Source organism: Rodentibacter sp. JRC1, assembly GCF_020521555.1.
Taxonomy (GTDB): domain Bacteria; phylum Pseudomonadota; class Gammaproteobacteria; order Enterobacterales; family Pasteurellaceae; genus Rodentibacter; species Rodentibacter abscessus.
The window spans coordinates 749,730-865,072 of record NZ_BPWA01000001.1; the positions used below are offsets into that span (position 1 = coordinate 749,730).

Sequence of the window (115,343 nt, forward strand, 5' to 3'; positions counted from 1 at the left end):
AACTGGCGGTGTTCTTCGCATTTGCCTCGATGCTGCCAACGATTGCCCATGCACAAACAGATTCGACACAAAGTTATGAATTGCAGTTAGAAAATCAGCGTGATCCGAATCAGTATTGTGCAAAATGTCATAAATTCGACAAAGTAGATAAAAACCAAACCTTGGATCAATCTGGGGGAGAATTGCACTTTGGTAAATTTCATGGCGCGCACCTAAATCAAAAAAATCCAAACAATGGCAAACCTATTACTTGTGTAAGCTGTCACGGTAATATTTCTGAAGATCATCGCCGTGGTGTAAAAGATGTGATGCGCTTTGAAGGCGATATTTTCGGTGAGAAAAAACCAATGTTTTCCGTACAGGAACAAAACCAAGTTTGTTTCGCTTGCCATCAACCTGATAAATTACGCGAAAAACTTTGGGCGCATGACGTTCACGCAATGAAATTGCCTTGTGCAAGCTGTCATACACTTCACCCGAAAGATGAACCAATGAAAGGCATCAAACCGAAAGAACGTGTAAAACTTTGTGTTGATTGCCACGGAGAACAGCAAAAACGCAAAGCAGAACAAGAAACATCAACCGAACAAAAGGATAAACAATGACCACTTGCTCACGCCGAAACTTTGTTTCCGGCATGGGGGCGGTAATCCTTATGACGGGAACATCTTTAACTTCTCTGGCAAAAGAAAATAAGGCGGATAAAACCAAACGCTACGCAATGGTGCACGATGAAACGGCTTGTATCGGCTGTACAGCCTGTATGGATGCCTGTCGTGATGTTAACCAAGTGCCTCAAGGCGTATCCCGTTTAGAAATTCTGCGTAGTGAACCTTACGGTGAATTTCCGAATCAGGAATACGAGTTTTTCCGTCAATCTTGCCAACATTGTGGTAATGCACCTTGCGTGGCTGTTTGTCCAACAGGGGCATCTTTCATTGATAAAGACACCGGTATTGTAGATGTACACAAAGATTTATGCGTAGGTTGTCAATATTGTATTGCGGTTTGCCCGTATCGCGTGCGTTTCATTCATCCTGTGCATAAAACCGCAGATAAATGCAACTTCTGTCGTGATACCAACTTAGCCAACGGCAAACAGCCCGCCTGTGTGGAAGCCTGCCCAACCAAGGCATTAACCTTTGGTGATATGAATGATCCAACCAGTGCGGTAGCACGCAAGGTGAAAGAAAAACCGGTTTATCGCACGAAAGTGGAATTAGGTACACAGCCGAATCTTTACCATATTCCATTCCAACATGGGGAGCCAAGAAGATGACGTTAGATTATCCAGTCCCGTTCCACACGCCTAATTTAGTGTGGGATTCCACCATTGCGATCTATTTATTTTTACTCGGCATCTCATCAGGTGCGGTACAATTAGCCATTGCTTATAAACGCAGTAATAAACTCGAAAATCCTAGCCGAAATTGGATTATTCGTTCCGGTGTGATTTTGGGGTCTGTACCGACATTAATCGGTTTAACGCTCCTCATTTTCCATCTGGCACGTCCGTGGACATTTTGGAAATTGATGTTTAATTACCAATTCAATTCGGTGATGTCGATGGGGGTTATGCTTTTCCAAATTTATATGCTGTTTTTAGTATTGTGGGGAATCACAATCTTTAAAAATGACATTGAATCGCTCATTAATCGTTTTCTGCCAAAACTAAAATTCATTATGAAACTTATTGGTTTTGCAGAACGTTTGGTTAACCCTGTTGAGGTGATTTTATTCATCTTAGCCGCCGTATTAGGGGCCTACACCGGTTTCTTGCTCTCCGCATTAATCAGTTATCCAATGTTGAATAACCCGGTATTACCGGCATTATTCTTAGCTTCCGGTACGTCATCCGGTATCGCTGCAACATTTCTGGTTATCTTAATTGCAGGCAAGTTAAAAGGCGATTCCCACGAATCACACTTCATCCATAAATTTGAAGTGCCGATTATGGTTACCGAACTCGGGTTGTTAGTATGTTTCTTTGTAGGCTTACATTTTGGTGGCGGACAAAAAACCGTTGCATTGCATAATGCACTCTCCGGATTCTGGGGCACAGTATTTTGGATTGGAGTCTTCTTCATCGGAATTTTAATTCCGTTAATCGGAAACCTGTTCGCCGGCAATCTAAAATATAACCGTAACTTCATCATTCTCGTTTCAATCTTCGATTTAATCGGGGTATTGTGTTTACGGTATTTTATTTTGTATGCAGGTCAATTGACCGTTGCCTAAATGATTGTGAATTAAATTAAAATAGATACAAAGTCGCAAGCCGAAAACAGTGCAAATAGCACGGCAAGGGATAGCAATGTCGTAGACATTTTTAAATTTAATTCACTATACATTGTATTTTGGGGAAAGGCGTATGATAATGCGCCTTTCTTTCTATTCGGTATTATGTAGCAGTTACACAAATATTTTAAATAACGATTTTGTATCACTTGCACAAATCATCGTAGGGTGCCGTTAGGCGAAGCCGTAACGCACCAATGAGGGTTTAATGATGAAACGGTGCGTTACGCAAGGCTTAACGCACCCTACCCCCGATAAATATCGGAGATAAACTTCCCTTTGTGCGACTGATACGTAATACCGGAAATTTATCCTCGGAATTATGTAACTGCTGAACAAAATATTATTTTAGAAACGATACGACAAAACAACATTATGTTACCTGAACTCGGTTTTATCAGCCTTCTCATCGCCACCATCAGCGCGTTATTCCTCGCACTGATACCACAAATCGGCTTACTCAAGAAAAGGCCTACTTTAATAAATGCCGCTTGGTGGTTAAGCTACGTATTCACGATTTCTACTTTCATCTCTATCGGTATTCTCGCTTATTCTTTTTCGATAGATGATTTCACTCTTGAGTATGTTGCAGCCCATTCAAATTCTCAGCTCCCCACATTTTTCAAGATTGCGGCGACTTGGGGAGGGCATGAAGGCTCAATGCTCTTTTGGCTATTCTCATTGAGCCTATGGCTTATCGCCTTTGCATTTTTTAATCGAAAAAACGACCGCACTTTTTCCGCCCAAACCTTATCATTACTCGGTTTTATCTGTTTTGGCTTCGCCGTATTTATTCTGTTTTATTCCAACCCGTTCGGGCGAATTTTTCCTGCTTCAATAGAAGGGCGCGATCTCAATCCAATGCTGCAAGACATCGGATTAATTTTTCATCCACCGTTACTTTATATCGGCTATGTAGGTTTTGCCGTCAACTTTGCTATGAGCTTGGCGGCGTTGATTTATAACAAATCCGCACAACAAATTGCCCGCTCAATGCGTCGCTGGGTATTATTTTCATGGTTATTTTTAACACTCGGTATCGTGCTTGGCGCATGGTGGGCATATTACGAACTCGGCTGGGGTGGCTGGTGGTTTTGGGATCCGGTTGAAAACGCTTCGCTTATGCCGTGGTTGTTAGGACTTGCATTACTCCATAGTTTAACCATTACCGAAAAACAAGGCGCATTCAGTTATTGGACTATTCTCTTTTCGCTCCTTACTTTTGCATTCAGCATATTAGGCACTTTCATCGTGCGTTCCGGCGCACTGACTTCAGTACACGCCTTTGCTCTAGATAACACACGTGGTTATGTACTGTTATTAATCTTCTTTTTATTAACCGTCTTTGCTTTCGGATTATTCGCATTACGTGCAGGAAATAGTGCTGAAAGTGCGGTCAAATTTCAGCTTATATCTCAAGCCGGCGGCATTTTGTTGCTGAATATTTTACTCTCGGTGGCAACGGTTTCTACTTTTTTAGGCACATTCTACCCAATGTTTTTTCAAGCAATGAATTGGGGCTCGATTTCAGTGGGAACACCTTACTTCAACAACATTTTCTTACCGATTTTAACGCTGATGCTATTAATGATGGTTGCTTCTCTCGCATTACACCGAGCGAAATTTGAACCTGTCGTTTTTATGCGCCGTTTGTTCCTTATCTTGCCTTCCGCCATACTTGCGGCATTAATGATTCGGCAACAACTTCATAACAACGATGCGCTTAATTTTCATTGGTTCGCCTATCTTTTATTAACGCTTGCCATCTGGCTTTTCTTGGCAACCTTGTGGCAAAATTGGCGGAAAATCCGTTTGGCACAACTTGGAATGATTCTCGCACACTGTGGTGTCGCCATCGCCACTATAGGCGCGGTGATGAGCAGTTATTTTGGCAGTGAAATCGGCGTTCGTCTTGCACCGCAACAAAATCAACTCCTAGGTCAATTTGATTTCCACTATCGCCGATTTTCTAATGAAATCGGTCCGAATTTTACCTCCGAAGTGGCATTTTTTGATGTCACCGAAAACGGCAAACCTTACGCAAAAATCATTCCGGAACGCCGTTATTATGATGTCCGCACAATGACAATGAGTGAGGTAGGTTTAAACGGAGGCTTTTGGGGAGATTTATACATTGTGATGGGCGATGCTCTCGGCAAAGGGGAATTTACTTTCCGCCTGCATTACAAACCCTTGATTCGCTGGCTTTGGATCGGTGGTGTTTTAATGGCATTGGGCGCACTTTGCAGTGCATTGAGTTTGTGCCCCAAAAAGGAAAAAGTATGAAAACAAAATTAATCTTTTTTATACCGCTCTTTTTGTTACTCAGCGTTATTGTGTTATTGATGGTCGGGTTAAACCAAGATCCGAAAAAAATTGCATCGGCCCTCATTGATAAACCGATACCGGAGTTTTATCAAGCCGATTTATTTGAGCCCTCACGGACTGTAAGCCCAAAAGATTTCCCAAAAGAACCCTTTTTACTTAATGTTTGGGGAAGTTGGTGCGGTTATTGCAAAGAAGAACATCCGCTTTTAATGGAAATTGCTCAATCTACGCCTATTGTCGGCATTGATTATCGCGATAACCCGCAAAACGGCATTGAAATGCTCAAACGTATGGGAAATCCTTTCGTTTTAACAATTAATGACAGCCATGGAGAACTTGCATTAAAACTCGGTGTAGATGGAGCTCCCGAAACCTATTTAGTAGATGCTCACGGCGTGATTCGTTATCGTCATTCAGGGCTTTTGGATCGCAAAACTTGGCAGCAAGTATTCGTGCCGAAAATTCAAGAATTAATGAAAAAATGAGAACATTTTTAACCGCACTTTTTCTATTGTTTTCCCTCTTTTCACAAGCTGAAATGGTGGACACTTACCAATTCAAAAATCAAGCGGATCGCACTCGTGCCGTGGAACTGGCAAAATCCTTACGCTGCCCGCAATGCCAAAATCAAAATTTGGTGGAATCCAATTCGCCCATTGCTTATGACTTGCGTCTTGAAGTTTATAATATGGTAGATGAAGGTAAAACCAATCAGCAAATTATCGACACGATGACCGAACGCTTCGGTGATTTTGTAAACTATAAGCCGCCGTTTCAATGGAATACGGCATTGTTGTGGCTATTACCTGTCTTGTTATTGATTTTCGCTTTCGGCTTAATTTGGCGTTCACATAAAAAATCGGCACAATCCCCTAAAATACTTTGCCCGCAAGACTTGAGCGACATTCCCTCTACGTCTAATCAAAATTTTTCTTCTCACACAAAGCGCGATTATCGCCTAAGCCTCATCATTTTTGCTCTTGTTATTGCGCTTCCCTTAACCTATTACTTCTCGCTTGATCGCTTCACTCGTGTGCAGGAAGGCAAACAAGCGATGATTTCGCAACATAATGAACAAATTGAAATAACGAATTTCCACAAAAAAGAAGATCTTATCGGAAAAATTCAAGATAAATTACGTGCTAACCCAAATGATTGGGAAACTTGGCTCCAACTTGGAGAAGCCTATGTACAAAATAATGAATTTGACTATGCACTGATTGCTTATAGAAATGCCGAAAAACTTGTCGGCAACAAGCCGAATATTTTAGGTTTAAAAGCGACCGCACTTTACTACCAAGCCAGTCAGCAAATGACTTCTGAAGTACAACAACTTTTAAAACAAGCACTAACGCTGGATAAAAAAGAGATCTCAAGCCTTTCTTTGCTTGCTACAGTTGAACTTGAGAAACGAAACTATGCTTTGGCAAAAGATTATTTACAGCAACTATTGGATTCCGGTAATGCCGCCGTTGATCGCCGTATGGTGATTCAACGGATGAAGATGCTGGAATTTCTAGAGCGAGGACAAACACCTTGAACAATTATTCCGAAACTCTCATTATCGGCGCAGGTGCTGCCGGATTATTCTGTGCAACGCAGTTGGGAAAATTAGGTAAACAAGTAACGGTGTTGGATAACGGCAAAAAAATCGGGCGTAAAATTTTAATGTCGGGAGGAGGTTTTTGTAATTTTACCAATCTTGATGTTACTCCGTCCCATTACCTTTCACAAAATCCTCATTTTGTAAAATCTGCCCTTGCCCGTTATACCAATTGGGATTTTATTAGCTTAATCACGGAATATGGTATCGCTTATCACGAGAAAGAATTAGGTCAACTTTTTTGTGATGAAGGAGCGGAGAAGATCGTTGCTATGCTTGCGAATGAATGTGAAAAGTACAACGTAAAGATTCATTTACGTAGTGAGGTTTCACAAGTCGAAGCGATTGAAAATGATGAAAAAGTGCGGTTTATTCTGCACGTAAATGCCACCCAATGGCAATGCAAAAATCTTGTGATCGCCACAGGAGGGCTTTCTATGCCGGGGCTTGGTGCAACACCTTTCGGTTATCAACTCGCCCAGCAATTCAATATTTCGATCATTGCGCCACGCGCAAGCCTTGTGCCCTTTACTTATCGCGAAACCGATAAATTTTTGACCGCACTTTCAGGCACAAGCCTGCCCGTTACCATCACTGCAAATAGTGGAAAATCCTTTCGTAATCAATTGTTATTTACCCATCGGGGTATTTCCGGCCCTGCCGTATTGCAAATATCTAATTATTGGCAACCGAATGAGAGTGTGGAAATCGATCTCCTACCAAATCACAATTTGGAAAATGAAATTAATCAAGCAAAACAACAATCACCTAAACTTATGCTAAAAACCGTACTTACCCGTTTCTTGCCAAAGAAACTAGTCGAACTTTGGCTTGAAAAAGGCATTATTCAAGATGAAATCATCGCAAATCTAAGTAAAGTGCGGTTAAAAAATCTGGTGAATTTAATTCACCATTGGCAGTTTACTCCTAATGGTACGGAGGGATACCGCACCGCAGAAGTAACGATGGGTGGTGTGGATACCAAACAAATATCCTCTAAAACCATGGAGAGCAATCACGTAAAAGGACTCTATTTTATTGGTGAAGTATTGGATGTTACCGGCTGGCTCGGCGGTTATAATTTCCAATGGGCTTGGAGCTCCGCCTATGCCTGTGCCGTAGGCATTGCGGAATAATTTATGGGTATAAAATCACATTATTATGTAGCAATTGCACAAATCATTGTAAGGCACGGTTAGGCGAAGCCGTAACACAACAAGTAAAAAGATTTAATAACGAAACGGTGCGTTACGCAAAGCTTAACGCACCCTACTCCAAGAAATATTGGAGATAAAGTTCTCTTTGGACTGCTACATAATACCAAAATTCACAGAAAATTAACCGCACTTTTATTCGTCCATATACCCGAGACTGCGCAACGCACGTTCGTCATCCGCCCAACCGGATTTTACTTTCACCCAAAGTTCAAGATGAACTTTGTTATCAAACAAGCGTTCCATATCCGCACGGGCTTCCATACCAATGGTTTTGATCTTTTGACCCTGTGCACCAATCACCATTTTTTTCTGCCCTTCACGTTCGACAAGAATTAAACCGTTAATTTCATAAGTGCCGCGTTCGTTCACTTTGAATCGTTCGATTTCTACGGTAACGGAATAAGGCAATTCTTCACCGGTAAAACGCATAAGTTTCTCTCGAATAATTTCCGAAGCCATAAAACGTTGTGAGCGATCCGTCACATAATCTTCCGGGAAGTGGTGTATGCCTTCACGCAATGAAGCGCGTACGATTTTTTCAAGCTCGTGAACATTATTTCCACGTTGTGCCGAAATCGGCACGATATGCGCAAAATCAAATTTGCTACTTAATTCGGTGATAAACGGCAATAAATCATCTTTATTTTTTATGTTATCCACTTTATTAATCGCCAACACAACGGGTGTTTTGGTGTGACGAAGCTTATTCAACACCATTTCGTCATCCGCATTCCAATGAGTTCCGTCCACCACGAAGATGATAAGATCGACATCACCGATAGCACTGCTTGCCGCACGGTTCATTAAGCGGTTTATCGCCCGTTTTTCTTCAATATGAAGCCCCGGGGTATCCACATAAATTTCTTGATATGCCCCTTCGGTTTTGATCCCCACAATGCGATGGCGGGTCGTTTGCGCTTTACGTGAAGTGATAGAAATTTTTTGCCCCAGAATTTTGTTTAAGAGCGTTGATTTACCCACATTCGGGCGACCTACAATGGCAATGAAACCACAATAAGTTTTGTCGAATTGTTCGATCATTTGATGTCCAGTTGTTTTAAAATTTGTTCTGCCGCCGCCTGTTCGGCTTTGCGGCGACTTGAGCCTTTACCCACAAAAGTGCGGTCAATTTTATCCGCACTTTTCACTTTGCATTCAACCGTAAAGGTTTGGCAATGCGCCTCCCCTTGAATATTTATCACTTCATAGCTTGGTAAAGGTAAACGTCTGCCTTGTAAATATTCTTGTAAACGGGTTTTCGCATCCTTTTGATTATCGCCCGGCTTAATTTCTGCCAATAGGGTTTGATACCAATTTCGGATCATTTGAGAAGCCATTGCCAAACCCTGATCGAGAGATATTGCGCCGATAATCGCTTCCACACAGTCCGCAAGAATGGATTCTCGGCGAAAACCGCCGCTTTTCAGTTCACCGGAACCGAGCAACATATATTCTCCCAGTTCAAATTCACGGGCAAGAGATGCCAAAGTCGGTTCACGTACTAACGTTGCCCGCATACGGCTCAATTCCCCTTCATTACAACGGGGGAATTGATGATACAACGCTTCCGCAATAGTGAAATTGAGAATAGAATCACCCAGAAATTCCAAGCGTTCATTATGTTGGCTGGCGGCACTACGATGCGTCAGTGCTAATTTTAAAAGCGAAATATCGTTAAATTGGTAACCTATCTTTCGCTCTAATCTATCTAAAGGGTTCATCTTATTTAATTTCAGTTAAGAAACGTTCAAAACGAAAACCGGTAGGCCATTCGTTCGGTTCTTTTTCTAAGCTCATCCAAATATAAGTGGCTTTGCCGACAATATTTTTTTCCGGTACAAATCCCCAAAAACGGCTGTCATCACTATGATCGCGATTGTCACCCATTACAAAATATTGCCCTTCCGGCACAACCCATTCCCCAGTAGGATTTCCCTCTTGCGGGAAAAACTCCGGACCGGCATAACGGCGATATGGTGTGATCAAAATATTGTGGGTAACATCACCTTTCTCCGTGAGTTCAAGCTGTTCAGGGAAAGCCGGATTGGTCGGATTTTGAGTATATTCGAAATCCTTACTCTCACAATCCACTTCGCAAGGTTTACCCTCTTTACCATATACGATTTTCAATGTTTTTTGATCGATATCGAAAATGATGCGATCACCACCTTGCCCGACAATGCGTTTAATGTAATCCACTCCCGACATATTATCTTTTGACGTTAACCCGAGGTTTTCCGCATAAGCCGCTCGGGTTGCGCCTAATCCGGTACGAAGTAATGCTTGTTCCGGTGCTTTAAACACGATCACATCACCTCGTTGAGGTTTTTCACCGGCGATAATCGTATTCTGGAAAATCGGATCTTTCACACCATAAGCGTATTTGTTTACGACAAGAAAATCACCAACACGCAAAGTAGATTCCATTGAACCTGAGGGAATTTGGAAAGGTTCAAACAGGAAAGAACGAATCAAAAAAACCACAGCCAGCACAGGGAACAACGAAGACAAAAACGCCGAGCCTTCAGAAATCGGTTCGATCTTTGCTTTTTCTTCCTCACTTAATGCCTGACCGGAACGCTGCTCTGCACGTGCAATCTGACGATTGCGCTTCGGCGTAACGATAAATCGGTGATAACACCATAATACACCTGAAAGTGCGGTCAAAATCAGCAATAAAATACTGAAGGTATTTGGCAATTGAAGATAATCCAACCCTTTCCAAATGCCAAAGCCTACAACCAGTAAAATAATAAAAAATAGATTTGACATAGTTTTCCTTATTTATCTTTGCCCACGTGCAAAATCGCTAAGAATGCCTCTTGCGGTACTTCCACATTACCCAGAGACTTCATTCGCTTTTTCCCTTCTTTTTGTTTCTGTAAGAGTTTTTTCTTACGGCTTACGTCACCACCATAACATTTTGCCAAAACGTTTTTACGTAATTGTTTCACAGTTGAACGGGCGATAATATGGTTACCTATCGCCGCTTGGATTGCGATATCAAACTGTTGGCGCGGAATGAGTTCACGCATTTTTTCCACAAGTTCACGACCACGATATTGCGCGTTATCTTTATGAACGATTAACGCCAGTGCATCGACACGCTCACTATTGATCATAATATCAACACGAACCATATCCGCCGCTTGGAAACGTTTGAAACCGTAATCCAAAGAAGCATAACCGCGCGAGGTGGATTTTAAACGGTCGAAGAAATCCAGTACCACTTCCCCCATCGGAATTTCATAAGTCAGCGCAATTTGGTTGCCGTGATACACCATATTGGTTTGAACGCCGCGTTTTTCGACACAGAGTGTAATCACATTCCCCAAGTATTCTTGCGGCACTAGCATATTACATTCGGCAATCGGCTCACGGATTTCAGAAATATTATTGAGCGGCGGTAATTTCGCCGGACTATCCACATAAACCACTTCCCCGTTCGTCATTTCCACTTCGTAAATTACCGTTGGTGCTGTGGTGATGAGATCCAAATCATATTCGCGTTCTAAACGCTCTTGAATGATCTCCATATGAAGAAGCCCCAAAAAACCGCAGCGAAAGCCAAAACCAAGTGCGGTCGAATTTTCCGGTTCATAAAACAATGAGGCATCATTCAAACTTAACTTACCAAGCGCATCACGGAAAGCTTCATAATCATCTGAGCTGACCGGAAATAAACCCGCATAGACTTGTGGTTTAACTTTTTTAAAGCCCGGTAATACCGAGCTTGCAGGGTTATGTTGATGCGTTAAAGTATCCCCCACCGGCGCACCGAGAATATCCTTAATCGCACACACAACCCAGCCTACTTCACCGGTATTTAATATGCCAGTGTCCACTTGTTTCGGTGTAAAAATACCTAAACGATCAACATTATAAGCCTGCCCAGTGGACATCACTTTAATTTTATCACCCTTACGTAACACACCGTTTTTAATGCGAACCAATGAAACCACGCCAAGGTAGTTATCAAACCACGAATCAATAATCAGAGCCTGTAATGGTGCATTCGGATCACCTTCCGGGGCAGGAATTTTCGCAACGATTTCTTCCAATACCTCATCAATACCGACACCTGTTTTTGCAGAACAGCGCACCGCTTCCATTGCATCGATGCCGACAATATCCTCGATTTCTTCTGCAACACGTTCAGGATCGGCGGCCGGCAAATCAATTTTATTTAAAATCGGCACGACTTCTAAATCCATCTCAATGGCGGTATAACAATTTGCCAAAGTTTGCGCTTCCACACCCTGTCCGGCATCCACCACCAATAATGCCCCTTCGCAAGCTGCAAGGGAGCGTGAGACTTCATAGGAAAAATCCACGTGTCCCGGGGTGTCGATAAAGTTTAATTGATAGGTTTCGCCATCTTTTGCTTTGTAATTTAAGGTTACGCTTTGCGCTTTAATGGTAATGCCACGCTCACGCTCAAGATCCATTGAGTCTAGTACTTGCGCTTCCATTTCACGATCCGAAAGTCCACCACAAGTTTGAATCAAACGATCCGAAAGGGTCGATTTGCCGTGGTCAATATGAGCAATAATAGAAAAGTTACGAATATTCTTCATAAAAGATAGTTTTTCTCAAAAAATCAATAAATTTAACTGGCGGATTGTACCTGAAAAGCAAAGGAATCGCTAGGGAAGAAAGCCAAAGTGCGGTCAGAAAAAATATTATTTTGCTCACAAGTAATCCCTTTAGGGATTATTTTTTCACATCATAAAAAAACAAAACCCCGACAAAAATCGGGGTTTAATCAATACATTCTGAAATTATAAGCTTTCAGTGAAAGTACGGGTAATTACATCACGTTGTTGTTCCGGAGTTAATGAGTTGAAACGCACCGCATAACCTGAAACACGAATAGTTAATTGCGGGTATTTATCCGGATTATTTACCGCGTCTTCTAAAGTCTCACGGCGTAATACGTTTACATTTAAGTGTTGACCGCCTTCAACTTTCACAGTTGGTGCAACATTTACCGGTAATTCACGGTATTCGATTTGACCTAATTCACTCACTGCAACCACTTGGTCTTCAGCAAATTCACCTTTCGCACATAAGCAACGTGCTTCATTAGTGTCGCTATCTAATAACCAGAATGAGTTAAGTAAGTTGTCATTCGCTGCTTGAGTAATTTGAATACCTTTAATCATAATAGCCTCCTAATTGGCATAAGTATAATCATAAAAACTGTGCAAATTTTATCAAAAAATTTTAAGACTTCAAATTATTTTGATGAAAAACAAATTAGTTTTTAACAACTATTTTTGCAACTTTGATCCAGATTAAATTATTTACAGAAAATAATCACGATTAAAGCTTAAAATTAACAATATAAAAACAAAACATTAACAATTAATACCATTCAATAACTGCTGATTTCGTTTATAATGCCTTCACTATACTTTAATAGGATCTCGTTATGAAAACATGGACTGATGTGATTGGAAAAGAAAAAACGCAACCTTATTTTCAACATACCTTGCAACAAGTTCATCTTGCACGCCAAAGTGGAAAAACCATTTACCCGCCCCAAAAAGACGTATTTAATGCTTTTAAATATACCGCATTTGAAGATGTAAAAGTCGTCATTCTAGGGCAAGATCCTTATCATGGTCCTAACCAAGCGCATGGTCTTGCTTTTTCCGTCAAACCGGAAGTGGCTATTCCACCTTCTTTACTCAATATGTATAAAGAATTAAGCCAAGATATTCCAGAATTTCAAATCCCCGAGCATGGCTATTTGGTGAAATGGGCAGAGCAAGGCGTATTGCTGCTAAATACGGTTTTAACCGTTGAACGCGGTTTTGCCCATTCCCACGCCAATTTAGGCTGGGAAACCTTTACGGATCGTGTGATTTCCGCTTTGAATGAACATCGTGAAAACTTGGTATTTCTACTCTGGGGTAGCCATGCCCAGAAAAAAGGACAAATGATTGATCGAAATCGTCATCTGGTTCTTACCGCCCCTCACCCTTCCCCGCTCTCCGCACACCGTGGTTTTTTCGGTTGCCGTCATTTTTCTAAAACCAATCAATATTTACAACAAAACGGCTACACAGAAATTGACTGGCAAATTTAGGAAAGGGAATAGCGCAAATGTACAAACAAAAAGTGCGGTCAAAAATCGCAGGATTATGGGGTATTATGTATCAGTCTCCCAAAGAGAATTTTATGTCCAATATTTATTTGGGTAGGGTGCGTTGAGCTTTGTGTAACGCACCATTTCATCATTAAACCGTCTATTGGTACGTTACGGCTTTGCCTAACGACACCCTACGCTTCACTTTGTGCTTGTTTCTGTACTTTTTCTATTTTCTTTTGTTCACGGCGTTTTTGGAAAAATGCACTTAGTTTTCGGCTGCATTCTTCTGCAAGTACACCGGATGTAATTTCCAATGTGTGGTTCATTTTATAATCGTCAAAAAAATGAAAACGTGATCCAACCGCACCGGTTTTATAATCGGAAGCACCGAATACAAGGCGTTGAATGCGGCTGTGCAAAATCGCCCCGGCGCACATAGTGCAAGGTTCGAGAGTTACATAAAGTGTAGTGTTGAGTAGCCGATAATTTTGAATGTGTTGTGCGCCATTGCGTAATGCCACAATTTCAGCATGTGCGGTTGGGTCACTATGAGTGATAGATAAATTCCAGCCCTCACCGAGAATATTGCCTTCATCATCAACCAAAACCGCGCCCACAGGAATTTCGCCCAAAGCTTCCGCTTTATCGGCAAGTGCAAGGGCGTGGCGCATAAATTTCTCGTCTAAATTTGACCGCACTTTTGCCGACCTTAAACGGAGAAAGGATATTTAATCGGATCGTGAGATTGATAACCGACTACGTTGAAATCGTCCATTGTCACCCAAGTTTCTAAATCTTCCAAGGTTTTAATATCCGGATTAATTTCAAGTGTTGGCAATGGAAACGGCTCACGTTTTAATTGCACATCGCGCATTAATTCAAGTTGATCTTCGTAAATATGCGCATTGATAATTTTGTGAAAGGCTTTGCCGGCTTTGTTTCCGGTAATTTGTGCCATTAACGCCAAAAACGTAAAAACTTGGATTTGATTGAAATTCAAGCCTAACGGCACATCGCATGAACGTTGATAACTGGTGAGATAAAGCGTCTCACCCACAAGAGAAAACGTATGGGTGTGCATACAAGGTCTCAAACAACCCAGATCGATTTCGCCCGGATTAAAAAACGTCATTATTTCACCGCGATCATCAATCCCCTTAGTAAGGTTATTAACGATTTTACGTAGTTGATCCACGCTTTCGCCGTTCGGCTTACGCCAAGCACGTCCCTGCACGCCGTACACCCGCCCCATATCATCGATGCCTTTACGGTGCGGATTAGCAAGCCAAGCGGCATTTTCGTTTGCATTCGCATCCCAAGTTTTTGTCCCTAATTTGCGAAAATCCGCCGCATTATCATAACCGCGAATATAGCCTAAAAATTCTGCAATCGCAGCTTTCCAATAGCTTTTACGGGTTGTAATAAGTGGAAATTGATTATTTGCTACATCATATTCTAAATCCGCATTAATGACGGTTAAACAACGTTTACCGGTGCGTTCATTCGCAATCCACTCACCTTCATCAACAATGCGACGGCAAAGATCAAGATATTGTTTCATAAAAAACTCCTTAAGATTTTATAGTGAATTAAATTAAAATGGATACAAAGTCGCAATCCGAAGACAGTGCAAGTAGCACGGCGAGGCGTAGCAATGCTCGTCAACATTTTTAAATTTAATTCACTATTCAACCGCACTTTTACGTGAATAAGCCCATCGCATAATCAATATACCGCCGATGATCATTGGTAAGCATAACGCCTGCCCACGGGTCATAATGCCTAAGAAGGATTCCACTTCCGGCTCACGCACATATTCCACCATAAAGCGGAACACACCGTAACCGACTAAAAATAAACCGGCAACCGAACCCATCGGACGAGGCTTTTTAATGAAAAGGTTAAGCATTACAAACAGCACTACGCCTTCTAAAAAAGCTTCATAAAGTTGTGAGGGATGGCGTGGTAGTAATTGAGAATCCGTTGGGAAAATCATCGCCCAAGGCACATCGGTTTCTCTGCCCCAAAGTTCAAGATTGATGAAATTGCCGATGCGCCCTAAACCTAAACCAAAGGGAATCAGTGGTGCCATAAAATCAGCGGTTTGCCAAAAATGACGTTTTTGTGAATAAGAGGTCCATATCATCGCTACAATCACACCGAGCAATCCGCCATGAAACGACATTCCGCCTTCCCACACGCGAAATAAATAGAGGGGATCTTGCAAGAAATGTTGAAAATTATAAAAAAAGACATCGCCAATGCGACCGCCTAAAAATACCCCCATAAAACTATTAAAAAGCAACGTGTCCACTTGTTCAACCGTCCACCCACTGTTTGGACGGCGTGCCCGGCGCACTGCCAACCAACGGGCAAACACGAAACCGAGCAAATACATTAAGCCGTACCACCGCAAACCGATATTACTATCACCGATGGTAAAAATGGTTGGATCAAAATGGGGAAGTATTAAATATTGATTCATAATTTTCCTTATTTCAGAAATCTATTAGTCGCAATCAGCGTAAATAATGCGAGATTTTTTTAAGTTGGCACAGTTCGGACATTGTCATTGTACTTAATTGAGATGTAAAAAATAACAGAACAAAGTCAGCATTACCGCCCTCTTTTTTTTCGATACTTTAATGGTTTTGAATGTGTTGACTTAGAGGAAGATAAAAATTTTGATTCGCACTCCGATTGAGGTTCTGACGCTCTTTCCTTCTCATTAGAGAATAGAAAATAAGCAAACTCTTTCATTGCACGGCGATACACTTCTTTTTTAAAAGACACCACTTGGCGCACCGGATACCAAAAGCTTACCCAACGCCAACCGTCAAACTCCGGCGATTTTGTTGTTTTCATATTGATGTTTTTTTCATCTGAAACCAACTGTAATAAAAACCATCGTTGCTTTTGTCCAATGCACATCGGCTTGCTGTCATATCGCAATAAACGTTTTGGTAACTTATAACGTAGCCAATGCTTTGATACATATAAAACACGCACATCTTTCGGCTGCAAGCCCACTTCTTCATATAATTCGCGGTACATTGCTTGCTCGGCATTTTCGTTATCATTAATACCGCCTTGCGGGAACTGCCAAGAATTTTGCCCGCAGCGTTTCGCCCAAAGTACCTGTCCCTTGCGATTACAGATTACAATACCTACATTCGGACGGTAGCCATCAAAATCGATCACGCGCGTTATACCTTAAATTTTTTACATAAAAATAATCTGCGGATTGTTTCATAAATTAGCCTTTTTATCAACCGAAGGGCGAAAACTGCGGTGCTTATTGAAAGGATTTTTAGATTGTGGATAACCTTGTGATTAACCCAAGCATTTCTACAATGAAATTGTGTAAAAGATCAAAAAGATCCTTTTTCTTCCTTGCTTCATTTCATTTGTTGGTTTTTTGTAAAAAAGATCCTTTTAAAAAACAGACCGCACTTTCTTTAAACAAAGTGCGGTTGAAAAAACTTCTATTTTTTCAAAGAAAGAATAAGTTCTGAGGGATCTCATCGATCTTACAAGTTATTCAATGTTTCTGTGGATAAAATTGTGACTGAGAAAATCAATATGCGGGTATAACTTTTTCAAACAACAAAGATAAACTTTTAAAAACAAATTTCTTCTTTATAATTCAATCAGTTAAAGTAAATCACTTAAAAATTTATCGGTGTGAATAACGACACAAAATTTACTGTTTGCTTTTTATACAACAAAATCAATACTGTTTAAATAACGCTCCCAATCAAAATATTGCCCGGGATCGATCTTACGTCCCGGCGAAATATCCGCATGCCCGACAATACGATCTCGGGTAATCTTCGGATAAGCATTCATAATCTGTATTGTAAGCTGTTGTAATGCTTGATATTGTGCTTCTGTAAAAGGCTGTTCATTGCTTCCCTCAAGTTCAATACCAATGGAAAAATCATTACATTTTTCCCGCCCTTGAAAACTTGATAATCCGGCGTGCCACGCCCGATCATTAAAATTCACATATTGAGTAATCACACCGTTGCGATCAATTAAACAATGTGCCGACACACGAATTCGGTAGATTTCTTCAAAGTAAGGGTGAATGCTTGGATCTAATTTTCCTTGGAAGAAATCATCAATATAGCCACCGCCAAATTGCTCCGGCGGCAAACTAATGTAATGAATAACCAATAAAGAAATATCTTGAGGAGCAGGGCGTTCGTCAAAATGAGGAGAAGAAATATGACGACGATTTTTCAACAATCCTTGCTCAATATCATTCTGTTTTTTCATTATTTCTCCTTATTTTTGCGATCCGGATCGTAAAAAAAGCGCGGTTGATTTTACAAGTGTTTTTTCTCTTTCCACAATGATACAAATTTAAAAATTTAACAAAAAGGGAAAATCAATGAAACTCACCTCTCAACGCACATTGAAAAAAGGATTTACACTAATCGAATTAATGATCGTGATAGCCATCATCGCGATTCTCGCGACAATTGCAATTCCCTCTTATCAGAATTATACAAAAAAGGCGGCGATGTCTGAATTGTTACAAGCCGCAACCCCTTTTAAATCCGACGTGGAACTCTGCGTTTATAGCACAGGAGCAACCGCAAATTGCAGCGGCGGTTCAAACGGTATCGCTGCCGATATTACCTCACCAAAAGGCTATGTGAAAGGTATTAGTACTAACGCCGGCGTTATTACTGTTGTCGGCAACGGCGCTTTAGACGGTGTCCAATATACATTAACCGCCACCGGTGATCATTCTAGAGGAATAAGCTGGTCTACAACCTGTAACGGTGATACCTCCTTATTTCCGGCAGGATTCTGTACAAAATGATAGATTGCGCGACATATCAAGCCACAGCACAAAACGGCGAGATCTTTATGATCTCGCCGGAATTATGGGAACGCAATCAGCAGCAGCAATCTCTTTTCTTGCGTTACTTCGCCCTCCCTCTAAAAGAAGAAAAAAATCGTTTATGGCTTGCCGTTGATTCCTTTTCTAACCTTTCCGCTTGTGAAACCATTGCTTTTATCAGTGGAAAATTGGTTGAACCCGTCTTATTAGACAGCCCGCAACTCAAAGCCCTTTTGCAGCAGCTTGCACCGCAAGCAATGCAAGTAGAAGAACAAGTCAGTTTTTATCATCAAGAACAGGAACAAGAAAAAAATGATGATGAACCTGTTATTCAACTCCTGAACCAAATTTTTGAATCGGCAATGCAAAAAAATGTCTCCGACATTCATTTAGAAACATTACAACATTATTTTCAAGTACGATTTAGAATTGATGGCGTTTTACAACCCCAGCCCCCAATTAGTAAAAACTTGGCGAATCGGCTCATTTCACGTTTAAAACTTCTTGCCAAACTCGACATTAGTGAAACACGTTTACCACAAGACGGACGTTTTCAATTTAAGACAACCTTTTCCGATGTACTTGATTTTCGTCTCTCCACATTACCTACTCATTGGGGAGAAAAAATCGTACTTCGTGCGCAACAAAATAAACCGGTGGAACTGAGTTTTGCCGAATTGGGAATGACGGAATTTCAACAACGCACCTTTCAACACGCCCTAAGCCAGCCACAGGGGTTGATTTTGGTAACCGGCCCAACGGGGAGTGGAAAAAGTATTTCGCTTTATACCGCACTTCAATGGTTAAATTCTCCCGATAAACATATTATGACCGCAGAAGATCCCATTGAAATTGAACTGGACGGCATTATTCAAAGCCAAATCAACCCGCAAATCGGGCTGGATTTTAGTCGTTTATTACGTGCTTTTTTACGACAAGATCCCGACATTATTATGCTCGGTGAAATTCGCGATGAAGAAAGTGCAAGTATGGCATTACGCGCCGCACAAACCGGACATTTAGTGCTTTCGACATTGCATACCAACGATGCGATTTCCGCCATTTCACGGCTTCAACAACTAGGCATTAAACAGCACGAAATCGAAAGCAGTTTACTTTTAATCATTGCTCAACGCTTGTTACGTAAACGCTGTCAAAAGTGCGGTCAATTTAACGAAAGTTCTTGCGATTGCCATCAAGGTTATCGAGGGCGCATTGGCGTTTATCAATTCTTACATTGGCAGCAAAACGGCTATCAAACAGACTTTGCCGATCTTCGCCAAAGCGGATTAGAAAAAGTGAAACAGGGGATCTCTGATGAAGCGGAACTTCATCGTGTTTTAGGTGGAGAATAATATGGCAAAAAAATGCTTTCATTACCAAGCACAAAACGCCTTAAAACAAATACAAAAAGGCGTGATTATCGCCGATTCTCATCAACAAGCCCAATTCCAATTAATGAATCGGGGACTTACCAATATCAAACTGCAACAAAATTGGCAACTCAATACTAAGCCAAAAAATACCGAAATCAGTACGGTATTGAACCAACTTGCAACCTTGCTACAAGCCGCGATTCCACTCAAAAACAGTTTACAAATCTTACAACAAAACTGTACTCAGATTGCCCTAAACACTTGGCTTGAACAACTTTTGAGAAGCATTGAATCCGGCTATTCTTTTTCTCAAAGTATCGAGCAACAGGGAAAATATCTTACACAGCAAGAAATTCAGCTAATTCAAGTGGGTGAAATGACAGGTAAATTAGCCATTGTTTGTAACAAAATTGCGGCACATCGCTGCCAATCTTTAGCACTACAACGTAAATTACAGAAAATTATGCTTTATCCCTCAATGGTATTAGGTATTTCTCTCTTGCTCACTATTTCCTTACTAATTTTTATCGTGCCGCAATTTGCCGAAATGTATCAGAGCAACAATGCGGATTTGCCCGTATTAACGAATGTATTACTTGTGATGTCTAATTTTCTTAAAAATGATATAGGAAAGTTAGCCTTAACGCTCCTCATATTTTGGTTGCTTTATTATTTCAAACTGAAACATTCTCCCATGTTTCAACAACAAAAAACACGAATTATTAGGGCAACACCTATTTTCGGCAATATCCAACAACTTTCCCGTTTAGTGAATTTCAGCCAAAGTCTGTACATTATGTTGCAAGCGGGAATCCCTCTCAACCAAGCCTTAAATAGTTTTTTACCGCACACACAAAGTTGGCAAACGAAAAAAAGCATAGTGAGTGATCAAATTCTCGATACTGAAGTGCGGTCAATTTTACAATGGGTTTCACAGGGTTATTCATTTTCAGATAGCGTAAGCAGTAATCTATTCCCGATGGAAGCACAGCAAATGCTACAAATTGGTGAGAAAAGCGGAAAACTTGCTTTAATGTTGCAACATATTGCAGAAAACTATCAAGAAAAGCTTAATCATCAAATTGATTTATTATCACAAATGCTGGAACCACTAATGATGGTCGTTATCGGAAGCCTAATCGGTATCATTATGATGGGTATGTATTTACCGATTTTTAATATGGGATCGGTGGTGCAATGATCCTATTTGCTTCCTTTTGGTTAGGTGGGATTTTCGGTGTAGCCTTATGGCTTTACATTTCGGGCTTTATCACAAGATTACAAAACGATATTTACAATAATTACATCGAACTATTTCCTCAAAATCTTCCCTCATTTCAACCGCACTTTGCGGAAGTTCAACAAAAAAAGAGCGGTCATATTTTAGGCTATTTTCTTATCACAGGATTAATACTCACCCTAATAACCGCAATAACCGAAAATCCTCTTTTCGCTTTATGGCTTGGTTGCACCATTATTCTATTGTGGGCGATTGCCTACCTTGATTGGCAGTATCAACTCATTTCCCCCACTCCTTGTTTATGGTTACTTGCTCTTGGTTTATTCGGTGCAACACAATCTTTATCTCCTTTAACCCTAATACAAAGTCTACAAAGTGCGGTCATTTTTTTCGTTGTTTTTTATGGCATTTATCAACTTGCCAAATGGTACTACCAAAAAGAAGCCTTCGGACGAGGGGATTATTGGTTAGCTCTTGGTATCGGCAGTTACTTACCGACAGAGCATCTTCCTCTATTTCTTTTGATTGCCTGCGCATTAGGTATTTTATTTGCAATTCTTTTCAAAAGAAAAGAGCGTTTTTTACCCTTCGCACCTTTTTTGTGTGTCTCGATTCTTGTAGTATTTACAATCAATTTAACAATGCTTTATAAGAAATGATGACCTATATCGTAGGGCTTACCGGCGGAATCGGAAGCGGAAAAACAACCATCGCAAATTTATTTATGGAACTTGGCGTACCTTGCGTTGATGCGGACATTATCGCACGAGATATCGTCAAAAAGGGCTCGCCATTGCTTACAAAAATTGTTGAATACTTTGGTAAAGATGTTTTATTAGAAAACGGAGAACTCAACCGCCCGGCGTTACGCAGGCTTGTTTTTGCCAATGAAACCGAAAAAAACCGGCTCAATCATTTATTACACCCGGCAATTCGTGAAGAAATGATAGCTCAACTTTCCGCCCAAACCGCTCCTTATACGTTATTTGCCGTTCCACTTTTAATTGAGAATAAATTAACCGCACTTTGTAACCGAGTGCTGGTGATTGATGTAACTCCGCAAACCCAACTTGCCCGCGCAATGAAACGAGACAACAACAGCCTTGAACAAATTCAACGAATTATGGATGCACAAGTAAGTAGAACCGAACGTTTAAAATGGGCGGATGACGTAATTGATAACGACAAAGATCTGGCTGAAAATCTACCTTACCTAAAGCAAAAAGTGCTAGAATTACATCGTTTTTATTTACAACAAGCGGAAGTAAAAAATGTCTGAAGAAATCATTGAAGTGCCTTGCCCGATATGTCAAAAATCCGTTCCTTGGACAAACGAAAGCCACTTTCGACCTTTTTGCAGCAAACGTTGCCAGCTCATTGATTTGGGCGAATGGGCAGCGGAAGAAAAAGCGATTCCGAGTGATACGGCTGATTTTGCAATGTCCCCTAATTTAAGCGATGAATGGAGTATTAAATGAACATTCAACACCGAGAACTTGACGGACGAGGCGAATTTTTTATTTTAAGCGAACAAGGCGAGAGACTCGCCGAACTCACTTACGTCTATGAAACAAATAACCGTATTAATGCCAATCACACCTTTGTTTCCAATCAACTCCGCGGACAAGGTATCGCCGATAAACTTTATCAGGCACTAATCACATTTATTACAGAAAAACACTTAGAATTGCGCCCGACCTGTAGTTATATAGAACGAAAATGGGAACGGGATAATCAAAAACACCGTACTATATAATATTGCACAGGGTTCAGACCAATTGACCGCACGGCAAAAGTGCGGTCAATTTTAACGGTATTATGTAGTAGTTACACAAATATTGTTTTTATGAATGTTTAAATCGCCCAGCCGCCGGCGTAAAATACCACCAATACGACTGCAATGATGATTGTCCCTATATTCAAACGTTTAAAATCACCACTGACGAGACGACCAATCACTAATGCGGCAAAACCCAACATAATACCGGTAACGATATTTGCGGTAAGTACGATAAATACCGCACAAATCAAACCGCTCATTGCGCCGACAAAATCATCGAAGTCTAGTTTGCTCACATTGCTTAACATTAATAAGCCCACATACATTAATGCCGGTGCGGTAGCATAACCGGGTACTAAGAAAGCTAAAGGTTGGAAGAAAAGCATTAACAGGAATAACACGCCGACCACAATGGCGGTGATACCTGTTTTTCCGCCTGCGGCTGTGCCGGCTGCAGATTCAATATAGACGGCCGCCGGTGCTGTGCCGAATAATCCTGAAAATAAGCTACTGACGGAATCTGATGTTAAGGCTTTACCGCCATTGATAATTTGCCCGTCTTTGTCTAACAGGTTTGCTTGCCCCGCTACGGCACGAATCGTACCTGTGGCATCAAATACGGCGGTCATCACCAAGGCAAATACCACAGGTAAAATTGCCGGCTGTAATGCGCCTTGTAAATCCAGCTGTAAGAAGAGGGAATTTTCACCGAAAGTCGGCATTTTAAAAACTTCCCCACTAAATTTTACGTTTGGATCAAAAACCAAACCAATAAGGGTAATTGCAATAATCACCCATAAAATTCCACCTTTTACTTGCATTTTTTCCAAGCCGACAATAAATGCCAAACCGATTAATGACATCATCACAGGAAAAGAAGTGAATTCACCGAGTTTTACCGGAAGACCGCTTTGATTGCTAATCACTAAACCGACACCACTGGCTGCAATTAAAAGTAAGAATAAACCGATACCGATCCCTGCTCCGTGCGCAATGCTGGAAGGCAGGTTACGCAAAATCCAAGCACGAATTCCCGTTGCTGAAATCAAGGTGAACACCAATCCCATTAGGAACACCGCCCCGAGCGCCACAGGAATGGATACGCCTTGTCCAATTACCAGACTAAACGCGGTAAAGGCAGTGAGCGAAATTGCACAACCGATCGCCATTGGTGCGTTAGCCCATAAACCGATTAAAATTGAGCCAAGCCCTGCCACTAAACAAGTTGCGATAAAAACGGATTCCGCCGGAAACCCTGCCGCACCAAGCATATTCGGCACAACAATTACCGAATACACCATCGCTAAGAAAGTAGTTAACCCGGCAATGATTTCTTGACGAACCGTTGAGCCACGTTTTTGTAGTTCAAAGGTTTTTTCTAAATTAGACATAAACGCCTCTAAAAATAAGCCAAAATAAAAAGATCCGGTATTTTACAAGAACCCTATAAGATGTAAAACGTTTGCGTAAACAAAAGTGCGGTTATTTTTTCACAATAATGAATTATCTACTGTATTGCTGCGCCTTACCGTACTGTTTTACTATCTTCGACTTGCGACTTTGTATATATTTAATTTGTTTCACTATAAAAATTTTGAGCGACAAAATCACCTAAAAACTGCTATACTTCCTCCGTTTTTAACTCAATTAAGTAAAGGAAAAACAATGGCTGATTTTAATCAAATTTTAACACCCGGTGATGTTGATGCCGGTATTATCAACGTTGTAAATGAGATCCCTGAAGGTAGCTGCCACAAAATCGAATGGAATCGTAAAGTTGCGGCATTCCAATTAGATCGTGTTGAACCGGCGATTTTTGCCAAACCGACCAACTATGGTTTTATTCCGCAAACATTAGATGAAGACGGCGACGAATTGGATGTGTTATTGCTAACCCGTCAGCCGCTTGCGACCGGTGTATTCCTTGAAGCAAAAGTAATCGGTGTAATGAAATTTGTAGATGACGGCGAAGTAGACGATAAAATCGTATGTGTACCGGCAGATGATCGCGACACAGGCAATGCTTACAACAGTCTTGCGGATGTTCCGGCGCAATTAATCAAACAAATCGAATTCCATTTTAACAACTACAAAGCATTGAAAAAACCAGGCTCTACCAAAGTCACTCACTGGGGCGATGTGGAAGAAGCGAAAGAAGTGATTCGTGAATCAATCAAACGTTGGAACGAACGTTAATTTTTTAGAATAGTGATAAAAAGACATCAAATTGATGTCTTTTTTCATAAGTGCGGTCAAAAAATCCATCATTATGTAGCAGTTGCTACGAAATCCCTCCAATAAATTTTTCGAGTAATGAAATAGTGCTATAATCTTTCGCAGTTAAAAATAAAAAAGAAGGAGTGTAATATGGCAATTTTAGTCACCGGTGGCGCCGGCTATATAGGTTCACATACCGTTGTAGAATTATTAAATGCAGGTAAAGAGGTGGTGGTGTTGGATAATCTTTGTAATTCATCACCCAAATCTCTCGAACGAGTGGTAACAATCACCGGTAAAGCTGCAAAATTTTATGAAGGCGATGTGCTGGATCGTGAATTGTTACAAAAAATCTTTGCGGAAAATAACATTCAATCGGTGATTCACTTTGCAGGTTTGAAGGCGGTAGGTGAAAGCGTGCAAAAACCGGCTGAATATTATATGAATAATGTCGCCGGCACCGTTGTACTAATCCAAGAAATGAAAAAAGCGGGTGTGTGGAATTTTGTGTTTAGCTCCTCTGCAACCGTATATGGTGATCCTAAAATCATTCCGATTACCGAAGATTGTGAAGTCGGCGGTACAACCAATCCTTATGGCACGTCAAAATATATGGTGGAACAAATTCTGCGTGATGTCATAAAGGCAGAACCGCAATTTAGCGTAACGATTTTACGTTATTTCAATCCTGTGGGCGCACATTCAAGCGGTTTAATCGGTGAAGACCCAAACGGTATTCCTAACAACTTACTGCCTTATATCAGCCAAGTAGCCATTGGTAAACTTGCACAACTTTCCGTTTTCGGTAGCGATTATGACACCCACGACGGCACGGGAGTACGTGATTATATTCACGTTGTCGATTTAGCAATCGGTCATTTAAAGGCCCTACAACGCCATGAAAATGATTCGGGATTACATATTTATAATCTTGGTACAGGTCACGGCTATTCCGTGTTGGATATGGTAAAAGCCTTTGAAAAAGCCAATAATATCCAAATCCCTTATAAGCTTGTTGATCGCCGTCCGGGGGATATCGCCACTTGCTATTCGGATCCGAGTCTTGCCGCCAAAGAATTAGGCTGGACAGCAGAACGCGGGCTTGAGCAGATGATGCAGGATACGTGGAATTGGCAAAAAAATAATCCTAAGGGGTATCGTGATTAGCCTTTCTAAATAAACGGGTGAATATAAATTTACCCTCAATATTCACATTGTTATCGGCGGATTAACGTCCGCCCTATATTTATGCCGAATTCGCTTTCCTCCCAAATTTTTACACGCAAAATGCTAATTTGCGTCTTTACCGGTTTTAGTTCCGGTTTACCTTTGTTTGTATTACTACAAATGTTGCCGGTGTGGCTAACGGATAAACAGCTTTCCGTTGAGTTAATTGGTGCGGTAACAGGCGTAATGCTTCCCTACGGTTTAAAATTCCTATGGGCGCCTTTATTGGATCGCTATTTTCCTGCTTTTTTAGGTCGCCGCCGCAGCTGGTTGCTTATCTCGCAAATTATATTGTTGATTCTGCTTTATGTTATTAGTCTTTTTGATCCCCTCACACAATTAACTGTCGTGGCAAATATTGCCTTATTAATCGCTTTCTTCTCTGCAACACAAGATATTGTCCTTGATGCTTATCGCCGTGAAATTCTATCTGATCACGAATTGGGATTAGGGAATACGATTCACATTAATGCTTATCGCATCGCCGGCTTAATTCCCGGTGGACTTTCTCTTTATCTTGCAACAAGTTATCCGTGGGAAAGCGTCTTTTTATGGACCGCACTTTGTATGCTGGCAGGAATATTTATGACGCTTTTTCTTGCCAAAGAACCCCAAATTGAAACAGCGGAAAACCCGCCCCCCTTCTATCAAACCTTTTGGATTCCTTTGCAAGAATTTTTCCAACGTAAGGGCATTGTTCAAGCAATCGGCTTTTTAATCTTTTTATTTTTATACAAATTCGGGGATTCTTTTGCCACTACGCTACAAACCAAATTTATTTACGATATGGGGTTTAGCAAAGAAGATATTGCGCTTGTCGTAAAAAGCACATCGCTTTGGGCAAGTGTTTTATCCGGTCTTGCCGGCGGTGTGATTATGCTGAAACTGGGCATTAATCGCGCCCTCTGGTTATTCGGTTTAGTACAAATGGTAACCATCGGAGGATTTATTTGGCTCGCAGCCTTTGGTCATTTTGACAGTATCGGAGCATCGGAATTATGGAAACTCGGTATGGTGATTGCAGCAGAATATATCGGTGTAGGGCTTGGCACAGCTGCATTTGTGGCATTTATGGCACGAGAAACCAACCCGCTTTATACAGCCACCCAGCTTGCACTTTTTACCAGTCTTTCCGCTTTACCAAGCAAAGGATTAGGAATGCTTTCCGGTTATGTTGTGAGTGCCGTCGGGTATTATCAATACTTTTGGCTTTGCCTATTTTTAGCCATTCCCGGAATGATTTGTCTATACTGGGTCGCCCCTTGGAATGAGAAAAAATCGGCATAATGGGAAACAGAATAAAAATAAAGTGAATTAAATTTGACCGCACTTTACTTTATCAGTATCTTAACCACCTTTATTGACATCGATTGATTAATGGAGATTTCTATGAAAATTATTCTTTTAGGCGCACCGGGAGCCGGCAAAGGCACACAAGCGCAATTTATTATGAACAAATTCGGCATTCCGCAAATTTCAACCGGCGATATGTTTCGTGCGGCAATCAAAGCGGGAACCGAACTTGGCAAACAAGCCAAAGCATTAATGGATGAAGGTAAACTTGTCCCGGATGAACTCACTGTTGCCTTAGTGAAAGACCGTATTGCACAGCCTGACTGCGAAAACGGTTTCTTATTAGACGGCTTTCCGCGTACCATTCCACAAGCAGATGCCTTAAAAGATTCCGGCGTGAAAATCGACTACGTATTAGAGTTTGACGTACCGGATGAAGTGATCGTAGAACGTATGAGCGGTCGCCGCGTACACCAAGCTTCCGGACGTTCTTACCACATTGTTTACAATCCACCGAAAGTGGAAGGCAAAGATGATGTAACCGGCGAAGATTTGATTATCCGTGCGGATGATAAACCGGAAACCGTATTAGATCGTTTGGCGGTATATCATAAACAGACCCAACCGCTAGTGGACTACTATCAATCGGAAGCCAAAGCAGGGAATACACAATATTTCCGCTTAGATGGTACAAAAAAAGTAGAAGAAGTCAGCCAAGAATTGAATAAAATCTTAGGTTAAAATGTCTTAGAATTTGACCGCACTTCAAAGTGCGGTTATTTTCTTGTTTATTTTGAACATCGTATTGGAGACACGACGTGAGTAAAAGAAAAAACATCGCTTTAACACTTGCTGCTATCCTTGTTGCCATTGGCGGGGTTGCGCAAATTTATACGAATCATAAAGTGGATCAGTTATTACAAAAATTCCCTTACTCATTAGGTAACCAAGCAATATTGAATATTACGGAGAACAACAAAAATTTTTTAACCCGTGAGCTAACATTCAGCGTGCAAGATAATGAATCGCAAAGCACTGAGGTTATTTCAACCAAATTGACAACGCTGCCTTTTTTTATTACCGCAGAGTCAAAATTATCCGATCGATTCGTCCGTCAACTGAATAAAACCTTAAATATTACGATTGACAAAAATACCATCAATAGCAAGTTTTCTCCGGTAGGTGATTATTTACAATCCGATATTTTGACCGAGTTTCGCGACTTCGCCAATAAACCGCAGCAAATGTCTATCTTGTTAAATTTTCCAAACAATAAAGAAGTTGAATTAAAAACCGATTTAAGCGGATTTCACTACAATAACGACAGTAAATTAGAAAAAGTGAAAGGCAAGGTTCGTCTTATCCCTATCGGGCATAACCAATACGACCTAACAAATATTGAATTAACCGCTGAAAATGCCGAATTGGCATTATTAAATGGTGAAAATACCCATCTTCAATTAAAAAATGCGACCTATAGGTTCAATTCTAAACACAATGAAGCTACGACAAAACGTGATTTAACAACAAAATTCAGTAGCGATATTCTACGTATTTCTAACAAAAATCGAACAACCAAAGAAGCTCAAACTACTTTTGGCGGTTTAAATATCACCCTAAATCAACAAGGCGTACCAAGTGCGGTCAATTTTTACAACGAATTTAAAAAACTCGATGTCAATAATCAAAGTATTAAAGACAGTGTAGATTTGCTCACCGCCATACTGACCCAAAATGATCATTTTGACGGCAAACTCTCTGTCATTTCAGTCAATGCACCGAAAAATCAAAAACCTTATTTCAATCTGAAAAATAGTGAAATGACATTGAAATTGGCAAATACCGATCTTTCCAAAGCCAACATTCATTTTCAATTAAATGTCGAAAGTGTAAAACAAACACCGAAAGATGAAGCTCAAAAATGGGAAGCGAAAAAAGGAAGATTGGCTATTCAGTTGAAAGAATATAATCTTGCCAACGAATTAGCCTTTGTTCCTTTCTTTTTAGAGACGTTAACAGTTAAAGAACCACCTATAAAGGATAATAAAGATTTCCTTAATTTAAAGGAAAAATGGGCAAAAGAATTTACGGGAAGTACAAGTATTGATTTCTCACTTGAGTCGCTTAATTTAGCGGCATTTACAATCAATCAGCTTACATTCAGCAATCAAAACGAATCATTGGAAAATGATCAATATAATGAGAATATTGCACTCAATGCGAAAAAAATTGCAGTACCTGAATATCAAACACAATTTGAAAAATTGGCAATTTCTATTCCATTGAAGGGAAATAATCGTCAATCTTCGTTATCTTCTACTTTTTGCTCCGGCTACTACCGAGAGCTTTGTTATACCTACTTAACGAAAAAAACACAAGATAAGTATCTCGCAAATGAATGGAAAGATTTAGATCTCGCTGTTGATAACGCAACCTTAGCTTTTGATTTAAATACTTTTCCCGAAACAAAGGGCTATCCAATTAAATTTGCAGTCAATACCATTATTAATAAAACAAATAGACAAGAGTCATCTCCCTTACTACAAAATACCGAAGGAACGCTCAATATAACGCTTAATAAAAAATTATTTGATGAAACAGATGAAAAAACAGCAAAAATTAAAAAATCCGGTAAGTTTTGGCCGTTTCTAAAAGACAACTTCAAGACACAACTACTTCCGATATTGATTGAAGAAAATGATAATTACGTGCTGAAAATCGAAAAAAATGAAAACACTTATCTCATTAACGGAAAAACACCCGAAGATATTCAGCAGGAAATCCTAATGGATAAAGAAAATGAACCGCAAATGGAAACCTTAGAATAAACCCTGACACCCGCCAATTTGCGGGTGTTTTCTTTCGGAGAGCATCGTAATTATGTGGCACTTGCACAACCATCGTAGGGCTATCCAATTAAATTTGCAGTCAATACCATTATTAATAAAACAAATAGACAAGAGTCATCTCCTTTACTACAAAATACCGAAGGAACGCTCAATATAACGCTTAATAAAAAATTATTTGATGAAACAGATGAAAAAACAGCAAAAATTAAAAAATCCGGTAAGTTTTGGCCGTTTCTAAAAGACAACTTCAAGACACAACTACTTCCGATATTGATTGAAGAAAATGATAATTACGTGCTGAAAATCGAAAAAAATGAAAACACTTATCTCATTAACGGAAAAACACCCGAAGATATTCAGCAGGAAATCCTAATGGATAAAGAAAATGAACCGCAAATGGAAACCTTAGAATAAACCCTGACACCCGCCAATTTGCGGGTGTTTTCTTTCGGAGAACATCATAATTATGTAGCACTTGCACAACCATCGTAGGGTACTAACGCACCGATAGAGGGTTTAATAATGAAATGGTGCGTTACGCAAAGCTTAACGCACCCTACACCTGATAGGTATTGGATATAAAATTCTCTTTGTGCAACTGCTACTATCGTAAAAAACAGTCCAAAATCTTACCGCACTTTTCCTTTACAAATAATGAAATCAGCCTACAATACGTAGCCCTTAACACCGCTTGCCTGCCGGCAAGCTCCTGACTTGAAATCAGATAAGAGAAGATGATGACAACCCAATTTAAACCAGAATTACTTTCCCCTGCCGGGTCTTTAAAAAATATGCGCTATGCTTTTGCCTATGGTGCAGATGCCGTCTATGCCGGTCAACCCCGTTATAGCTTGCGGGTACGCAATAATGAATTTAACCACGCCAATTTAAAAATCGGCATTGATGAAGCGCACGCACTCGGTAAAAAATTCTATGTTGTAGTGAATATTGCGCCGCACAATTCTAAGCTAAAAACCTTTATTAAAGATTTACAACCTGTAATTGATATGGGGCCGGATGCGCTTATTATGTCCGATCCCGGATTAATTATGTTGGTGCGTGAACATTTTCCGAATATTGATATTCATCTTTCAGTACAGGCCAATGCGGTAAACTGGGCAACGGTGAAATTTTGGAAACAAATGGGCTTGACCCGCGTTATCTTATCCCGAGAACTTTCTTTAGAAGAGATTGCTGAAATCCGCCGACAAGTGCCTGATATTGAATTAGAAATTTTCGTTCACGGCGCATTATGTATGGCTTATTCCGGTCGTTGTCTGCTTTCCGGTTATATTAATAAACGCGATCCAAACCAAGGCACTTGTACCAATGCTTGTCGTTGGGAATATAAGATGGAAGAAGGCACAACGGACGAAGTAGGAAACATCATACCTAAAATCGACCCAGCACAACAAATTGAAGTAAAAAACGTTGCACCGACACTAGGCGAAGGCAATGCAACAGACAAAGTTTTCCTTTATACCGAATCACAAAAGCCTGATGAACAAATGACTACATTTGAAGATGAACACGGTACCTACTTTATGAACTCAAAAGATCTACGTGCCGTACAACACGTGGAAAAACTAACCGCACTTGGCGTGCATTCTTTAAAAATCGAAGGCCGAACCAAGTCTTTCTATTACTGCGCACGTACCGCTCAAGTATATCGTAAAGCCATTAATGATGCGGCAGCGGGTAAACCATTTGATGAAAGCCTGATGGATACCTTGGAATCACTGGCTCATCGAGGTTATACGGAAGGTTTTTTGCGCCGTCATACCCACGATGAATATCAAAACTACGAATATGGGTACTCCATTTCAGATCGTCAACAATTTGTCGGAGAGTTTACCGGCAAACGAAATGGGCAAGGTATGGCGGAAGTCGCTGTAAAAAATAAATTCTTATTGGGTGATGAAGTAGAAATGATGACCCCACAAGGTAACATCAATTTCAAAATTGAGAAAATGCTGAATCGTAAAAACGAGAACGTAGAAGCAGCGTTAGGCGATGGACATTTTGTTTTCTTGGATGTGCCTGAAGAGATTAATTTGGAGTATGCACTCTTAATGCGGAATTTAGTGAACACAAATACCCGTAATCCTCACAATTAATTGTTAAAAAAATGTTGCATTTATTTTAAAAGTTACTATAATAAACTCCATACCTGATTTGTTAATTCAACAACTCATAGTATGACTCCAAATATTTTTGCCCTTTCAGCTTTTGAAAGGGCTTTTTTTAACTTAAAAAAGCACCTTTTAGGTGCTTTTCTAGTCAAGAAATCTTAGCGGATAATTAATTCGGCTATCGCTACCCCAACCAAACAGGCAACAACCACACCGATTAAGCCTGGGATCATAAAACTATGGTTAAAATAGTATTTGCCGATTTTGGTCGTGCCGGTTACATCAAAGTTCACCGTGGCAATATCGGACGGATAGTTTGGAATAAAGAAATAGGCATAAGTTGCCGGCATTAAGCCGATTAATAATGGTGCGGGTAATCCTAAACCAATACCAACCGGAACCATCATTACAGCGGTAGCCGCTTGGCTATTAATCACAACCGAAACCGCAAATAAAGCAAGTGCAAATGTCCAAGGATAGGATTCAACCATTGAAGTGACGGCCGCTTTAAATTCCGGCATTGCATATTGGAAATAAGTATCACTCATCCAGGCAATCCCAAAAATAGCCAATCCTGCAACCATACCGGATTTAAACACAACACCATTTGGTACGATTTGCGGGTTCACTTTACACACTAATAAAATAATACCGCCAAAACAAAGCATTACCATTTGGATCACAACCCCCATCGAAATAGGTTTTGCGCTACCAATCGTACGAATTTCAGGAATCATTGCAACGGCAACAATAAACACCAAAGATAAAAGGAACAAATAAACCGAATACTTCGCCGCTTTTGGTAATTCATCATCAAGTAGCGTATTTGTCGTATTCAAGATACGTTCACGCCAAATAGGATCTTGTAAACGACGTTGATATTCAGGATCATCTTCTAACTCTTTACCACGTTTTAAGCTATAAAGCGACATCATAATTGTTCCCAATAGAGTAGCCGGCACGGTTACCGCCATAATTTGCAATAACGAGATATGTTCAAAGCCCGGTAATTTTGCGATTGCACCTAGATAGTAAACTAATACCGCAGAAACGGGGCTCGCCGTTAATGCTAATTGAGAAGCAATAGAAGCAACCGCCATCGGACGTTCCGGACGAATGTTATTCTTTAAAGCAACATCGCCAATAATCGGCATAATAGAATAAACCGCATGCCCTGTACCAAGCATAATCGTCATTGTATAGGTCACTAAAGGACCTAAAAAAGTAACGCGTTTAGGATTGCTCCGTAAAATGCGTTCTGCAATTTGCAGCATAAATTTAAGACCGCCTGCCGCTTCTAATACCGATGCGCAAGTCACAACGGCAAGAATAATCAATATAACATCAACCGGAGGTTTGCCTATCGGCATACGAAGTACAAACACCTCGATCGCCAATCCAATACCGGATACGACAGCAAGTCCTATCCCACCAAACCGGCTTCCTAGGTAAAGCATCAATAATAAGAACAAAAATTCTAAATAAAGCATATAAATATTCCAAAAAAGTAAAAGAATAGGGGGAAATCATACTACTTTTGAAGTATAACGCTATAAGGAAATAAGCTTTTTTTAAATAATTTTACAAAAAAGTAATTTAGATCAATTTTTCAAAAAAAGAGAAAAGTGCGGTCGTTTTTGGGGAGGTTTTTAAACAAAAAAATTAGGCGACTCTGAAAGTCGCCTAATTTGAAATTATTGATTATTTTGCACGTAATCAATCGCAGATTGAACAGTTGTGATTTTCTCAGCTTCTTCATCCGGAATTTCGATATCAAATTCTTCTTCTAAAGCCATCACCAACTCAACAGTGTCTAAAGAATCCGCACCTAAATCTTCAACAAAAGAAGCTTCAGATTTCACATCTTCTTCTTTAACACCTAATTGTTCAACGATGATTTTTTTTACGCGTTCTTCAATACTCATTTGTTTTTCCTATTGTTGTTTTAACTCATTTCTGAGTGGTTAGTGTATGAATTTCCGATAACCTTGCAACCGTTTCCTGAGTGGTCGCACCACGAAGGGACAAGCAAAAATACATACAAAGAAAATAGTTACATACCTTTGCATACGCTTAAGACGTAACCAAATTATGTTGCGGAGCAGATTTTAGCATTATCTAAAATCTTTGGCTATGATTTTATCAAGGAAAATCTGCTCGTTTAAAGTAGCTGTTCTTTCAAAGAACTAGCTCATATATAAGCCGCCATTTACGTGTAATGTCGTACCTGTAATATAAGCCGCATCATCGGATGCTAAAAACGCCACCGCTTTCGCAATATCTTTCGCTTCTCCTAAACGCCCTGCCGGTACATTAGAAAGGATCCCTGCTTTTTGCTCATCAGTCAGCACATCCGTCATATCTGTTGCAATAAATCCCGGCGCAACCACATTTACCGTGATGCCTCGTGCAGCCACTTCTTTTGCTAAAGATTTAGAAAAACCGATGACTCCCGCTTTTGCCGCACAATAGTTGGTTTGCCCCGGATTACCACTGGAACCGACCACAGAACCAATGGTAATAATTCGTCCGCCTTTTTTCATCATAGGACGTAACACCGCCTTTGATAAACGGTAAACAGAGGTTAGATTGGTTTGCATAATATCAAACCAATCGCTTTCTTTCATTCGCATTAACAAACCATCACGGGTGATCCCTGCATTGTTGACCAAAATATCCACATCGCCAAATTCCGCTTTAATTTGCGCTAACACGGCTTCAATAGAATCGCTTTCGGTTACGTTTAATACTAAACCTTTGCCTTTTTCTCCCAAATAAGCAGAAATCGTTTCCGCCCCTTTTTCAGAAGTCGCAGTGCCTATTACAAAAGCGCCTTTTGCAATCAATTCTTCCGCAATCGCACGGCCGATACCACGCGTAGCGCCTGTTACTAAAGCAATTTTACCTTGCATTTTTCTCTCCTTTTTATGTTAATTATGCTAATAATTCTTCTACGGCGTTAAGTGATATAACATCATTAATCGATGTAGCTTGTAAATCACCTACAATACGCTTGGTTAAACCGTTCAATACCTTACCCGGACCGACTTCTACCAACACCTGTACGCCATCTTGCGCCATTTTTTCTACGGTTTCAGTCCAGCGAACAGGGCTATAAAGCTGACGAACCAATGCAGAACGAACCGCTGCACTTTCCATTTCGATTTTAACATCCACATTGTTAATAACCGCTGTTATTGGCTTATTGAACGTAATACTATCTAAGGTTGCAGCCAATTCATCGGCTGCAGGTTTCATTAACGCACAATGAGAAGGAACACTCACCGCAAGCGGTAACGCCCGTTTTGCACCGGCTTCTTTACATAATGCCGCCGCACGTTCTACTGCCGCTTTCGCACCGGCGATCACCACTTGTCCCGGTGAGTTAAAATTCACCGCAGAAACCACTTCACCTTCTTCCGCTTTTTTGCATGCTTCAATAATCGCATCGTTATCTAAACCGATAATCGCATACATTGCTCCCGCACCTTCAGGCACGGCTTGTTGCATTAATTTACCGCGTAATTCCACCAATTTAATGGCATCTTGGAAATCCAATACATCGGCACATACCAAAGCGGAATATTCCCCCAAGCTATGTCCTGCCATCACTTCCGGTTTTAAGTGTGGATATTTTTCTTGCCATATACGATAAATTGCCACAGAAGCGGCTAAAAGTGCAGGTTGGGTTTGCCAAGTTTTATTTAGTTCTTCCGCCGGGCCTTGTTGCACCAAATTCCATAAATCGTATCCAAGTACATCAGAAGCCTGTTTAAACGTTTCAGTAACCACCGAATATTCACCGGCAAGCTCTGCAAGCATACCGACAGTTTGAGAGCCTTGTCCCGGAAAGACCATTGCGAATTTTTTCATTGTATTTTCCTACTTTGTTTTAGCTTTAAATTGAAATCTTATCTGCCAATTAAACCAGAATATGGGCTGATGTTAAACCGATATTATGTATCAGTCGCACAAAGAGAACTTTATATCCAAATATTTATTGGAGTAGGTGCATTGAGCTTTGATAATGATGCGTTACGACTTCGCCTAACGGTGCCCTACAATGACCTATAATGATTTGTTCAACCGCTACATAATTACGTTAAACACGAAAAGTGCGGTAAATTTGACCGCACTTTCTAAATATTCCTCTCATTCTAACAAATTAATTAGAATCGAACTAACGCAGAGCCCCAAGTCCAACCACCGCCGAATGCTTCTAATAATAATAGCTGACCACGTTGGACACGCCCATCACGAACCGCTTCATCTAATGCAACAGGCACTGTTGCAGCACTGGTATTTGCGTATTTATCTAAAGTTACCACGACCTGCGACATATCCATTTCAAGCTTTTTCGCCGTCGCAGTGATAATTCTTAAATTTGCTTGATGAGGAATAAGCCAGTCCAAATCTTTTTTCTCAAGATCATTTGCGACTAAAGTTTCTTCTACCACATTCGAAAGCTCACGAACTGCAAGCTTGAAAGTTTCATTACCTTGCATTTCAATATAACCGGATTTTTCAACACCTCGGTCAGGCTGCGACAAAACAAGTGTGTTGTGTTTATCTGCCGAAGCATGTAAGTGGGTTGAAATGATACCTTCTTGTTCACTCTCTTCTAAAATGACTGCACCCGCACCATCGCCAAATAACACCAAGGTGCTACGATCGGTTTCATCTAATTTACGGGAATTAAGATCAGAGCCAATCACTAAGGCTTTTTTTACTTTGCCGGTACGAATAAATTGATCCGCCACGCCTAAGGCATACACAAAACCGGTACAGGCTGCCGCTAAATCAAAGGAAATCGCATCTTCAATTTCTAGTAGACCTTGCACTTGGCAAGCGGCGCTCGGATAAGCGTGAGAATGACTTGTTGTTGCGACAAGAATGAGATCGATCTCTTGCGGATTAATCTGTGCCGCTTCAATCGCTTTTTTAGCCGCTTCAAAACCCATCGTTGCGACAGTTTCATCTGCTGAGGCAATACGGCGTTCACGAATGCCGGAACGGGTTACAATCCATTCATCAGAGGTATCAACCATTCTTTCTAAATCCGCATTCGTACGGATATGGCTTGGTAAATAGCTACCGGTAGATAAAATTCTGCTGTTCATAATCAAATAAGTTAAATCATTAATAACGGGCTAAACCCGCCAATATTTTTTCCGGAAGTTGATGGCGTGCTTGGAAAGCTGCATCTGCAATAGCTTGAGCAAAAGCATTAATATTTGCGTTTCCATGACTTTTCACCACCACGGCGGTTAAGCCGATAAGCGATGCACCATTGTATTCATCAGGATTAATACGTTTTAAGCGTTGATAAGTCGTTTTAAATAAATAACGCATAATCCAAGAGAAAAGCGGTTTTAAATAATATTGTTTCGATTGCCCTTTAAATAAAGACAATACATTTTTTGCCGCTCCTTCTAACGTCTTTAAGGCAATATTGCCGGTAAAACCATCGCTAACAATCACATCGGCTTTACCATTGAGTAAAACATCACCCTCTATAAATCCGATATAATTAAGTGCGGTCGATTTTTCCAATAAATTTGCCGCCTCACGAAGAGATTGACGCCCTTTAATTTCTTCCACACCGATATTTAATAATCCAATGCGCGGATAGACTAAATTTAAACGGTATTCGGCAAAAATCGTCCCCATTATAGCAAATTGGTAAAGATTTTCTGCACTGCATTCAATATTTGCGCCAAGATCCAACATAACGGATTTTTCACCTTCAATCGTTGGAATAAGCGAAATCAAAGCAGGACGAACAATACCTTTCAACGGTTGCAATAAAATCTTAGACAATCCCATCAATGCGCCGGTATTCCCTGCACTAACGCAGCCCTGAGCAAGCCCCTGCTGAACGGCTTCCAATGCTAAACGCATCGAAGTTCCTTTACTATGGCGTAAGGCGTGAGAAATCCCTTGATTATTATCAATAGTACGAGTGCAATGTTGAATTTGAATGCGATCTAAAAAGGAGGGAGGACAATCCTCAAGCAAGGGAGCAATCTGTTGGCGGTCACCAAATAAGATCAAAGAGAGCATCGGATCATTTTCCAACGCTAAAAGGGAGGCTGGGATAGTAATACGGGGACCAATGTCCCCGCCCATCACATCTAACGCCAAGGTTAGACGAGTCAAGTGAATACCTATAAGTAAAAATTACTTATTGATCACTTTACGACCACGATAGTAACCGTCAGCAGTTACGTGATGGCGTAAATGGGTTTCACCGCTTGCTTTATCCACTGATACTGCAGCAGTAGTTAATGCATCGTGTGAACGACGCATATCACGACGTGAACGAGATTTTTTGTTTTGTTGAACAGCCATCGGCTATACTCCTAAATTTAATTTACTTTTGCTTTAAATTAGCTAATACAGCGAACGGGCTCGGTTTTTTTGCCAATTCTTCCGGCAATTCGCCAAAAACCTGTTCCTGCGCGGACACTTCACAGTGTTCAGATGAATGCATTGGTACAAGCGGCAGAGCTAAAATTAACTCATCTTCCACCGTGCCAAGTAAATCTATTTCGCCAAATTCATTAAACTCAATCGGCTCATAAATTTCGGGCAATACATCAGCTTGATCCCAGTTGGACACCGGACTATAAATAAATTCACAATCCAATGTTTGCTTGAACGACTCGCCACAACGTTGACATTCTAATTCGACTTCAACCTGCGCCTTGCCTTTCATCACCACTAATTTTTGTGGATCAATATAAAACGATAATGTTACCTGTGCATCGCTGAGCACGTTCACCACTGATTCGGCTAAACGCTCAAGCTGATTTGCAGCATAATAGCCCACATAATCAAGCCGTCTTTGAGCATCTTTTACCGGATCAACGGTTAGGGGTAGTTTTACCTTTTGCATAGGGCGTGAATATTACCCGTTGTAAAGAAAATAGTCAAAGGGAAATCATATTTTTATGCAATAACGCTACGCAAATTTTTGTTTCAAACTTAACTTTTGCAAGAATTGCCTTTTTTCATTACTTTTCTAAAATTATTTTCCGCATCCGGTTTCACCATATTATTCGGCGCACCTTTTTCAGATAGACCGTCTCAGGAAAGTAAAAATGCGGCTGAAAACAACCGCACTTTGCATTCACATCGAATTATTCTAAGCGTCTCGCCACTTCCAGCCAATCAGCTTTAAACTCTCGGCGCATATTATTAATCGCATCAATAATATCGTGATGAACAAGCTGTTCGTTTTGGATTCCTACACAATAACCGCCTTTTCCTTGAAGAAGCAGATCAACGGCATAAGCCCCCATACGTGAAGCCAAAATACGGTCAAAGGCACAAGGCGAGCCGCCACGTTGAATATGCCCTAATACGGTTGCACGGGTTTCGTGTCCTACTCGTGCTTCAATCTCTTTCGCCAATGAATGAACATCGGTAATGAGTTCGGTAATCGCAACAATCGCATGGCGTTTACCACGAATGATACTACGCTCAATTTGTTGAATAAGTTCTTCACGATTAAATTCCATTTCAGAGGCAACAATATATTCGCATCCGCCTGCAATACCTGCAGAAATGGTTAAATCGCTACAATGACGTCCCATAATTTCTACAATAGAAATACGTTGGTGCGAGCTTGACGTATCACGCAAGCGGTCAATCGCATCCACTGCGGTTTGTAATGCCGTTTGATAACCGATGGTGTAATCCGTCCCTGCCACATCATTATCAATGGTTCCAGGAATACCCACACAAGGGAAACCATGTTCTTCCGTTAACAGTTTTGCCCCCATATAAGAGCCGTCACCACCGATAACCACAAGCGCATCAATACCGTGAGAACGTAAAATTTCCGCACATTTTGTACGCACAGCCGGATCTTTAAACTCAGGGAAACGGGCTGAACCCAAAAATGTGCCGCCGCGGTTAATAATATCGGATACACTATAGCGGTTTAACTGCTTGATATTGTTGCTATATAAACCTTGATAACCGTTATAGATACCGAAAACATCCAAACCTTCCGCAAGGGCAGCACGCACAACGCCACGGATTGCGGCATTCATTCCCGGCGCATCACCGCCGCTTGTTAAAACTGCAATTTTTTTAATCATATACAACCTACTTTGTATTAAATTTTAAGAAATAAGAAATGCTGCTAAGATTACACTATTCATCGGTGTCGCTCTAGAAAAAAGTTGAGAAATTTATCCGCCTTTTGATCTAGATAAAATTTTATTCTAAATTTCGGCAACGCCACTGCCATACCATCTGATCCAATGTTTTCATTTCTTTGGCAATCAAATATTTTTGCAAATGTTGCAAGATTTTCTTTTCGTTTAACCGTTGGTTATTCTTAACCTGCTGTGAATACTGAAATTGTACGAAACCGCATCTTGGTATTTCTTTTCCAAGCATCACATTCACCTGCCACGAAGGATTATTTTCCGAAGGCGCATAAACCACATAACCGCTCAATCCTTCATCTTTCTTCGTTTGCGAATTTTTTATCGGCATCAACTTAAATACTTTTACGCCCGTATTTCGATATATGCGTTCACGTAAAATAATGCGATCTTTAATGGAACGATGTTGTGCATTGCGGTCAAGTAAAAGCTCAATTTGCGATTTCCATTTCGCTAAGGTATCAGGCTTGCTCACATAAACATAGCGAGCCACCGTCCCCAAATCTTGCCCTGTTGCCAATCGATAAGTTTTATTTTGATGTTTAATTTTTGCCGGTACATCAAGTTGTGTTGGCTTGGTTGCACAAGCGGAAAGGAAAAGTGCGGTCAAAATAACAAAAATTTTATTCATCGTGATCCCGTTTAAATACCAATTCTTTTTCAGTGGAGGAAACACTGTCAAACCAATAACCGCCTAAATCAAAGTCTTTTAATTGTTCCACCTGGGTTAAACGGTTTCGGATAATATAGCGACACATTAACCCACGGGCTTTTTTCGCATAAAAACTCACGACTTTATACTTCCCGTTTTTATTATCTAAAAAGACAGGTTTCACAATTTGCGCTTTAAGACGACTCTCTTTTATCGATTTATAATATTCATCGGAAGCCAAATTCACCAAGATATTATCACCCTGCGCATCAAGAGATTGTTGTACCGCCTGAGTAATCACATCTCCCCAGAACGCATAAAGATCTTTACCTTTAGCGTTTGCCAATTTCGTTCCCATTTCCAAACGATAAGGTTGCATTAAATCAAGTGGCTGAAGTAAACCATACAAACCGGAAAGCATACGAAGGTGAGATTGCGAAAACATAATCTCTTCATCAGACAGCGTATCCGCCTCCAAACCGGTATAAACATCACCTTTAAAGGCAAAAATCGCCGGACGGGCATTTTGTTCATTATGTACTTTTGTCCATTCGGCAAAACGTGCTGCATTTAAGCCCGCCAGTTTATCGCTGATCGACATTAAAGAAGCAATCTCTTGCGGAGAAAATTGACGGCAAATCTCAATTAATTGTTCACTATAATCCGTTAAGTGCGGTTGAAAAACAGGGAATTTTCTGACCGCACTTTCAAAGTCTAAGGTTTTTGCGGGGGAAATAATCGCAAGCATAGCTTCTCCTCATATAAAATCGCGCGCCATTCTAACATAATTCTACACACGTTTATAAAGACCGTTTTCGCTCAAAATTAAATCTTGTAATTCCAAATCCAATAGCTGTACCAGCAACACATCAACCGGCAAACCGAATTCCTCTGCCAAATCATCAATGCTGACCGGCGTATAGCCGATTCTCGCATAAAGTTTCGGGTGGCTTGGTGCTTCCACCAATCGGCGGGGATTCGGCGGCGGTGTATAATTTTCCGTTTCAATTTGATCAAAATCGATTTCCGTTTGGCTATGAATAGAATGTTGATAAAACGTATCCAAAATATCCTTCACATTCTCTACCAACATCGCCCCTTGCTTGATCAAACGATGACAACCCTGACTAAATTCACTTTGAACACTCCCCGGCACAGCAAAAATTTCACGATTTTGCTCTAGCGCATAACGTGCCGTAATAAGCGAACCGCTTTTTTCAGTCGCTTCAATCACCAAGGTTCCCACCGAAAGCCCGCTGATAATGCGATTTCTGCGTGGAAAATTTGCCGCAACCGGTGGCTGATGAGGCATAAATTCCGAGATCAACGCCCCATCATTCCACAAAATTTGCTCCGCCAATGATCGATGTTTCGCCGGATAAATTTCCTCAAGCCCGCTGCCTAACACCGCAATAGTTTGTCCTTTTATATCCACCACCGCCTTGTGGCAATAGCCATCAATACCAAGTGCTAATCCGCTTGTAATGGTAAAACCGGCAAGCGACAATTCAGTCGCAAAATATTTCGCCCAGTATTCACCGTAAGAGGTGCAATAACGGCTACCCACCATTGCCATTTGCCGCTGAGAAATCGCCGTAATATTCCCTTTTACAAACAATAAAGGCGGAAAACTCACAATTTGTTTTAACAAATAAGGATAAAAAGGCGAAAAATAATTTACCAAATGATTCCCCTCTTCTTCCGCCCACGACAACACAGGATCGATAAATTTTCTTTCCGGCTTAAACCAACGACGGATTTGAATCGCCCCCCACCCCATTTGTTCAAAGGCTTCTTTATCGTAGTTCAACAATTCATTTAACGTAACGTTCGATAAAATTTTATCAATCGCCACACCACCAAGCCTTGGCACTTGCATTAAGCGGAGCAAGGTTTCATCTATACTTTCCATTCTTTTTATCCTCCCATATAAATAAATACCCCGATTATGGAATAAATAGCCAAATACGCGAGTTTTTCACCGCACTTTTACGAGCGGGATCGCAAAAATCAGCAATAAACGTAACACAACATTACCAATCAATATTTCAGTTTTTTTGTGGTTCGCAGAGTCGCGTTAGACGAAACCGTAACGCACCATAACCCCAATCAACATTTCACGGAGCGTTACGCCTGACGTCTAACACACCCTACCCGCCTTAAAAATCCCTCGTTTCCACACTGTATTCCAGCTCAATTTTCAACCAACCTTTCACCACAAACCGAAAACACATTTTTTTCATCATTTTTCCTTAAAAAATTTTCAAAAATCAACATTTAATAGCTTGACACAATCGTTTTTTTTTTTTCAATAGGTGGGTTTTGTTTTTATGAGATTTTTATAAATGAATATAAATACTCCTTGCTACCTAGATGAATTTGAGTTTGATCAAAACAATGTTTTTTTTGTTGATCTTGATAATACGCTTATTTTTAGCGATCGGGCAAATACATTTGCCTATTTAGATGCTCTGCATAAACTACTAATAAACAATCAAAAAAAACTTAACTATAAATTATCTGTTTGTGAAGATTACTTACAAACACAGACATCAAAACGCTTAACTAGACATGATATAAGGGATATTCTCGAAGAAATACTAAATGCAACGTCTATTGATACAACGAAGACTGGTATATTTGATATTGATATAACGGATATTAATTTTTATATAAACAATGTAATTGAAGAAAAAGAAAAACTATACAAAAAATATTTAAACGAACTATATCCAAATAACTACCTAATAAATATTTTAAAAAAATACAAAAATCTAGGCTGCAAACTATATTTAGTGACTCAATCTAGATATTTTAGAGCTTATGAAATGTTAAATCACTTTAACTTAACAAGTTTATTTGATAATTTCTCATTTTACAGCGAAGAAATTAATCAGAAAATTAAATCTTTCCAATATTATCCAAATATTAATAACTATAAAATTGCTCAATATAAGGAAATTATAGATTTATTATGTATAGATAATAGTAAAGCAATTATTATTGATGATATGTTTAACGCTAATGTTGAATTTATGGAAGATAATATATTTATTGATATTTTTCTTTCTGAACCTGAGGAAAGTATTGATGGGTTTACGCAGATTATAAATTATCCTATTGATATTGAAGATATAAAAGTTATTGATAATATAAATTTAAATTTTGTGTTTGGAGGTTGTACTACAACTACCATAGATAGAAATATACCTGAATACGAGTGGAGGAGGGAAATATATAACTCCAAGGGCAAGTGGGGAGAAATGATCGACTATGAAATGAGATATACAGTAAATTACTCAACAAGGTTTAATACTGTAACACAACGTAATTTATAGAGAGGAAATTTATGAAAGAATTTTTAATTTTCCCTAACAACTACCTTAGCCGTATTATACAGGGATATTTTAGAGAATTTTATTATCACAAAGGAGATTCAAGAGGCACATTAGAATATCTTTTATCATTAAAAAATGATTTCAACAACATTCCTATTTCGCAATTACATAAGGCTTGTACGGAACTGAAAGAAGGACTAAAAGACGAAATTATAGAAATAGCTTCCAAAATTGAACAGGAAGGAGATATTGCAATTTGTGTCGTTCCTCGTTCTAAAGCAAAAAATACATATTCTAATCAACAGCAATTATTTAGTTCAAGTATTAATGATGTCGTAAATGAGCTAGCTAATCCAATAACTAAAGTAGTTAATGGAGTACACTGGATAACAAGACATACGGATACAAGAACAACACACTTAAATAAATCAGGATATGGTGGAAAAGGAGATATGCCTTATGTAGGAATTACTAAGGATACTTGCTATATAGATAACGAAGTTTTTGGAAAAAATATTATCTTAATTGATGATATTTATACTAAAACTGCGAATATTGATGAAGATTGCATTCAAGCCTTGCTGGATAAAGGAGCTAAAACTGTTGTATTCTTTGCCATAGGAAAAACTTGGCACTCCTCAGATGGCATTACTACTTCAAGTAAACAAACTAGTAATGAACTCAACTGGAATAACTATGCAACAGAGGAGGACATAGATAACCTCATCTAATTACATAAGCTAGCAATGAATTTTGCTTGAATGATAATTTCCATTATGAGAAGGAACAACTAAATGAAATATACTAATAATGCCTTAAATATTCTAACTGCTAAGACTTTTAAAGGTATTGGTGATGCTTGGGTTTATAATCATCTAGAACAAGTGCAACCTTATGAAGTCATTGTTGAATTATTACAAAAAACAGCAGATGAAAAAGTTACAGAAGAAATTTTTCTAAATATTCGTGAGAATATTGAACAAAAAATTTTAAAACTTGGCGAAAATTGCGATGGCGTAGTGGCGTTAGGAGATGATAATTTTCCGGCTTATCGTGGTAATGTAAAGGCCTCTGATCGACCAACTGTTTTATTTTATAAAGGAAATTTAGAATTACTTTCTCTAGAGAATTATAATATTGCAGTTATTGGTGTACTTAGTCCAACCCCAGAAATTGAGCAGGATGAACGAAAAATGGTTACGACTTTAGTTGAAAAAAATGCAGTAATTGTAAGTGGATTAGCTTTAGGTTGTGATAGGATTGCACATCATCAGTCATTAAAAGCAGGCGGCAGTACGATTGGTATTTTACCAAGCCCTTTAAATGATATTATTCCCAAAGAATGTATTCCATTAGCTAATTATATGGCTGAAAATGGGAGTTTGCTCATTACTGAATATTATGATCAACCAAAAAGCAAGTTAGAAGCCAATGGACGTTTTATTAAACGTGATCGCCTACAGGCATTATTTAGTAATGCAGTTATTCTCACTGCAAGTTATAAACCTGATAGTATTGATCCTAAAGAAATGAAAATAGATAGTGGCTCTCGACACGCTATGGAAAAAGCAAAAGAATATGGCTTATTAAGAGGGGTAATGTACCACAATAAAAACAAAAACAATCCAAAGTTTGATTTAAACCGACAAATCATTAAAGAAGATAATAATGTCATTGTTATCGATCCTCAAAATGCGTCACAAACAACCCAACATTTATTCATTTCTCAAGAACAACAATCATCGCTATTTTAGATAAACCAATCAATTTTCTAAAAAATTTTACAAAAAGAGAGATATCCCCTATTTTGTATAAATACCCATTTCAATTAAAGGTGGTCACTCATGATCACCTTCAATGATAAAGCGATTTAATGCTCAAGTTCAACTTGGTGCTCTCTATGGTTTATTAGGTAATGGGGTAAACAAAGATTTAGAAAAAGCAACTTACTCAGCAGGCTTATGTAAGCGGAAATGAAAAAGGTTGTTTTCTTTATCGTATGGTTGAGGAGAAATAATGAAAATAACCCTATTTTTGACCGCACTTTTAGCGGTAGACTTTGCTTTTTCGGCATTAACTAAGAAGATCATCACATAGGTTTCTTCCTTATTGATTGGTTTGAGCCGGCATTGGCACTTCAAAGGTTTTACCTTCTATTTGCTCTTTTGCAGCTTTATTCAGTTGTTCTAAAATCGCCCCTTTGTTTTTGTTGATCGCTTCGACAATCTTTGCATTTTGCTCCGGCGTAGCAGGGATATATTGTGGATTTTGAGAACTCACCTGCGAAGATTGCGGTGTTGTACTCAAACAGGCTGTCAGCCCTAATCCCAACACTCCCATTAGCATAAACTTTTTCATCATAATCTTTCCTTTTTTTAACAAAAATCGGGAGGGGCATTATACGCAATAATTTAGGTTTTCTTAAATAAGAAAATATATACCGGAAAGCAGATTAGTGCTAAAAAATAAAGAAAACTCAAGATTTTTTCATACTCTTCTAAACATATAAAAGATAGATAAAAAACGTGTTTAAACCACCACACACAGACTAATAAACCAAATATAACAGAAATAACAGATTAATACTCCAAATTAACTTTGTAATAAACCAAAATTCAGGAATAAAACACTAAAAAAGCATTTGACAGTCTTTTGTTTATTCGTAATATAACAAGCGTTTACACCGAATTTTAATAGGATTTTTATGTTTTTTTCTGTTTCTTTATCCCTCAAACTGCTGCTCACATATTCTTTGTGCGGCTAGCCTGTGGATGAAAAACAACCATTATATGTAAATCCTCCTTTTAACCGCACCTCTAGAAGATGCGGTTTTTTTTATTAAAAAATATGGGATTATGTACCCGTTGCACAAATTTTTGTAGGGTGCCGTTAGGCGAAGCCGTAACGCACCGCATCGTAATGAAATTTATTGAAAAAAGGTGCGTTACGCCTGCGGCTAACACACCCTATACCCAATAAATATTGAATATAAAATTCTCTTTTGTACAACTGCTACATAAGCCAACGCTCAAAATCTAAAGATTTTGTGACCGCACTTTTCAAGTGGTTTTTTAGAAGAATATTGAGAACATTAAGGACATTGTTATGACAGATCGCGTAATTATTTTCGACACCACCTTACGTGACGGCGAGCAAGCATTGAAAGCCAGTTTAACCGTCAAAGAAAAATTGCAAATTGCATTGGCATTAGAGCGTTTGGGGGTAGATGTCATGGAAGTGGGGTTTCCTGTTTCTTCCCAAGGGGATTTTGAATCCGTTCAAACTATCGCACGCCATATCAAAAATTCACGCGTTGCCGCATTATCCCGTGCCGTGGAGAAAGATATTGATGCGGCTTATGAAGCTTTAAAAGTAGCTGAAGCCTTTCGTATTCATACCTTTATTGCCAGTTCTGCATTGCATGTGGAAACCAAATTAAAGCGCACTTTCGATGATGTGGTTGAAATGGCGGTGGCGGCGGTAAAACGTGCGCGCAATTATACGGATGATGTGGAATTTTCCTGTGAAGATGCAGGTCGCACGGGGATCGACAATATCTGTCGCATCGTGGAAGCGGCGATCAATGCCGGCGCCACCACGGTGAACATTCCTGATACTGTAGGTTATTGTTTACCAACGGAATATGGCAACATTATCGCACAGGTGCGTAACTGCGTGCCGAATATCGACAAAGCCGTGATTTCTGTACATTGCCATAATGATTTAGGCATGGCGACGGCAAATTCTTTAACCGCAGTACAAAACGGCGCACGCCAAATTGAATGTACTATTAACGGTATCGGTGAACGTGCCGGCAATACGGCGTTGGAAGAAGTAGTGATGGCGATCAAAACCCGTCAAGAATTGTTCGGTGTGGATACAAGAATCAATACCCAAGAAATTCATCGTGTTAGTCAAATGGTGAGCCAACTTTGCAATATGCCGATTCAACCGAACAAAGCTATCGTCGGTTCTAATGCTTTCGCCCATTCTTCCGGTATTCACCAAGACGGTATGTTGAAAAACAAAAATACCTACGAAATTATGTCGCCGGAAACCATCGGCTTGAAAAAAGAAAAATTAAACTTAACCGCCCGTTCCGGTCGTGCTGCGGTGAAAGGTCATATGAGTGATATGGGCTACACCGAACAGGATTATGATTTAGATAAATTGTACGATGCCTTCTTAAAATTGGCGGATAAGAAAGGGCAAGTGTTTGATTATGACTTAGAAGCCTTGGCATTTATTGATATGCAACAAGGTGATGAAGATCGTTTAGTGCTTGATAAACTCTCCGCTCACTCCACCAAAGAATATCCGGCAACGGCATTCGTTCAGTTAGAATTAGACGGTGAGAAGTTAAGCACGTCTTCTATCGGCGGTAACGGGCCTGTGGATGCGGTTTACAATGCGATTTTGAATTTAACCGGGCTTGAAATCAAAATGTCTCATTATAACTTAACCGCCAAAGGCGAAGGGGCAGAAGCACTTGGTCAGGTGGATATTGTAGTCGAACACGAAGGTCGTAAATTCCATGGAGTAGGATTAGCGACAGATATTGTGGAATCATCTGCCTTAGCCTTGGTGCATGCCATTAATGCCATTTATCGGGCTCACAAAGTGGCGGATATTAAGAGCCATAAAAGCCATTAATCCACCATTGTGTAGCAGTTGCACAAATTATTGTAGGGTGCCGTTAGGCGAAGCCGTAACGCACCAACTTTAAATAAAAACAAATAGGAAAATAAACATGAAATCATACAATGTCGCAGTCTTACCGGGTGACGGTATCGGTCCGGAAGTGATGGCGGAAGCGATCAAAGTCTTAAACAAAGTCCAAAAAAAGTTTGGTTTTAAATTACATTTCAATGAATTTTATGTGGGTGGTGCAGCGATTGATCACTGTGGCAGCCCACTGCCGCCGGAAACCTTAAAAGGTTGTGAAGAAGCGGATGCTATTTTATTCGGTTCGGTCGGTGGCCCGAAATGGACAAACCTTCCACCGGATCAACAACCTGAACGCGGCGCATTATTACCATTACGTAAACATTTTAAATTGTTCTGCAATCTTCGCCCAGCAACCCTTTACAAAGGCTTGGAAAAATTCTGCCCATTGCGTGCGGATATTGCGGCAAAAGGCTTTGATATGGTGGTGGTGCGTGAACTCACCGGAGGCATTTATTTCGGTCAGCCCAAAGGCCGTGATGGCGAAGGTGCGCAAACTAAAGCTTTCGATACGGAAGTGTATTACAAATATGAAATCGAACGCATTGCTCGTGCTGCATTCGAGGCGGCGATGAAACGCCGTAAGCACGTCACATCCGTCGATAAAGCCAATGTATTGCAAAGCTCTATTTTATGGCGTGAAACCGTGGCGGAAATCGCCAAAGAATACCCTGAAGTAACGGTTGAAAATATGTATATCGACAATGCAACAATGCAATTAATCAAAGCACCGGAATCTTTCGATGTGCTACTCTGCTCTAACATTTTCGGTGATATTATTTCCGATGAAGCGGCGATGATTACCGGTTCAATGGGAATGCTGCCTTCTGCAAGTTTGAATGAAGAGGGCTTCGGTTTATACGAGCCTGCCGGCGGTTCTGCACCGGATATTGCAGGCAAAGGTATTGCCAACCCAATCGCCCAAATTCTTTCCGCTGCGATGATGTTGCGTTACAGCTTTAACTTAAATGAAGCGGCGGATGCGATTGAAAATGCGGTACAAAGCGTGCTTTCAGCCGGTCATCGTACAGGCGATTTGGCAGATGATTCCACACCGATTTCTACTGCGGAAATGGGGACATTGATTACAGAAGCGATTTAATTATCGGCAGGAAGAAATTCCCCCCCAAGTGCGGTCAAAAATCTTTAGATTTTGAACATTGCTGTCGTCCAACGGAGTCTTTAGACATCGCAATCGTTTTAAGTGATTGCATCTAAAATTTAAAACGTTTTTCAACCGCACTTTTCCTAATCCTAACGAATTGAGAAAAATATTATGGCAAAAACACTTTACGAAAAATTGTTCGACTCACACGTCGTCTATGAAGCCGAAGGCGAAACACCGATTCTTTACATTAACCGTCATCTTATCCATGAAGTCACTTCACCACAGGCGTTTGACGGCTTACGGGTGGCGGGGCGTCAGGTGCGTCAAATCGGCAAAACTTTCGGTACGATGGATCACAGTATTTCAACCCAAGTACGTGATGTAAATAAATTGCAAGGTCAAGCGAAAATTCAAGTATTGGAACTAGAGAAAAACACCAAAGCAACCGGTATCCGATTATTCGATATGAATACCAAAGAACAAGGGATCGTGCACGTAATGGGCCCTGAGCAGGGCTTAACACTACCGGGAATGACGATTGTTTGTGGCGATTCACACACCGCAACCCACGGCGCATTCGGCGCATTAGCCTTTGGGATCGGTACCTCTGAAGTCGAACACGTTCTAGCCACACAAACCCTAAAACAAACTCGTGCGAAAAGTATGAAGATCGAAGTGCGTGGCAAAGTAGCGCCGGGAATTACGGCGAAAGATATTATTCTTGCCATTATCGGTAAAACGACTATGGCGGGGGGAACAGGTCACGTTGTCGAATTTTGCGGTGAAGCGATCCGTGATCTTTCCATGGAAGGGCGTATGACCGTTTGTAATATGGCGATTGAAATGGGGGCGAAGGCGGGTTTGATCGCACCGGATGAAACGACTTTTGCTTACTTAAAAGATCGTCCGTATGCACCAAAAGGTAAAGACTGGGATGATGCGGTTGAATATTGGAAAACCTTGAAATCTGACGATGACGCCCATTTTGACACAGTCGTTACTCTTGAGGCAAAAGAGATTGCCCCACAAGTTACTTGGGGGACGAATCCGGGTCAAGTTATCGCCATTACTCAAAAAGTACCGAATCCTGTAGAAATGACTGATCCGGTACAACGTGCTTCTGCAGAAAAGGCCTTACATTATATCGGCTTAGAACCGGGCACAGATCTAAAAAACATTGTCGTTGATCAGGTGTTTATCGGTTCTTGCACCAATTCACGCATTGAAGATTTACGTGCAGCGGCGGCCGTGATGAAAGGTCGTAAGAAAGCCGACAATGTAAAACGGATTTTAGTCGTACCGGGTTCGGGCTTAGTAAAAGAGCAAGCGGAAAAAGAGGGATTAGATAAAATCTTTATTGAAGCCGGTGCCGAATGGCGCAATCCGGGCTGCTCAATGTGTTTAGGTATGAATGACGACCGCCTCGGCGAATGGGAGCGTTGTGCCTCCACCTCTAACCGAAATTTTGAAGGTCGCCAAGGGCGCAACGGACGTACCCACTTAGTCAGCCCGGCAATGGCAGCGGCGGCAGCGATGTACGGAAAATTTGTCGATATTCGAGATATTACATTAAATTAAGGAGCAAAAGATGGCAGGATTTAAACAACTTTCAGGCTTAGTAGTGCCATTAGATGCAGCAAATGTGGACACCGATGCAATTATTCCAAAACAATTTTTGCAAGCCATTACCCGTGTGGGGTTCGGTAAGCACTTATTTCACGAATGGCGTTATTTAGATGCGGAGGGTACAAAACCAAATCCGGAATTTGTACTGAATTTTCCACAATATCAGGGCGCAACTATTCTACTTGCACGTAAAAATCTGGGTTGCGGTTCTTCCCGTGAACACGCACCTTGGGCATTAGCGGATTATGGCTTCAAAGTGATGATCGCACCAAGTTTCGCCGATATTTTCTATAACAACAGCTTAAACAACCATATGTTGCCAATCCGTTTAACGGAAGAAGAAGTGGAAGAAATCTTCCAATGGGTATGGGCGAATGAAGGTAAACAGATTAATGTGGATTTAGAAGCAATGACGGTAACCGTAGGGGAAAAAATCTACCGTTTTGAATTAGACGAATTTCGCCGCCACTGTTTATTAGAGGGGTTGGATAATATCGGCTTAACTTTGCAGCACGAAGATAAAATCGCCGAATTTGAGAAAAACATTCCGACGTTTCTACGTTAATTACAGCAAAGTGCGGTCAAAATACAAAGTGTTTTCAGCATTATGTCGTTATTTCACAAAGAGAATTTATATCCAATCTTTAATTTGAATAGGGTGCGTTAGCTTTATCGTAACGCACCATTTTTCATCATTAAACCTTGTTAATTGGTGCGTTACGGTTTCGCCTAACGGCAGCCCCCTACACAATAATTTGGGCAACAGCTACATAATACCGGTGTTTTTGACCGCACTTTCTTTATCTCATAAGTTTCTTGCATACTATTTGACAGCCTCTCTCCTTCCACCTATTATCTTCCGCGCAAATTTATACTTAATTATATTTCTAGGAACAGCACAATGATTGCTTACACCTTTTTATCTTTATTTACGATTGCCGCGGTAATTTTTATCATTAACTCCCACTACCGCTGGACATATCTTTTTGCGATTTCACTATTTGTTTTTTTCTTTGGTGGAATGCTCACTCTCTCCGGACAATGGCAACGTGCATTAAATTTCTCCTCCGTGCTTTTTGTCGCTTTAATGTTATTTCATCGCTTAAAAATCCATTATTACAAACAACCGTTGCTCATTTCAGATTTCTTCCTTGTCATTGATTGGCGAAATTGGGAAACTCTTATGCACTATAAGGGGGCATTAGGCGGCGTAATCGGTTTGCTCGCCTTATTGGGCTATGCCATTTTCGGTTGGTCGGATGCCGCCTCTCTTGGTATATGGGCGCATTTATTCGGTGCAATCCTCTTTATCGGTAGTTTTGGCTTAATGTGGCACTATTCTAAAAACCCCAACGCATTACAAGTTTGGCTTGATTCCTTACCGGACGATGGTCGAGATGTTTTTTTAAATCTCCCGATGTCTTGCCGAGGTATTTTCTTTAAAGTGCCACAGTTTAAAGGTAATGGTGAAAATTTTTCTGCAAAACTGACCGCACTTCCTGAAGAACAAACGGCAACGGCATCACAAAATAAACCGGATATTGTGGTTACACTCTTAGAATCCACGCTAAACCCGCATCAATTTGCTTTCACACAGCAGAATATTCCATCCTTGCCAATGTTCGAACGTCAAAATGATACGGTGTTTATGTCGCCCTTACGGGTGCACACTTTTGCCGGTGCAACTTGGAAATCCGAATTTGCGTTCCTCGCCGGCGTACCTTCTACCGATTTCGGTGCATTAGCCAGCGGTGTGTTCTATTCCGTTGTGCCGCATTTGCAATCCGGTTTAATTAAAAATCTACATGCACAGGGGTATTTTTGTGTAGCACTTTCGCCTTTCACTAAAGGCAATTACAACGCTAAGTCCGCCTATGATCACTTCGGCTTTGATTTAATGCTACAACCGCAGGATTTGGGCTATCCAGCCCCATTGAGTAAAAACTTGTGGACAATTAGCAGTGAAGAAATGATGACATACACTAAAATGATTTTAGAAAAACGCCACCCTGCATTAGAAAAAGTGAACCAGCCGATGTTTGTCTATGTTTTAACTATGCGTGAACACGGCCCTTATAGTCTTGATATGGAGAACATCTATCACCTTGAAATGCCGAATCTTGGAGAAAAAAGTATAGCTTCGTTGAATGATTATACCCAACGCATTGTGGCACTTAATGAGGCGATTGAGGGAATGAATCATTATCTACATCAACGTGGTAAGCCTTTCGTATTCGGTTATTTTGGTGATCACCAAGTCGCATTTGATAATGTCATTCCGGCTAAAAAAGGCGGATTGCCTTTTCCTGATCACATAACCCAATTTGTCGTAAGAAGCAATTACACAACTGCGTTTAAACAAAAACAGGATTTCTTGGATCTTGCTTTCGCAGGCGGTTTGATATTGGATATTGCAGGACTAGACGCACAAGATGATTTTATGAAAGCGAATAAAGCAATGCGCCAATTAAGCGAGGGGAAATTAGAAGATTACGAAGATCAACAATTTGTGAACGATTACCGTAACTATCTCTATCAAACATTAAAAATCGCACAATAATATAAACTTAGGCAACGCCCTATACGTTGCCGTTACACATACTTTTAAATGATAACAAAAACAGTATTTATTATAAAAAAGAGCGGTTGATTTATATATTCCTTAATCCGTCAGATATAGCCCAACTTTCGGAAGACAAATCAACCGCTCTTTTTCTAATTCATCTATAATGTTTTGGCGAGATTTTTAATAAATGCTTTAAAATCTTTCCCTAACTTTTCATGGCGGATACCGTATTCCACAAAGGCTTCCATATAGCCGATTTTATCACCGCAGTCGAAAGATTCACCTGTCATATGGAAAGCTTCTACGGTTTCTTTTTCAATCAACATATCAATGGCATCCGTTAATTGAATTTCATCGCCTACGCCAACCGGTGTTTTTTCTAATAAATCCCAGATTGCCGCAGAAAATACGTAACGTCCGACTACTGCAAGATTAGAGGGGGCTTTATCTACTGTCGGTTTTTCAACGATACTTTCAATTTTCGCACTTTCACCACCGCTTAATTCTACTCCGGCACAGTCCGCCACGCCGTAGCTGCTCACCTCTTCTTTTTCAACAGGCGCAACCATAATTTGGCTGGCTTGTGTTTCGTGAAAACGTTTGATCATCGCTGATAAATTTTCTTTTTTCTGATCCGCACTAAAATCAGCGAGTAAAACATCAGGCAACACTACAACAAAAGGTTCATTACCCACAACAGGACGACCGCACAATACCGCATGTCCCAAACCTTTTGCGTGCCCTTGACGAACATGTATTAACGTTACATCTTTAGGGCAAATCGCCCGCACTTCGTCCAAAAGTTGACGTTTAACCCGTTTCTCCAGCATTGTTTCAAGCTCAAAGGATGTATCAAAGTGATTTTCTATCGCATTTTTTGAGGAATGAGTAACAAGTACGATTTCCTTAATACCTGCCGCAACACATTCATTTACGACATATTGAATCAAAGGTTTATCAACCAAAGTAAGCATTTCTTTTGGAATTGCTTTTGTGGCAGGCAACATACGTGTACCTAACCCCGCAACAGGAATAATTGCTTTCATATTTTAATATCCATTAATGTAAGTTTAATAAATCAAAGGGAATCACTTGAAGATCCTTCTTGTCCCTGTCTAATTCGTTGGTAAATTTCTTCTCGATGGACAGAGACATCTTTGGGTGCTTTCACACCCAATTTGACTTGGTTTCCTCGTACACTCAAAACCGTGATAGAGATATCATCACCAAGAAGCACGGTTTCGCCGGCTTTACGCGTCAAGATTAACATTTTTCCATACCAAGCTTGTATTTTTAGACATATTTAGACGATTGGCTCTCCACCAACCTAGGTCTATATTATAGGTTTTCGTTTAACCAATCTTGTGCGACTTTAATTGCCTGTGCCACATTTTCAGGTTGAGAACCACCCGCCATTGCCATATCAGGGCGACCACCACCTTTCCCGCCTACTTTCTGAGCCATTAAATTTACAAGATCACCGGCTTTGACTTTGGTCGTTAAATCTTTTGTTACACCAACGACAAGATTGACTTTTTCATCTAACACCGATGCAAATACGATGACTCCTGAGCCAAGTTGATTCTTTAAATCATCAACCATCACTCTTAAGGATTTTGTTTCAATACCGTCTAATTGATGGGCAATCACTGAAACGCCGTTAATTTTCACCGCACTTTTCACAAGATCAGAGCCCGCTTGCATTGCTGCTTTTTCTTTTAATCCTTGAAGCTCTTTCTCCGCTTTCTTCGCTTTCTCTTGAAGTTGCTGGATTTTGTCGATAAGTGTGTTTACATCGGATTTCAAGAGTTCTGAACTTTGATTCAAAATACGCTGCTGATTAAGAATCCAATTCATCGCATTCTCACCGGTAACCGCTTCGATTCGGCGAACACCTGCCGCCACCGCTGTTTCCGTAGTAATTTTAAATAGACCGATATCACCGGTATATTTTGCGTGAATGCCACCACAAAGCTCAATGGAAAAATCGCCCATGGTTAATACGCGCACCTGATCCGCATATTTTTCGCCAAATAATGCCATCGCCCCTTTTGCTTTCGCCGCTTCGATTTCCATAATCTCCGTTTGAATCGGGAAATTAGCACGCACTTTTTGATTTACAAGACGTTCGATCTCTTCAAGCTGTACTTTTGTAATCGCTTCAGGGTGAGCAAAATCAAAGCGTAACGCACTATCTGAAACAAGCGAACCTTTTTGTACGACGTGTGTACCCAATATTTGTCGCAATGCGGCATGCAATAAATGGGTTGCAGAGTGGTTAAGCGAAGTTTGATGACGACGTTCTGCATCCACCATGGCATTTACCGTTTGCCCCACAGATAATGAACCTTGCTCCAATTCACCGATATGCCCGAACACTTGGCCATATTTTTGCGTATCTTTTACACTAAATAAGACACCTTCTGCCGTTATATAACCGCTATCACCGATTTGACCGCCGGACTCCGCATAAAACGGCGTATTTTCTAATACCACTACGGCACTTTGTCCTGCAGAAATTTGTTCTACCGCTTTGCCATCATAGAAAAGTGCGGTTATTTTCGCCGAAGATTCTGATTCGGTATAACCTTCAAATCTCGTTTCGCCTTCAACACGAATCACATTGCCATAATCAACGCCGAATTGACTTGCTGCCTGCGCACGTAAACGTTGTGCTTCCATTTCACGTTCGAAGCCTTCTTCATCAATTGCGATATTACGTTCACGGCACACATCAGCAGTGAGATCCAGTGGAAATCCGTAAGTGTCATAAAGTTTAAATGCCACCTCACCGGAAAGCACGCCATTTTTAACATTTGCAAGCGCATCATCCAACAAGGTTAAACCTCGCTCTAATGTGCGTGCAAATTGTTCTTCCTCCAAGCGTAAGAGTTTTTCAACATTAGCTTGTTTAGCTTTAACGTCTTGACCTGCTTCCGCCATTACTTCAATTAATGTCGGTACTAATTTATAGAAGAAAGTTTCTTTTGCGCCTAATAAGTGTCCGTGGCGTACCGCACGACGAATAATACGGCGCAATACATAACCACGCCCCTCGTTTGATGGAATCACGCCATCTGCGATAAGGTAAGCACAAGAACGAATGTGATCGGCAATCACACGCAAAGACTTATTATTTAAATCCGTTGTACCGACAATTTCTGCGGTTTTCGCAATTAATGTTTTAAAAATATCAATGTCGTAGTTTGAATTGACGTGTTGCAAGACGGCCGAGATACGTTCCAAGCCCATCCCCGTATCCACCGATGGACGCGGTAGTTTTTCCATTGTGCCGTCAGCCAAGCGGTTGTATTGCATAAACACAACATTCCAAATTTCAATGTATCGATCACCGTCTTCTTCAGGCGATCCCGGTGGCCCGCCCCAAATATGATCACCGTGATCGTAGAAAATTTCAGTACAAGGGCCGCAGGGACCGGTATCGCCCATAGCCCAGAAATTATCGGAAGCATAAGGTGCGCCTTTATTATCTCCGATGCGGATAATACGTTCAGCCGGAACACCGACTTCTTTATTCCAAATATCATAGGCTTCATTATCGGTCTCATAGACGGTGACCCATAATTTTTCTTTTGGTAAACCGAGCCATTGTGGAGAAGTTAAATACTCCCAAGCAAAATTAATCGCATCATGTTTGAAATAATCACCAAAACTGAAATTTCCTAGCATTTCAAAAAAAGTATGATGACGCGCCGTATAACCCACATTTTCCAAGTCATTATGTTTACCACCCGCGCGCACACAACGTTGTGCCGTTGTAGCGCGAGAGTAAGCGCGTTTATCCAAACCAAGGAAAACATCCTTAAATTGGTTCATTCCTGCGTTGGTAAAAAGTAAAGTCGGATCATTTTCCGGTACAAGTGAGCTACTTGCAACGATTTGATGACCTTTACTATGGAAGAAATCAAGGAATGATTTTCTAATCTCTGCTGTTGTTTTCATCATAAACCTGTTTGTAAAAAGTAATTTAAAGTTAAAACCGATCGGGCTATTCTTGCATATTTTTCTAATTTAGAGAAAAGCTTTTTACTTACAAATCGCTATCTTTGTTTATTATTTAAACGCCTAATTCTTTTTTATAAAATTTTCGGTTCTATTCAAAATAGCTAAAATAAAACCGCACTTTGTAACACAACGTAAAAAGTGCGGTTAAAATTTATTTATTTTTTAATGAGTGAAAACAAACGTTACTTACTCATCACGAAGCGGAACAACCAACATATCAATTTTGATCGTATTCATCACTTGGCGTGTTGAAGACATTAACTTACTCCAGAAGTCTTGATGATGACCCGTTACCAATAAATCAATATCATAATGATCAATTGCGTCAGTGAGTACCTGACCTAAATCACCGCTACCGCTTAATTTCTCCTGAATCGGATAATCAGCCCGTTCAGACAAATCCAATAATGCTTTTTGGGTTTCACTTGAAATTCGATCTTGCATAGAAGACATATTGATATCAATCAATCCCGTATAAAGATCCGAAAAATTAACATCTACGTGAATGATGGAAAGTTTCGCATCATGACGTTTTGCCACGGCAACCGCTTTTTTGAGTAAAAATTCGCTCTCATCGGAAAGATCAACTGCGACTAAGATATGTTTATACATAATCGACCCCCTATCTTATTGTGTTAAATTTACTTCTCTGTGGAGTATAGTAGCACTCCAAAAATCAAAAAAACTTGCGGTAGATCACATTTTGGAAAATACTTTATTTTTTTCCATTAAATTTTCAATCTCATCAATTTCTTTTGGCGCAGCTGCCGTTAAGATCTTATTGCCATACTCCGTGATTAGTAGATTATCTTCAATACGCACTCCGATTCCCTTATATTGCGCCGGTACATCTGCGTCTTCAGAAATATATAACCCCGGTTCTACGGTCAGTACCATCCCCGCTTCTAAAGTGCGATCACGTTCTTCTCCATACTCGCCCACATCATGCACATCCAATCCAAGCCAATGCCCTAAACCATGCATATAAAATTGACGATAGGCCTTTTGTTCTATAAGTTCATCTACATCCCCATGCAAAATACCAAGCGCCACCAAGCCTTGTACTTTAATGCGAATCACTTCATCATTAGCTTTTTTGATGGAACTTCCCGCCACTAATAACTCAATAGCACGCTTCTGCGCTTTTAAGACTAATTCATAGATTTCACATTGTGCTTGAGTAAATTTACCATTTACCGGAAAAGTGCGGGTAATATCACCTGCATACATAGCAAACTCACAACCCGCATCAATTAGCACGAGATCACCGTCTTTTAACGCTTGATCATTTTCCGTGTAATGTAAAATGCACGCATTATTACCGCCGGCAACAATCGAATTATATGATGCAAAACGTGCGCCATGGCGATTAAATTCATACAAAATTTCACTTTCGATTTCATATTCAAAACGATTCGGGCGGGTTTCTTGCATCGCTTTAATATGCGCTAACGCTGAGATTTGCCCTGCTTGTTGCATTAATCGAATTTCATTTGGCGATTTAATCAAGCGCATTTCACTTATCATCGGATGCCAATCTAAAACATTCGAAAAATTGACCGCACTTTCCCAAAGCAATTTATCCCCCCACAAATGCCATTCAGGCGCATAATAAAGTGCGGTCAAATTTTGCGTAATTTTGGGAAAAATCGTACTGAATTCATTAATTGAATACGCCTCATCTATATTCAGTTTTTGTGGTGCTCGCTCTACGCCTAAACGGCGACCATTCCAAGTTTCCAGCAAAGGATCACGAGGACGAAGAAAAACAATCGCTTTTTCTACTTGTTCGGTTTTCAAGAGAACAAGTGCCGCATTCGGCTCATTAAAACCGGTTAAATACCAAAAATAACTATCTTGGCGGAAAGGAAAATCACAGTCATTATTACGGCGTTTCTCAATTTCTGAAAACAATAACAACACAGAATTAGGTTGCATTTTGGCTAAAACCTGTTGACGACGTTGTATAAATTCTTCTTGAGGCAATTCCGCCATATAAGCAAGATCCATTTTTATCCCTTCCCTTTGTAAGATGATTAATGTAAGACCGGTTTTTCCGGAGTTAGAAGTTGATTAAATTCCGTATAAAACAAGATGGCGATAGTGCGAATATACTCGATAATTTCTTCAAGTGCTTCGCTCATTTCTTCTTTGTCATCATCTTCATCATAACCGAGCTGGCAAATATCCTGTAAATCATTTACAGCTTCTTCAATTTCACCTTTTTCTCGATCCAAATGTGGTTGCGCTAAACCTAAACCAAGCAAAAAGTGATTTGTCCATTCCGAAAGACTATCTGCTCGGGTAAAAATATCCCCATCGTCCGCTAAACAAAGCTTGAAAGAAAAACTTTCTATATCCGATAACTCAGCCAAAATACGTTGATAAAGTTCCGTTATTTTCGCTAAAAGTGCGCTAGGATAGGCGTGATTATCATTGGTGAATTGATAGAGTAAAGTCTGCCAACTGTGATCATTCACACCACCGCAGATTAATCCGCTTAAAAATCCGTGAAGTTCGCTTGCATTAATGCCAATACCGGCATTCTTAAGCTGTTGATTCAGCTCCGTTTGAAAAATAGTCATTATTTTTTCCTATAGTAAAAATGGAAAAAAGAAAACCGCACTTTATTCGGTAAAGTGCGGTTTAAATTTTATCAATTCTTTAAATTATAAAGAAGCTTGATCAACAGCAACACCTGCACCCATTGTGGTGGAGATGCTCACTTTCTTAATGAATACACCTTTAGCTGTTGCTGGTTTTGCTTTAGTTAAAGCTGCCAATAACGCTTGAAGGTTTTCTTTTAATTGTTCTTCAGAGAAATTCACTTTACCGATAGTGGTGTGAATAATCCCGTTTTTGTCGTTACGGTAGCGAATCTGACCGGATTTCGCATTTTTAACCGCTTCAGCAACGTTTGGTGTTACAGTACCTACTTTAGGGTTTGGCATTAAACCACGAGGACCTAATACTTGACCTAATTGACCTACAACACGCATTGCATCAGGAGAAGCAATAACAACGTCAAAGTTCATTTCGCCTTTCTTGACTTGTTCTGCTAAATCTTCCATACCGACTAGATCCGCACCCGCTGCTTTCGCTGCTTCTGCATTTGCACCTTGAGTAAACACAGCAACACGAACTTCACGACCTGTACCGTGTGGTAACACTGTTGCACCGCGTACGTTTTGGTCTGATTTACGAGGATCGATACCTAAGTTCACTGCAACATCAACGCTTTCAACGAATTTAGCTGTTGCGAATTGCTTCAACACTGCGATTGCTTCGTTGATTTCATACGCTTTAGTAGAATCTACGCCAGCTTTGATTGCTTTCATTTTTTTAGTCAATTTAGCCATCGTATTATTCCTCCACCACTAAGCCCATTGAACGAGCAGTACCTTTGATTGATTCCATTTTGGTTTCGATAGTCGCACCTGTCATATCAGCTGCTTTAGTTTCAGCGATTTGACGGATTTGATCTAAGGTTACTTTACCCACTTTATCTTTGTTCGGTTTACCTGAACCGGATTTGATGCCAGCTGCTTTTTTCAATAAAACTGCTGCCGGTGGAGTTTTAGTAATGAAAGTGAATGAACGGTCTGCATAAACGGTGATAACCACAGGAATTGGTAAACCTTTTTCTAAGCTCTCAGTACGAGCGTTGAATGCTTTACAGAATTCCATAATGTTAACACCTTGTTGACCTAATGCAGGACCAACCGGTGGTGAAGGGTTAGCCATACCGGCTGCAACTTGCAACTTAACGTATGCTTGGACTTTTTTTGCCATTTTAGTTTTCCTCTAATTGGGTGATAACGCTATTACTAGCTCCCCGATTTACACAAAAATACGAACACAAAATTGTGTTCGTAAGTAGGGCGTGAATTCTACGAAAAGTGCGGGTAAATTTCAAGCAGTTTTCATTATTTTAACTTTACTTAATAAAAATCATCAAAAACATACCGCACTTACCGTTTGATAATTGATCGCAATTTCTAATAAATACCAAATAAAGTAAACAACAGAATCACAACAATTGTGGCAATGATCGGCATAATAAAAGACGTTACCGCAATCTCTAAATAAGATTCTTTGTGCGTCATTCCCGTATTACTTAATAAGGTTAATACTGCACCGTTATGCGGCATAGTATCTAATCCGCCTGATGATAAAGAAGCAATACGGTGAAAGGCTTCCGGAGATATTCCCATCTGTTTGGCAAGAGTAAGATATTTCTCGCCTAGGGCTTCTAATGCAATCCCCATTCCACCGGAAGCCGAACCTGTTGCTCCGGCTAAAATATTCACAGCAACCGATAAAGAGATCAAAGGACTTCCCGGAATATTTAAAATCATTGCGGTTAAATGCTCAAACCCAGGTGCCATTCTGACAACACTACCGAATCCAACGGCAGCCGCCGTATTAATAATCGCTCCGACCGCACCGTTTGCCCCTTTTCCGATTGCAGGAATAAAAGCGGTTTTCTTATTCAAGTTCAGTAAGATAACCAGCGCAATACCTGCCAGCAAAGCTAATACAATATTTTTCGGATCACCGTTTTTCAAACCGATTAATTCGGGTACAAAATTTAATACGATAATTACCGTTATTAATGGTAAGACGGCAAATAGCGGATTAGGTAAGGTTACTTCATTATTGCCTGTTGTTATTAATGTTTCCGGTTCAACAAAAAACTCGCCGTTTTTCGCATATTTTTTCCGTCGCATTTCCAAATAAGCAACCCCGCCGAAAAAAAGCACCGCTGAGGCAGTTAATCCCATAATAGGTGCAGCCATAGCGTTAGTGCCGAAATATTGGGTTGGAATTAAATTTTGGATTTGTGGGGAACCGGGTAAAGCGGTCATCGTAAAGGTAAAGGCTCCACAAGCAATCGTACCGGGAATTAAACGACGGGTAATATTTGCCTCTTTAAATACCGCCAACGCAATGGGATAAACGGCAAAAACGACGACGAACAAACTCACTCCGCCATAAGTTAATAATGCACAGCCTAACACAATAGAGGCGATTGCACTTTTTGCCCCCATAATTTTAGTTAGCCAAACGGCGATTGATTTTGCACCGCCGCTTACATCCATCAAATTACCAAAAATCGCACTCAATAAGAATGCCGGAAACCAAGCTTTAACAAAGCCCACTAATCCATTCATATAGCTGCCTAAATAAGCATCAAGAATATCCAATCCTCCCGTTAATGCCACAATTGACGCACACAAAGGGGCAATCCAAACAATTGAATATCCTCTAAAAGCCAAAAACATCAATAATGCTAGTCCGATAAAAATACCGACTAAACTTAACATAAGATTCTCCTTTTATAGGATTTAAAGTTCTTTGAATAAAAAATGCATCGCTTAGTCAATCTGCGATGCATTTGAGTTGATTAACCGGCAGTCCAACCACCGTCCATTGATAAACAAGCTCCTGAGATTGATGCCGCCGCATCGGAGCAGAGGAATTTAACAAATTCGCCAATTTCCGTCGGTTCAATCAATCGTTTGACAGCCGCTTTTTGCAGCATAATTTGGCTGATTACATCTTGTTCAGAAATTTGATGATGCACAGCTTGATCGGCAATTTGTTTATCCACCAAAGGTGTTCTGACATAAGCAGGGCAAATAGAGTTTACCGTAATCCCATAAGCCCCGCCTTCCAATGCCGCTGTTTTGGTTAATCCGGATAAGCCGTGTTTGGCTGAAACATAGGCCGATTTAAATTCCGAAGCGACTAATCCGTGAATGGAGTTTAAGTTAATAATCCGTCCCCAACGATTTTGCTTCATATAAGGCCAAACATATTTAGTTAATAAAAACGGAGCGTTTAACATCAAGTTCATCATTAAATACCAACGTTCTTCCGGAAAATCTTCAATCGGCGATACTGTTTGAATGCCTGCAACATTAATGAGAATATCCACACTGCCGTACTGTTTGACCGCATAATCCACCAACGCTTTGCAATCCGCTTGTTTAGCGAGATCGGTAACCATATAAGCCGCTTGCAATTCTTCAGCCCGTTGTTGCAATAATGTTTCATTAATATCCGCCATAACGACTTTAACGCCTGTTTGAGCAAGGCTTTGACTTATCGCTAATCCAATTCCACTGGCAGCTCCCGTAATAATCGCAATTTTTTGATTTAACATCGTAGTTCTCCTGTAATGAAGGGGTGTTTATATCCGCTCGACAATCATCGCAATGCCCTGACCGCCACCAATGCAAAGCGTAGCAAGTCCTAGTTGCTTATTCTGTGCTTGTAGGCTGTGAAGTAGGGTAACTAAAATTCTTGCACCGCTTGCACCGATAGGATGCCCAAGGGCAATAGCACCACCATTTATATTGGTTTTGCTTAAATCCAGTTGTAACTCTTTTACAACCCCGAGAGCTTGGGCAGCAAAGGCTTCATTGGCTTCAATAAGATCAATTTGCTCAAGCGTTAAACCCGCTTTCGCTAGTGCTTTTCGTACCGCCGGCACAGGCCCTAACCCCATTACTTTCGGATCATTGCCGACAGCAGCATAACTACGAATACGGGCAAGCGGTTTTAACCCGAGAGAGTTTGCTTTGTTTTCACTCATTAGCAATAGTGCCGCCGCACCGTCATTTAAACCGGAAGCATTACCTGCGGTAACCGTTCCCTCTTTGATAAACGCCGGGCGTAACTTAGCGAGGCTTTCTTCAGAGGTGTTGAATTTAGGATGTTCGTCTTGTAGGAAAAGGTGTTCGCCTTGACGGGTTTTAATCACAACCGGCACGATTTCTGCAGAAAATGCGCCGGATTCGACCGCTCTTTTTGCCTTTTGCTGCGAAGATAAAGCAAATTGATCTTGTTCTTCACGGCTAAAACCGTATTTTTGCGCAATATTTTCAGCGGTGATCCCCATATGGTAATGATTGATCGCACAGGTTAAACCGTCTTCAACCATCGTATCTTTCAGTGTTAAATTGCCCATTTTTGCACCGCTACGAACCTTACTGTCAAGCACATAAGGAGCTTGGCTCATATTCTCCATTCCACCGACAACAACTGCTTCAGCATCGCCACTTGCAATCGCTTGAACGCCAAGAACAACGGCTTTTAGCCCTGAACCGCACACTTTATTGAGCGTAAAAGAAGAAACATCTTCGCCAATTCCGGCTTTTAATGCCGCCTGGCGGGCAGGATTTTGTCCTAAGCCAGCCTGTAACACATTCCCCATAATGACTTCATCAACCTGTTCCGCCGATACATTTGCTCGTTTTAAAGTTTCCTGAATCACAACAGCCCCTAAATCAACCGCACTTACCGTTGATAATCCGCCGCCAAAGGTACCGATAGCAGTACGAGCCGCACTAACAATAACAATATTTTCCATTTTTTCTCCTTGTTTGATTTATAAGAAATAAAGACCAATAATAAAAATCGGGGCGGTAAAAATCAGGGCGGTCATACAGTAACCCATGATGTCCCGAACACCTAAGCCGGCAATCCCCAGAGCCGGCAATGCCCAGAATGGTTGTGCCATATTCGCCCACATGTCACCGTAAGCTATCGCCATAACGGATTTACCCAGATTCGCTTCAAGAGAAAGGGCGGCAGGAATAACAAAAGGTCCTTGTACCACCCAATGCCCGCCACCAGACGGCACGGCGAAATTCACCAATGCAGAACTAAAGAAAGTTAAAACCGGAAAGGTGTCTTTATTTGAAATATTGACGAAAAATTCGGTAATCATTCCTCCTAGACCAGAATGTTCCATCATTAATTGCATACCCGCATAGAATGGAAATTGAATTAAAATACCGGCTGTACTGCGTGCTGCATGCGTAATTGCTCGAACATAAGCGGCCGGCGAACCATGCAATAAGATACCAATCATTAAGAAAATCAGATTGACCGTATTAATCGTTAGATTGAAACCATTTTTCTGAAAGTATGTTGCTAGATATAAGAAACCGGTACCGGCAATGAGATAAGCTAAAATTCGACTTTCCTCAATACGTTCTGCAAATGTAGAATGTTTATTTAAATCCTTAGTAAAATTCGGATCATCTTGTAATAACTTAGGATCTACCGTACGAACTTCATTTGGCTTAGGATTCATCATTCTGGTAATGAAAGGTAGGCTAACAAATAACATTAATATGATGAAAAGGTTATAACGGGTAAAGAGGGTTTGATTAACAGGTACGATGCCTAACGGATTGGATTCTGATGTTATAAAATGAGCGATTGGGTTATTCGGTGTCGCCGCTTGAAGCGGCATTGAACCAGAAAAACCACCACCCCAAGTCATAAAACCAATATAAGCGCAAGCGATTAGTAAAGCATAATCTATCCCTTTTATTCGTCTCGCTACTTCTTTAGCGAACATTGCACCGACAACTAACCCAAATCCCCAATTAATAGCACAGGCTAGTGCACTCATAAAAGTAACTAACATTACTCCCTGTATCGGTGTTTTAGCAATAGATGCGGTAATTCCAAGAAAACGCCGAATTTGGGGTGCGGAAGCGAGGGCATTACCTGTCACAACAACCATCGCCATTTGCATACTAAAGGATAATAAATTCCAAAAACCGTCACCCCACATTGAGACTAATTGAATAGGGCTATTATCCGTTAATCCCCAAGCACAAAAGAAAATACCAATACTCAGCAAGACTGCCAGAACCAAAGGTTCCGGCATATATTTACTGACTAGAGCAGTCATAAAGCGAGAGATTCGACTAATCATATATCATTCCTTTCTGACTGATTTTCATTTCTTTAAAATCTTCGGCAATGATAAAATCCGCCTCGGTTTTAGCCTTGATCGTTTCTAAATCCACATTTGGTGCGTGTTCTTTCAGGATTAACTGTCCATTTTCCAAACTAAATACGGCCAATTCAGTCACTATCAATTTCACTTTATTGCGGGCTGTAAGCGGTAAACTACATTGTTTTAGAATTTTGGATGACCCCGATTTAGCACAATGTTCCATACCGATAATCACTTTTTTCGCCCCGGTAACGAGATCCATCGCACCGCCCATTCCCGGCACCATTTTGCCCGGTACCATCCAGTTCGCCAGATTACCCTGTTGGTCAACTTCTAAACCACCCAACACACAGGCATCAACGTGTCCGCCACGAATTAAAGCGAAAGAAAAAGCACTATCAAAGAAAGCACCACCCGTTTTAATTCCACAAGGCTGCCCACCGGCATTAACAATATTCGGATTATCATTTTCCTGATCAAATGCTGTTAAACCTAAAAAACCATTCTCTGACTGTAAAGTAATATCAACTTCATCCGGCAAGTAATTTGCAACTAACGTTGGCAAACCAATCCCTAAATTAACGACATCTCCGTTTTTTAATTCCATTGCAATGCGACGTGCGATAAGTTCTTTTGCGTTCATAGTTCCTCCTACGAATTGGAAATAATGTAGTCCACCAACATTGCCGGTGTCATAATTTGATTGGGATCGAGTGTGCCGGACTTGACGATTTGGTCGGCTTCCACAATAACGGTTTTGGCAGCCAGTGCCATTAAAGGATTGAAATTGCGGGCAGAGCCGTTATAGATAAGATTACCGTCTTCATCGGCGATAGCGGCTTTGAGAATGGCTAGATCGGCTTTTAGCGGAAGCTCCAACAAGTATTCAATTCCGCCCAGTTCTATTTTTTGCTTACCTTGTTCAACAACCGTGCCTACTCCAGTCGGTGTTAAAAAACCGCCTAAACCGGCTCCTCCTGCACGAACGCGCTCAGCAAATGTACCTTGAGGAATAAGTTCGACCTCAATATCACCTGAAATCATCTTTTTACCTGTTTCAGGATTGGTACCGATGTGGGAAGCGTACACTTTCTTGACTCGATTATTGACAATCAACGGACCGACTCCGTTATGAACCTGCGCAGTATCGCTGGAAATCAAGGTAATATCTTTAACCGACGTATCCAAAATTGCCTGTACAATTTTTTCCGGTGTACCGACTCCCATAAAACCGCCCGACATTATCGTCATTCCATCAAAGAAATGCGTTTTTAGTTCGCTTAGCGGAATAATTTTTGACATAGTGTCCTCCAGATATAGATTATTAGCTATAAAATTTTCTTATAACAAAAAGCTCAGCGTATTCGATTTTATTAAGAAAAAATCGAATAATGTTTGATAAAGGTTTTTGATCACACCCCTATAAAATTAATAAATTCTTGGATATAATTTGCTCTAAATCTTAGAATAAGTTGATAGATTCACCTCAATTTGCCACTTTATTCATCGTATATTCTGCAAGAATAGCAACAGTGAAAAAAGAAAAGAAATATTGATTTTTTAGATGACTATAAATTTTACTTATATAAAATAAAGATATATTCGAGTATGGAGGAAAAAATGGATATTCGTCATTTACGCTACTTTATTGCTATTGTTGAAAATCACTTTAATTTGAGTAAAACCTCTCAAAATATTTATATATCCCAACCTGCATTAAGTATGATGATTAGCGAGTTTGAAGATAGAGAAGGGATTCAGCTATTTAAACGTTCAAATGGTAAAATTGTCGGATTAACTTATATTGGTGAAAAATATTACGCTGATGCAAAAGCGGTCGTTTATAAATACAATGAAATGTACCGAAATTTGCATAAAGAAAATCAAGAGATAAACGGACGAATATTAATTGGTATTCCACCTTTAATTCTTTCGGTAGTTTTCTCAGACGCAATGCCGAAGATGATATTAAATAACCCATCAATTCAGTTTGTCACCCAAGAACAAGGTGCTTTTGCATTAAAAAGTGCATTACTTCTGGAACAAGTTGATTTAGCGGTGTTGCTTTATCCGGAAGGCATTTCCAAAAATATCATTGATTCCTTTGAAATCCACCATTCCGAATTATCCGTTTTTCTATCACCAAATCATCCGTTGGCGCAAAAAGAAAATATTGACTGGCGAGATCTTAATAAACAAAAAATGGCAATTTTTGATAACAGTTTTATGATTTCCCATCAACTAAAAGAAAACTTTGAACGGCACAATATTCATCCGAATATCATCATCGAATCCAGTTCTTGGGATTTTATGCTCAATTCGGTGAAATTAAACCCTGAATTGCTGACAATTCTTCCTTATCCAATTGCTGAGCAATATTCTTCAACAGATTTTGTTTGCCGTAAGATGAATGATCCGATTTTATGGCGGGTAACACTTTGTCGCTTAAAGAAAAAGAATTATTCCAGTGTAGAAAATTATGTCTTTGATTCTTTGTTGAAGTGGTTCAATGTGAAATAGTGTACAAGTTTTAGGAAATTTCTTGCCACATTACAGTATTCGGATTCTTTTAGTATGAATAGTGATGGCTGAATATTAAGTCGCTCATATTAAATACTCTAATCGTTTTAGAAATTATCCCCCCTTTCTCAAAAATCAGTAAGTGCTATGTCAATTCAGGGGACATAATTTTTTTAGCGCAATAAAAATCCTTACTTATGCAAATAAGTAAGGATTTTATTAAGTTTCGTTCAAGTGATCTTTATGTAAAAACTACATAATATCACGATCTCAATGTTTATATTAATGCGCTTTCTCTACTTGACCAAACTCAAGTTCAACCGGAGTGGCACGACCAAAAATAGAAACGGAAACTTTCAGGCGGCCTTTTTCATAATCCACTTCTTCCACCGTACCATTAAAGTCTGCAAACGGACCTTCGGTAACCCTAACTTCCTCACCCGGAGAATATTCATTACGATGACGCGGTTTATCGGCACTTTGCTCTAAACGGCTTAGGATTATATCCGCTTCACGCTTAGAAATTGGAGCCGGTTTATCCGGTGTTCCTCCGATGAATCCCATCACACGTGGCACACTTTTCACCAAATGCCAGGTATCATCATTCATTTCCATTTCAACAAGCACATAACCCGGGAAGAATTTACGTTCGCTTTTACGGCGTTTGCCTGCCACGTTTTCAACTACTTCTTCACTAGGTACCAATACTTCACCAAATTGATCTTCCATTTGGTGTTGTTTAATATATTCACGCAAAGTCAATGCGACACGGCTTTCAAAACCGGAAAACGCTTGTAAAACATACCAACGTTTTTTTGATACGGTTGTTTCTTCAGTCATTTTAGAATCTCAAATCGGTTAAGAAGTTAATAATAGATACGATAATGGAATCTGTCGCCCAAAAAAATAACGATGAAATCACCGTAACAGCTATCACGATTAACGTAGTTTGACGGGTTTCAGATCGTGTCGGCCACACTACTTTACGCGCTTCATTTTTAGCTTCTTTAAAGAAATTACGGGCTTTCGTACCTTGATTGGTAATCGCTGCGAGAATAAACGCTACCACAAGGATTGCTGCTATCGCAATTACACGAATCGGTGCTGAAAATTCTTTCTGAAAATACACGTTACCGATAGCGGCAGCCGAGAAGAAAACAACAACCAATATCCAAAGTAATGTATTTAGACCTTTTGATTTACCTTCTGCTACCGGCTCTTCTGTTTTTTTCTTTTTATCAACAATTTCAGTTGCCATAATTGAATCCGTTTTAAAAGGGGAAAATAGGAATAATTTAAGAACGCGCGATTGTAGCACTTTCTTTTGAGATTTCCTATCGAAAAATAAAAAATGGAGAAAACACTTGGAAAATCAACCGCACTTTCTAAGGTTCATTAAGAACGATAAACCAACTTCGGTGCTTCGTTCTCTACAATTGTTGCTTCATTTACCACAACTTTCTCAAGATTTTCAAGAGATGGTAAATCGTACATCGTATCCAATAACACACCTTCTACGATGGAACGTAAACCACGCGCACCGGTTTTGCGTTCAAGTGCTTTTTTCGCCATTGCTTTTAAGGCTTCCGGTGTAAACTCCAATTCAACATTTTCTAAGCCGAACAATGCTTGATATTGCTTGGTTAAGGCATTTTTCGGTTGAGTAAGAATTTGTACCAAAGCCTCTTCATCTAATTCGCTCAGTGGTGCAATCATTGGCAGACGACCGATAAATTCCGGAATTAAACCAAACTTCATTAAATCGTCCGGCTCTACTTGACGGAATAATTCTGACAAGGATTGTTCCTCGTCTTTTTCTACCTTAGCATCAAAGCCTATACTTGTGCCGATTTGTGTACGCTTACCTATAATTTTATCTAAACCTGCAAACGCGCCACCGCAAATAAAGAGAATTTTTGAGGTATCGACTTTCAACATTTCTTGTTGAGGATGTTTACGTCCGCCTTGTGGAGGCACTGAGGCAATCGTACCTTCAACCAGTTTCAATAAAGCTTGTTGAACACCTTCACCGGACACATCACGTGTGATAGATGCGCCCTCAGACTTACGACTGATTTTATCGATTTCATCAATATAAATGATGCCTTGCTCCGCTTTCTCCGTGTCATATTCACAGTTTTGCAGCAATTTTTGTAACACATTTTCCACGTCTTCGCCAACATAACCGGCTTCCGTTAAAGTAGTCGCATCCGCCATAGCGAAAGGCACATTTAAACGTCGCGCCAAAGTTTGTGCAAGCAATGTTTTACCACTGCCCGTCGGTCCAATCAGCAAAATATTACTTTTTCCCAATTCTACATTATCGCTTTCATAGTTACTACGTAGGCGTTTATAATGATTATATACCGCTACGGAAAGTACCTTTTTGGCATAATCTTGACCTATCACATAATCATCCAAATGAGCGCGAATCTCATGAGGCGTAGGCAATTTGGTGTCATTTTTAACCGCACTTTCATCACCGTTCTCATCATTGGTTTCATTACTTTCTTCCAGCATAGAATGGCAAAGTTCGATGCATTCGTTGCAAATGTAACCATCTGTGCCTGCAATCAATTTATCTACTTCATCTTTTTCTTTACCACAAAAAGAACAATGTAAATCTTTATTTTCGGTTGTCATTTTAAATCCTTAACGTTGAACTAACACGTCATCCACTAAGCCATAAATTTTAGCTTCTTCCGCAGACATAAAGTTATCACGATCGGTATCCTGTTCAATACGCTCAATGCTCTGTCCGGTATGGAAAGCCAAACGTTCGTTTAAGGTATGTCTAATTTTTAAAATTTCTTGTGCGTGAATTTGAATATCCGATGCTTGCCCACGGTATCCACCTAACGGTTGATGAATCATTACTCGGGAATTTGGTAGTGCCGCACGTTTTCCGGCAGTCCCTCCTGCTAATAAAAATGCCCCCATAGAACAGGCTTGACCGATACAAAGAGTGCGTATATCCGGCTTAATGAATTGCATCGTATCGTAAATTGCCATACCTGCCGTTACTGACCCACCCGGTGAATTGATATAAATATTAATATCTTTGGTCGGATCTTCCGATTCTAAAAATAACAACTGTGCCACAATCAAATTTGCCATATGATCTTCAACCTGTCCGGTTAAAAAAATCACGCGTTCTTTTAATAAACGGGAATAAATATCGTAGGCACGTTCTCCGCGCGAAGTCTGTTCTACGACCATTGGAACTAAACTCATTTTCTCACCTATTACTCATATACTCATAAAGTTATCGGCTATTTTACCTAAAAAAGACCTACAAATAAAAACGCGGTCGCTTTTATTTAAAATAGCGACCGCACTTTTAATCAATCACAGTGATAAATCGATCACAATTACGCAGCTTGCGGATTCATAATTTCATCGAATGAAGAGGCTTTTTCAGTCACTTGTGCTTTTGCAAGAACTGCATCGACTGCTTGTTCTTCTAATACTACGTTACGAATATTATTCATCAACTCTTCATTTTTACTGTAATATTCAACCACTTCATTCGGTTGCTCATATGCAGAAGCGATATCTGCGATCATTGCTTTTGCACGCTCCTCATCCACTTTCAACTCATTTGATTTGATCACTTCAGAGAATAACAAACCGACTTGAACGCGACGTTTTGCATCAGCCTCAAACAATTCACGCGGTAATTGAGCCGCTTGCTGAGTGTTGCCACCAAAACGTTGTGCCGCTTGGTTACGTAATACATCGATTTCTTCTTCAACCGCAGAATTCGGTACATCAATTGGGTTTTGTTCAATTAAACCGTTGATAACCTGTTGCTTCACGCGAGATACTAATGCGTTTTTCAATTCGCGTTCCATATTTTTACGAATTTCCGCACGTAAATCCGCAACAGATTTTGTATTCGGACCAAATTTTGCAACGAATTCATCCGTTAATTCAGGCAATACCATGTTTTCTACTTTTTTCAAAGTAATCGCAAATTTTGCCGGTTTACCTTTTAAGTTTTCTGCGTGATATTCTTCAGGGAAAGTTACATCAATATCGAATTGCTCACCAGCTTTGTGCCCAACAATACCGTCTTCAAACCCTGGAATCATACGACCTTGCCCCATAAATAGGACGAAGTCCGATGCCTTACCGCCTTCAAATTCTTCACCATCGACAGAGCCAACAAAATCAATGGTTACACGATCATCCGCTTTTGCCGCATCTTGACTTTCAGCCCAAGTTGCTTGCTGTTTGCGTAATACATCGATCATTTTATCAATATCGGTTTCATTAATCTCAACTGTCGGTTTTTCGACTTTGATGTTTTCTAAACCTTGTAATTGAACTTCCGGATAAACTTCAAAAGTTGCGGTAAAAACCAAATCTTTACCTTGTTCAAAAGTTTCAATGGCAAAAGTCGGACGACCTGCAATATTGATTTTCTCTGCGATCACGGCATCGAAGAAATGGCGTGGTAATAAGTCATTCAATACATCTTGACGAATTGATGCACCAAAACGTTGTTCAATAATGTGAGCCGGCACGTGCCCTTTACGGAAACCATCTACGCGAACATTTTTTGCCGCACGTTTAAATTCTTCACGCGTTGCCTTCTCAACGGTTTCCGCAGGAACAGTGATCGCCACACGGCGCTCTAAACCTTGGGTTGTTTCAATATTTAATGACATTTGTAACCTCAATTAATTTTGCACTCGGTAAAACTCACACCGAACACGTTGTTAATAAAAATAATAGTGATAAAAAACCGTCGGATTATAACGAAATAAAAGCAGTCAGTCGATAGAAAGTCGATAAATCAACCAAAAAGCCATTTATTTTGATGAATTTATCAACAGAATTTCAAGTATAAAAAAGTGCGGTCATTTTTAACCGCACTTTTGATTATTTTTATAAACCTTTTGGCAAACGAATTTTTTGTCCCGGGAAAATTTTATCGGCGTCTTTAATCACCTCTTTATTCGCTTCAACAATCGCCGTATATTTTGCGCCGTTGCCGTAAGTTTTTTCTGCAATTTTCCAGAGAGTATCACCTTTTTGAATGGTGTAGAAAGCGTCTTCAGAAGCCAAGCTTTCACCGTTGCTAACGGTTACGCTGCTGGTAACGGAGGTAATGCCTTGAATATTCCCCGCCATCAACACTGCTTTTTCCAATGCCGCGGCAGTAGAGGCGACACCTTGAATATTCGCCACGCCATTTTCAACAGTGACCGAAAGATTTTCTACGCCCGGATTATCTTCTGCAATGTGTTGTGTCACTGCTTGTGATGCATCTTCCTCTTTAGAAAAAATTTTCTTACCGATATCACTAACAAAATCAAATAAACCCATTTTCTGATTCCTTTTCAAGTTGTAAATTTCAGGCGTTACAATACTTAAAAGTCATGAAAATGTCTATAAATAACAGTGCAAATTCTTGTAAATTTTTCCTAAAACAGCTTCAAAGATGACCGCACTTTGATAGAATGCACATATTTTTTATGATTCACTAGATTCAGGAGAACCTATGCGTTGGCAAGGTAGAAGAGAAAGTTCAAATGTAGAAGATAGACGAAAAGCCGGAGGTCATTTTGGCGGAGGCAAAAGCACCGGCATTTTGGGATTTATTATTTTATTAGTCGGTGCTTATTATGGTGTCGATTTATCGGGCTTAGTCGGCTCTCCCGATTTTTCAGGACAATCTTCTCAACCTTTAGAAACACAAGAAGAGCAACAGCTTGCCGCATTGTCAAAAGTCGTCTTAGCGGATACTGAAACGGTTTGGGGAAATTATTTCAAGCAAATGGGTTATCAGTATCAAGAGCCGACTATGGTACTTTATAGTGGTGCAACCTCTACCGCTTGCGGAACAGGGCAATCGGCAATGGGGCCGTTTTATTGTCCGAATGATCGTAAAGTTTATTTAGATTTATCTTTCTACAATGATATGAAAAATAAATTAGGTGCCGCCGGTGATTCAGCTTTTGCTTATGTGATTGCTCATGAAGTAGGGCATCACGTGCAAAACTTGTTAGGTGTTTTAGGGCAAGTTCATCGGGCTCAACAAACGATGGATCGCAAAACGGCAAATCAACTTTCCGTGAAGCTTGAATTACAAGCCGACTGTTTTGCCGGTGTATGGGCAAATCAAGCAGTCAAAAGCGGTTTATTTGAACGTGGTGATGAAGAAAAAGCCTTTAATGCGGCAGAAGCCGTAGGAGATGATCGCTTACAAAAGCGCGGGCAAGGCTATGTAGTGCCGGATAGTTTTACTCACGGTACATCAGCACAACGCTTGGCCTGGTTTAGAAAAGGCTTACAAAGCGGTAACCCAAGCGGATGTGATACCTTTAATTAACAAAAAAGCTGACTTGGAAAACGAAGTCAGCTTTTTTATTTCCAATTAAGCCCCCCCTAAATCACATAAAATAAAACAACAAAAATACTAATAATTTATTAATTTTTATAATTTTCTTTTAAAACTTGAAATACTTTTTAATAAAATCCTAGTAGGAGTAGGATTTTTTGTGATATTACTCACAATTTCTCAAAATAGGTATATCCCATTAACATAAAAAAAACTAATATATGTACGTTTTTTTAACATAATTTTAAGGATATCTTAATGCTGTCTTTTGTTCTTAGTATTTTTCCTATTATTTTATTGATTTATCTTATGGTTAAACGCAATGCGTTACCCTCTTATGTTGCCCTGCCGTGGATTGCTACCTTAGTAATGGGTGTTCATCTTCTTCATTTTGATACGGATATCGTTACCATTAGTGCGAATGTTGTTTCTGCAATTGTTGCCGTACAAACACCGATTACCGTTATCTTTGGCGCCATTCTATTTAACCGCTTTAGCGAAGTTTCCGGCGCAACAAATGTTATGCGCAAATGGCTGGGAAACATTAACCCTAATCCGGTCGCACAATTAATGATCATCGGTTGGGCATTTGCCTTTATGATTGAAGGTGCAAGCGGTTTTGGTACGCCTGCCGCGATTGCAGCGCCTATTTTAGTCGGTTTAGGTTTTCATCCGCTAAAAGTTGCAATGCTTGCATTGGTGATGAACTCTGTCCCTGTTTCTTTCGGTGCGGTCGGCACACCGACTTGGTTTGGTTTCGGCCCGTTAAAATTACCTAGTGAAATGGTTTTACAAATCGGTGCGGTCACAGCATTTATCCATTCCATTGCCGCTTTAATCATTCCGATTTTAGCCTTACGTATAGTCGTTAGTTGGCAAGAAATTCGTAAAAATTTATTGTTCATCTACATTAGCGTATTTGCTTGTGTCATTCCTTATTTCCTCTTAGCGCAAGTAAACGATGAATTCCCATCATTAATCGGTGGTGCTGTCGGATTATTTGTTTCCGTATGGGCTGCTAATCGTAATATCGGTTTGGCAAAAGTGGATAATACGCTTGATAATCAAGCCGTTAGTACTTCACAAGTGTTAAAAGCCTTATTCCCAACCGGTTTACTTATTGCTTTTTTAATTGTAACCCGCGTACAACAATTACCGTTTAAAGCAATGATGAACGACACTACCGTTTGGTTCTCTACCGTATTAGGATCACTTGGTACCTTTGAAATAAGTAAAGGTCTTATCTTTACCTTAAAAAATATCTTTGGTTCTCAAGTTTCATCCAGTTACAAATTGTTATATGTACCTGCGCTCATTCCGTTTATTATCACGGTGCTTATTGCAATTCCATTCTTTAAAGTGTCCGGTGAGAACGTAAAACAAATTTTTAGCTCAAGCCTAAAACAATCAAAAAATCCGTTTATTGCCTTAATGGGTGCCCTTGTGATGGTGAATTTAATGTTAGTTGGCGGCGATCATTCTATGGTAAAAATTATCGGCCGGACATTTGCAGACGTTACCGGTGATGACTGGACAATTTTCTCTTCATTCCTTGGTGCCATCGGTTCGTTCTTCTCCGGATCAAATACCGTGTCAAACTTAACGTTCGGCAGTGTGCAACTTTCTACCGCGGAAACCACCGGTCTTTCTGTTGTACTCATACTCGCCTTACAATCTGTAGGCGGTGCAATGGGGAATATGGTATGTATTAATAATATCGTTGCCGTAAGCTCGGTATTGAATATTTCGAACCAAGAAGGCCCTATCATTAAAAAAACGATTGTGCCAATGGTAATCTACGGTATTATTGCAGCCCTTTGTGCGCTATTCTTAGTGCCGCTGTTCTATACCCTTTAAAATTTTATTTGAAAAACGACCGCACTTTTTTATAAAGTGCGGTCGTCGTTGACTTCTCTTTTTGTTGGAGCGATTAAATATGAACGTGAATTTTTACGTTACCTGTATTGCTGATGTAGTAAAAAGCGGTGTGGCAAAAAATACCGTCTTATTACTGGAAAAGCTCGGGTGCCAAATTACTTTTCTTGAAAAACAAGGCTGTTGTGGGCAGCCCGCATTAAATAGTGGTTATACAAAACAAGCAATTCCGGGAATGAAAAATCTGGTACAAACCTTCGAAGCAAATGATTACCCTATCGTTGCTCCTGCCGGTTCCTGTGTCTATGCAATTAAAAATTATCCTGAATATTTTACACGTGTAGGCGAGCCTGAATGGGCTATGCGCGCACAAAAAGTCGCCGATCGTTTTTATGACTTAACCGATTTTATCGTCAATAAGTTAGGAGTAACTGACATCGGCGCATACTTACCCGGAAAAGCGGTTTATCACCCGTCTTGCAGCCTTTCACGTAAACTAGGCATTGTAAATGAACCTATCGCACTATTAAAAGGCGTAAAGGGATTAGAATTATTACCGATTCATAACCAGCAAACCTGTTGTGGTTTTGGCGGAACATTCTCTGTGAAAATGGCTGAAATTTCCGGTGAAATGGTGAAAGAAAAGGTCGAGCATATTGAAGAAGTAGAACCTGATTATTTAATCGGTGCTGATGTAAGTTGCTTACTCAATATCGGCGGACGTTTACAACGTGAAGGCAGCAAAATCAAAGTAATGCACATTGCCGAAGTATTGATGCAGGGGGGAAAATAAGATGTCATTAAAAACAAGCCAACTTGCGTTTAAAGATCGTGTTAATCACGAAGTTAACAACGAAATTATGCGTAAAGCCGTGGTGAAAGCGCAAGAAACCATCGGTGCGAATCGTCAAAAAATGGTGGATGAATTAGGTCATTGGGAAGAATGGCGTGATCTTTCCAAACAAATCCGTAACCACGTTTTAGCTAACTTAGATGCTTACTTATATCAATTAAGTGAAAATGTACAAAAAAACGGAGGTAAAGTTTATTTTGCCGAGACCGCCGAAGAAGCACGTGAATACATTCGCCAAGTCGCATTAGAAAAAAATGCCAAGAAAATCGTGAAATCCAAATCAATGGTTACCGAGGAAATCGGTTTAAATGAAACCTTAGAAAAAGAAGGTATGCAGGTAATTGAAACGGATTTAGGCGAATATTTACTCCAAATTTCAGGTGATAAACCGTCCCATATCGTTGTACCTGCTATTCACAAAGATCGTCATCAAATCCGCAAAGACCTTGCTGAAAAACTGGGTTATAAAGGCGAAGAAACACCGGAAGATATGACTCGTTTTGTGCGTGAAAAAATTCGTCAAGATTTCCTAGAAGCCGATATCGGTATCAGTGGATGTAACTTTGCCGTTGCAGAAACAGGTTCTGTTTGCTTAGTCACTAATGAAGGAAATCTACGCTTAGCCACAGCACTTCCTAAAACCCATATCGCCGTAATGGGTATGGAACGCCTTGCTCCAACCTTCCAAGAGGTTGACGTATTAATCACAATGCTTGCCAGAAGTGCCGTAGGGGCAAAATTAACAGGCTACAATACTTGGCTTACCGGCCCGCGTCTTGAGGGAGAAACCGATGGACCTGAAGAGTTTCATTTAGTCATTGTCGATAATGGTCGTTCCGATATTTTAGCTTCTGAATTTCAAGAAGTGTTGCGCTGTATCCGCTGCGGTGCCTGCTTAAATACCTGCCCGGCTTACCGTCAGATCGGTGGTCACGGTTATGGTTCCATTTATCCGGGTCCAATCGGTGCGGTGATTTCACCATTGCTTGGTGGATATGATGAATTTAAAGAGTTACCTTATGCCTGTTCCTTATGTAATGCGTGCAATTCCGTTTGCCCTGTCCGCATTCCGTTGGCTCAACTTATCTCAAAACACCGTGAAAAAATGGTGGAACAAGGTAAAACACCTACAATGGAACAACTTTCCATTTTCGGTTTCACCTTTGCCAATGCCCATCCGACATTATGGAAAGTGGGTGTGAATGTAGGGGCGAAACTAGCCGGTAAAATGATCAAAAACGGCAAACCTATGCTTTCTGTCGGTGCACTCTCCGAGTGGACAAAAGCAAGAGATTTACCACAGCCTGAGGGCGAAAGCTTCCGTCAATGGTTTAATAATAGAGGTAAAAACTAATGGATGCACAAAATCGCGAAAACTTTTTGAATAAGTTGGCAACCAAAATGGGAAAGGCCCGCAGTACCCAACCGGCTCCAATGCCAACACCGGTAAACACTTACCCGACAGAGCGTTTAACCCAATTAACGCAAACCGAACTTGTCAATGAATTTATTAATTCTGCGAAAACAATGATGGTAGATGTAAATATTGCAACGGAAGCGGAAGCGGCAAGCGCATTAGTAGCATTATGTGAAAAGTACGGCGGAGGCGATGTGGTGCTCAATACTGATGAACGATTAACCGCATTAAGTATTCCACAAGTCTTAGCAGAAAAATACACTTGCCACACTTGGTCACCCGAAAGCGCAAAGGAGAATATCGCCTTTTCAGAGAAAGCGAATATCGGTGTTGTCTATGCCGATTATGGTTTAGCCGAAACCGGGGGAATCGTATTATTCTCAAATCAAGATCGTGGTCGTTCGGTAAGCTTACTGCCTGAAAAATCTATCGTTGTATTACGTAAAAGCCAAGTAGTTCCTCGTGTAGCTCAAGTTGCAAAAGTACTACATGATAAAGCGCAACAAGGCGAGCGTATGCCATCTTGTATCAATATTATCTCAGGCCCGAGTTCCACGGCGGATATTGAATTGATTAAAGTTATCGGTGTACATGGCCCTGTCGCCAAAATTTATTTAGTAATTGACGATCTATAACCGTAAAACAAAAAGTGCGCAGACTGTTCAGATCCTGCGCACTTTTTTCCTTGACTAAAAAAGAGAAATTAAAGAATAAAACGGCTTAAATCTTCGTTTTCTACCACATCTCCCAAAGCATCCGCCACATAAGCCGCATCAATATTGACCGTTTGCCCATTCATATCGCTAGCATTAAAAGAAATTTTATCCATCAGTCGCTCCATTACCGTATGCAAACGGCGGGCACCAATATTTTCAGTTTTTTCATTCACACGGAATGCTGCCTCGGCAATTTTCTTCACTGCATCCGCCGTAAATTCAATATTCACGCCTTCTGTTGCCATTAACGCTTTGTATTGCTCGGTTAATGAAGCATTCGGTTCTGTTAAAATTCGCTCAAAATCAGCCGCACTTAGTGCTGAAAGTTCAACACGTATAGGTAAACGCCCCTGCAATTCAGGAATTAAATCTGAAGGGCGAGCTACTTGGAATGCGCCTGAGGCAATAAACAAAATATGATCGGTTTTCACCATACCATGTTTAGTGCTTACCGTAGATCCTTCCACTAACGGCAATAAATCACGTTGCACGCCCTCACGCGATACATCTGCACCGCTGTATTCACCTTTTTTACAGATTTTGTCAATTTCATCAATGAATACAATCCCGTTTTGTTCCACAGCTTCAATCGCTTTTTGCTTTAGCTCTTCCGGATTAACCAATTTTGCTGCCTCATCATCAATCAAGGCTTTCAACGCATCTTTGATTTTCATTTTGCGCTTTTTCGTTTTTTCGCTACTTAAGTTTTGGAACATAGACTGCAACTGATTAGTCATTTCCTCCATCCCGGGAGGCGCCATAATTTCTACGCCCATAGAAATACCGGCCGAAACATCAATTTCAATTTCTTTATCGTCTAACTGACCTTCACGTAATTTTTTACGAAACGCTTGACGGGTGCTACCATTGCTATCGTGATTTTCTACTTCCCCCATTGGTTTTTAGCCGGTGGCAATAAAGCATCAAGAATGCGCTCTTCCGCTGCATCTTCCGCTTTTGCACGATTTTTGGCGATTTCTTGTTGACGAACCAGCTTCATCGCACCATCCGTTAAATCACGAACGATAGAATCCACTTCTTTCCCCACATATCCTACTTCCGTAAATTTTGTCGCTTCTACTTTAATAAACGGCGCATTAGCCAATTTTGCCAAACGGCGCGCAATTTCCGTTTTTCCGACTCCGGTCGGCCCGATCATTAAAATATTTTTTGGTGTTACTTCATGGCGTAACGGCTCTTGCAATTGCATACGACGCCAGCGATTTCTTAAAGCAATAGCGACGGCTCTTTTAGCATCGGCCTGTCCGATAATATGTTGATCCAATTCAGAGACAATTTCGCGAGGAGTCATTTCAGACATAATTTATTCCTTGATTTGTTATATTCCGTGTATTGATAAATAAAAGTAGAAAATTAATTCGGCAGTTCTTCAATCGTGAAGTTAGTGTTAGTAAACACACAAATATCGCCTGCAATTTTTAATGATTTTTCCACAATGTCTCGAGCTGATAGATCTGTATTTTCCACCAACGCACGTGCCGCAGACAGGGCATAATTGCCGCCGGAGCCAATCGCCAAAATTTGATCTTCCTCAGGCTGCACCACATCGCCGATACCGGTAATAATTAAACTTTCTTTTTCATCTGCGACAATTAACATAGCCTCTAATTTACGTAGAGCACGATCGGTTCGCCAATCTTTCGCTAATTCGACCGCACTTTTGAGTAAATGTCCTTGGTGCATTTCAAGTTTGCGTTCAAACAGTTCAAAAAGTGTGAATGCATCCGCCGTACCACCGGCAAACCCGGCCAAAACCTTACCATTATATAAACGGCGTACTTTACGCGCATTCCCTTTCATTACGGTATTGCCTAAGGAAACCTGCCCGTCACCACCTACGACGACTTGCCCATTACGGCGTACACTTACAATCGTTGTCATTATTCTGTCCTTTTTAAATAAAAAACCTGTTCGCTATATGGCGATTGAATCAGAAAATTCAAGTTAGTTTTTCCTTTTGAATTTGGGGATATGTTGATTTTTGTGCTTAGAAAGCATATTGAGCCGGTATTACGTTTATTCAACAGCTAATTTCCCCATAACAAAAAGAACGGTTGATTTTGACCGCCCTTTTTTGTATTTTCATCTACAACTTACTGAGTTTATCTATCGCATTATCCATGACGTTTAGCTGTCGAAGCAAAAATAATTTTGTCAGGGCGATAGCTTATACTACCGTATTGAAACGGACGACCATCAGCTAAGTAAGTGGTGCTGGTTACACTCACAACCATATTGTATTCACCAAGATCCAGCGCATTTTTTTCTTCTTCGTTTGCATATCGAAACACAATCTCTCGTTGCGAATAACTAATATTTAGCCCCAATTCTCCCTCCAAATACCGATAAATAGATTGCTCGGCTATATCACGGTTAATAAAAGGCACGATTCGACGATCAAAATAAGAAATTTCATATTCTACGGATTGACCGTCAATTTCACGTATGCGGCCTATACGGTAAAAATCGATTTGATCATTTACATTAAAGATGCGCATTAAATCTTCTTCGCCTTGCACAATATATAAACTTGTCAAGGTTGTTTTAACGTTACGCGTTAAAGTGCGGTTTAATTCACCGACAGTTTTAATTTCAGAAAGCACCTGCGGTTTTAGTAAGTTACGTTCCAGAACAATGGAATTTCGCCCTTGTTGTTTCTGAATATAGCCGTCTATCTCAAGCAGCGATAAGGCTTTACGAATTGTATCTTTTGAAAAACCATAGTCTTTCATTAGCTCGCTTTCGCTTGGCAATTCCTGCTTTGCAGATAAAACCCCGCCTGTAATTTTATTTCTTATATCGTTATAAACTTTTTTATATTTACTCATTATTTTCAGTTACCGATTTTTATCCCTCTATCTCTTCATTCAAGAGCATATCACAAACTCATCAGATTACACTTATAGTTTTCGTGATCAAAATCACACTTTTACGATAATGCAATAACTTTTACGTAAAAGCCATTGCATAAAATAAAGTTTGGGTTAAAATCGCCGACAGTTCTAATTTTTAGAGGAAATATTATGCTTACTCGTTCAAGTGGTGTTTTAATGCACATCACCTCATTGCCAAATTCCTTTGGAATCGGTGGTTTTGGACAGTCTGCCTACGATTTTGTTGATTTCCTAGCCGAAACCCGACAAACCTATTGGCAAATCCTTCCATTAACGACCACAAGCTACGGTGATTCCCCCTACCAATCTTTTTCCGCCGTTGCCGGCAATATACACTTAATCGATTTTGAATTATTAGCAAAAATGGATCTACTAAAAAAATCGGACTATGACTCTGTAAATTTTGGGAATGATCCGACACAGGTTGATTATGAGCGTATTTTTTATGTCCGCCGCCCGATTTTAGAAATCGCCGTAAAAAATTTCTTAACCAATGGCAAATTTAAAGCCGAGTTTAAAAACTTTGAAAAAAACAACCGCACTTGGCTAGAAGATTATGCTGAATTTATGGCAATTAAAGAATATTTTGGCAACAAGGCTCTTCAAGAATGGGAAGATAAACAGGCTGTAACTCGAGATCCGAAAGTGCTGGAAAAGTATCGCTCAATGCTAGCCGAATCTATTCGGTATTTTAAAGTAACGCAATACTTTTTCTTCCAACAATGGCTGGCATTAAAAAATTACGCCAACCGAAAAGGTATTAAAATCATTGGTGATATGCCTATTTATGTGGCGGCAGACAGTGTTGAAGTTTGGACAAAACCGGAACTATTTCAATTAGATGCGGAGCGTAACCCGCTATATGTTGCCGGCGTTCCCGCCGATCAATTCAGTGCAACCGGACAGCTCTGGGGAAACCCTCTTTATGATTGGAATGAACACAAAAAACAAGGCTATGCTTGGTGGATTCATCGTATTGAAGAAAGTTTTAAAATTTACGATGTCCTTCGTATCGATCATTTCAAAGGTTTTTCAGATTATTGGAAAATTGACGGAAAAGCGGAGGTTGCCAAATACGGTAGCTGGCAGCCGGGCCCCGGCTATGGTTTATTTGAAGCGGTAAAGCAAAAATTAGGTGATTTACCAATCATTGCTGAAGATCTTGGAAATATTGATGATAAAGCAAGAAAATTGCTCACTGATTGCGGTTATCCGGGAATGAAAATTTTGCAATTCGGCTTTGAGGATGTGAGCGGCGAAAGTTTAGATAGCCCGCATTATAATATTCCTCATTCTATTACCTATATAGGAACTCATGACAACGATGTCGTCAACGGTTGGTATAAAGGTTTAACACCAGAGCAGCAGGCGTATATCAATGATTACACGCATCGCGGAGAAAACGAATCCGTTTGTCAGGCAATGATTCGTCAGTTATTCGCAACCGTCAGCAATACGGTGATTGTAACGATGCAAGATATTTTAGACTTGCCGGCAAGTTCCAGAATGAATGTTCCTTCTACCATTGGTGGGAATTGGCAATGGCGAATGCAAAGAGAAGATTTAACTCAAGATAAAAAAGCATTTTTAACTCATATGACTACTTTATATCAAAGAGCTAATTAAGGAAAAAACAATGATTAAATTTAGTACATTTGTGCAAACTGCAACAAGTAAAACACTCGGCGAATTAAGCGATCAGGATATTTATGTACAATTATTAAACTATGTAAAAACAATTTCTGAGAATAAGCCGAAAAATAACGGAAAACGTAAAGTTTATTATATTTCTGCGGAATTTCTTATTGGTAAATTATTATCTAATAATTTAATTAATCTTGGTGTATATCAGGATATTAAAAACGAACTGGCTAATGCAGGAAAATCATTAAGTCATATTGAAGATATTGAGCCGGAACCCTCTTTGGGAAATGGCGGGTTGGGACGTTTAGCCTCCTGTTTTATCGATTCAATGTCAACCCTTGGATTAAATGCAGAAGGTGTCGGATTAAACTACCACTGCGGTCTATTTAAACAAGTATTCAGACATAACGAACAACAAACCGAACCGAATTATTGGATAGAAAAACATTCTTGGTTAATTCCAACAGATATTAGCTATGAAGTTCCATTTAAAAACTTCACACTAAAGTCTAAATTAGATCGTATTGATATTCTAGGTTATAAAAAAGAAACTAAAAATTATCTTAATCTATTTGATATTCAATCAATTAATCATAATTTAATTAAAGAAGGTATTGAATTTGATAAAACCAAGATTAAAGAAAATTTAACGTTATTCCTTTATCCAGATGATTCTGATAAAAACGGTGAATTATTACGTATCTATCAGCAGTATTTTATGGTATCGAATGCCGCACAATTATTAATTGATGAAGCAATTGAACGAGGCAGTAATCTACACGATCTAGCCGATTATGCTTATGTGCAAATTAATGATACCCATCCTTCTATGGTGATCCCTGAGTTGATCCGCTTATTAACGGAAAAACATCAAATTGAATTTACCGAAGCCGTTAGCATCGTACGTAATATGATCGGTTATACCAACCATACGATTCTTGCCGAAGCATTAGAAAAATGGCCTTTATCTTATTTAGATGAAGTTATTCCCCATTTAGTAGTTATTATCAAAAAACTAGATGAATTGGTGCGTGCCGAATATACGGATCCTAAATTACAAATTATCGATAATGAAGATCGTGTTCATATGGCACATATGGATATTCACTTTTCCAATTCTGTAAATGGTGTAGCGGCACTACATACGGAAATCTTAAAAAATTCAGAACTTAAAAACTTTTATAAGATTTACCCGAACAAGTTTAACAATAAAACAAACGGCATTACTTTCCGCCGCTGGTTAGAGTTTTCTAATCAGGAATTGGCGGCTTATATTAAACAACTTATCGGTGATGATTATTTACAAGATGCGACACAACTAGAAAAACTGCTTACATTTAAAGATGATAAGGCCGTACATCAAAAATTATCGGAAATTAAGTTAAAAAATAAACTGGCATTGAAAACATACCTTAAAGAAAACAAGGGTATCGAGTTAGATGAAAATTCTATTATTGATACACAAATAAAACGTTTTCACGAATATAAACGCCAACAAATGAATGCGCTTTATGTGATTCATAAATACCTTGAAATCAAGGCGGGTAATTTACCAAAACGTAAGATTACAATCGTTTTTGGCGGAAAAGCTGCACCTGCTTATATCATCGCACAGGATATTATTCATTTAATTCTTTGTTTATCTGAGTTGATTAATAACGATCCTGAAGTAAACCGATATCTGAACGTTCATTTGATAGAAAACTATAATGTGAGTGTGGCTGAGAAATTAATTCCGGCAACGGACGTTTCAGAGCAGATCTCTCTTGCTTCAAAAGAAGCGTCCGGCACAGGCAATATGAAATTTATGCTCAATGGTGCATTAACATTAGGCACAATGGATGGCGCAAATGTTGAAATTGCCGAATTAGCCGGCTCAGAAAATATTTACACCTTTGGCAAAGATTCACAAAGTATCATTAAACTTTATGAGACTTCCGGCTATGTATCAAAGGATTATTATGAAAGCGATAAAAATATCAAACGTGCGGTAGATTTCATTCTTAATCCGAAATTGGTCAAGTTGGGCAATTTAACACGTTTAGAGCGTCTTTATAATGAATTATTGAATAAAGACTGGTTTATGACCTTAATTGACTTTAATGCTTATGTTGAAACAAAAGAAAAAATCTTAGCGGATTACGAAGATCAAGATAGCTGGAATAAAAAAGTTATTCAGAATATTGCGAAAGCAGGTTTCTTCTCCTCAGATCGCACCATCGCACAGTATAACGCTGACATTTGGCATTGTGAGCGTTAAGGGAAGAAGATGAAGCTACTTACCCTAAATGTACATGCTTGGTTAGAAGATAACCAAGCGGAAAAAATAGCGATAGTTGCTCAAACGATTGTAGAAAAAGGCTACGATGTTGTCGCCTTGCAGGAAGTCAATCAGCTAATGTCTGCACCTGAAATTTCACAATCGTTAAAAGCGGATAATTATGCCGTGATTTTATTGCGTCAAATTAATCAGCTGGTTGAACAAAAATATTCGCTATTTTGGAGTAACTCGCACATTGGTTACGATAAATATGATGAAGGCATCGCATTTTTAACCCGTTTACCGGTTTATGACATCGATACTTTTTATTGCAGTCAACATCAGCAACCAGATTCCATACTTTCCCGTAAAATTTTAGGATTAACCCTAGAATATCAGGGACAACTTGTAGATTGTTATTCTTGCCATATCAATTTACCTAATGCTCAAGGTGAAAATCAACTCGACAATATTCGAACGATTGTTGAGCGTAGCCAAAGTAACAATCTAAAAATTCTAATGGGAGATTTTAATACCGATGCAATAGCCGATTCTCAATCTTATCAAAATATCAAATCCCTAGGCTTGTTTGATAGTTATGAAATGGCAGAGCAAAAAGATGCAGGGATTACGGTAGAAAAAGCCATTGATGGTTGGCGTAATCACAGCGAAGAAAAACGGTTGGATTATATTTTTTTAAATCAAGCCAGAAGGGTTTTATCCAGTCAGGTCATTTTTAATGGCAAAAACAAACCTGTTGTTTCCGACCATTTTGGTTTGGAAGTGGAGCTCATATTATAGGAGAATAAAAATGAAAAAATTGCTCAGTTTTGAATTTTGGCAAAAATTCGGCAAATGCCTAATGGTGGTGATCGCAGTAATGCCGGCAGCAGGTTTAATGGTAAGTATCGGTAACTCATTGCCTTTACTTAGCGATGCAGAATGGCTAGCACGTGTAGGTAATATTATCGCACAAATCGGTTGGGGAATTATCGGCAATCTTCACTTGCTGTTTGCCTTAGCCATTGGCGGCAGTTGGGCAAACGAACGTGCAGGCGGCGCATTTGCCGCAGGTCTTGCCTTTATTTTAATTAACTTAATCACCGGACATTTTTTCGGTGTGAAAATTGAAATGCTCAATGATCCGAATGCCCATGTCAGCACGGTATTTGCGGGCGATATTCCGGTGGCGAATTATTTTGTCAATATATTGGGTCAACCTGCATTAAATATGGGAGTATTCGTTGGAATTATCGCCGGTTTTGTTGGGGCAACAACGTTTAATCGTTACTATAACTTCCGTAAATTACCTGAAATTCTCACCTTTTTTAACGGTAAACGCTTTGTACCTTTCGTGGTTATTTATCGTTCCGTGTTGGTGGCAATACTCTTGGCATTATTCTGGCCTTTAGTACAAACAGGCATTAATCATTTTGGCCAGTGGATTGCCAATTCACAAAATACCGCACCGATTTTAGCACCTTTTATCTACGGAACATTAGAACGTCTATTACTCCCTTTCGGCTTACATCATATGCTCACCATTCCAATGAATTATACCTCGTTAGGCGGCACATATGAATTTTTAACCGGTGCACAAAAAGGGGTACAAGTCTTCGGACAAGATCCGTTATGGTTGGCTTGGATTACCGATTTGATTAACCTAAAAGATGCCGGCCAATTCGCACAATATAATGATTTACTCTCAACGGTTACGCCTGCACGCTTCAAAGTGGGACAAATGATCGGTTCTAGCGGCATCTTAATGGGAGTTACCCTTGCAATGTACGTCAATGTCGATCCTGATAAGAAAAAAATCTACAAAGGTATTTTCCTTTCTTCAGCTCTTGCAGTCTTTTTAACCGGGGTCACTGAACCTATCGAATATATGTTTATGTTTGTCGCAATGCCACTTTATCTTATCTATGCCTTAGTACAAGGAAGTGCGTTTGCAATGGCAGACATTGTGAATCTACGTATGCATTCATTCGGTAACATCGAATTTTTAACCCGTACGCCAATGGCAATTAAAGCGGGGATCGGTATGGATGTTATCAACTTTATCTGGGTATCCGTTCTTTTTGCTGTGGCAATGTTCTTTATTGCGAATTTTATGATTAAAAAACTCAATTTGGCGACAGCAGGGCGTAATGGCAACTACGATGCAAAAGGTTCTGAGGAAATGACCGACAACGAAACAAAAGTTGCTAATGCCAGCGCACAAGTCGTGCAGATCGTGAATCTACTTGGCGGACGTAATAACATCGTTGATGTTGACGCTTGTATGACACGTTTACGTATTACCGTACACAATGCGGAGTTAGTCGGCGATGAAGCAAGTTGGAAACAAGCTGGAGCGATGGGCTTTATTGTGAAAGGCACCGGCATTCAGGCCATTTATGGTCCGAAAGCAGATGTATTGAAATCGGATATTCAAGATCTACTAAGATCAGGTGTTGAAATTCCGAAAATTTAATCTCCCATTTAGTGACTAACAAAAAGTGCGGTCAATTTTAACCGCACTTTTTTCATTTTCAGAAAAACATCTATATTGTGTGGCCTACACAATACCGAAAAAGATTAACGCATTGTGACAAATTCCTCAGAACCTGTCGGGTGAATTGCGACGGTATTATCAAAGTCTGCTTTAGTCGCGCCCATTTTAATAGCAACGGCAAAACCTTGAATCATCTCATCCACGCCAAAACCAATTCCGTGCAAGCCGACTATTTTCTCATCTTTCCCCACACAGACTAATTTCATACGGCAAGGTTGACGATGCTGCGTCACTGCCGTGTACATTGCGGTGAAAGAAGATTTATAAACTTTCACATTTGCCTCACCATATTGCTCAATCGCTTGCGGCTCGGTTAATCCCACCGTACCAATCGGCGGATGACTAAATACGACTGTCGGCACAAGGTTGTAATCCAAGTGTTCATTCGGTTTATTGTTAAATAAGCGTTCGGACAAACGGCGTCCTGCCGCCACCGCAACCGGTGTTAATTCAATACCGCCTTCAATAATGTCGCCCACGGCATAAATACCTTTTACATTCGTGTTTTGATATTTATCCACTTTGATATAACCGCGTTCGTTGGTTTCTACCCCTGCATTTTCTAAACCAATCTTATCGGTTGCCGGCTCACGACCTGCCGCCCAAATAACACAATCTACGGTAATGTTGCGTTCGTGATCAAACTTAACGGTTAAAGAACCGTCTTCATTTTTAATGATTTCTTCTACCGTGGTATGTTTATGCAAAGTGATTCCGTCTTGTTCCAACACTTCAAGCAAGGTATCGACAATCAGCGGATCTTGATTACGCATCGGAGCATGACGGCGCACCACTAAATGGGTTTCGGAACCAAGACTATTTAGCACACCGGCAAGTTCTACGGCGATATAGCCGGCACCAACGATTGCTACGCGTTTTGGCACTTCCGTTAATGCAAAAAAACCGTCGGAATCAATACCATATTCTTGTCCCTTAGTTGAATGAGGACGGAATGGACGACCACCGGTTGCAATTAAAATATGATCTGCAGTAACTTGCTCTGTTGAGCCGTCAGCGAACGTTACTTCAACCGTATGCGCATCAACAAACTTACCAAAACCGTTAATCACATCAACGTTATTTTTAGCGAGCACGTTATTATAAGAGGCATGAATACGGCTGATATAATCTTGACGACTTTTAACAAGTCTCTCGAAATCAAATTTTTTCACATCGACATCAAAACCATAATCCGGTGCGTAGTGGTTAATCGCTTCGGCAATCTGTGCACCGTAAAACATGACTTTTTTCGGCACACAACCTACGTTCACGCAAGTTCCACCTAAATATTTCGCTTCAATAATCGCACATTTTTTACCATAACTTGCCGCACGATTAATAGAAGCAATACCACCACTACCGCCACCAATAGCAATGTAATCATAATGTTTAGTCATAATTTGATCCTTTCTAAATACAAAAATTTTCTACATTTTGCCGAAAATCAATCAATAAAGCTATAGATTAATGTGATTGGGTATGTCTATATTGAAAAAGTGCGGTCAAATTCGACCGCACTTTAAACGCATAACGAGAAATGATTAGAAAGTGTAATTTACATTAAAACGGAAATCACGCCCTGCGCCCGGTAAGCTGTTTGCTCCAGCTCGCTGGCTATGACTTTTATAACGCTTATTAAATGCGTTGTTGATGGCAAAATTAAGCGTTAAATTTTCATTTGCGTCCCAACTTGCGTAAAAATCGTTGACACCATAACCGGCTTGTTTAATCGGTTTGCTCCCTGAGCTGGAACCACGACTCGGAGTACCTGTTTCTCCTTCAACAAAACGTCCTTTCCAACCGATTTCAAGAGCAGGTGCTTCAAATTTATAGGACACGGCGGTTGTCCAAGTGCGCCCCATCGCCACGGCAAGTACCGTATTATCCAATGTCGCCCCATTAAGTGCGGTCGTTTCCGGCTTACTTTCAGCCACACCTAAACGGAATTTAAAGCCGCCTTGTTTATATGCAGCCCCCAACTCATAGCCTTGGTTACGAAGTAATGCTGAATTAACGATGGTATTATCTTTAAGCGCATGAGCATCTTTCACTTTTTGCCAGAAATAGCTACCATTAAGCGAAATATTTTCGTTTAAATCGTAGTTAAAGCCGATCTCTGTGTTACGCGCTTTTTCCGCACGTAGATTATCCGCAACACTTCGTACCGTCCCACCGGCAAGTACAACCTCATAAAAACGTGGGCTGCGACTTGCGTAATTCAAATTGGTATTAAAACTTAAACCGTCCGTTACTTGCCAAATTAACCCGACACTTGGATTAAAGTCACCGTTGCTGACTTCTTTACCATTATTGGCTTTGAAGTTAAAGTGATCATAACGCAAGCCTGTTGTTAACGTAACCGGCCCGAATCCCCAAATCCCTTCGGCATATAAACCGACATCTTCTTTCTTCTGATTATTCGTCACAGCACCGCTTAAATTATTTGGTTTACCTTCTTGATGACGATAATTTACCCCGTATTTCACCCAGTGATTTGCACCGATTTCAGAATCTAAATTAATGTTCACACCTTTTGTTATCACTTTAGATTCACTTTTGGTATCTGTTTCCTTACGTGAAACATTCATTAAATAGGCATTAACTTTCGCTTCGGTAATAAAGCCCATTTTTTTACCTGTCCACTCAAGATTAGTTGTATCTTGAGTGGTAATACGATAGCGAGGTGAATTATTATCGGTATAAGGAACCGGATTACCATTTTGATCAAGCACATATCCGGTGTTCGGATCAACGGTATATCCCGCATCACGCCATTTTTTATGTAATTCTCCCGAACGCGGGTGATTTACATTAAAGGCATAGATTCCCGCTTTATTTTTTGATACCGCTGCCCAATCTTGTGAAAAATCAAATTCTTCACGTAATCCACGTGCGCCGTGATAGCGTTCTTGACGATGGCTTAAAACCAAGCGGTGATCCTCATTAATATCCACACCGAGTTTGGCAAGCAATCCTCGTTCACCAATCGCACTATTTTTTACGGTTTGCGAACCTTCTTTATTGCTATAGCCTTTACCGCCTTTATAGTTTTCAATGGTTTTCCAGCTACCGCTTAATAAGGCATCAACGCTACCCACCTTGCCATAAACGGTTGCTCCTTGAGAATGCCCTTTATTACTGCTAACGCCGGCATTAAGCTTAAAACCAAAATCTTGTCCTTCTTTTAATAAATCTTTGGCATCTACCGTTGTCGCCTCAATTGAGCCACTGGTAGCACCGATACCTGCACTGGCAGAACCGGCCCCTTTACGAATATCAATGCGTTTAATTAAGCTCGGATCAAATATAAATCGGCTTTGGTGGTGAAATAATTGCGCATCGCTTGAGGTATTATCCACTTTAAAATCAATCTGATCTTGCCCCATTCCTCGAATGGTTACCCACTGTGAAGTGCCGCCATTTCCGCCACCGAAGTTCACCGCCGGTTCTGCATTTAACACGCCACGTAAATCTTCATTTGTTGATTTCTTCAAATCTTCTAACGTCACCACATTCGTTTTACTTTTCGCTCCGGTATTTTCTGTTACCACATCAATAACCCCAAGGGTCTCTGTAGCGCCCACCGAAGTTGAAACTAAAACGGCTAAAGGGAGTAACGCAAAATTTGTCTTTTTCATAAATATTCTCTCAAGCTGATAAAAAATATGAGAACCATTATCATTTATTTTTAAGTTTATTTCAAGTAATTCGATCTTAAAAAAATAAAGAGGTAAAACATAAAAATCCCGACTTGCAATCTCAACAAATCTGCGTATCATTCCACACCTTGTTTTCAACTCGGGTTCCCTCACCCCGAATTATTATTCAATCAAAAAGGTAAAATATGCATATCACCTATCCGATCTTTAATGATCAGCAAAAACGTAACGCACTCATCTGGTTGAGTCTTTTCCATATCCTCATTATCGCCGCCAGCAATTATTTGGTTCAAATTCCTTTTGAAATCACCTTAAAACTAACCGCACTTGGTGCGGCAGAGGATTTTTCCTTTCATAGCACTTGGGGAACAATCACTTTTCCGTTTATTTTCCTTGCAACAGATTTAACCGTGCGTGTATTTAGTGCAAAAGAAGCACGCCGGATTATTTTTATCGTAATGTTTCCGGCATTAATTATAAGCTATGTGATTTCCGTATTATTTTCAGATACGCAATTTCAAGGTATAGCAGCGCTGAGTACGTTCGATATATTTGTTTTCCGCATTGCCGCAGCGAGTTTCTTTGCTTATGTAGTTGGACAATTACTAGATGTAACGGTCTTCAACCGCCTACGCCAACTCAAAACCTGGTGGATTGCGCCAAGTAGTTCGATGATATTCGGCTCTCTAGCAGACACCTTCGCTTTTTTCAGCATCGCCTTTTACCAAAGCGCCGATCCTTTTATGGCGGAACACTGGGTTCAACTTGGTTTCGTTGATTATTTATTCAAATTATTTATTGGTATCCTGTTATTCGTACCGGCTTATGGCGTGGTGTTAAGTATCATCTTACGCAAACTGCAGAAATTAAGCAGCCACATAAAACAGGATTAAATGTAATGAAAAAGTGCGGTCAAAAAAATAGAAGTTTTTCAACCGCACTTTAAGCTCTCATTTGCCGAAATATTTCAACACAAAAATAAATCGGCAAATTATTGTTAAGTTACAAAATAATCATATCATCACGGTGAAGTGCAACTGCGCCATATTCATAGCCAAGAATATGCTCAATTTCGTGAGATTGCCTGCCTTTAATCAATAGCAACGCATCATTATTGTAACGCGGCATACCGAGCGCAATATCTTTACCGGTTCGATTACGAATTTTCACGACTTCACCACGGGAAAAACGCCCTTCTACTGCAACAATACCTGCAGGTAATAACGATTTATTTTGTACAAGCATGGCTTGTTCTGCGCCATCATCAATCGTGAGAACACCTACGGAAGGTGCGGCAAACAACCACTGTTTGCGGCTTTCCAAACGATCGGCTTGGTGAGCGATAAATTTCGTGCCGATATTTTGCTCATAGGCTAAATCGGTGATGACATTCGGGCGATTGCCCGGAGCAATAATGGTTTCAATACCGGAACGGGTTGCCACATCCGCTGCAATAATTTTGGTACTCATTCCCCCTGTGCCAAGGTGAGTTCCACTACCTCCGGCAATAGAACGAATATGATCGGTAATTTTTTCCACGACCGGAATAAGTTTTGCTTGCGGATTTTTACGCGGATCACTATCAAACAAGCCTTGTTGATCTGTCAATAAATAAAGCTGTTCCGCTTGCACCAAAATAGCAACCAATGCGGATAAATTATCATTATCCCCCACTTTAATTTCTGCGGTTGCAACGGCATCGTTTTCATTGATAACCGGGATAATTTGATTATCAAGCAAAGCGTGCAAAGTATCGCGTGCATTCAGAAAACGTTCACGATCTTCAATATCAGCACGGGTCAGTAAAATTTGACCGATATGAATATCATAAATAGCAAATAATTTTTCCCAAGCCTGAATAAGTTGGCTTTGCCCCACCGACGCAAGTAATTGCTTAGAGGCGATTGTGGGCGGTAATTGAGGATGATTCAAATAATGTCGCCCGGCGGCAATCGCACCTGAGGTAACAATCACAATACGGTATCCTTCGTGGTGAAGCCGTGCGATTTGACGCACAATTTCCATCATATGCGGGGAATGTAATTTTGTAGTACCTTGAGTTAAGGTGCTGGTACCAAATTTTACAACAATGGTTTTCTTATTCATTTTTCTTTCTCTTTTATACTGAAAACGCCGCTCACATTAACACTAAACTTTTTAAAAAGCATTAAAATTGTGCAACGCTGTGATATAGTCTCCTTCAATTCAACAAGGAGTTTTTATGACATTCAGTTTAATTGTTGCCAGCACGCTCAATAATGTTATCGGCAAAGAGAATAAAATGCCTTGGCATCTACCGGCAGATCTCGCATGGTTCCGCCAAAACACCACGAATAAACCCGTAATTATGGGCCGTAAAACCTTTGAAAGTATTGGTCGCCCATTGCCAAAACGTGTGAATATTGTGCTTTCCCGCCAACCTTACGAACAAGAAGGCGTGATTTGGAAAAGTAGCTTGGAAAGTGCGGTCGATTTTGTCAAAGATTCTGAAGAAATTATGTTGATCGGCGGTGGAGAGCTTTTTAAACAATACTTACCGCAAGCCGATAAACTTTATTTAACGCAAATTCAAACGGAAATTGAAGGGGATACTTTTTTCCCGGCTTTAAATTGGGATGAGTGGCATATTGACTTTGAAACATATCGAGAAAAAGATGAAGCCAATCCTTATGATTGCCGTTTTTTGATTTTATCCAGAAAGTAAAAAAGTGCGGTCGAAATTGACCGCACTTTTTGCATATTCAGCAGAAGAGAAATTAGTTTTTCGCTGTCGCTGCGGCTTTCACGATCACCGCAAATGCCGCTGCTTTTAATGATGCACCACCGACTAATGCACCGTCAATATCCGGTTGGGTGAATAATTCTGCTGCGTTAGCATCATTTACAGAACCGCCGTATTGAATGATAACTTGATCTGCCACAGCTTGAGATTTTGCTGCAATATGACCACGGATAAAGGCATGAACCGCTTGAGCCTGTGCAGGAGTTGCGGATTTTCCGGTACCGATAGCCCAAATAGGTTCATAGGCAATAACCGCACCGTTAAAGGCTTCAACGCCCAAAGCATTAATTACCGCATCAATTTGACGCGCACAAACTTCTTCTGTTTTACCCGCTTCGTTTTCTGCTTCGGATTCACCGATACATAACACCGGCACTAAACCTGCTTCTTTTAATGCCGCAAATTTTTTGGCGATAAATTCATCACTTTCTTTGTGGTAAGTACGACGTTCAGAGTGACCGATAATAATATATTTCGCACCAAAATCTTTTAACATTTCGGTCGAAATATCACCGGTGAATGCGCCTTTCACATTCACATCGACATTTTGTGAACCAAGCGCAATTTGGCTGCCCGCAAGTGCCGCTTCCGCCTCCGCCAAATACATCACCGGCGGTGCAATCGCAACATTACAACCTTCAACACCCGCAAGCTCGTTTTTTAAACCTTCAATTAATTCTTTAGTAAATGCTTTACTACCATTTAACTTCCAGTTTCCCATAACTAAAGGACGACGTGCCATTTTTATTTCTCCATAATTAATTAAAAACTTGGCTACTATACCAAATTTTGACTTTGATTCTTTGTTCAAAATCACAAATTTGAAAAAATTTTTCCCAAGTGCGTGATTCTTTAGCGTGAAAAAGCTACAATTTACTGTATAGAATCAATAAAAAATAACCAATTTTATTAAAATGAAGATCTTCAAAGCCGAACAATGGAACATTGAGATGCTATTGCCTCTCTTTGAACATTACCGTCTTGCCAATGGAATGACGGAAAATCCTGACCGCACTTTAACCTTCTTAACTAACCGCATTCGTTTTAATGAAAGCCTTTTTTTTATTGCGGTGAACACTGAAAACGAGGCGGTCGGATTTATTCAGCTTTATCCACGCTTATCTTCCCTACAATTGCAACGCTATTGGCAACTTACCGATATTTATGTAAAAGAACACGCACAAAAAACAAATATTTATACTGCACTGATTTCCAAAGCAAAAGATTTTGTACGTTATACTCAATCAACCCGTTTGGTTGCCGAATTGGGGCAAACCCAACATAAATTATTAGAGAATGAAGGTTTTAAATTAAATTCGAAAAAAAGCCTGTTTGAACTGAGTTTATAATGCAAACCGATCTACAATCTTACTGGGATTATTTACGTATAGAACGCCAAGTTAGTCCTCATACACTCAATAATTATCAACGACAACTTGATAGCGTGCAAAAATTGCTTGTCGAACAAGGCATTCAACAGTGGCAACAGATCACACCAAGTGTTGTACGTTTCGTACTGGCACAAAGTAAAAAAGCAGGACTAAAAGAAAAAAGTCTTGCTTTACGTTTATCCGCTCTCCGCCAATTTTTAAGCTATTTAGTTCGACAAGGTAAATTAAAAGTAAACCCTGCTACAGGTATTTCTGCGCCGAAACAAAGCAAACATTTACCTAAAAATATTGATGGAGAGCAAGTTCAACAGCTACTTGCTAATGACAGTAAAGACCCTATAGATATTCGTGATCGTGCAATTTTAGAATTAATGTATAGTTCCGGCTTACGTTTATCTGAATTACAAGGGCTTAATTTAAACAGCATTAATACTCGAACTCGTGAAGTCCGTGTATTAGGAAAAGGTAATAAAGAACGTATTGTACCTTTCGGTCGCTATGCCTCCCACGCGCTGCAACAATGGCTAAAAGTGCGGTTGTTATTTAATCCTAAAGATGAAGCTTTATTTGTTAGCCAATTGGGTAATCGAATATCCCATCGTGCTATTCAAAAACGTGTGGAAACATGGGGAATTCGTCAGGGTTTAAACAGCCATTTAAACCCTCATAAATTACGTCATTCTTTTGCAACACATATGTTGGAGGCAAGCTCCGATCTTCGTGCCGTTCAAGAATTGCTTGGGCATAGTAATCTTGCAACCACGCAAATTTATACCCATCTCAATTTCCAACACCTTGCCGATGTGTACTCTCAAGCACACCCTCGAGCCAGACGCAAGAAATAAAGTGCGGTCAAAAATAACCGTATTTTTCTATTCGGTTACAAATTAATTTGGACGAGATTAGTTCCGTTTTATATCAGGAACGTTCATTTGTTTCAAATAAAGATATTTAATCACACAATACTAAGGATGTTTTATGCTTTTTTTCTTAAAATCTAACCAAGGGAAACCGATTCCCGATACAGAAATCAGAGCGCAATACAATCGTCTAAGATGGCATGCGTTATTTGGTATTTTTATTGGTTATGCCGCGTTCTATATTCTCCGCAATAATTTTCTCCTCTCTTCACCCGAATTGATTAGCGATTTTGGATTCACCAAAAAAGATATCGGTTTTATTTCCGGTACGATGCTAATCGTTTATGGTTTAAGTAAAGGCTTTATGTCAGCCATTGCAGATAAATCAAATCCAAAACATTTTATGATTTTCGGCTTAATGATGTCCGCTATCGTAAATTTAATGATGGGCTTTAGCGCTTCATTCTGGATTTTCTTATTCCTTTGCATCCTAAACGGTATTTTTCAAGGAATGGGGGCCGGCCCTGCATATATTGTGCTGGCAAGCTGGTTTCCGAGAAAATCTCGCGGTGTTACAACGGCAATTTTCAATATTTCACACAACGTAGGTGGCGGCTTAGTCGCTCCAATCGCCGGAGCCGGTATTGCATGGTTAGGTCAAGAACATTGGCAAATCGCCCACTTTATTGTCCCGGTAGCCATTGCGACAATCGTTGCTATCATTTTTTATATTTTTGGTGCAGGACGAACCTATAATGAAGGGTTACCACCTATGGCTCAAATCTTGAAAAATGAACAAGATGAACTTGTTGTCACCAGAAATGAAAACATCAATTTAAGCACCTGGGAAATCTTCCGTGATTACATAATGAAAGATATTAATGTATGGTTTGTTTCTTTTATTGATGTATTTACCTATATGATTCGGTTCGGCGTACTAACTTGGCTACCACTTTATCTGTTAGAAACCAAGGGCTTTTCAAAGGGGCAAATGGCAACCGCATTCGCCATTTTTGAATGGGCGGCAATTCCATCTACCTTATTAGCTGGCTGGTTAACCGATACTTATTTCAAAGGTCGCCGAATGCCCCTTGCGATCATTACATTATTCGGGGTGGGAGCTGCAATGTTTGCCTATTGGGGCGGAACCGATTTGCTCACAGTCACTATCGGTGCAGGCATTATCGGTTGTTTAATCTATGTCCCGATGTTTTTATCTTCTCTTCAAACCATTGAACTTGTACCCTCTTTCGCAGCAGGCTCAGCAACGGGCTTGCGTGGTTTATTAAGTTATATTTTAGGTAGTTTCTCAGGCACTGCATTATTCGGAATCTTGGCAGAACGTTTCGGCTGGGATGCCGGATTTTACTTATTGCTATTCGCAGTGGCAGGTTGTATTTTCTGCTGTTATATGACGCATTTAGGCGTGCTACGTTTAGAACGTAAAAAAAGAGCAAGTAGTAAATAAATAGACATAAATTAGATATATTCCCCCATTCATTACTGAGAGTTTGGGGGTATTTTATCGTCTGTCACTTACTAACCTCCTTAAATGTTTTGCTTTTTAGGGTATTTAGATTTTTCTCTTAGAGGAAATTTTAGTTTTTTGAATTGAAAATACTTTGATGAGGACGATAATTTTACGGTGAAATTCAATAAGACACTTTACCGGATTAAGCACAAAACAGTAAAAAAGAAAGGAAAATCAACCGCACTTTTGTACGTTCGTTCGTGTTGATGTTTTAGAAGGGATTGATTAAAAATAAATAGGATAGATACATCAGAATTGGGCTTCACTCCCGGTCAGTAAGTGAAAGAACGTGTAAAAAGTAAGTAAGCCAAAATTTAGTCGTGAAATAACAAAACCCCTTGAACTCTACCAGTCCAAGGGGCTTGATATGTTTGAACCCGGCGGTGCCCTACTCTCACATGGGGAAACCCCACACTACCATCGGCATTACGGCTTTTCACTTCTGAGTTCGGTATGGGGTCAGGTGGAACCTCCGCACTATCGCCGCCGGGATAATCCTTCGATAACTGCTTCTTTCTCTTTAAACAATTGGTCACAAGCCGAAAAATCTTCTCCAAAATCTCTCTTATCTTTCTCATTCAGTCAGTTCGCTACAAAAACACTTGAGCGTTGTATAGTTAAGCCTCTCGGGCAATTAGTATGGGTTAGCTCAATATCTCACAATACTTACACACCCCACCTATCTACGTCTTAGTCTTAAACAACCCTTACTCTCTTATAGAGTGGGAGAACTCATCTTAAGGCAAGTTTCGTGCTTAGATGCTTTCAGCACTTATCTCTTCCGCACTTAGCTACTCGGCAATGCATCTGGCGATACAACCGAAACACCAGTGGTGCGTCCACTCCGGTCCTCTCGTACTAGGAGCAGCCCCTCTCAATTCTCCTACGCCCACGGCAGATAGGGACCGAACTGTCTCACGACGTTCTAAACCCAGCTCGCGTACCACTTTAAATGGCGAACAGCCATACCCTTGGGACCTACTTCAGCCCCAGGATGTGATGAGCCGACATCGAGGTGCCAAACACCGCCGTCGATATGAACTCTTGGGCGGTATCAGCCTGTTATCCCCGGAGTACCTTTTATCCGTTGAGCGATGGCCCTTCCATGCAGAACCACCGGATCACTATGACCTACTTTCGTACCTGCTCGACTTGTCCGTCTCGCAGTTAAGCTTGCTTATACCATTGCACTAACCTGACGATGTCCGACCGTCATTAGCAAACCTTCGTGCTCCTCCGTTACTCTTTGGGAGGAGACCGCCCCAGTCAAACTACCCACCAGACACTGTCCGAGTACCCGTTACAGGCACTTCGTTAGAACATCAAACGTTAAAGGGTGGTATTTCAAGGATGGCTCCACGATAACTGGCGTTACCGCTTCAAAGCCTCCCACCTATCCTACACATCAAAATTCAAGGTTCAGTGTCAAGCTATAGTAAAGGTTCACGGGGTCTTTCCGTCTAGCCGCGGGTACACCGCATCTTCACGGCGATTTCAATTTCACTGAGTCTCGGGTGGAGACAGCCTGGCCATCATTATGCCATTCGTGCAGGTCGGAACTTACCCGACAAGGAATTTCGCTACCTTAGGACCGTTATAGTTACGGCCGCCGTTTACTGGGGCTTCGATCAGGTGCTTCTCAAATGATTACACCATCAATTAACCTTCCAGCACCGGGCAGGCATCACACCCTATACGTCCACTTTCGTGTTTGCAGAGTGCTGTGTTTTTAATAAACAGTTGCAGCCAGCTGGTATCTTCGACCGGTTCACCCTTCGTGAGTTAATCACTACAAGCTACGCCGGCGCACCTTCTCCCGAAGTTACGGTGCTATTTTGCCTAGTTCCTTCACCCGAGTTCTCTCAAGCGCCTGAGTATTCTCTACCTGACCACCTGTGTCGGTTTTCAGTACGGTTTAGTAAAGCCTGAAGCTTAGTGGCTTTTCCTGGAAGTGTGGTATCGGCAACTTCTTGTCCGTAGACAATCGTCATCAGCTCTCGGTGTTTAAAGAAGACCGGATTTGCCTAATCTTCCCACCTACCACCTTAAACAAGGATTTCCAACACCTTGCTTGCCTAACCTGCTCCGTCCCCACATCGCAGCTTTACCAAGTACGGGAATATTAACCCGTTTCCCATCGACTACGCTTTTCAGCCTCGCCTTAGGGGCCGACTCACCCTGCCCCGATTAACGTTGGACAGGAAACCTTGGTCTTCCGGCGAACGGGTTTTTCACCCGTTTTATCGTTACTTATGTCAGCATTCGCACTTGTGATACGTCCAGCAAACCTCTCGATTCACCTTCATCCGCTTACACAACGCTCCCCTACCCAACAGAATTAATCCTGATGCCGCAGCTTCGGTGCTATATTTGAGCCCCGTTACATCTTCCGCGCAGGCCGACTCGACTAGTGAGCTATTACGCTTTCTTTAAATGATGGCTGCTTCTAAGCCAACATCCTAGCTGTCTAAGCCTTCCCACTTCGTTTCCCACTTAATATAAACTTTGGGACCTTAGCTGGCGGTCTGGGTTGTTTCCCTCTCCACGACGGACGTTAGCACCCGCCGTGTGTCTCCTGAGTATCACTCTTCGGTATTCGTAGTTTGCATCGGGTTGGTAAGCCGGGATGGCCCCCTAGCCGAAACAGTGCTCTACCCCCGAAGGTGTCCGCTCAAGGCTCTACCTAAATAGATTTCGGGGAGAACCAGCTATCTCCCGGTTTGATTGGCCTTTCACCCCCAGCCACAAGTCATCCGCTAATTTTTCAACATTAGTCGGTTCGGTCCTCCAGTTAGTGTTACCCAACCTTCAACCTGCCCATGGCTAGATCACCGGGTTTCGGGTCTATACCTTGCAACTAAAACGCCCAGTTAAGACTCGGTTTCCCTTCGGCTCCCCTATGCGGTTAACCTCGCTACAAAATATAAGTCGCTGACCCATTATACAAAAGGTACGCAGTCACCCTTTCAGGCTCCCACTGCTTGTACGTACAAGGTTTCAGGTTCTATTTCACTCCCCTCGCCGGGGTTCTTTTCGCCTTTCCTTCACAGTACTGGTTCACTATCGGTCAATCAGGAGTATTTAGCCTTGGAGGATGGTCCCCCCTTCTTCAGACAGGATATCACGTGTCCCGCCCTACTTATTGTCAGCCTAGTACCACAATGCACCATTCGAATACGGGACTATCACCCTGTTTCGTTCAACTTCCCAGTCGATTCTTCTTAATACACTGCTATCACTGACGGCTACTCCGCTTTCGCTCGCCGCTACTCACGGAATCTCGGTTGATTTCTTTTCCTCGGGGTACTTAGATGTTTCAGTTCTCCCGGTTTGCCTTGCTTAACTATGGATTCATTAAGCAATAGTAGATTCTTCATCTACTGGGTTTCCCCATTCGGATATCTCGGGTTAAACGCTTCTTATCAACTCACCCAAGCTTTTCGCAGATTTGCACGTCCTTCTTCGCCTCTGATTGCCAAGGCATCCACCTTGTACGCTTAGTCACTTAACTATACAACCTCAAGTGTTTTCAATACCAAACACTTTAGCTGTTATTTAATCTAACTAAACACTCGATTGCTTTTGCTCAATCAAGATTTTTATTACTCAGACTTTCTTCTATCCGCTTTCGCAGACTTAAAAAAATCTCTCAGTTTTCAGCTTGTTTCCAATTTGTTAAAGAACAATAAGATTTCCAATTAAAGTTATCTTTAATTGGCGTCCCCACGGGGATTCGAACCCCGGTTACCGCCGTGAAAGGGCGATGTCCTAGGCCTCTAGACGATGGGGACATCAATTAAAGATACTCTACGCTTCAATCCTTTCTCTCTTCTCTACAATCTATCAGCCAATCTGTGTGAACACTTGTTATCGCTCGTCTCTAACTAAGGAGGTGATCCAACCGCAGGTTCCCCTACGGTTACCTTGTTACGACTTCACCCCAGTCATGAATCATACCGTGGTAAACGCCCCCCTCGCGGTTAAGCTATCTACTTCTGGTACAACCCACTCCCATGGTGTGACGGGCGGTGTGTACAAGGCCCGGGAACGTATTCACCGCAACATTCTGATTTGCGATTACTAGCGATTCCGACTTCATGGAGTCGAGTTGCAGACTCCAATCCGGACTTAGACGTACTTTCTGAGATTCGCTCCACATCGCTGCTTCGCTTCCCTCTGTATACGCCATTGTAGCACGTGTGTAGCCCTACTCGTAAGGGCCATGATGACTTGACGTCATCCCCACCTTCCTCCGGTTTATCACCGGCAGTCTCCTTTGAGTTCCCGTCCAAAACGCTGGCAACAAAGGATAAGGGTTGCGCTCGTTGCGGGACTTAACCCAACATTTCACAACACGAGCTGACGACAGCCATGCAGCACCTGTCTCTCAGTTCCCTAAGGCACTCCAATATCTCTATCGGATTCTGAGGATGTCAAGAGTAGGTAAGGTTCTTCGCGTTGCATCGAATTAAACCACATGCTCCACCGCTTGTGCGGGCCCCCGTCAATTCATTTGAGTTTTAACCTTGCGGCCGTACTCCCCAGGCGGTCGATTTATCACGTTAGCTACGGGCGCCAGAGTTAAACCCCAACCCCCAAATCGACAGCGTTTACAGCGTGGACTACCAGGGTATCTAATCCTGTTTGCTCCCCACGCTTTCGCACATGAGCGTCAGTACATCCCCAAGGGGCTGCCTTCGCCTTCGGTATTCCTCCACATCTCTACGCATTTCACCGCTACACGTGGAATTCTACCCCTCCCTAAAGTACTCTAGCTACCCAGTATGAAATGCAATTCCCAGGTTAAGCCCGGGGATTTCACACCTCACTTAAATAGCCGCCTGCGTGCCCTTTACGCCCAGTTATTCCGATTAACGCTCGCACCCCCCGTATTACCGCGGCTGCTGGCACGGAGTTAGCCGGTGCTTCTTCTGTGAATAACGTCAATTAATAAGGGTATTAACCTCATTACCTTCCTCATCACCGAAAGAACTTTACAACCCGAAGGCCTTCTTCATTCACGCGGCATGGCTGCGTCAGGGTTCCCCCCATTGCGCAATATTCCCCACTGCTGCCTCCCGTAGGAGTCCGGGCCGTGTCTCAGTCCCGGTGTGGCTGGCCATCCTCTCAGACCAGCTAGAGATCGACGGCTTGGTAGGCCTTTACCCCACCAACTACCTAATCCCACTTGGGCTCATCCCATGGCAAGAGCTTTACGCCCCCTTTTATCTCCCGATATTATGCGGTATTAGCTACCGTTTCCAGTAGTTATCCCCCTCCATAGGCCAGATTCCCAAGCATTACTCACCCGTCCGCCACTCTCTCGAAAAAAAAGCAAGCTCTCTTCCGATACCGTTCGACTTGCATGTGTTAAGCCTGCCGCCAGCGTTCAATCTGAGCCATGATCAAACTCTTCAATTCAAAAGTTCAATCGCTCAATAAATACTGACTAAAAATTATTTACCTTTAAAAGTAAAGTAAAAATGAATCTCAAGTTAAGCACTTATTAAGACTTCAAAATTAAAATTTATTTTAAACAAGTCAATCAACAAGTGCCCACACAGATTGTCTGATACATTGTTAAAGAGCAATCCACCAACCTTAAGCCGAACACTCAACTCAAAATAAGGCGAAAATAAAACGACGCACTGCAATTTTAAACATTTCACAACAGCGCGTCGTTGTGTGGTGCGCATTATAGGGATTTTACAATCCTTTGCAACTCTTTTTTGTAAAAATATTTAGATTTTTGATCTTTTGATTAACTCTTGTTCAATCCATGTGAAATTTAAGTGAATTTTACTATTTTATTGTATATTTTTTAGTATGCGGGGTAGATCTACAAGTGAATCCAGAACATAATCTGCCAAACGCTCTCCCTCTTCCGTTATCACTTTCCCCGTACGAACTAACACATTCGTTTTTACAGCCGCTCCGATTCCTGCTTTAAGATCATCTACTTTATCCCCTACCATAATAGATCGTTGCGGATCGATTTCCAATTCTTGCATCGCTTGTAGCAACATACCTGATTTTGGTTTTCGACAGTCGCAATTTTCCTTATATTCACCCTTACCATTGGGATGATGCGGACAATAATAAATACCATCTAAATCCACACCTTGCTCTGCCAATGACCAATCCATCCACTCTGTTAATTGCAAAAATTGATCTTCAGAAAAATACCCACGAGCGATACCTGATTGATTCGTAACCAATACTAACAAATACCCCATTGCTTTTAATTCACGCAATGTATCAATCACCCCATCAATAAATTTAAAATTATCAATTTCGTGCACATAGCCGTAGTCAATATTTAAGGTTCCATCGCGATCAAGAAATACTGCCTTATTCATTTTTATCTCCTTTAAAATCTCCGCTTTATTGTTATACCGACGCATAGTATTACGAATTGAAAAACTTCCTTTGGCATTATCAAACAATAATAAAAAAGAATCTTTTCCCCCGACAGGGTAAAATCGCTAAATTATGGCATATTTCAATAATTTCATTTTCCTCATTAATTATATCTTTTCCGACTGCTCTATAACCAATCCATCTAAAAATATCTCCGTCCGTATATTGACACAGCAATCTAGACGTCTAGAATACCCAAATAAACTTAAAACGCTAAATAGCAAGGGCTTACATGATTAAGCTAAATAATATTACGAAGACTTTTAAATTACCAAACAAAAATTTGACCGCACTTGACAATGTTTCATTACATGTCGAAAAAGGGCAAATTTGCGGTGTTATCGGAGCATCCGGAGCAGGGAAAAGTACATTAATTCGCTGTGTAAACTTATTGGAAAGACCGACCGGTGGTTCCGTCATCGTTGATAATATTGAATTAACGCAACTATCCGAGCGTGAACTCATCCGCGCCCGTCGCCAAATCGGGATGATTTTCCAACACTTTAATTTATTAACCTCACGTACCGTCTTTGAAAATGTCGCATTACCATTAGAATTAGAGGGCGTATCAAAAACAAAAATTCAAGAAAAAATTACCGCACTTTTAGAGCTTGTCGGTTTAAACGATAAACGAGACGCTTATCCAAGCAATCTTTCCGGCGGTCAAAAACAACGCGTAGCGATTGCTCGGGCTCTTGCTAGTGATCCAAAAGTGTTATTGTGTGATGAGGCAACCAGTGCACTTGATCCTGCAACAACACAATCTATCTTAAAATTATTAAAAGAAATCAACCGCACTTTGGGGATTACTATTTTACTTATCACTCACGAAATGGAAGTAGTAAAGCAAATTTGTGATCAAGTGGCGGTAATTGATAAAGGTCAATTAGTGGAACAAGGCACAGTGGGTGAAATCTTCTCAAATCCTAAAACGCAGTTGGCACAAGAATTTATTAGCTCAACATTTCACATTAATTTGCCGGATGAATATTTATCAAATTTGACCGATACGCCAAAACATAGCAAGGCTTATCCAATTATTAAATTTGAGTTTACCGGTCGTTCGGTAGATGCGCCGTTACTTTCTCAGGCTTCAAAAAAATTCGGAGTGGAACTCAGCATTCTTACCTCACAAATTGATTACGCCGGAGGAGTGAAATTTGGCTACACGATTGCAGAAGTAGAAGGCAATGAAGACGCCATTACACAAACCAAGATTTATTTAATGGAAAACAATGTTAGAGTGGAGGTTCTCGGTTATGTTCAATGATATGTTAGCAACATTCAGCCAGCAATTTCCCAATCAATTTGCAAGCCTTCTGGCTGTTTCTACCCTTGAAACAGTGTATATGTCGGTTTTCTCAACATTAATCGCAGTATTATTGGGGCTGCCTATCGGATTTTTAACGTTCTTAACAAATAAGGGCGCAATATTAGAAAATAAAAAACTCAACGGCTTTCTCAATGTCATTATTAATATTGGGCGCTCTATCCCCTACATCATATTATTGCTGGCATTAATTCCACTGACAAGTTGGTTGCTACCGGGTGGAAGTATTGGTGCTAATGCGGCGATTGTTTCATTGAGTGCGGCAGCCACCCCGTTTTTTGCCAGATTAACCAGTAACGCACTTTTTGAAATTCCTGCAGGGCTCACAGAAACTGCCAAAGCAATGGGAGCAACACATTGGCAAATTATTCGTAAATTCTATTTACCGGAATCGCTCCCCACCCTCATCAATGCTATTACACTCACCTTTGTGACCTTAATCGGTTATACGGCAATGGCTGGCACACAAGGTGGGGGCGGATTAGGGAGTTTGGCAATAAACTATGGTGTATATCGCAATATGCCTTATGTAACTTGGGCTGCAACGATCGTCATTGTCGCGATTGTAATGGTTAGCCAAAAACTCGGTGATACGCTTGCAAAACACGTGGATCACCGTTAACGATTTCTCATTAATTTCAACAAAACAAGGAAACATCATGAAATTAAAAAATTTATTTGCAATCACAGCTATCGCCTCAGCACTTGTTTTAACGGGTTGTAAAGATGATAAAAAGGCTGAAAGCGCAGCAAGCTCAATTAAAGTAGGCGTTATGGCCGGGCCTGAACACCAAGTGGCAGAAACTGCCGCTAAAGTAGCAAAAGAAAAATACAACTTGAATGTTGAATTTGTACTTTTCAATGACTATGCGTTGCCAAATACTGCGGTATCTAAAGGCGATTTAGATGCAAATGCAATGCAGCATAAACCTTATTTAGATGAAGATGCAAAAGCGAAAAATTTAACAAACTTAGTGATTGTCGGTAACACTTTCGTATATCCGTTAGCCGGTTACTCTAAAAAAATCAAAAATGTAAACGAGTTACAAGATGGTGCAAAAGTTGTCGTACCAAATGATCCGAGCAACCGTGGGCGAGCGTTAATTCTTCTTGAAAAGCAAGGTCTAATCAAGTTAAAAGATGCCAATAATCTTCTTTCAACCGTATTAGATATTGCGGAAAATCCGAAGAATTTAAAAATTTCGGAAGTAGATACTTCAGTTGCTGCACGAGCATTAGATGATGTAGATTTGGCCGTAGTGAACAATACATATGCCGGTCAAGTTGGATTAAATGCTCAAGATAACGGTGTATTTGTGGAAAACAAAGATTCTCCATATGTAAATATCATTGTTGCCCGTACAGATAACAAAGACGGTAAAGCCGTTCAAGATTTTGTGAAAGCATACCAAACCGAGGAAGTGTATGAAGAAGCAAAAAAACACTTTAAAGATGGTGTTGTAAAAGGTTGGTAATTTTGACCGCACTTTTTTAATTAATAACGAATAAGTCTGCACCTCTAAATTAGATAACGAATCATTTAGAGTGCAGATTTTTGTATTTCTCTTATATACCCCATTTTACTCTTTCAATTTCCTCCTATTAATCTTGCTTTCTGCATCAGGCATTTTTACCCGCTCCACTTTCAATAAAAAATATCCCGTTAATTAAATTAGTTGTCATCAAACTGTCATCTTTTCAAATTAGTATACAAATTACAAAGCAAATCAATCTAAACTAAGGAGAAATATGATGACGCTAAAACTGCAAAAAAAATTTGCATTACTGGGTATTTCAATGAGTTTATTGGCATTTTCCATCAATGCCGAAACATCAAGAATAGCGAGCGGCGATATTTTAATTCAAGGAGGAGCCAAACGTTTAACTTTGGATACCAAAAACGAATTGAACGAATTGCTTCAACAAAAACAAGTCAAAAATGTAATTTTACTTATTGGCGATGGAATGGGAGACTCTGAAATTACAATAGCCCGTAACTATGCCGAGGGTGCTGCCGGTGCCTTTAAAGGGCTGGACTCTCTGCCATTTTCCGGACAAATTACGACTTATGCACTGGATAAAAAAAGCAAATTGATCGAACAAGTCACTGATTCCGCCGCATCAGCAACGGCTTGGACATCAGGCATCAAAACCTATAATGGTGCTATTGGGGTTGATATTAATGGAAAGCCGGTTCAAAATTTAGCTGAAATTGCAAAAAAATTAGGGAAGAGTGTTGGTAACGTGACAACAGCTGAAATCCAAGATGCAACCCCGGCTGCATTGCTTGCACATGTCAGTCAACGGAAATGTTACGGACCACAAGAGACTTCTCAACGTTGTCCTGAAAATGCTTTAGAAAATGGCGGGTTAGGCTCAATCAGCGAACAGTTCCTAGCCTCACCACCGGACGTAGTTTTTGGAGGTGGACGAAAAACTTTTGATGAAATATCAAAAAGCGGTAAATTTAAAGGACAAACCCTTTGGCAACAAATTGAACAAAAAGGTTTTACAGTAGTGGAAAATCTCAGTGATTTAAATGCACTAGGTGATAATGTTAAGTCTCCGGTGCTAGGTTTATTCTCTGCAGGAAATCTACCTGTACGCTGGAAGGGTGAAAAAGCGACATTTGAAGGTAACCGAAATACACCAATTAGCTGTCAAACAAACCCTGAGCGTTCTACAGATATACCAAATCTGGCTCAAATGACAAAAAAAGCAATTCATTTATTGAAAAAAAATCAAAATGGGTTCTTTCTACAAATTGAGGGGGCATCAATCGATAAACAAAATCATAAAGCTAATCCATGTGGACAAATTGGTGAAACCGTGGATTTAGATGAAGCGGTACAAGTCGCTTTGGATTTTGCTCGTGAAGATAATCAAACATTAGTGATCGTTACAGCCGATCACGCTCACACCAGTCAACTTGTTCCGAATAAAGCCAATCCGACCGGTTTAAAACAAACATTAAAAGCTAAAGATGGTTCAATAATGACAATTTCCTATGGCACATCACAAGATAATGAAAGCCAAGAACATACCGGCAGCCAGCTCCGCATCGCGGCTTACGGGCCAAAATCTTATCTGTTTTCCGGCTTACTAGATCAAACTGATATATTTTTTATTATTAAGGATGCATTAGAAGGTAAATAGTCAAATAGATACAAACCTTACTTATCTAGAATAAAAACGTTTAACTAACACGAGAAAGACTAATCTATTTATAGCATAAAGATTAGTCTTTCATTATTTTGAAAAGAAATCATTAATTTTTATTCCTAAGTTAAGAGCAATAAAATTTATACACTAAAATAATATAAAAGATAAAGATAACAAAACATCCAATATTTTAACCGCACTTTCTTTCATCAAATTGCATAGTTACAATAATAGGGTTGATAGTTAAAGACTAATTTTTACCTTGATAGGTTATCGGACAATTTGAAGAGATATATTCCCAAAATAGAACAGCTAGACATCTATATAGGAAAAAACTAAATACGCTGTTCACACTATGATTCACGATAATTTTTCATACCTTAATAGAGATATATTATCAAGACAATGAATGATCGAGAAATAAATAATACTAATATAATAATTCATCTATTCACATAATATATATCTAAAAAAAGCCAATGGTACTCACCATTGGCTTTTTTAATTTTTCAATTATTACTCTGTTGCTTCTGCAACTTCCGGGCGATCAACTAACTCAATGTAAGCCATTGGAGCATTATCACCTGCACGGAAACCACATTTTAAGATGCGTGTGTAACCACCCGCACGTTGAGCAAAACGTGGACCTAATTCATTGAATAATTTAGTAACAGTTTCAATGTTACGAGTACGAGCGAATGCTAAACGACGGTTTGCAACGCTATCTTCTTTTGCTAATGTAATTAACGGTTCAACTACACGACGTAATTCTTTAGCTTTAGGTAAAGTAGTCTTGATAATTTCGTGACTAACTAAAGCACTTGCTAAATTACGAAACATCGCTTGGCGATGGCTGCTATTACGATTTAGTTGACGACCACTCTTACGATGGCGCATGATCTTATCCTTCTCAGAAAAATCTTAACCTATGACCAAACTAGTCTTCAGCAATACTTGCTGGTGGCCAATTCTCAAGGCGCATACCAAGTGATAAGCCACGAGAAGCGAGCACGTCCTTAATTTCAGTAAGGGATTTCTTACCAAGATTAGGCGTTTTTAATAACTCAACTTCCGTACGTTGGACTAAATCACCGATATAGTGAATTGTTTCTGCTTTCAAACAGTTAGCAGAACGAACTGTCAACTCTAAGTCATCAACAGGACGTAATAAAATCGGATCAAATTCCGGTTTTTCTTCCTTAACTTCAGGTTGACGAACATCACGTAAATCAACGAATGCATCGAGTTGCTCTGCTAAGATTGTTGCTGCACGACGAATCGCCTCTTCCGGATCTAACGTACCATTAGTTTCTAACTCAATGATTAACTTATCTAAGTCCGTACGTTGTTCAACACGAGCGGCTTGAACATTATAAGAAATACGATCAACCGGACTATAACAAGCATCTACGAGTAAGCGACCTATCGGGCGTTCATCCGGTTGAGTACGAGCCGAAGCCGGAACATACCCTCTCCCACGCTGAACACGAATACGCATATTGATAGATACGTTTTCATCTGTCAAATGACAAATTACGTGATCTGGATTAACAATTTCAACATCACCATCATGGGTAATATCCGCTGCAACAACAGGGCCAATTCCAGATTTATTTAATGTCAGAATAACATCATCTTTATTCTGTACTTTAACCGCTAGACCTTTAAGGTTTAAAAGCACTTCAAGAATATCTTCCTGAACACCTTCCTTACTACTATATTCATGCAATACTCCTTCGATTTCTACCTCAGTTACAGCATAACCCGGCATTGAAGACAGAAGGATACGACGTAATGCATTACCTAGAGTATGACCAAAACCACGCTCTAATGGTTCAAGGATCACCTTAGTATGAGTTGGGCTAATTTGCTCAATATCTACTAAGCGTGGTTTTAAAAATTCTGTAACAGAACCCTGCATTTTATCCTCTCTTTGCTCTTAAGCTTAACTATTATTTAGAGTAAAGCTCAACGATCAGATGTTCGTTAATATCTGCTGATAAATCAGAACGTTCAGGAACACGTTTGAACACACCTTCCATTTTAGCAGCATCAACTTCTAACCAAGTCGGTTTTTCTCTTTGTTCTGCTAATTCTAATGATGCTTTAATACGCGCTTGTTTTTTAGACTTTTCACGAACAGCAATAACATCATTGACTGAAACTTGAAAAGATGGAATGTTAACGACACGACCATTCACAACAATCGCTTTATGGCTCACTAATTGACGAGCTTCTGCACGAGTTGCAGCAAATCCCATGCGATAAACAACGTTATCCAATCTACCTTCTAACAACACTAATAAGTTTTCACCAGTGTTACCTTTTAAACGGTTTGCTTCTTTATAGTAGTTACGGAACTGACGCTCTAAGATACCATAGATACGACGAACTTTTTGTTTTTCACGTAATTGACTACCATAGTCAGACAAACGCGGTTTACGAGCCCCATGTTGACCTGGTGCTGTATCAATTTTACATTTTGAATCAATCGCACGCACGCCTGATTTAAGAAATAAATCAGTGCCTTCACGACGGCTGAGCTTGAGTTTAGGACCCAAATATCTTGCCATTTTCTTTCTCCAACTATCCTATTACGTCATTAAACACGACGTTTTTTCGGTGGACGACAACCGTTATGAGGAATCGGAGTCACATCAGTAATATTCGTGATACGGAAACCCGCTGCATTTAATGCTCGGATTGTTGATTCACGACCCGGACCCGGACCTTTAACCATAACTTCCAAGTTCTTTAATCCGAATTCTTTAACAATTTCGGCACAACGTTCTGCGGCAACTTGTGCAGCGAACGGAGTTGATTTACGAGAACCACGGAAACCTGAGCCACCTGCGGTTGCCCACGCTAGGGCGTTACCTTGACGGTCAGTAATAGTAACGATTGTATTATTGAAAGAGGCGTGAATATGTGCAACGCCATCTACAACTTGTTTTTTTACACGTTTACGTGCACGAACTGGTGTTTTAGCCATTATTTACCCCGACTATTTTTTGATCGGCTTACGAGGACCCTTACGGGTACGCGCATTAGTTTTAGTACGTTGACCACGTACCGGTAAACTACGACGATGACGTAAACCACGATAACAACCTAAGTCTAATAGACGTTTGATGTTTAGTGTCACTTCACGACGCAAATCACCTTCAACAGTAAATTTACCAACTTCGTCACGCAGTTTTTCAATCTGCTCTTCAGACAATTCTCTGATCTTAACATCTTCAGCAATTCCCGCAGCAGCACAGATAGCTTTTGAACGAGTCTTACCGATACCATAAATTGCAGTTAAAGCAATTACAGTATGTTTATGATCAGGAATGTTAATGCCTGCAATACGGGCCACTATGCACTCCTATTTTAAAATTAATTGGCATTCTGATCTTGAAAAGCCCGTTTTCAGGATACTCAAACAGAATGCCAAGGACATAAATGAGCTGAGCAGTATAGCTGCTCAACCGGTTCTTTGCAAGAAAAATTATCGACTAACCTTGGCGTTGTTTATGTTTAGGGTCGCTACATAACACACGAACAACCCCTTCACGTTTAACAATTTTACAGTTACGACACATTTTCTTTACGGAAGCACG

106 protein-coding genes, 1 tRNA gene, 3 rRNA genes and 1 pseudogene (2 of these 111 cut by a window edge) are annotated in these 115,343 nt (G+C 40.3%); 49 read left to right on the forward strand and 62 right to left on the reverse strand.

Features of this window, described 5'->3' with window-relative positions:
• The 7 genes from nrfB to HEMROJRC1_RS03365 all read left to right on the forward strand — a co-directional run.
• On the forward strand, positions 1-605 hold the 3' portion of the coding sequence (gene nrfB, locus HEMROJRC1_RS03335; RefSeq protein ID WP_226691618.1) for a cytochrome c nitrite reductase pentaheme subunit. The gene continues 34 nt to the left of window position 1, outside the view; only the last 605 of its 639 coding nucleotides appear in the window; its start codon lies off the left edge, out of view; it ends in the stop codon at positions 603-605.
• Positions 602-1,279 (forward strand): cytochrome c nitrite reductase Fe-S protein, encoded by a 678-nt coding sequence (gene nrfC, locus HEMROJRC1_RS03340; RefSeq protein WP_226691619.1) that lies wholly within the window; start codon positions 602-604, stop codon positions 1,277-1,279. The genes nrfB and nrfC overlap by 4 nt, the downstream gene beginning before the upstream one ends.
• Complete coding sequence (gene nrfD, locus HEMROJRC1_RS03345) at positions 1,276-2,238, forward strand: cytochrome c nitrite reductase subunit NrfD (protein ID WP_226691620.1); 963 nt, start codon at positions 1,276-1,278, stop codon at positions 2,236-2,238. The genes nrfC and nrfD overlap by 4 nt, the downstream gene beginning before the upstream one ends.
• 435 nt (positions 2,239-2,673) lie before the next feature.
• Positions 2,674-4,584 (forward strand): heme lyase NrfEFG subunit NrfE, encoded by a 1,911-nt coding sequence (gene nrfE, locus HEMROJRC1_RS03350; RefSeq protein WP_226691621.1) that lies wholly within the window; start codon positions 2,674-2,676, stop codon positions 4,582-4,584.
• Positions 4,581-5,111: a DsbE family thiol:disulfide interchange protein gene (locus HEMROJRC1_RS03355; RefSeq protein ID WP_226691622.1), complete on the forward strand. Its 531-nt coding sequence runs from the start codon at positions 4,581-4,583 to the stop codon at positions 5,109-5,111. The genes nrfE and HEMROJRC1_RS03355 overlap by 4 nt, the downstream gene beginning before the upstream one ends.
• A complete protein-coding gene (gene nrfF / locus HEMROJRC1_RS03360; RefSeq protein ID WP_226691623.1) occupies positions 5,108-6,166 on the forward strand; it encodes a heme lyase NrfEFG subunit NrfF in 1,059 nt (352 codons plus the stop codon). Before HEMROJRC1_RS03355 ends, nrfF begins: the two co-directional genes overlap by 4 nt.
• Entirely contained in the window at positions 6,163-7,365 is a 1,203-nt protein-coding gene (locus HEMROJRC1_RS03365) for an NAD(P)/FAD-dependent oxidoreductase (protein WP_226691624.1), read from the forward strand. The genes nrfF and HEMROJRC1_RS03365 overlap by 4 nt, the downstream gene beginning before the upstream one ends.
• 213 nt (positions 7,366-7,578) lie before the next feature.
• Here the strand turns inward: HEMROJRC1_RS03365 and era are convergent, their stop codons facing one another.
• The 5 genes from era to grcA form a co-directional block, all read right to left on the reverse strand.
• Positions 7,579-8,487: a GTPase Era gene (gene era, locus HEMROJRC1_RS03370; RefSeq protein ID WP_226691625.1), complete on the reverse strand. Its 909-nt coding sequence runs from the start codon at positions 8,485-8,487 to the stop codon at positions 7,579-7,581.
• On the reverse strand, positions 8,484-9,167 hold the full coding sequence (gene rnc, locus HEMROJRC1_RS03375) for a ribonuclease III (RefSeq protein WP_226691626.1): 684 nt from the start codon (positions 9,165-9,167) through the stop codon (positions 8,484-8,486). The genes era and rnc overlap by 4 nt, the downstream gene beginning before the upstream one ends.
• Position 9,168: 1 nt before the next feature.
• Positions 9,169-10,218 (reverse strand): signal peptidase I, encoded by a 1,050-nt coding sequence (gene lepB / locus HEMROJRC1_RS03380; RefSeq protein WP_226691627.1) that lies wholly within the window; start codon positions 10,216-10,218, stop codon positions 9,169-9,171.
• A gap of 8 nt (positions 10,219-10,226) precedes the next feature.
• Positions 10,227-12,023 carry a translation elongation factor 4 gene (gene lepA / locus HEMROJRC1_RS03385; protein ID WP_226691628.1) on the reverse strand — a complete coding sequence of 599 codons (1,797 nt, stop codon included), beginning with the start codon at positions 12,021-12,023 and terminating at the stop codon, positions 10,227-10,229.
• A gap of 204 nt (positions 12,024-12,227) precedes the next feature.
• Complete coding sequence (gene grcA, locus HEMROJRC1_RS03390; RefSeq protein ID WP_077422719.1) at positions 12,228-12,611, reverse strand: autonomous glycyl radical cofactor GrcA; 384 nt, start codon at positions 12,609-12,611, stop codon at positions 12,228-12,230.
• A gap of 269 nt (positions 12,612-12,880) precedes the next feature.
• On the opposite strand from grcA, the gene ung reads away from it, so the two are divergent.
• The gene (gene ung, locus HEMROJRC1_RS03395; protein WP_226691629.1) at positions 12,881-13,540 is read left to right on the forward strand and encodes a uracil-DNA glycosylase; all 660 of its coding nucleotides are present in this window, start codon (positions 12,881-12,883) and stop codon (positions 13,538-13,540) included.
• A gap of 194 nt (positions 13,541-13,734) precedes the next feature.
• Here the strand turns inward: ung and tadA are convergent, their stop codons facing one another.
• The 5 genes from tadA to ampD form a co-directional block, all read right to left on the reverse strand.
• Positions 13,735-14,241, reverse strand: a complete 507-nt coding sequence (gene tadA, locus HEMROJRC1_RS03400) for a tRNA adenosine(34) deaminase TadA (RefSeq protein WP_255618266.1) — start codon at positions 14,239-14,241, stop codon at positions 13,735-13,737.
• 11 nt (positions 14,242-14,252) lie between these two features.
• Positions 14,253-15,104: a thymidylate synthase gene (locus tag HEMROJRC1_RS03405; protein ID WP_226691630.1), complete on the reverse strand. Its 852-nt coding sequence runs from the start codon at positions 15,102-15,104 to the stop codon at positions 14,253-14,255.
• Between the two features lie 123 nt (positions 15,105-15,227).
• Entirely contained in the window at positions 15,228-16,028 is an 801-nt protein-coding gene (lgt, locus tag HEMROJRC1_RS03410; RefSeq protein WP_374707287.1) for a prolipoprotein diacylglyceryl transferase, read from the reverse strand.
• Positions 16,029-16,159: 131 nt separating this feature from the next.
• On the reverse strand, positions 16,160-16,744 hold the full coding sequence (gene rppH / locus HEMROJRC1_RS03415) for an RNA pyrophosphohydrolase (RefSeq protein WP_226691631.1): 585 nt from the start codon (positions 16,742-16,744) through the stop codon (positions 16,160-16,162).
• A gap of 516 nt (positions 16,745-17,260) precedes the next feature.
• On the reverse strand, positions 17,261-17,824 hold the full coding sequence (ampD, locus tag HEMROJRC1_RS03420) for a 1,6-anhydro-N-acetylmuramyl-L-alanine amidase AmpD (RefSeq protein ID WP_226691632.1): 564 nt from the start codon (positions 17,822-17,824) through the stop codon (positions 17,261-17,263).
• A 115-nt stretch (positions 17,825-17,939) separates the two neighbouring features.
• On the opposite strand from ampD, the gene ppdD reads away from it, so the two are divergent.
• From ppdD to HEMROJRC1_RS03455, 7 genes are read left to right on the forward strand one after another with little or no spacing between them, the layout of a single operon-like run.
• Complete coding sequence (gene ppdD, locus HEMROJRC1_RS03425; protein ID WP_226691633.1) at positions 17,940-18,377, forward strand: prepilin peptidase-dependent pilin; 438 nt, start codon at positions 17,940-17,942, stop codon at positions 18,375-18,377.
• Positions 18,374-19,753, forward strand: a complete 1,380-nt coding sequence (locus tag HEMROJRC1_RS03430) for a GspE/PulE family protein (protein WP_226691634.1) — start codon at positions 18,374-18,376, stop codon at positions 19,751-19,753. Before ppdD ends, HEMROJRC1_RS03430 begins: the two co-directional genes overlap by 4 nt.
• 1 nt (position 19,754) lies before the next feature.
• Positions 19,755-20,975 (forward strand): type II secretion system F family protein, encoded by a 1,221-nt coding sequence (locus tag HEMROJRC1_RS03435; RefSeq protein ID WP_226691635.1) that lies wholly within the window; start codon positions 19,755-19,757, stop codon positions 20,973-20,975.
• Positions 20,972-21,673 (forward strand): A24 family peptidase, encoded by a 702-nt coding sequence (locus HEMROJRC1_RS03440; protein ID WP_226691636.1) that lies wholly within the window; start codon positions 20,972-20,974, stop codon positions 21,671-21,673. The genes HEMROJRC1_RS03435 and HEMROJRC1_RS03440 overlap by 4 nt, the downstream gene beginning before the upstream one ends.
• Positions 21,673-22,293 carry a dephospho-CoA kinase gene (gene coaE, locus HEMROJRC1_RS03445; protein ID WP_226692923.1) on the forward strand — a complete coding sequence of 207 codons (621 nt, stop codon included), beginning with the start codon at positions 21,673-21,675 and terminating at the stop codon, positions 22,291-22,293. Before HEMROJRC1_RS03440 ends, coaE begins: the two co-directional genes overlap by 1 nt.
• Positions 22,286-22,492, forward strand: a complete 207-nt coding sequence (gene yacG, locus HEMROJRC1_RS03450; RefSeq protein WP_226691637.1) for a DNA gyrase inhibitor YacG — start codon at positions 22,286-22,288, stop codon at positions 22,490-22,492. The genes coaE and yacG overlap by 8 nt, the downstream gene beginning before the upstream one ends.
• Positions 22,489-22,770, forward strand: a complete 282-nt coding sequence (locus HEMROJRC1_RS03455) for a GNAT family N-acetyltransferase (RefSeq protein WP_226691638.1) — start codon at positions 22,489-22,491, stop codon at positions 22,768-22,770. The genes yacG and HEMROJRC1_RS03455 overlap by 4 nt, the downstream gene beginning before the upstream one ends.
• A 98-nt stretch (positions 22,771-22,868) precedes the next feature.
• On the opposite strand, the gene HEMROJRC1_RS03460 is transcribed toward HEMROJRC1_RS03455, so the two are convergent.
• Positions 22,869-24,185: an NCS2 family permease gene (locus tag HEMROJRC1_RS03460; protein WP_226691639.1), complete on the reverse strand. Its 1,317-nt coding sequence runs from the start codon at positions 24,183-24,185 to the stop codon at positions 22,869-22,871.
• 274 nt (positions 24,186-24,459) lie between these two features.
• Here HEMROJRC1_RS03460 and HEMROJRC1_RS03465 point away from each other — a divergent pair, with 274 nt between their 5' ends.
• From HEMROJRC1_RS03465 to yegQ, 7 genes are all read left to right on the forward strand, one after another.
• Complete coding sequence (locus HEMROJRC1_RS03465) at positions 24,460-24,990, forward strand: inorganic diphosphatase (RefSeq protein ID WP_005695476.1); 531 nt, start codon at positions 24,460-24,462, stop codon at positions 24,988-24,990.
• Between the two features lie 171 nt (positions 24,991-25,161).
• A complete protein-coding gene (gene galE / locus HEMROJRC1_RS03470; RefSeq protein ID WP_226691640.1) occupies positions 25,162-26,178 on the forward strand; it encodes a UDP-glucose 4-epimerase GalE in 1,017 nt (338 codons plus the stop codon).
• Positions 26,179-26,298: 120 nt separating this feature from the next.
• The gene (locus HEMROJRC1_RS03475) at positions 26,299-27,525 is read left to right on the forward strand and encodes an MFS transporter (protein ID WP_226691641.1); all 1,227 of its coding nucleotides are present in this window, start codon (positions 26,299-26,301) and stop codon (positions 27,523-27,525) included.
• 102 nt (positions 27,526-27,627) lie between these two features.
• Positions 27,628-28,272, forward strand: coding sequence for an adenylate kinase (adk, locus tag HEMROJRC1_RS03480; protein ID WP_226691642.1), 645 nt, complete (start codon positions 27,628-27,630; stop codon positions 28,270-28,272).
• 77 nt (positions 28,273-28,349) lie between these two features.
• Positions 28,350-30,359: a hypothetical protein gene (locus tag HEMROJRC1_RS03485; protein ID WP_226691643.1), complete on the forward strand. Its 2,010-nt coding sequence runs from the start codon at positions 28,350-28,352 to the stop codon at positions 30,357-30,359.
• A 291-nt stretch (positions 30,360-30,650) separates the two neighbouring features.
• Entirely contained in the window at positions 30,651-30,794 is a 144-nt protein-coding gene (locus HEMROJRC1_RS03490) for a hypothetical protein (protein ID WP_226691644.1), read from the forward strand.
• Between the two features lie 323 nt (positions 30,795-31,117).
• Positions 31,118-32,497, forward strand: a complete 1,380-nt coding sequence (yegQ, locus tag HEMROJRC1_RS03495) for a tRNA 5-hydroxyuridine modification protein YegQ (protein ID WP_226692924.1) — start codon at positions 31,118-31,120, stop codon at positions 32,495-32,497.
• A gap of 173 nt (positions 32,498-32,670) precedes the next feature.
• Here the strand turns inward: yegQ and HEMROJRC1_RS03500 are convergent, their stop codons facing one another.
• The 12 genes from HEMROJRC1_RS03500 to dprA form a co-directional block, all read right to left on the reverse strand.
• Positions 32,671-34,002, reverse strand: coding sequence for an anaerobic C4-dicarboxylate transporter (locus HEMROJRC1_RS03500; RefSeq protein ID WP_226691645.1), 1,332 nt, complete (start codon positions 34,000-34,002; stop codon positions 32,671-32,673).
• Positions 34,003-34,206: 204 nt separating this feature from the next.
• Positions 34,207-34,437: an acyl carrier protein gene (gene acpP, locus HEMROJRC1_RS03505; protein WP_005627318.1), complete on the reverse strand. Its 231-nt coding sequence runs from the start codon at positions 34,435-34,437 to the stop codon at positions 34,207-34,209.
• 261 nt (positions 34,438-34,698) lie between these two features.
• Entirely contained in the window at positions 34,699-35,424 is a 726-nt protein-coding gene (gene fabG, locus HEMROJRC1_RS03510; RefSeq protein WP_226691646.1) for a 3-oxoacyl-ACP reductase FabG, read from the reverse strand.
• 22 nt (positions 35,425-35,446) lie between these two features.
• Positions 35,447-36,385, reverse strand: coding sequence for an ACP S-malonyltransferase (fabD, locus tag HEMROJRC1_RS03515; protein ID WP_226691647.1), 939 nt, complete (start codon positions 36,383-36,385; stop codon positions 35,447-35,449).
• A gap of 296 nt (positions 36,386-36,681) precedes the next feature.
• Positions 36,682-37,632 (reverse strand): beta-ketoacyl-ACP synthase III, encoded by a 951-nt coding sequence (locus HEMROJRC1_RS03520; protein ID WP_226691648.1) that lies wholly within the window; start codon positions 37,630-37,632, stop codon positions 36,682-36,684.
• Positions 37,633-37,651: 19 nt separating this feature from the next.
• Positions 37,652-38,671: a phosphate acyltransferase PlsX gene (plsX, locus tag HEMROJRC1_RS03525; protein WP_226691649.1), complete on the reverse strand. Its 1,020-nt coding sequence runs from the start codon at positions 38,669-38,671 to the stop codon at positions 37,652-37,654.
• 21 nt (positions 38,672-38,692) lie between these two features.
• Positions 38,693-38,863, reverse strand: a complete 171-nt coding sequence (gene rpmF, locus HEMROJRC1_RS03530; RefSeq protein WP_005544470.1) for a 50S ribosomal protein L32 — start codon at positions 38,861-38,863, stop codon at positions 38,693-38,695.
• A 22-nt stretch (positions 38,864-38,885) separates the two neighbouring features.
• Complete coding sequence (gene yceD, locus HEMROJRC1_RS03535) at positions 38,886-39,410, reverse strand: 23S rRNA accumulation protein YceD (protein ID WP_226691650.1); 525 nt, start codon at positions 39,408-39,410, stop codon at positions 38,886-38,888.
• A 244-nt stretch (positions 39,411-39,654) separates the two neighbouring features.
• Positions 39,655-40,620: a 6-phosphofructokinase gene (pfkA, locus tag HEMROJRC1_RS03540; protein WP_226691651.1), complete on the reverse strand. Its 966-nt coding sequence runs from the start codon at positions 40,618-40,620 to the stop codon at positions 39,655-39,657.
• A gap of 121 nt (positions 40,621-40,741) precedes the next feature.
• Positions 40,742-41,323, reverse strand: coding sequence for a hypothetical protein (locus HEMROJRC1_RS03545; RefSeq protein ID WP_226691652.1), 582 nt, complete (start codon positions 41,321-41,323; stop codon positions 40,742-40,744).
• Positions 41,316-42,092, reverse strand: coding sequence for a peroxide stress protein YaaA (yaaA, locus tag HEMROJRC1_RS03550; RefSeq protein WP_226691653.1), 777 nt, complete (start codon positions 42,090-42,092; stop codon positions 41,316-41,318). Before yaaA ends, HEMROJRC1_RS03545 begins: the two co-directional genes overlap by 8 nt.
• A 42-nt stretch (positions 42,093-42,134) precedes the next feature.
• Complete coding sequence (dprA, locus tag HEMROJRC1_RS03555; protein ID WP_226691654.1) at positions 42,135-43,256, reverse strand: DNA-processing protein DprA; 1,122 nt, start codon at positions 43,254-43,256, stop codon at positions 42,135-42,137.
• Between the two features lie 433 nt (positions 43,257-43,689).
• On the opposite strand from dprA, the gene HEMROJRC1_RS03560 reads away from it, so the two are divergent.
• The 3 genes from HEMROJRC1_RS03560 to HEMROJRC1_RS03570 all read left to right on the forward strand — a co-directional run bounded on the left by HEMROJRC1_RS03560 (position 43,690) and on the right by HEMROJRC1_RS03570 (position 46,436).
• On the forward strand, positions 43,690-44,682 hold the full coding sequence (locus HEMROJRC1_RS03560) for an HAD family hydrolase (protein WP_226691655.1): 993 nt from the start codon (positions 43,690-43,692) through the stop codon (positions 44,680-44,682).
• 11 nt (positions 44,683-44,693) lie between these two features.
• A complete protein-coding gene (locus HEMROJRC1_RS03565) occupies positions 44,694-45,413 on the forward strand; it encodes a hypothetical protein (protein WP_226691656.1) in 720 nt (239 codons plus the stop codon).
• Between the two features lie 63 nt (positions 45,414-45,476).
• A complete protein-coding gene (locus HEMROJRC1_RS03570) occupies positions 45,477-46,436 on the forward strand; it encodes a DNA-processing protein DprA (protein ID WP_226691657.1) in 960 nt (319 codons plus the stop codon).
• A 352-nt stretch (positions 46,437-46,788) separates the two neighbouring features.
• Here HEMROJRC1_RS03570 and HEMROJRC1_RS03575 read toward each other — a convergent pair whose 3' ends face one another.
• Positions 46,789-47,043: a hypothetical protein gene (locus HEMROJRC1_RS03575; RefSeq protein WP_226691658.1), complete on the reverse strand. Its 255-nt coding sequence runs from the start codon at positions 47,041-47,043 to the stop codon at positions 46,789-46,791.
• 744 nt (positions 47,044-47,787) lie between these two features.
• On the opposite strand from HEMROJRC1_RS03575, the gene leuA reads away from it, so the two are divergent.
• The 5 genes from leuA to HEMROJRC1_RS03600 all read left to right on the forward strand — a co-directional run bounded on the left by leuA (position 47,788) and on the right by HEMROJRC1_RS03600 (position 54,701).
• Complete coding sequence (leuA, locus tag HEMROJRC1_RS03580) at positions 47,788-49,335, forward strand: 2-isopropylmalate synthase (protein WP_226691659.1); 1,548 nt, start codon at positions 47,788-47,790, stop codon at positions 49,333-49,335.
• 97 nt (positions 49,336-49,432) lie between these two features.
• Positions 49,433-50,509 (forward strand): 3-isopropylmalate dehydrogenase, encoded by a 1,077-nt coding sequence (leuB, locus tag HEMROJRC1_RS03585; RefSeq protein ID WP_226691660.1) that lies wholly within the window; start codon positions 49,433-49,435, stop codon positions 50,507-50,509.
• A gap of 174 nt (positions 50,510-50,683) precedes the next feature.
• Positions 50,684-52,093 carry a 3-isopropylmalate dehydratase large subunit gene (gene leuC / locus HEMROJRC1_RS03590; RefSeq protein WP_226691661.1) on the forward strand — a complete coding sequence of 470 codons (1,410 nt, stop codon included), beginning with the start codon at positions 50,684-50,686 and terminating at the stop codon, positions 52,091-52,093.
• A gap of 10 nt (positions 52,094-52,103) precedes the next feature.
• The gene (gene leuD / locus HEMROJRC1_RS03595; RefSeq protein ID WP_226691662.1) at positions 52,104-52,706 is read left to right on the forward strand and encodes a 3-isopropylmalate dehydratase small subunit; all 603 of its coding nucleotides are present in this window, start codon (positions 52,104-52,106) and stop codon (positions 52,704-52,706) included.
• 336 nt (positions 52,707-53,042) lie between these two features.
• Positions 53,043-54,701 (forward strand): sulfatase-like hydrolase/transferase, encoded by a 1,659-nt coding sequence (locus HEMROJRC1_RS03600; protein WP_226691663.1) that lies wholly within the window; start codon positions 53,043-53,045, stop codon positions 54,699-54,701.
• Positions 54,702-54,865: 164 nt separating this feature from the next.
• Here the strand turns inward: HEMROJRC1_RS03600 and galU are convergent, their stop codons facing one another.
• From galU to atoD, 14 genes are all read right to left on the reverse strand, one after another.
• Positions 54,866-55,753, reverse strand: coding sequence for a UTP--glucose-1-phosphate uridylyltransferase GalU (gene galU / locus HEMROJRC1_RS03605; protein ID WP_226691664.1), 888 nt, complete (start codon positions 55,751-55,753; stop codon positions 54,866-54,868).
• 32 nt (positions 55,754-55,785) lie between these two features.
• Complete coding sequence (gene csrA, locus HEMROJRC1_RS03610; RefSeq protein ID WP_226691665.1) at positions 55,786-55,977, reverse strand: carbon storage regulator CsrA; 192 nt, start codon at positions 55,975-55,977, stop codon at positions 55,786-55,788.
• Between the two features lie 68 nt (positions 55,978-56,045).
• Positions 56,046-58,670, reverse strand: coding sequence for an alanine--tRNA ligase (alaS, locus tag HEMROJRC1_RS03615; RefSeq protein WP_226692925.1), 2,625 nt, complete (start codon positions 58,668-58,670; stop codon positions 56,046-56,048).
• A gap of 249 nt (positions 58,671-58,919) precedes the next feature.
• Positions 58,920-59,345, reverse strand: coding sequence for a universal stress protein UspA (gene uspA / locus HEMROJRC1_RS03620; protein ID WP_226691666.1), 426 nt, complete (start codon positions 59,343-59,345; stop codon positions 58,920-58,922).
• 84 nt (positions 59,346-59,429) lie between these two features.
• Entirely contained in the window at positions 59,430-60,743 is a 1,314-nt protein-coding gene (gene pepP / locus HEMROJRC1_RS03625) for a Xaa-Pro aminopeptidase (RefSeq protein ID WP_226691667.1), read from the reverse strand.
• Between the two features lie 26 nt (positions 60,744-60,769).
• A complete protein-coding gene (locus HEMROJRC1_RS03630; protein ID WP_226691668.1) occupies positions 60,770-61,318 on the reverse strand; it encodes a YecA family protein in 549 nt (182 codons plus the stop codon).
• An 84-nt stretch (positions 61,319-61,402) separates the two neighbouring features.
• A complete protein-coding gene (rplA, locus tag HEMROJRC1_RS03635) occupies positions 61,403-62,092 on the reverse strand; it encodes a 50S ribosomal protein L1 (RefSeq protein WP_226691669.1) in 690 nt (229 codons plus the stop codon).
• A gap of 4 nt (positions 62,093-62,096) precedes the next feature.
• Positions 62,097-62,525: a 50S ribosomal protein L11 gene (gene rplK / locus HEMROJRC1_RS03640; RefSeq protein WP_226691670.1), complete on the reverse strand. Its 429-nt coding sequence runs from the start codon at positions 62,523-62,525 to the stop codon at positions 62,097-62,099.
• A gap of 206 nt (positions 62,526-62,731) precedes the next feature.
• Positions 62,732-64,060, reverse strand: coding sequence for a GntP family permease (locus HEMROJRC1_RS03645; RefSeq protein ID WP_226691671.1), 1,329 nt, complete (start codon positions 64,058-64,060; stop codon positions 62,732-62,734).
• A gap of 80 nt (positions 64,061-64,140) precedes the next feature.
• Positions 64,141-64,902, reverse strand: a complete 762-nt coding sequence (locus tag HEMROJRC1_RS03650; RefSeq protein WP_226691672.1) for a 3-hydroxybutyrate dehydrogenase — start codon at positions 64,900-64,902, stop codon at positions 64,141-64,143.
• A 27-nt stretch (positions 64,903-64,929) separates the two neighbouring features.
• Positions 64,930-66,111 (reverse strand): acetyl-CoA C-acetyltransferase, encoded by a 1,182-nt coding sequence (locus HEMROJRC1_RS03655; RefSeq protein WP_226691673.1) that lies wholly within the window; start codon positions 66,109-66,111, stop codon positions 64,930-64,932.
• A gap of 18 nt (positions 66,112-66,129) precedes the next feature.
• The gene (locus tag HEMROJRC1_RS03660; RefSeq protein WP_226691674.1) at positions 66,130-67,473 is read right to left on the reverse strand and encodes a TIGR00366 family protein; all 1,344 of its coding nucleotides are present in this window, start codon (positions 67,471-67,473) and stop codon (positions 66,130-66,132) included.
• Positions 67,466-68,140, reverse strand: a complete 675-nt coding sequence (locus tag HEMROJRC1_RS03665) for a 3-oxoacid CoA-transferase subunit B (protein ID WP_226691675.1) — start codon at positions 68,138-68,140, stop codon at positions 67,466-67,468. The genes HEMROJRC1_RS03660 and HEMROJRC1_RS03665 overlap by 8 nt, the downstream gene beginning before the upstream one ends.
• 8 nt (positions 68,141-68,148) lie before the next feature.
• Positions 68,149-68,799, reverse strand: a complete 651-nt coding sequence (gene atoD / locus HEMROJRC1_RS03670) for an acetate CoA-transferase subunit alpha (protein WP_226691676.1) — start codon at positions 68,797-68,799, stop codon at positions 68,149-68,151.
• Positions 68,800-69,117: 318 nt separating this feature from the next.
• On the opposite strand from atoD, the gene HEMROJRC1_RS03675 reads away from it, so the two are divergent.
• On the forward strand, positions 69,118-70,017 hold the full coding sequence (locus HEMROJRC1_RS03675; RefSeq protein ID WP_226691677.1) for a LysR family transcriptional regulator: 900 nt from the start codon (positions 69,118-69,120) through the stop codon (positions 70,015-70,017).
• Between the two features lie 282 nt (positions 70,018-70,299).
• On the opposite strand, the gene nusG is transcribed toward HEMROJRC1_RS03675, so the two are convergent.
• From nusG to lysM, 6 genes are all read right to left on the reverse strand, one after another.
• Positions 70,300-70,857, reverse strand: coding sequence for a transcription termination/antitermination protein NusG (nusG, locus tag HEMROJRC1_RS03680; RefSeq protein WP_226691678.1), 558 nt, complete (start codon positions 70,855-70,857; stop codon positions 70,300-70,302).
• Position 70,858: 1 nt separating this feature from the next.
• Positions 70,859-71,275, reverse strand: a complete 417-nt coding sequence (gene secE, locus HEMROJRC1_RS03685; RefSeq protein WP_226691679.1) for a preprotein translocase subunit SecE — start codon at positions 71,273-71,275, stop codon at positions 70,859-70,861.
• 137 nt (positions 71,276-71,412) lie between these two features.
• On the reverse strand, positions 71,413-72,660 hold the full coding sequence (gene clpX, locus HEMROJRC1_RS03690) for an ATP-dependent protease ATP-binding subunit ClpX (protein ID WP_226691680.1): 1,248 nt from the start codon (positions 72,658-72,660) through the stop codon (positions 71,413-71,415).
• A 9-nt stretch (positions 72,661-72,669) separates the two neighbouring features.
• The gene (gene clpP, locus HEMROJRC1_RS03695; RefSeq protein ID WP_226691681.1) at positions 72,670-73,251 is read right to left on the reverse strand and encodes an ATP-dependent Clp endopeptidase proteolytic subunit ClpP; all 582 of its coding nucleotides are present in this window, start codon (positions 73,249-73,251) and stop codon (positions 72,670-72,672) included.
• Positions 73,252-73,388: 137 nt separating this feature from the next.
• Positions 73,389-74,690, reverse strand: coding sequence for a trigger factor (gene tig / locus HEMROJRC1_RS03700; RefSeq protein ID WP_226691682.1), 1,302 nt, complete (start codon positions 74,688-74,690; stop codon positions 73,389-73,391).
• Between the two features lie 220 nt (positions 74,691-74,910).
• Positions 74,911-75,351 carry a peptidoglycan-binding protein LysM gene (gene lysM, locus HEMROJRC1_RS03705; protein WP_226691683.1) on the reverse strand — a complete coding sequence of 147 codons (441 nt, stop codon included), beginning with the start codon at positions 75,349-75,351 and terminating at the stop codon, positions 74,911-74,913.
• A 175-nt stretch (positions 75,352-75,526) separates the two neighbouring features.
• On the opposite strand from lysM, the gene HEMROJRC1_RS03710 reads away from it, so the two are divergent.
• From HEMROJRC1_RS03710 to HEMROJRC1_RS03730, 5 genes are all read left to right on the forward strand, one after another.
• A complete protein-coding gene (locus HEMROJRC1_RS03710) occupies positions 75,527-76,357 on the forward strand; it encodes a neutral zinc metallopeptidase (protein WP_226691684.1) in 831 nt (276 codons plus the stop codon).
• 267 nt (positions 76,358-76,624) lie between these two features.
• A complete protein-coding gene (locus HEMROJRC1_RS03715; protein ID WP_226691685.1) occupies positions 76,625-78,223 on the forward strand; it encodes a lactate permease LctP family transporter in 1,599 nt (532 codons plus the stop codon).
• A gap of 79 nt (positions 78,224-78,302) precedes the next feature.
• A complete protein-coding gene (locus HEMROJRC1_RS03720) occupies positions 78,303-79,034 on the forward strand; it encodes a (Fe-S)-binding protein (RefSeq protein ID WP_226691686.1) in 732 nt (243 codons plus the stop codon).
• A gap of 1 nt (position 79,035) precedes the next feature.
• Positions 79,036-80,448, forward strand: coding sequence for a LutB/LldF family L-lactate oxidation iron-sulfur protein (locus HEMROJRC1_RS03725; RefSeq protein ID WP_226691687.1), 1,413 nt, complete (start codon positions 79,036-79,038; stop codon positions 80,446-80,448).
• Positions 80,448-81,146: a lactate utilization protein C gene (locus HEMROJRC1_RS03730; protein WP_226691688.1), complete on the forward strand. Its 699-nt coding sequence runs from the start codon at positions 80,448-80,450 to the stop codon at positions 81,144-81,146. The genes HEMROJRC1_RS03725 and HEMROJRC1_RS03730 overlap by 1 nt, the downstream gene beginning before the upstream one ends.
• A gap of 68 nt (positions 81,147-81,214) precedes the next feature.
• Here HEMROJRC1_RS03730 and hslU read toward each other — a convergent pair.
• From hslU to HEMROJRC1_RS03745, 3 genes and pseudogenes are all read right to left on the reverse strand, one after another.
• Positions 81,215-82,548: pseudogene (gene hslU, locus HEMROJRC1_RS03735) on the reverse strand (HslU--HslV peptidase ATPase subunit).
• Between the two features lie 53 nt (positions 82,549-82,601).
• Positions 82,602-83,129, reverse strand: a complete 528-nt coding sequence (gene hslV, locus HEMROJRC1_RS03740; protein ID WP_226691689.1) for an ATP-dependent protease subunit HslV — start codon at positions 83,127-83,129, stop codon at positions 82,602-82,604.
• A gap of 233 nt (positions 83,130-83,362) precedes the next feature.
• Entirely contained in the window at positions 83,363-84,076 is a 714-nt protein-coding gene (locus tag HEMROJRC1_RS03745) for a UTRA domain-containing protein (RefSeq protein ID WP_226691690.1), read from the reverse strand.
• A gap of 195 nt (positions 84,077-84,271) precedes the next feature.
• Between HEMROJRC1_RS03745 and malQ the strand changes: the two genes are divergently transcribed.
• Genes malQ through HEMROJRC1_RS03765 form a run of 4 tightly spaced genes read left to right on the forward strand, consistent with a single transcriptional unit; the run spans position 84,272 to position 90,522 of the window.
• Positions 84,272-85,768 carry a 4-alpha-glucanotransferase gene (gene malQ, locus HEMROJRC1_RS03750; protein ID WP_226691691.1) on the forward strand — a complete coding sequence of 499 codons (1,497 nt, stop codon included), beginning with the start codon at positions 84,272-84,274 and terminating at the stop codon, positions 85,766-85,768.
• 10 nt (positions 85,769-85,778) lie between these two features.
• Positions 85,779-88,046 (forward strand): glycogen/starch/alpha-glucan family phosphorylase, encoded by a 2,268-nt coding sequence (glgP, locus tag HEMROJRC1_RS03755; protein WP_226691692.1) that lies wholly within the window; start codon positions 85,779-85,781, stop codon positions 88,044-88,046.
• A 9-nt stretch (positions 88,047-88,055) separates the two neighbouring features.
• Positions 88,056-88,847 carry an endonuclease/exonuclease/phosphatase family protein gene (locus HEMROJRC1_RS03760; RefSeq protein WP_226691693.1) on the forward strand — a complete coding sequence of 264 codons (792 nt, stop codon included), beginning with the start codon at positions 88,056-88,058 and terminating at the stop codon, positions 88,845-88,847.
• A gap of 10 nt (positions 88,848-88,857) precedes the next feature.
• A complete protein-coding gene (locus HEMROJRC1_RS03765; protein ID WP_226691694.1) occupies positions 88,858-90,522 on the forward strand; it encodes a PTS transporter subunit IIBC in 1,665 nt (554 codons plus the stop codon).
• 104 nt (positions 90,523-90,626) lie between these two features.
• Here the strand turns inward: HEMROJRC1_RS03765 and gorA are convergent, their stop codons facing one another.
• Both gorA and HEMROJRC1_RS03775 read right to left on the reverse strand, forming a co-directional pair.
• Entirely contained in the window at positions 90,627-92,000 is a 1,374-nt protein-coding gene (gene gorA, locus HEMROJRC1_RS03770; RefSeq protein WP_226691695.1) for a glutathione-disulfide reductase, read from the reverse strand.
• Between the two features lie 144 nt (positions 92,001-92,144).
• Positions 92,145-94,241 carry a TonB-dependent receptor domain-containing protein gene (locus tag HEMROJRC1_RS03775; RefSeq protein WP_226691696.1) on the reverse strand — a complete coding sequence of 699 codons (2,097 nt, stop codon included), beginning with the start codon at positions 94,239-94,241 and terminating at the stop codon, positions 92,145-92,147.
• A gap of 206 nt (positions 94,242-94,447) precedes the next feature.
• Between HEMROJRC1_RS03775 and HEMROJRC1_RS03780 the strand changes: the two genes are divergently transcribed.
• The gene (locus HEMROJRC1_RS03780; protein WP_226691697.1) at positions 94,448-95,155 is read left to right on the forward strand and encodes a 7-cyano-7-deazaguanine/7-aminomethyl-7-deazaguanine transporter; all 708 of its coding nucleotides are present in this window, start codon (positions 94,448-94,450) and stop codon (positions 95,153-95,155) included.
• A gap of 109 nt (positions 95,156-95,264) precedes the next feature.
• Here the strand turns inward: HEMROJRC1_RS03780 and proB are convergent, their stop codons facing one another.
• Positions 95,265-96,368 (reverse strand): glutamate 5-kinase, encoded by a 1,104-nt coding sequence (proB, locus tag HEMROJRC1_RS03785; protein ID WP_226691698.1) that lies wholly within the window; start codon positions 96,366-96,368, stop codon positions 95,265-95,267.
• A gap of 115 nt (positions 96,369-96,483) precedes the next feature.
• On the opposite strand from proB, the gene folA reads away from it, so the two are divergent.
• On the forward strand, positions 96,484-96,966 hold the full coding sequence (folA, locus tag HEMROJRC1_RS03790) for a type 3 dihydrofolate reductase (protein WP_226691699.1): 483 nt from the start codon (positions 96,484-96,486) through the stop codon (positions 96,964-96,966).
• Positions 96,967-97,018: 52 nt separating this feature from the next.
• Here folA and tpiA read toward each other — a convergent pair whose 3' ends face one another.
• A complete protein-coding gene (gene tpiA, locus HEMROJRC1_RS03795; RefSeq protein ID WP_226691700.1) occupies positions 97,019-97,786 on the reverse strand; it encodes a triose-phosphate isomerase in 768 nt (255 codons plus the stop codon).
• A 172-nt stretch (positions 97,787-97,958) separates the two neighbouring features.
• Here tpiA and HEMROJRC1_RS03800 point away from each other — a divergent pair, with 172 nt between their 5' ends.
• From HEMROJRC1_RS03800 to HEMROJRC1_RS03810, 3 genes are all read left to right on the forward strand, one after another.
• Positions 97,959-98,393 (forward strand): GNAT family N-acetyltransferase, encoded by a 435-nt coding sequence (locus HEMROJRC1_RS03800; RefSeq protein ID WP_226691701.1) that lies wholly within the window; start codon positions 97,959-97,961, stop codon positions 98,391-98,393.
• Positions 98,393-99,280, forward strand: a complete 888-nt coding sequence (xerC, locus tag HEMROJRC1_RS03805) for a tyrosine recombinase XerC (protein ID WP_226691702.1) — start codon at positions 98,393-98,395, stop codon at positions 99,278-99,280. The genes HEMROJRC1_RS03800 and xerC overlap by 1 nt, the downstream gene beginning before the upstream one ends.
• 133 nt (positions 99,281-99,413) lie before the next feature.
• Positions 99,414-100,763, forward strand: a complete 1,350-nt coding sequence (locus HEMROJRC1_RS03810; RefSeq protein WP_226691703.1) for an MFS transporter — start codon at positions 99,414-99,416, stop codon at positions 100,761-100,763.
• Positions 100,764-101,201: 438 nt separating this feature from the next.
• On the opposite strand, the gene rrf is transcribed toward HEMROJRC1_RS03810, so the two are convergent.
• The 5 genes from rrf to gmhB all read right to left on the reverse strand — a co-directional run bounded on the left by rrf (position 101,202) and on the right by gmhB (position 107,185).
• Positions 101,202-101,317 (reverse strand): 5S ribosomal RNA (gene rrf / locus HEMROJRC1_RS03815).
• Positions 101,318-101,439: 122 nt separating this feature from the next.
• Positions 101,440-104,337: ribosomal RNA gene (locus HEMROJRC1_RS03820) — 23S ribosomal RNA — on the reverse strand.
• A gap of 204 nt (positions 104,338-104,541) precedes the next feature.
• Positions 104,542-104,617 (reverse strand) — tRNA-Glu (locus tag HEMROJRC1_RS03825).
• A gap of 94 nt (positions 104,618-104,711) precedes the next feature.
• Positions 104,712-106,247: ribosomal RNA gene (locus HEMROJRC1_RS03830) — 16S ribosomal RNA — on the reverse strand.
• The 16S, 23S and 5S rRNA genes sit together here with 1 tRNA gene alongside, the layout of an rRNA operon.
• Positions 106,248-106,633: 386 nt before the next feature.
• On the reverse strand, positions 106,634-107,185 hold the full coding sequence (gmhB, locus tag HEMROJRC1_RS03835) for a D-glycero-beta-D-manno-heptose 1,7-bisphosphate 7-phosphatase (protein ID WP_226691704.1): 552 nt from the start codon (positions 107,183-107,185) through the stop codon (positions 106,634-106,636).
• 293 nt (positions 107,186-107,478) lie between these two features.
• Here gmhB and metN point away from each other — a divergent pair, with 293 nt between their 5' ends.
• The 4 genes from metN to phoA all read left to right on the forward strand — a co-directional run bounded on the left by metN (position 107,479) and on the right by phoA (position 111,732).
• A complete protein-coding gene (gene metN / locus HEMROJRC1_RS03840) occupies positions 107,479-108,516 on the forward strand; it encodes a methionine ABC transporter ATP-binding protein MetN (protein WP_226691705.1) in 1,038 nt (345 codons plus the stop codon).
• Positions 108,506-109,198, forward strand: coding sequence for a methionine ABC transporter permease (locus HEMROJRC1_RS03845; protein WP_226691706.1), 693 nt, complete (start codon positions 108,506-108,508; stop codon positions 109,196-109,198). Before metN ends, HEMROJRC1_RS03845 begins: the two co-directional genes overlap by 11 nt.
• Before the next feature lie 37 nt (positions 109,199-109,235).
• Positions 109,236-110,051 (forward strand): MetQ/NlpA family lipoprotein, encoded by an 816-nt coding sequence (locus HEMROJRC1_RS03850; protein ID WP_226691707.1) that lies wholly within the window; start codon positions 109,236-109,238, stop codon positions 110,049-110,051.
• Positions 110,052-110,325: 274 nt separating this feature from the next.
• Positions 110,326-111,732 (forward strand): alkaline phosphatase, encoded by a 1,407-nt coding sequence (gene phoA / locus HEMROJRC1_RS03855; protein WP_226691708.1) that lies wholly within the window; start codon positions 110,326-110,328, stop codon positions 111,730-111,732.
• A gap of 522 nt (positions 111,733-112,254) precedes the next feature.
• Here the strand turns inward: phoA and rplQ are convergent.
• The 6 genes from rplQ to rpmJ all read right to left on the reverse strand — a co-directional run.
• Positions 112,255-112,635, reverse strand: a complete 381-nt coding sequence (rplQ, locus tag HEMROJRC1_RS03860) for a 50S ribosomal protein L17 (protein WP_194811365.1) — start codon at positions 112,633-112,635, stop codon at positions 112,255-112,257.
• A 40-nt stretch (positions 112,636-112,675) separates the two neighbouring features.
• A complete protein-coding gene (locus tag HEMROJRC1_RS03865) occupies positions 112,676-113,659 on the reverse strand; it encodes a DNA-directed RNA polymerase subunit alpha (protein ID WP_194811364.1) in 984 nt (327 codons plus the stop codon).
• Between the two features lie 31 nt (positions 113,660-113,690).
• A complete protein-coding gene (gene rpsD / locus HEMROJRC1_RS03870) occupies positions 113,691-114,311 on the reverse strand; it encodes a 30S ribosomal protein S4 (protein WP_194811363.1) in 621 nt (206 codons plus the stop codon).
• Positions 114,312-114,340: 29 nt separating this feature from the next.
• Positions 114,341-114,730, reverse strand: a complete 390-nt coding sequence (rpsK, locus tag HEMROJRC1_RS03875; protein ID WP_005543603.1) for a 30S ribosomal protein S11 — start codon at positions 114,728-114,730, stop codon at positions 114,341-114,343.
• 12 nt (positions 114,731-114,742) lie between these two features.
• The gene (gene rpsM, locus HEMROJRC1_RS03880; protein WP_226691709.1) at positions 114,743-115,099 is read right to left on the reverse strand and encodes a 30S ribosomal protein S13; all 357 of its coding nucleotides are present in this window, start codon (positions 115,097-115,099) and stop codon (positions 114,743-114,745) included.
• A 139-nt stretch (positions 115,100-115,238) separates the two neighbouring features.
• Positions 115,239-115,343, reverse strand: the 3' portion of a protein-coding gene (rpmJ, locus tag HEMROJRC1_RS03885) for a 50S ribosomal protein L36 (RefSeq protein ID WP_005625868.1). 9 nt of this gene lie beyond the right edge of the window; the window shows 105 of its 114 coding nt (coding positions 10-114); the start codon falls outside the window, past its right edge — the gene reads right to left on this strand; its stop codon occupies positions 115,239-115,241.

Coding starts and splice junctions, on each gene's coding strand:
- nrfC (WP_226691619.1), top strand. CDS start 602: ATGACCACTTGCTCACGCCGAAACTTTGTTTCCGGCATGGGGGCGGTA.
- nrfD (WP_226691620.1), top strand. CDS start 1,276: ATGACGTTAGATTATCCAGTCCCGTTCCACACGCCTAATTTAGTGTGG.
- nrfE (WP_226691621.1), top strand. CDS start 2,674: ATGTTACCTGAACTCGGTTTTATCAGCCTTCTCATCGCCACCATCAGC.
- HEMROJRC1_RS03355 (WP_226691622.1), top strand. CDS start 4,581: ATGAAAACAAAATTAATCTTTTTTATACCGCTCTTTTTGTTACTCAGC.
- nrfF (WP_226691623.1), top strand. CDS start 5,108: ATGAGAACATTTTTAACCGCACTTTTTCTATTGTTTTCCCTCTTTTCA.
- era (WP_226691625.1), bottom strand. CDS start 8,487: ATGATCGAACAATTCGACAAAACTTATTGTGGTTTCATTGCCATTGTA.
- rnc (WP_226691626.1), bottom strand. CDS start 9,167: ATGAACCCTTTAGATAGATTAGAGCGAAAGATAGGTTACCAATTTAAC.
- lepB (WP_226691627.1), bottom strand. CDS start 10,218: ATGTCAAATCTATTTTTTATTATTTTACTGGTTGTAGGCTTTGGCATT.
- lepA (WP_226691628.1), bottom strand. CDS start 12,023: ATGAAGAATATTCGTAACTTTTCTATTATTGCTCATATTGACCACGGC.
- grcA (WP_077422719.1), bottom strand. CDS start 12,611: ATGATTAAAGGTATTCAAATTACTCAAGCAGCGAATGACAACTTACTT.
- ung (WP_226691629.1), top strand. CDS start 12,881: ATGAAAACATGGACTGATGTGATTGGAAAAGAAAAAACGCAACCTTAT.
- HEMROJRC1_RS03405 (WP_226691630.1), bottom strand. CDS start 15,104: ATGAAACAATATCTTGATCTTTGCCGTCGCATTGTTGATGAAGGTGAG.
- lgt (WP_374707287.1), bottom strand. CDS start 16,028: ATGAATCAATATTTAATACTTCCCCATTTTGATCCAACCATTTTTACC.
- ampD (WP_226691632.1), bottom strand. CDS start 17,824: ATGAAAAAACAGAATGATATTGAGCAAGGATTGTTGAAAAATCGTCGT.
- ppdD (WP_226691633.1), top strand. CDS start 17,940: ATGAAACTCACCTCTCAACGCACATTGAAAAAAGGATTTACACTAATC.
- HEMROJRC1_RS03430 (WP_226691634.1), top strand. CDS start 18,374: ATGATAGATTGCGCGACATATCAAGCCACAGCACAAAACGGCGAGATC.
- HEMROJRC1_RS03435 (WP_226691635.1), top strand. CDS start 19,755: ATGGCAAAAAAATGCTTTCATTACCAAGCACAAAACGCCTTAAAACAA.
- HEMROJRC1_RS03440 (WP_226691636.1), top strand. CDS start 20,972: ATGATCCTATTTGCTTCCTTTTGGTTAGGTGGGATTTTCGGTGTAGCC.
- coaE (WP_226692923.1), top strand. CDS start 21,673: ATGACCTATATCGTAGGGCTTACCGGCGGAATCGGAAGCGGAAAAACA.
- yacG (WP_226691637.1), top strand. CDS start 22,286: ATGTCTGAAGAAATCATTGAAGTGCCTTGCCCGATATGTCAAAAATCC.
- HEMROJRC1_RS03455 (WP_226691638.1), top strand. CDS start 22,489: ATGAACATTCAACACCGAGAACTTGACGGACGAGGCGAATTTTTTATT.
- HEMROJRC1_RS03460 (WP_226691639.1), bottom strand. CDS start 24,185: ATGTCTAATTTAGAAAAAACCTTTGAACTACAAAAACGTGGCTCAACG.
- HEMROJRC1_RS03465 (WP_005695476.1), top strand. CDS start 24,460: ATGGCTGATTTTAATCAAATTTTAACACCCGGTGATGTTGATGCCGGT.
- galE (WP_226691640.1), top strand. CDS start 25,162: ATGGCAATTTTAGTCACCGGTGGCGCCGGCTATATAGGTTCACATACC.
- HEMROJRC1_RS03475 (WP_226691641.1), top strand. CDS start 26,299: ATGCTAATTTGCGTCTTTACCGGTTTTAGTTCCGGTTTACCTTTGTTT.
- adk (WP_226691642.1), top strand. CDS start 27,628: ATGAAAATTATTCTTTTAGGCGCACCGGGAGCCGGCAAAGGCACACAA.
- yegQ (WP_226692924.1), top strand. CDS start 31,118: ATGACAACCCAATTTAAACCAGAATTACTTTCCCCTGCCGGGTCTTTA.
- HEMROJRC1_RS03500 (WP_226691645.1), bottom strand. CDS start 34,002: ATGCTTTATTTAGAATTTTTGTTCTTATTATTGATGCTTTACCTAGGA.
- acpP (WP_005627318.1), bottom strand. CDS start 34,437: ATGAGTATTGAAGAACGCGTAAAAAAAATCATCGTTGAACAATTAGGT.
- fabG (WP_226691646.1), bottom strand. CDS start 35,424: ATGCAAGGTAAAATTGCTTTAGTAACAGGCGCTACGCGTGGTATCGGC.
- fabD (WP_226691647.1), bottom strand. CDS start 36,385: ATGAAAAAATTCGCAATGGTCTTTCCGGGACAAGGCTCTCAAACTGTC.
- HEMROJRC1_RS03520 (WP_226691648.1), bottom strand. CDS start 37,632: ATGAACAGCAGAATTTTATCTACCGGTAGCTATTTACCAAGCCATATC.
- rpmF (WP_005544470.1), bottom strand. CDS start 38,863: ATGGCTGTTCAACAAAACAAAAAATCTCGTTCACGTCGTGATATGCGT.
- yceD (WP_226691650.1), bottom strand. CDS start 39,410: ATGCAAAAGGTAAAACTACCCCTAACCGTTGATCCGGTAAAAGATGCT.
- pfkA (WP_226691651.1), bottom strand. CDS start 40,620: ATGATTAAAAAAATTGCAGTTTTAACAAGCGGCGGTGATGCGCCGGGA.
- HEMROJRC1_RS03545 (WP_226691652.1), bottom strand. CDS start 41,323: ATGAATAAAATTTTTGTTATTTTGACCGCACTTTTCCTTTCCGCTTGT.
- yaaA (WP_226691653.1), bottom strand. CDS start 42,092: ATGCTTGCGATTATTTCCCCCGCAAAAACCTTAGACTTTGAAAGTGCG.
- dprA (WP_226691654.1), bottom strand. CDS start 43,256: ATGGAAAGTATAGATGAAACCTTGCTCCGCTTAATGCAAGTGCCAAGG.
- HEMROJRC1_RS03560 (WP_226691655.1), top strand. CDS start 43,690: ATGAATATAAATACTCCTTGCTACCTAGATGAATTTGAGTTTGATCAA.
- HEMROJRC1_RS03565 (WP_226691656.1), top strand. CDS start 44,694: ATGAAAGAATTTTTAATTTTCCCTAACAACTACCTTAGCCGTATTATA.
- HEMROJRC1_RS03570 (WP_226691657.1), top strand. CDS start 45,477: ATGAAATATACTAATAATGCCTTAAATATTCTAACTGCTAAGACTTTT.
- HEMROJRC1_RS03575 (WP_226691658.1), bottom strand. CDS start 47,043: ATGATGAAAAAGTTTATGCTAATGGGAGTGTTGGGATTAGGGCTGACA.
- leuA (WP_226691659.1), top strand. CDS start 47,788: ATGACAGATCGCGTAATTATTTTCGACACCACCTTACGTGACGGCGAG.
- leuB (WP_226691660.1), top strand. CDS start 49,433: ATGAAATCATACAATGTCGCAGTCTTACCGGGTGACGGTATCGGTCCG.
- leuC (WP_226691661.1), top strand. CDS start 50,684: ATGGCAAAAACACTTTACGAAAAATTGTTCGACTCACACGTCGTCTAT.
- leuD (WP_226691662.1), top strand. CDS start 52,104: ATGGCAGGATTTAAACAACTTTCAGGCTTAGTAGTGCCATTAGATGCA.
- HEMROJRC1_RS03600 (WP_226691663.1), top strand. CDS start 53,043: ATGATTGCTTACACCTTTTTATCTTTATTTACGATTGCCGCGGTAATT.
- galU (WP_226691664.1), bottom strand. CDS start 55,753: ATGAAAGCAATTATTCCTGTTGCGGGGTTAGGTACACGTATGTTGCCT.
- csrA (WP_226691665.1), bottom strand. CDS start 55,977: ATGTTAATCTTGACGCGTAAAGCCGGCGAAACCGTGCTTCTTGGTGAT.
- alaS (WP_226692925.1), bottom strand. CDS start 58,670: ATGAAAACAACAGCAGAGATTAGAAAATCATTCCTTGATTTCTTCCAT.
- uspA (WP_226691666.1), bottom strand. CDS start 59,345: ATGTATAAACATATCTTAGTCGCAGTTGATCTTTCCGATGAGAGCGAA.
- pepP (WP_226691667.1), bottom strand. CDS start 60,743: ATGGATCTTGCTTATATGGCGGAATTGCCTCAAGAAGAATTTATACAA.
- HEMROJRC1_RS03630 (WP_226691668.1), bottom strand. CDS start 61,318: ATGACTATTTTTCAAACGGAGCTGAATCAACAGCTTAAGAATGCCGGT.
- rplA (WP_226691669.1), bottom strand. CDS start 62,092: ATGGCTAAATTGACTAAAAAAATGAAAGCAATCAAAGCTGGCGTAGAT.
- rplK (WP_226691670.1), bottom strand. CDS start 62,525: ATGGCAAAAAAAGTCCAAGCATACGTTAAGTTGCAAGTTGCAGCCGGT.
- HEMROJRC1_RS03645 (WP_226691671.1), bottom strand. CDS start 64,060: ATGTTAAGTTTAGTCGGTATTTTTATCGGACTAGCATTATTGATGTTT.
- HEMROJRC1_RS03650 (WP_226691672.1), bottom strand. CDS start 64,902: ATGTTAAATCAAAAAATTGCGATTATTACGGGAGCTGCCAGTGGAATT.
- HEMROJRC1_RS03655 (WP_226691673.1), bottom strand. CDS start 66,111: ATGGAAAATATTGTTATTGTTAGTGCGGCTCGTACTGCTATCGGTACC.
- HEMROJRC1_RS03660 (WP_226691674.1), bottom strand. CDS start 67,473: ATGATTAGTCGAATCTCTCGCTTTATGACTGCTCTAGTCAGTAAATAT.
- HEMROJRC1_RS03665 (WP_226691675.1), bottom strand. CDS start 68,140: ATGAACGCAAAAGAACTTATCGCACGTCGCATTGCAATGGAATTAAAA.
- atoD (WP_226691676.1), bottom strand. CDS start 68,799: ATGTCAAAAATTATTCCGCTAAGCGAACTAAAAACGCATTTCTTTGAT.
- HEMROJRC1_RS03675 (WP_226691677.1), top strand. CDS start 69,118: ATGGATATTCGTCATTTACGCTACTTTATTGCTATTGTTGAAAATCAC.
- nusG (WP_226691678.1), bottom strand. CDS start 70,857: ATGACTGAAGAAACAACCGTATCAAAAAAACGTTGGTATGTTTTACAA.
- secE (WP_226691679.1), bottom strand. CDS start 71,275: ATGGCAACTGAAATTGTTGATAAAAAGAAAAAAACAGAAGAGCCGGTA.
- clpX (WP_226691680.1), bottom strand. CDS start 72,660: ATGACAACCGAAAATAAAGATTTACATTGTTCTTTTTGTGGTAAAGAA.
- clpP (WP_226691681.1), bottom strand. CDS start 73,251: ATGAGTTTAGTTCCAATGGTCGTAGAACAGACTTCGCGCGGAGAACGT.
- tig (WP_226691682.1), bottom strand. CDS start 74,690: ATGTCATTAAATATTGAAACAACCCAAGGTTTAGAGCGCCGTGTGGCG.
- lysM (WP_226691683.1), bottom strand. CDS start 75,351: ATGGGTTTATTTGATTTTGTTAGTGATATCGGTAAGAAAATTTTTTCT.
- HEMROJRC1_RS03710 (WP_226691684.1), top strand. CDS start 75,527: ATGCGTTGGCAAGGTAGAAGAGAAAGTTCAAATGTAGAAGATAGACGA.
- HEMROJRC1_RS03715 (WP_226691685.1), top strand. CDS start 76,625: ATGCTGTCTTTTGTTCTTAGTATTTTTCCTATTATTTTATTGATTTAT.
- HEMROJRC1_RS03720 (WP_226691686.1), top strand. CDS start 78,303: ATGAACGTGAATTTTTACGTTACCTGTATTGCTGATGTAGTAAAAAGC.
- HEMROJRC1_RS03725 (WP_226691687.1), top strand. CDS start 79,036: ATGTCATTAAAAACAAGCCAACTTGCGTTTAAAGATCGTGTTAATCAC.
- HEMROJRC1_RS03730 (WP_226691688.1), top strand. CDS start 80,448: ATGGATGCACAAAATCGCGAAAACTTTTTGAATAAGTTGGCAACCAAA.
- hslV (WP_226691689.1), bottom strand. CDS start 83,129: ATGACAACGATTGTAAGTGTACGCCGTAATGGGCAAGTCGTCGTAGGT.
- HEMROJRC1_RS03745 (WP_226691690.1), bottom strand. CDS start 84,076: ATGAGTAAATATAAAAAAGTTTATAACGATATAAGAAATAAAATTACA.
- malQ (WP_226691691.1), top strand. CDS start 84,272: ATGCTTACTCGTTCAAGTGGTGTTTTAATGCACATCACCTCATTGCCA.
- glgP (WP_226691692.1), top strand. CDS start 85,779: ATGATTAAATTTAGTACATTTGTGCAAACTGCAACAAGTAAAACACTC.
- HEMROJRC1_RS03760 (WP_226691693.1), top strand. CDS start 88,056: ATGAAGCTACTTACCCTAAATGTACATGCTTGGTTAGAAGATAACCAA.
- HEMROJRC1_RS03765 (WP_226691694.1), top strand. CDS start 88,858: ATGAAAAAATTGCTCAGTTTTGAATTTTGGCAAAAATTCGGCAAATGC.
- gorA (WP_226691695.1), bottom strand. CDS start 92,000: ATGACTAAACATTATGATTACATTGCTATTGGTGGCGGTAGTGGTGGT.
- HEMROJRC1_RS03775 (WP_226691696.1), bottom strand. CDS start 94,241: ATGAAAAAGACAAATTTTGCGTTACTCCCTTTAGCCGTTTTAGTTTCA.
- HEMROJRC1_RS03780 (WP_226691697.1), top strand. CDS start 94,448: ATGCATATCACCTATCCGATCTTTAATGATCAGCAAAAACGTAACGCA.
- proB (WP_226691698.1), bottom strand. CDS start 96,368: ATGAATAAGAAAACCATTGTTGTAAAATTTGGTACCAGCACCTTAACT.
- folA (WP_226691699.1), top strand. CDS start 96,484: ATGACATTCAGTTTAATTGTTGCCAGCACGCTCAATAATGTTATCGGC.
- tpiA (WP_226691700.1), bottom strand. CDS start 97,786: ATGGCACGTCGTCCTTTAGTTATGGGAAACTGGAAGTTAAATGGTAGT.
- HEMROJRC1_RS03800 (WP_226691701.1), top strand. CDS start 97,959: ATGAAGATCTTCAAAGCCGAACAATGGAACATTGAGATGCTATTGCCT.
- xerC (WP_226691702.1), top strand. CDS start 98,393: ATGCAAACCGATCTACAATCTTACTGGGATTATTTACGTATAGAACGC.
- HEMROJRC1_RS03810 (WP_226691703.1), top strand. CDS start 99,414: ATGCTTTTTTTCTTAAAATCTAACCAAGGGAAACCGATTCCCGATACA.
- gmhB (WP_226691704.1), bottom strand. CDS start 107,185: ATGAATAAGGCAGTATTTCTTGATCGCGATGGAACCTTAAATATTGAC.
- metN (WP_226691705.1), top strand. CDS start 107,479: ATGATTAAGCTAAATAATATTACGAAGACTTTTAAATTACCAAACAAA.
- HEMROJRC1_RS03845 (WP_226691706.1), top strand. CDS start 108,506: ATGTTCAATGATATGTTAGCAACATTCAGCCAGCAATTTCCCAATCAA.
- HEMROJRC1_RS03850 (WP_226691707.1), top strand. CDS start 109,236: ATGAAATTAAAAAATTTATTTGCAATCACAGCTATCGCCTCAGCACTT.
- phoA (WP_226691708.1), top strand. CDS start 110,326: ATGATGACGCTAAAACTGCAAAAAAAATTTGCATTACTGGGTATTTCA.
- rplQ (WP_194811365.1), bottom strand. CDS start 112,635: ATGCGCCATCGTAAGAGTGGTCGTCAACTAAATCGTAATAGCAGCCAT.
- HEMROJRC1_RS03865 (WP_194811364.1), bottom strand. CDS start 113,659: ATGCAGGGTTCTGTTACAGAATTTTTAAAACCACGCTTAGTAGATATT.
- rpsD (WP_194811363.1), bottom strand. CDS start 114,311: ATGGCAAGATATTTGGGTCCTAAACTCAAGCTCAGCCGTCGTGAAGGC.
- rpsK (WP_005543603.1), bottom strand. CDS start 114,730: ATGGCTAAAACACCAGTTCGTGCACGTAAACGTGTAAAAAAACAAGTT.